The following is a 115,343-nucleotide window of genomic DNA, read 5'->3' as shown; positions in this document are numbered from 1 at the left end:
TGTGGTATTCCGTCTGATGAAGAGTACTGGAGAACCGCTTCAACAGCCCATGACGCTGCAGATCAAGCTCCAGTCCGAAAACATTGGAGATGATCGCAGAGCCGTTCTGTTTGCTTACGATGAGTCGACCGGCCAGTGGGTAGAACTGGGAGGCAGCCTGAACGGGGATGTCTTTACGGCTCAAACGGATCAATTTACCAGATTTGCAGTTCTTTCCGTAGTCCAAAAGTCTGTGCCACCGTCCCAACCGGAAGCGCCTGCCGACGAATTCAACGATATTTCCGGACATTGGGCGAATGCGGAGATTAGGGAGGCAGTGGCTAAGGGAATCGTTACGGGGTATAATGACAACACTTTCCGTCCGGATCGGCAGGTTACCCGCATGGAATTTACAGTGATGTTGATGCGCGCACTGAAGCCGTCCGGCAACGGACAAGGGAGTGCGAGCCCGGAGCTGACATTAGCGGATGCGGCCAGCGTGCCGGCATGGGCGAGACCGTCTATCACGGAAGCCGTTTCGGAGGGGTGGATCCATGGCTTCGCGGACGGAACGTTCGGGCCTGGAGAACTTATGAACCGAGTGGAAATAGCAATGATTGCGGTGCGCGTGATGGATATGCCGGAAGCGCCGGAAACGAAGCTCCCTTATGCCGATGCAGACAACATTCCGGTCTGGGCAAAGGAAGCGGTAGAAGCAGTACAGAATAATGGGGTCATGAAGGGCAGAGACGAAAATCTTTTTGCGCCCAACGCGTCAGTAACCCGGGCGGAAGCGGTTGTGCTGATACTGCGGCTGCAGAGCTGGTCAGGTGTCTAAAGGTGCTTTCTCTCTCTATTGACTACGAAGCCTCAAGCAACGAAGTTGGGATGATTCCCGATGTTGACAGGCACATTTACCATTGAAGAACAATATTGGAGACATTCTTTGCGGTGTCTCTTTCTTGTTTTTCCTACCATGAAGATGATGTTAATCCATCGTCAATGTCCGAAGATAGTACGTTCACGGATACGTTAGTGAACACGGTGCATTCTCTTGAGCCTCAAAATAGGCTTTGAGTCTAGAATACGAAAATTAAACACCCTAAGCCTTTGAATATAGGGCTCAGGGTGCTTAAATTGCTTCTTGATTACTGTCTAATTGACAGGGGACAGCTCCTATGGTACGGGGCTAGATAATAGTTACTTCCTGTAAAGAGAACCTTGTCCCTTTTTCGCCCTTCCCCATATCTCATCATCCGAAAGAGAGGTTTGGATCAGTTCGACAGGAGCGCCGCCGTCGTTGATTACCGCAACCCAGTAATCATCAATTGGTTCGTATGGTCCTATAAGCACTTCTTCTCCATCAATTGCGGCTTTTAAATCATTCACCTTAAAGGCAACGTGAGGCAAATCTTTAATGAGGGGATGGAGAGGAGAATCGGATTCAAAACGGTGCCATTGGATTCGAAAGTTACCCTCGTTATCCGAAGTATACATTTTAGCCGACTCACTATACTTTTCATCCGGTCTGATTTCTGACGTTGGAATACCAGTGTGATGAAATTCATATTGAATTCCACTCTTCATTGTGCAAACACCTCTTGACATTTAATTCTGTAATGGTCGATGCGATTTACTCTATGATGATCAATAATATAGCTCCTCATTTCAATCCCTCGTCTTCTCTGTCTTTTTGTATCCGACTAATATTGCACCTTGGATGACCAACCTATTATAAGAAGGATTAGAAATAAAAAAAACTACCCCCTGTATAGAACAGGGGGGATAGATTGTTTCAAAAGCCCAAGCTTTTCTGTAGTTGCCTATTAATTTCTGTAAAGAGAACCTTGACCCTTTTCCGCCCTCCCCCATAGCTCATCGTCCGAAAGGGAGGTTTGGATCAGTTCAACAGGAACGCCGCCGTCGTTGATTACCGCAACCCAGTAATCATCAATTGGCTCGTATGGCCCTAAAAGCACTTCTTCTCCATCAATTGCAGCTTTTAAATCATTCACCTTAAAGGCGACGTGAGGCAAATTTTTAAGGAGGGGATGGAGAGGAGAATCGGCTTCAAAACGGTGCCATTGGATTCGAAAGTTGCCTTCGTTATCCGACGTATACATTTTGGTCGACTCACTATACTTTTCATTAGGTCTGATTTCTGTCGTTGGAATACCGGCGTGATGAAATTCATATCGAATTCCGTTCTTCATCGTGCAAACACCTCATATGAAAGGTTTTTATGAAAAAAAGTATACTATTTCATTTCAACCGTGTCCACTACATGATCCTTATAGAAAATGACCGCGTGGTCTTTGAGAAATTAGTGTTATTTTTAGTTCCTTCGCATGTGGTGAAGGCTAAGATGCGATGCTTGGTTTTTCAGTGGTTTTACTTTTATAGGCGATGTTTTTTTGTGAATAGATTACCGGTGTCATATCCGCGTAACATGGCTCTCTTATGATGAACTTGTCAATTGGTAAGACAGTGCCTTCATTGCGATAATAGGAGGGAATCATATGAACAATAAAACGATTCTGATTACAGGTGGGACGGGCTCCTGGGGAGAGGAATTGGTTAGGCAACTGTTGCCTCTGGAGCCTAAGGAAATCCGCGTTTTCTCGCGAAACGAGTCGCTTCAGGTAAAGATGAAGCAAGCCTTTGGTAATGCTAGATTACAGTTCGTTATCGGCGATATCTGCGACAGACGGGAGCTCTTCAAAGCCTGCGCCGGTGTCGATTACGTGTTTCATCTGGCTGCACTCAAGCATGTTCCGATCTGTGAAGACCAGCCTGACAGTGCGTTGAAGACAAATGTGATGGGAACGCAGAATGTCATCGACGCAGCGATCGAAAGCAACGTACAGAAAGTACTCTATGTCTCTACGGATAAGGCGTCGAATCCGTCCAACACCTACGGGATGACCAAAGCGCTCGCGGAAAAACTCGTCCTGCACGCTGATTCTAGATCGAATACAAGATTTGCCTGCCTGAGAAGCGGTAACGTCCTTGGCTCCGCAGGTAGCGTCGTTCCTCTATTTTTACAACAGATAGAAGCAGGGCAGGACCTGAGCGTGACTGACCCCAGAATGACGAGATTTTTTCTCACGCTAAAAGATGCCGTTCGAACACTGTTATCCGCGATGGTTATTTGCCGGGGTGGAGAAATCTTCGTGACGAAAATGCCGTCATGTAAAATTACCGATATCGCACAGGTCCTGATTGAGCATTCTGGAAAGACGCATCTGAAGCAAAAGGTGATCGGCATCCGGCCGGGAGAGAGACTGCATGAGACATTAATTTCGGAATGGGAGGATGGTTGCGTACTGGATAGCAATGAGGATTTTTATACTATCGTATCTTCTTGCACGGACGAGTTCCAGGCGAGTAAGCGGCTGCCTGCGGATGCTTTTGGGAAGTGGAGCGGGGGATACTGCTCGGAGGATTCGACACTGTCCATGGAAGAAACAGCCACCCTTCTCCAGCGAGGAGGATTCCTCGGATGAAACGGACGATCGTATTTACCGGAGGCGGTTCCGCCGGTCACGTAACGGCTAATTTGGCCTTAATGGCGCGTTTGCGAGAGGAAGAGGATTGGGAGATTCATTATATCGGCTCGAAGCGTGGCATCGAGCGCCGGCTGGTCGACGACTTCCAGCAAGCTCGCTATCATGTGGTTGCTACGGGCAAGTTGAGAAGATACTTTGCCTTGGCCAATATAACGGACGTTTTCAAATTGCTGGTCGGCATTGTCCAAGCTGCGCTACATATTTTCCGGATCAAGCCGAACGTCGTTTTTTCCCTCGGCGGCTTCGTTGCCGTTCCAGTCGTGATCGGCGCTAAATGGAACGGAGTTCCAGTCGTGATTCTGGAACCCGATCTTAATCCCGGTCTTGCCAATCGGATTTCCCGAAGGTTTGCCCGGATAATGTGCACGACCTTTAAGGGGACTGTCGGGAACGATCGCTGTGCCGATGGGAAGCTCGTTCATGTTGGACCGATCGTCAGAGAGGAGCTAAAGTACGGCAGCCGTGCGCGAGGTATCTATGCTTGCGGCTTCGATAGCAACAAGCCGGTCCTGCTCGTGATGGGCGGTAGCCAGGGGGCGGACCGGATCAACCGGATCGTAAGAGAGTCGCTTCCAAAGCTGCTTGTAAGCTTTCAGGTCGTTCACATCTGCGGACATGGAAAAATGGATTCTGCTATCCGGCCGGACAGAAGATACATGCAGCTTGAATATGCCCATAACGAGTTGCCCGATTTGCTGGCTATGGCGGATCTGGTCGTATCGCGTGCGGGCTCCGGGGCGATCCATGAACTGCTGCTGCTTCGGAAGCCAATGCTTCTGATTCCGCACGCGAACGGTGGATCCCGTTTGGGACAGACGGCGAACGCGCAGTCCTTTCGGGATGCAGGCTATGCGGAGCTCCTTAACGAAGAGGGAATGACAAGTCAAGCTTTCCTTGAAGCAGTCGAGAACGCTTATTTGAAGCGCAGATCATTTGTAGATCGTATGAAGAACACTGACATGGGAGACGCCGCCGGTAAAGTTATCGATCTGATCAGGACGGCAGCAGGTGTCCGAAAGGGGAGAGGACTATGAACCATAAATTTCCTAAGCTGCTGCTTATCGCTTTTTTTCTGATCATTCTGACAGTGTACCTTATCTTTCACTCCTCCTATCCTCCTGATGTTTCGTAAAGTAATCCATCGAGGGAAAGATACGATAGGAGATACGTACCTTAAAGGCGTTACAAGTGCATAATAAAAGGTTGGATGTTCAGTCCAACCTTTTGACTCTAACTATAGCGTTTTTGAAATTCTTTCATAAATTCGGCAAGTGCTTGACAGGCTTTATATGGCAGGGCGTTGTAAACGGAGGCGCGAATATGTCCGACGCTTCGGTGTCCTTCCAGTCCGACCAATTGCTGAGTACTTGCTTCCTGGATAAATCTTTTCTCCAGTTCATCGTTCCATATTTTAAATGTAATGTTCATTAACGAACGGCTGGCCGGGTGTGCCAATCCCTTATAAAAGCCACCGCTCTGGTCGATGGCATCATAGATTAACCGTGCTTTTTCTTCATTTCGTTTCTCCATAATGTTCAATCCACCACTGTGCTTAATCCACTTCAATACAAGATTCACCATGTAAATGGGGTAGACAGGTGGAGTATTGTAGAGAGAATTATGTTTGATGTATGTGCGGTAGTCCAGCATGGCGGGTAATGAAGTCGTGTGTTGTGGTAGCGCTTCTTCCCGCAAAATGACAATCGTGACTCCGGCCGGGCCTAGATTTTTCTGAGCGCCGGCATATATGACGGCGAATTTCGAGATGTCGAACGGACGAGAGAGGATGTCACTTGACATGTCCGCGATCAACGGAACATCCTGAATAACGGGAAAGTGATGAAGTTGGGTACCATTTACGGTTTCATTGGAAGTGATGTGCAAATAAGCATCCATCTGCGTATGAACTTGTATATCTTGCAATGAAGGCATTTTCGTGAAATTGTTCGCTTTTCCCGAAAACGAGACATATACATCTCCAACTTTACAGGCTTCTTCAATAGCTTTCTCTGCCCATAGACCGCTCAAGATATAATTGGCAACCTTTCCGGGAGTAAGAAAATTCATCGGAATCATGGAGAACTGCAGGCTGGCACCGCCGGGGAGAAAAAGCACATGATACTCATCCGGCAATTGAAGCAGCTCTTTAAACAGAAGTTGAGTCTCATTATGGATTGCATCGTAAATTGGCGAACGATGTGAAATTTCCATCAAGGAAAGCCCGGTTGCTCCGTAATTGTTCATCTCCGACTGTGCTTGTTCCAAGACTTCTTGCGGAAGCACTGCTGGTCCAGCATAAAAATTGTATGGTCGTGCATGCATTAAGCTCATTCCTTTCTCAATTGCACTGGTTCATTGGAATGAAATTAATATAAACGATTCCTAGAAGTCCGTAACCCGCCAATCATTGAACATTTTATGCCAACCAGCTTATGAAAAAATGGCGGTGAAATATTTAATCATTTGGATGGTTTCAGATTACCCCTAAAGTTATACATTAGCGTAGTTTGGAAATCACGATCTGGGGAGGAGTCAGTATGAGTATAATTTGGAAATGGAAAAAGAGTCCGACAGTTTTCTAAAAAATAACGAAGGTCAGCGAAATTAGTGAGGAATAAAAAATATAAACCTTGTATTTTGGACCAGAATGAAATTCTACAAATCGATGTTAACAAAACAACCGCGGTGGTTAGCGGTTGTTTTGTTTTAGTTGTCTATGGCTATGAGTTTATGCTAGTCAGCGACCGCAGCGCTTCAGCAAACCGGGATATTCCGGGCTCGATCTCATCATTTTTGGCCCTGGCAAATGTAAATCGTACAAAGCTGGAATCCGAGCCGTAGACGCTTCCCGGCACGAACACGACCCCTCTTCGGATCGCTTCATCCAGCAGTTTGCCGTCGTTAACGTCTGGAAGCAGCTTGCACCACAGATGCAGTCCCCCGTGGGGAATGTCGTAAATGACCGAATCATGAAGCTCTTTCCGCAAGGTATCGATCAGCAGATCTCGCTTAAATTGCAGTTGTATGCGCAAGCGTTCCAAATGAGGTTCGAAATGAGACGATTTTAAAAATTGCGCAGCGACCTGTTGCGGAATGATGCTTAATCCGAAATCCATCTGCTGCCTAGCATCTGCCAGACGCTCCACAATGGAGCGCGGTGCGACCATCCAGCCGATACGTAGGCCGGACGCGGCGACTTTGGAAAACGAGCCGATGTACAGGACGGAACCAACTGTATCCAACGATTTTAGCGGTGCGGGCGGATTTCCCTCATAAGCGGTTAAACTGAAAGGATCGTCTTCTACGATCGGCAAAGCCAATTCACTGGCTACCTCCAGCAGTTGTTCGCGACGCTCATCGGCGAGTACAGTCCCCGTTGGGTTCTGATAATTCGGATTGAGGAACACCATTTTGATACGATGTTTTTTGTACAGGGTGCGAATGTCATCGGGACGGATACCGTGCTGATCGACAGGAAGTCGGAACAGCCGGAGTCCTGCGGATTGAAACATCGGCAGCGAGTAGCAATAGGAAGGGTCTTCGATCGCAACGGCGTCTCCCGGCGACAACAGGCATTGTGTTATCAAATACAGTGATTGCTGCGATCCGGACGTGATCAGGATTGACGATTCGCTTGTCTGAATTGACCGGTATCTCTTTAAATAGGAAACAAGGGTTTCTCTGAGTGGAACGTACCCTTGCGGATTGTCGTAGCCCAAATAAGACGTATAGTGATGCGCGCTCATCAGACTTGCGATTTCATCCATGGGTGCAAGATCCGCCGCCAGTTCGCCGCTTGCGAAATCGATCCGCGAAGGCTGATCTGTCAGTGCTTCCCGGATTTTACGCATAAAAGGCGGATTGGGTAAAAAACTGCCTCCTTCGGCATATCGTTTCCAATTTGGCGTATGCTTAGGCGTAGCTCCCCACTTGGTTCTGCTTACACGCGTTCCGCTACCTGTTCGGCTTTCGATGATACCAAACGAGCGCAGTTCGGCAAAGGCTTGAATGATAGTGCTACGGTTCACCCCTAGTTGCTCCGCCAACTTGCGTTCAGAAGGCAGCAGGCTGCCCGGTGGAAACTCGCCGTATGAGATTCGTTGCTCCAGATAGTCGGCAATCTGTTCATATAAAGGTTTGTTGCTTTGACGATCAGGCTTCCACATAACTCTCACCTACTTTAAATGTAAGACTAGCCATAATGTGATTTTTATCATACCACCGATGATCAAAAATGAAAGTGACCATTTCGACTTAACCTTGACAATTATTTATCTATTTGTTGAACATGGATGGTTCGGTTCATGAATAATTGGATGGTTAGGTTTGTATTGGATGGTGGAAAATGATCCAGCATTGGATGGTTATTTTCGATACTTTTTCTATTATCATAGTGGTCAAGTCGGAATTCAGCGGGGGTGAGTTCGGTTAATGACAACCACTAATGATGATAAAGTATCCAAAATTGAGATCATCAAGCGGCAAAGCCGTCATCTTCGGGGCACGATCAAGGAAGCGCTGCAGGATAGTGAAGCGAAATTTTCCGAAGAAAACGTTCAAGTACTGAAGTTTCACGGTGTTTACCAGCAGGATGATCGGGACTTACGGGCGCAACTAAAGAGGGAGGGGAAGGAGCGGCATTACAGTATGATGATCCGCGCCCGCATTCCGGGCGGTTTACTGTCATCGGAACAATATCTCGTCTTTGACCGGTTGGCGGATGAGTATACGGATTACAAAACCATGCGCATTACTACCCGCCAAACTTTGCAGCTCCACGGCATTCTGAAGGGCGACCTGAAGACGACAATCAAAACACTGAATGATGCACTGGTAACGACGCTAGGAGCATGCGGCGATTCCGGCCGCAATACGATCTGTTGCGCGGAGCCGGGAGATGAGCCGTTTCGGGAGGAGATGCGCCACGATGTGCTCGCGCTTGCGGACAGGCTCAGCGCGAAGACCAATGCCTACCATGAAATCTGGATCGACGGTGAGCCTGTTCAGTTAGCTGAAGATGAAACGGAAGAGCCTCTATACGGTGAAGTGTACTTGCCGCGCAAGTTCAAGGTAGCGATTGTGCCAGAAGGGGACAATTGCCTGGATGTATACGACAACGACATCGGTCTGGTGGCACATATTCGGGATGGTCATATCGAGGGATATACGGTGCTGGTTGGCGGCGGCATGGGACGGATGGCACTGGATCAGGATACTTATCCTCGACTCGCCAGTCCACTCTGCTATGTCGCCCGGAACGAGGCTGTCGGGACGATACTGGATGCGTGCGTGGCGATCGTCACGATCGAACGGGATTTCGGCGATCGCTCGAACCGCCGCTTTGCCCGCATGAAATATTTGATTGACAAGCGGGGACTGGCATGGTTCCGTGACGAAGTCGAGGCGCGGTTAGGCCATAAGCTGGAGCCGCCGAGACAGCTTACTTGGACAAACGGAAACGACCATCTCGGTTGGCATCGGGAACGAGACGGCGTGAGTTATTTGGGATTATTCGTGCCGTACGGTCGTATCAAAGATACGGAAACGATGCAGTTAAAATCGGCGCTCCGTGACATCATGCATAGGTTTCGGCCAACCGTGCGCTTTACTTCGCAGCAAAATGTAATTCTGAGCGGTCTACCGGACGAGCAGCGGTCCGCTGTCGAAGAAGTACTGCGCTCTTCCGGTGTGCCGCTTCCCCAGGAATTGTCAAACGTTCAGCAAAATATGATGGCTTGCGTGTCGCTGCCCACATGCGGTCTAGCACTTGCCGAGTCGGAACGGGCGCTTCCGGAACTGGTACCACAATTCGAGCGGCTATTCGACGTGTTGGGTTTGTCCGATGAGAACATCACCATTCGAATGACCGGCTGTTCGAACGGCTGTGCACGACCATATAACGCCAATATCGCTTTTATCGGACGCGCGCCGGGGAAATATGACATCTTTCTGGGGGGCAGCGCGTTGGGAACGGCCTTGAACGAGAGATTTCGGGATACGGTACCGTTCAAGGACTTGGTATCAGCAGTTCGTCCGGTGCTGGAATCTTTCATCCAGGATCGGGAACCTGGAGAAGATTTCGGGACGTATTGGCTGCGAACAGGAGCGGGTGGACACCGTGGATAAAGGATTGGCAGGAAAACGAGTTGCCATTACCGGCTCCCGTAAAATTCGAGAACTCAGTGAAATTATTGAACGGCAAGGTGGCGAGGCGGTCGTTCGCCCGCAACAGGGGCTGCTTGTCCTACAGGAGCAGGGATTGGAACGGGACCTGCTTCAACTGCTCATGTGGCTCCCGATCCGGAAATTTCACTTCGGCTTTGCCGGGAAATTTTAACTGAAGATGTGGATGCAGTTTGTTTTACAACCGCTGTGCAGGTACGTTACTTTTTTCAATATGTCAAAAATCATGGTCATTATTTGGAGATTAACGAGAGGTTCCGCCATCGGGTACTTGCAACTGCGATTGGCCGGATAACGGCCGAAGCGTTAAAAGAAGAAGGGATTAAACGAATATCAGCACCCGAGAACGAACGAATGGGTGCGATGATCATGGAACTGGCCTATTATTTCCGCAACGCATCGACACAACGGGGAATGGTGAAATGAAAAAACGTCATAATTAATTCAACCTTAGCTAGTTGAATCAAATGAGTACTTCATGCATACGTCTCCCCTTCTTATTAGATAGTTTTAATCTCAGATGAAAAGGAGAAGGACGCCTGCAATTATCAAAACTAGATAGAAGTATCATACGGCTCTTGAAGGCATCGAAAGGAGGGAATCCATTTGTCCTCGGTTACCCCCATCCGAAGCGCGTACGCGGCGGCGACGCTACCCGTGCTGTCCGTGCTTGCCGGGATCAGCTTTGTTCACGTTATGAACGATTCGATGCAGGCGGTTGTGCCGGCTCTGTTCACTGTACTGGAAAAGCCGCTTCACCTTAATTACGCTCAAGTCGGCTGGATCTCGTTTGCGCTCAACATCACATCGTCCGTCCTGCAGCCCGCCGTCGGCCTCTATACCGACCGGGCGTCCAAGCCGTACTTGATGCCGTTCGGTATGGCGATGAGCCTACTCGGCATGGTCGGGATCGCGCTTGCACCGTCTTTTTGGGTTGTTCTGCTGGCGGTGTTGTTGATCGGTTTCGGCTCAGCGATCTTTCATCCGGAAGGCTCGCGGGTCGTCTATTTCGCGGCCGGGAACAAGCTCGGCTTCGCCCAGTCCGTTTACCAAGTGGGAGGCAACGTGGGCAGCTCTCTCGCTCCGCTCATGACGCTGTTCGTGTTCGTGCCACTCGGACAGATAGGTGCCCTGTGGGGCACGCTGTTCGCGGCGGCAGCCATCGTGGTGTTGTTGGCGGTCGCCCCCTGGTATAAAAAGCAATTGGTCGATTGGAGGCCCCCAGGGGAAGATGACCCGGCTAAACGGATCTATCCCGATACAGTGTTGCCCCGAAAGCGCGTCGCAGTGGCAATGACACTGCTCGTCTTTATCGTGTTTGGTCGCTCTTGGTATTACTCGGGAATCAGCAATTATTATCAATTTTTTCTGATCAATCATTACGGTTTATCGGCCAAACAGGCGCAAATTCCGTTGTTTCTGTTCCTGCTGGCCGGTGTCGTAGGCACATTTTTCGGCGGGGTGTGGGCGGACCGGATCGGCATGAAGAAGATAATCGTGCTGTCAATCGCCGGAGCCGTCCCTTTCTCGTTGGTGCTTCCCCATTTACCACTCGTCTGGATTTATCCGACGATTGCGGCGCTCGGTTTTATTTTGATGTCGAGCTTCTCTGTCGCCGTGGTGTACGCGCAGCATCTGATGCCGACTCAGGTTGGCATGGCGTCGGGGCTGACAACGGGCCTAGCGTTCGGTATGGGTGCGATTGGGGCGGTCGTGCTAGGCAAGGCTGCTGACCTCTTCGGAATGACGAGCATTATGCAGGGTATCGCGTTTCTGCCACTTATTGGCCTTCTGGCGCTGCAGTTGCCCTCCGACCGCCAAAGGACCGATATTAAAAGAATGGTGAAGTACGGTGCTAAGGGCTAATTCGTACTGGGGAATCGAAGTGTTCGTCTATTATACTCGGATTCTTACCCTGCAACCAAGTCAATGAATCTGGGGATAATACAGCGGATCGAAAGAACAATCCGTCTTAAAGGGTTCCACCTCTTTTAGAGGACTTTTTAGAAGAAGAGAGATTATGCAGTTTACTCAGAGAGGGATGGTGGAATGATAAACCGTCATGTTCGGGTTGCTGTTGTACAGTCTGCACCCACATTATTTGTAAAACAATCCGCCCTGGATAAAATCACAAGCTTGACACGAGAGGCCGCCGGAAAAGGGGCGCGATTGATCGTCTTCCCCGAGGTATTTCTACCAGGGTATCCGCGGGGGCTCAGCTTCGGCGTACGTGTCGGTAGCCGCTCACATGAAGGAAGAAAGGATTGGCAGCGCTACTGGGAAAGCTCGATCGAGGTTCCGGGACCCGAAACTAATATATTGGGTGAACTGGCAAAAGAATTGGAGGTTTATTTGGTTATCGGTGTGGTAGAGCGGGATCAAGAGTTCAGTTCAGGTACCTTGTATAACTCCATGATCTATATCGGACCTGACGGAACTTTCCTGGGCAAGCACCGTAAGCTAGTGCCCACCGGCTCCGAACGTCTCTTGTGGGGGCAGGGAGACGGCAGCACACTGACTGTCATCGAAACACCGTTCGGCAACTTAGGAGGATTAATTTGTTGGGAAAACTATATGCCATTGGCCCGAACGGCTATGTACGCGCAAGGTATCGATATCTATATTGCCCCTACGGCTGATGCCCGAGACACGTGGCAGGCTACAATCCGTCATATTGCATGCGAGGGTCGTTGCTATGTCATTTCCTGCAATCAGTTCACCACCAAAGCGACCTATCCAACTGACCTAGCTTATTACGGTGATATTCGGGAGGACAATGATGTGCTCAGTCGGGGCGGAAGCGCCATTGTCGGGCCGCTTGGTGAATATATCGTGGAGCCACTCTATAATAAAGAAGGAATTTTGTTCGCGACTCTTGATCTCGACGAGGTCACGCGAAGCAGATTCGATTTCGACGTTGTCGGGCATTACAGCCGTCCGGATGTTTTTCAACTTGTCGTTAATGATCGAAAGCAGGAAATTGTAAGTAAAATGGCTTATTCTGATTGAAATTTCCTTTTCTAGTTATACGTAAAATCAATAAACTCAAAAACTGTTCTTTTAATGGTATAAAACAACTGGGAAAAGCATACACAATACATCGACTTTTCAATAGTACTGAATCATAATCCCTCCGATTCTTAGAAGCCCGACACATTCGGACATCTAGGACCGCAGAGGGATATTTTTTTGCGTAATTTTGTCAATTGAAGTTGCCTTTTTACTCCATATTCCCCATTTACCCAATAAGAGGAAAAGAAAGGAGATGTTATTATGTGCTCAGAATCAAGGACCTGTGAAGCGGTTGAAAAGGGATTCAGCATTTACATTAAGCTATGTATCCGACATGTCAGCAGGGATTATTTTAGAAAGCTTAATCGGGATTCATTTTACGTAAGACCTCTTGATGCAATTGTATATGAGCCATACCTCACCCTTAATCTCCAGACAAGCACGGTAATGACAGTAGAGGATTTTGAAGTGCTTTCACAAGCCATCGAAACATTGAGTTCTTCAGAAAAAAAGGTACTGTATCTTAAATTCTTTCAAAATAAAACAGATAAGGAAATTGCACAGTTTATTGGGGTCACGAGACAGGCCGTCTCCAAGTCAAAAACGAACGTATTGGTGAAGCTTAAAAGTCAACTGGAGATATATTTGTAAGATCGAAATTCGCATTCGCGCTCCTCCTCTTCTGATATTTATTAGTGAACATTCAATAAAGGAGGACATTCGATGCACGAAGTAATTGATTTAATTCAACTCGCTCAGAATGGTGATAGACAAGCTGTGGCTGAACTGATTCAACGATATGAGCCGCTGATTAACAAGTATTCTCGTAAAGATGGAAAGCTTAACGAAGACTGTAAGCAACAATTGATTCTGGAGTTCATTTTAGCTGTTCGTCGTTTTGATCTCAACCGGTACTATCATTGATGTAGATCGCTCTTCAGTTGACCAATTAGGTCATGTGAAGGGCGATTTTCTTGAAAGATTATTTTATCAAACCTAAGTATTGGGAGATTTGTTAGTTCCATTTGCAATGTCGCTCTTTGCTAAAAGGTCTTTATCGATTGACGGCAAGCCGATCTACCAGCTTTCGCTTTGTAATTTCCGAAATGGTGAGTGATATATCGTAGTAATTTTAATCCAGGTGAAACCAATAATTGCATCATATCAATGACAAATGTTTAACGGTTTTATGAATGATTAGTGCATGCCCAGATCTCTACAATTGGATGGTTTTAAGTACTCGGTAATTGGGGGGTTATTTATCATCCTTTTTTCTATATCATATTGCCAGTCCAGAGTTATCACAATCGGAAGGAGGAGTTACATGAAAAGCCACTAGTCAAGGAGAACAGCTGATCGTCTTTCCCGTGGTTTTTCTACCAGGTTATCCTTGGGACTGAGCTTTAGTGCTCGAGTAGGAAGCCTCACTACCGAGGAAGAAGGAACTGAGAACGCTACAGGGAAAGTGCAGTTTTTACTTTCCCAGATTGCCCAAAGTAGATTTGACTTTGATGTGGTGAGCCACTAAGTCGTCCGGATGTCTTCCAATTGATTGTAAAAAACAGTATGCAGGAAATTGTTCAATACGGTTTAAAAATGAAGGACTCGCTATACGGGTAAGTTGTGATAAGAGAAACTCTCAAAACATAGCGAGAGGTTGAATTATTTGTTTTTTTCGTGAAGAAATTCACGTGGGAGACTGTTTTTTTTCAACATAATCAAGTCTGTTAATAATACATCAAGAAAGAGGGAATTACGATGGGGGTCATTGAACTGGCACGGCTTCAGTTCGCAACAACTACTATTCTGCATTTTGTCTTTGTCCCCATTTCGATTGGCCTGTCCCTACTGATAGCCATTATGGAGACAATATATGTAGTAACCAAAAAGGAGCTTTACAAGAAAATGGCCAAGTTCTGGGGACATTTTCTGCTGATTAATTTTGCGGTCGGTGTTGTGACCGGCATTCTGCAAGAGTTCCAGTTTGGCATGAACTGGTCTGACTTCTCGCGTTTTGTTGGCGATGTATTCGGTACTCCGCTTGCCGTTGAAGCGTTACTTGCTTTTTTCCTAGAATCCACATTTATTGGACTGTGGATATTTGGATGGGATCGTCTGTCCAAAGGGGTACATCTGGCCTCCATGTGGCTGGTTTCCATCGGATCGATGCTGTCCGCCTTCTGGATTCTGACAGCCAACTCCTTCATGCAGCGTCCTGTAGGCTATTCCATCGCCAATGGTCGGGCGGAAATGACGGATATGTGGGCCATGATCACCAATGAGCAGGTGCTATGGGAATATCCGCATACGATCTTTGCGGCCTTTGCAACCGGAGCCTTTCTGGTGGCCGGTATCAGTGCGTGGAAGCTGCTTCGCAAAAAGGATGTTCCGTTTTTCAAAACATCGTTTACCATCAGCATCATTGTTGCTTCCATATCATCCATAGCCATCGCGCTTTTCGGCCATGGTCAGGCACAGTTCCTGGTGGAGACACAGCCGATGAAAATGGCCGCGAGTGAAGGGCTATGGGAGAGAAGTGAAGACCCTGCACCCTGGACTGTAGTGGCGGGCATTGATCCTGACAAGCAGGAAAATACTTTTGAGCTGAAAATTCCTTACTTTCTCAGTTATCTTTCGTACAGCAAGTTTTCGGGAGCCGTGACAGGCATGAAGGAACTGCAGGCAGAATACGAGGCTACCTATGGACCGGGCAACTATATTCCACCTGTACGTACTACCTTCTGGAGCTTCCGAATCATGGTAGGCAGCGGCTCGGCAATGATTTTGCTTGCTTTATATGGACTGTATCTGTCGGTCCGCAGGAAGCTTGATCAGGCTACCCCTCTGTACATGAGAATTATGATAGTTGCCATAGCTCTCCCATTCATTGCCAACACAGCCGGCTGGGTTATGACCGAAATTGGACGTCAGCCCTGGACTGTATTTGGACTGCTTCGGACAGAGGATTCTATCTCGGCAAGTATTCGCACTCATCATGTTTTGTTTTCTCTCGTTTCATTCACAGTGCTCTATTTAATTTTACTCGGCATTCTGGCCTTTCTGTTTGTACGTGAAGCACGTAAAAGTCCTTATGATCACCACAATCCGGACGTAACTATCGACGATCCATATCAATATCAAGGGGGAAAGCAGCATGCTGCTGAATGAGCTGTGGTTTGTGCTGATCGCTGTATTGTTCACAGGTTTTTTCTTTCTTGAGGGATTCGACTTTGGCGTAGGGATGGCGACGGGCATATTATCCCGGAGTGATCTGGAGAAGAGGATGTTGATCAACACGATCGGCCCCTTCTGGGATGCGAATGAGGTTTGGCTGATTACAGCAGCCGGAGCGATGTTTGCGGCCTTTCCGCACTGGTATGCCACTATGTTTAGCGGATATCACTTCATTTTTACCCTCATCCTTCTGGCGCTGATCGTCAGAGGCGTTGCGTTTGAATTCCGAAGCAAGGTCAATCGGGGCGCATGGCGTAAGATATGGGACTGTTCAATCCTATTTGGCAGTATTGTACCGCCGCTGATGTTTGGCATTATATTTGCCAACATGGTTCGAGGTGTTCCGATTGGAGCGGATATGGAAATGAGAGCGGGACTGTCCGAGGTAATGAACGGCTATAGTATATGGGCAGGAGGAACGCTGGTGGGCCTTTGCCTACTTCACGGCTTCACCTTCATTTCACTGCGAACAACGGGTCAACTGAGAGAACGCGCACGGCATTTTGCGGTAAGAGTACTGCCCGTGACGTCCGTACTGCTGCTTGTTCTCGCGAGATGGACATATATTGAAACGGATCTGTTTGACCGTCAGCCGATCTGGATTTCGGTTATGCTTGTAGTTGCATTAATATCACTGCTATGTGCATTCTGGTCATTAAAGCGGCAAAAAGAGGGATGGGCTTTTGTCATGACAGGCATGCTCATTCTGCTCACCTGTGCTTCGCTGTTCATTGGTTTGTTTCCGCGTCTAATGGTCAGCTCTCTGGACAGCAGCTATAATCTGACCTTATATAATGCTTCATCCAGTGCGTATACCTTGAAGGCGATGACCCTCGTAGCCGCTATTCTGCTACCTTTCGTATTGATGAATCAGGCATGGAGCTATTTTGTTTTCCATAAACGAATTACTGAGAAGGATCACATGGAATACTGATAGATATTACATGGTTTGAGCTTCCAGGTATCCGTGGTCATATGTTAAAAATGTATTTTTTTCTCCTTACTGCACTGAGTGTAAAGGCATTAATTATTATTAAATTCTTTAGCAAAAGAATATGGAACTGAGAATTAACATTATGAGCAAATATTTCATGTGAGGCTTGCCAAACATCATACGATCGTTCAGCTTATGAATATATGGACGGAGGTCATCTGGAATAAATAAGGCTAATAGTTTTACATCCAAGTTCTTGTATCGTTGTATTGAAAGATCCTCGGTGCTTTTGCATGTTTTTCTGGCTCGAAAGAATTACAGCAAAAAGCGCAGCTCTCTTCTCAAGATGCTGCGCTTTTTTGTATAGCATGGAGCATCAAAACCGTTCTGTAAGAAGTCAGGTTACAAAGCATTAGCATAATTTGGCTAATTTCTGTCTAAAAGGATATATTCTTTGATTAATCGGTAATAAAGTTGACTGTTAGCATTAGAATCAAAAAGATCATGGGAGCTATCGCCGAGAATGATATTCTTGTTTATCATTTGGAGCAAGTATTGCTTTAAATTGTCAGGAACAAATAATACAACAACGTGTACAGGAAGATCATAACAGCGCTCCAAGGCTCGATATAATACCGGCAGCTCGTATGGCATAGCTGAGCCACAAAGAAGTCGAACATCTGCATTGATGAAGGATTCTTGCAGCTTGGGATCTCCTATTACTCCACAATCCGTTACAATAAAGTTATAATCACGATTTATTTCCGGGGTTAAATAAAAATCTACATTCTCTAGAGTATAAGCGTTGCCCGCCTTTTCTGGTTCAAACAATTGGATAATGTGAGCTAAATGCTTACTGGTGTTGGCTTCCAAATAACAGGCATCCCCTCCATGTTCATTAAGCCAATAAACCAGATTCATTGCGGTCGTCGTGACGCCTACACGCCTATCGCTTCCAGCTACGGCAATACGTATGTTCATACAATCGAATTGATACTTCTCTTCATTGGATTGTAAAGCTGTCAGTGTCTCATCGATGGGAATATGGGGAGCGGAAGGGATAAATCGTTGCATCCCTTGCTCGGAAAAACACTCCCTAATTTCATCCCGCAACGTATCGATTTCTTCTGCAGTCGCGATATTCGAAATACCCGCTTGTGTCAATTGAAGCAGAAGAGGGCTGCTTTCCGGCGGCCCGATCGCAATCACAATGAGACGGATTTCATACATGGTTTGAAACGATAATAGAGCTTGAACCATCTCATCATCAGGTTCAAGGATCGCCTTTCGATCAATGGCTACGAACCGAACATGACTGAAATGCCGCATGTCTTTGACTACAAAAGACAGGAGTGAAAACTGCCCCGTCAGTTTCTTTAACGGCAGATTCTGCTCCTGCTCTATCATATCCAATAAATTGACGTGATCGTTACTGGTCAGATACAAAATCATTAGTCAGCCTTCCTTCATAAACAATAAAATCGTCCCCACAATTACAAGAGCGACATAGAGGAAAAGCTCAAGAATCTGTTTCTTTTTGTCCACGCCTTATCGTCCTCCCGCCGTTCCCATATAAGCGAACTTATACTCGGGAATCTCAAAATGAACATGCATTCGTTTGGAACCGATCATCAGTAGGGCATGTTCGCGTTTTTTGCCTGCCAATAGTTCCTCTTCCGCTTCGGTCAAGTTATATAACTCTCTCGTCTCTTGAAGATTTTTTCCATCGGTCCCCATCAAAATTTTAATGCAAGGTATGTCGAGTAACGCCTGGCCGTACATTTTGACCTCGGGAGCAAGAAAGTCAACGACACTGTGGGAGATGATCGCAAGGGCCGCTTCATATTTCCGAGCGCGCTTTTCAACATTTCGGAGGAAGACAAGGCTTTGCGGTACGTTAGGGTCGATCATGAGGTAAGATTCATCGCAGATGAGCAGTACCCGTTCATTTCGATTCCGCGACATCTGTTCCCAGCACCAGGACAGCAGATTAAAGTATTGAGTTCGCTTGATGTTGTCGGAAGTGTTTTGTAGCGAGTGGGTATCCAAACAAATGCAACGGCTGCGGGTTTGAATCGTGCTATGGCCGTTCCACAGAAAAGAGTCTCCGCCGCGGGCAATATCATGCAGTAGCAATGACAACTCTTTATAAACTTCATCGCCATGCTTTTCTTCTTTGGCTTGCAGGAGTTCGTACAGATCGGAGAAGGTAGGAAAGTCAGTGTTGCACAACTGGCTAATGTCCGTGTTCCAAGTGATATGAAACTGATTGTACAGTTCAATCAGGCATTGCTTAAGAACGGCTTTCTGCATCATCGTCAGATCGGGAACGTAGAGGTTAAAGAAGATTTCCAAGTTTTTCAGATGCAATGCCATATCCGACATTCCGTTGCCTTCGTCCTTGTAGAGCGGGTGCGGTTCGTCTTCATCGTCACGGGGAGCCGGGCGGATTTGCAACGGATTGATTTTTCCGCCTGCTCCGCCGCCTGCATTAATCCAGTCGCCGTTCAATCGCTGACATAGCTCTTTGTATTCGGACTCCGGGTCAATGAAGATAACTTTTGTTCCCTTCATGTATTCGCTAATTGCGATATGCTTCACGGCTGTCGATTTGCCGACACCCGCCACGCCCATAATTACGATGTTGGAGTTTGTCCGATCTCCGCCGCGCCGCCAGAGATCAACGATAATCAGCCCGCTGTTGGCATCCTTGGCCAAATAATACCCGGTTCCATCATTGAAACCACTGCTGGCAAATGGAAACCCGCCAACAAAGGAACTCATCGGCATGATTTTATCCAACACCTGCGCAATTTGTTCCTGTGCGGGGTACAAAGGGGAGAGGTGTTGGAAACTTTCTTTTTGCAAATGAGCCAATGTACGGATTTTACAGCGCATCATGCTGAATGTGTTCTCCACTCGCCTGCAGGCACGCTTGAACAATCTTTCTTCATGGGCAAATGGCATGACGACCAAATTCATGAGTCCCACCGTCTCGCCGTTTTGGTCGATTTGCAGCATAATATTCTCGCCGTCAACCGCCGCTTTTTCGGCCCGCTGCCTGGTGAGCGGGTCTTTGGCGGTATCGGCGAGACTGCGGTTTTGCGTGATCGATTTGGAAATGGCATTGATCAAGGCGCTATTGTCGATGGGTTGAAATCCGATGGCTACCATTGTAGCAGGCAGATTGGTCAAAGTGGAAAGCCATCCGATCTCAACCTTTTGCGGATATTGAATCACACCGTATACTTTGGCGGATTCTTCTCCGACAACCAGACCATTGCGGGAGAAGGACAGACCCATCGGAGTAATTGCATTTAAAAGCGAGGCATTTACGCTTGGCTCAGGTTGTTTTTTACTCATCGTATTCTGCCCTCCTATCAGGGATTGATAATCCAAAATGGGCCTCCGGCACCGGCGTTTTTCCGGGCTTCCTTGAGAATGATTGAAAAATCCCATTCCTTTTCGCTACGTTTTTTGCTGGCTGGGTCGGCAACTAAGATTTGACCGTCGTCGGTAACGCCGCGCAGGACGATAAAGTGGCCGGAAGAAGTAAAATGACCTTTGCTCATGATAGCAATGACAAGTTTACCGCCAGCAAGGGCATCAATGATTTTTTGTGATTCGTCGACCGTAGCTCCCTGTACTTTTAAGCCGAAATGTTTGGCTCCGTCGGGAATCAGGCTATGATAGCTGCCGGTGCCTTCTGCCAAATAGCCGTTATCATAAGCCCATTTGGACATGGCGACCGGCTCGACGGTTTTGTTCGTCAGCGTGGATACAACCATAGCCAGTGATGTCGGCCCGCACCCGACAACGCCGATTGTATCGCGGGGGCCATAAGGCTTGTCTGCCCAGCGCGAATCAAGTTGGTTGTAGTACACTACCTCGCGGCTACCATCCTTGAATATCACGCCTTCATATTGCTGGCCGTAACTTTCCATGTAGCTATCCTCGTTTTTTTGCACCAGTTGCGTATATCCGTAATCGGTGCGTATTTCGTCAACAACAACGGTTTCATCCGCGGACAGCCAAAGTTTGAGTGTCTCAAAAGGAGCGGTCAGCAATTGCAGTACCATCGCGACAAGCAGCAAGAAAGTTACGACGGGGGCGATGATCAGCATCAAAATGTGCTTGCGGGTTTGTTCGTCAGTAGCAACTTTGACAGCCAGGCGTGCCAGCAGTTTTGCGGTTGTCGGGTCCATCCCTCACGCCTCCATTCGGAGCAGAGACGGAATCGTGCTCTCTGGTTCGTCGAGGTCCAGATGAGTGTAAGCGGGATTGTTGACCAGATTGCATAACCGTACGATTTCCTGCTGCTTTAAGAGATGAGACTGCACCTGGGCATCTCCAAAGTGCTGAGCCAGTCGTTTGGCTTTCTCCAGCAAATCCCTTTCGCCGCCAGCATCCTGCCGTTGCCAAAGCGCCAAATAAAATTGCCGCTCCACAACTTCGCCGGACAACGCCAGCGTGTTCATTTCCAATACTTCTTGCCGCAGCAATTCCTTTTGCGTGGCGTCTGCAACTGAAAGCAGGGAGGACAGGTCGTTAATCAATGGCGAAATATCTACCGGCCGGCTGACAGCTAGAAACTTGAAAGGAAAGCGTATGGAAGACAGTTCAGCCGTTAATTTGCGGATCAGTAACCGCTTTTCGGTCAAACTTAATAAATCCAGACTGATCGGAAAAATACGAAGATAGCAGAGCATCCATCCGTCCATGGTATACAGGAAATGACCTTGAATATCCCTGACATTGACAAACTGCTGAGCTGTTTGCGCCGCGAGATCCGCCGTTTCTTTCGAGCGGCGTTTGCCATGACGGAGGAAAAAGAAAGCTGCTCCTCCGCCGAGCAAGCAGAGAAGCAGCATGAGGATTGGCAGCAGCATGTTCGCAGCACTATCCTTTCGCTATTTGTTTTTTTGCGGGGCGATATGCCAGTCGGAAAACAGGTTGCCGGAAATCGTAACCGGAGTTTGCAGTTGCAACGTAAGCATGCCGTCGGGCGTCCATGCATCCATTACTCGGGTGATTGGGGTATATGATCCGTCCGGGTACCAGATAGGAGTGAAATGAACCCGGCTCCGATACGTGGAATAGTCATTGGGCTTCAGCCAGAAGCTCGCGTTATATGCACCCGTTTTCAGGTCGTGCAACCGCCAATACGACTTATATTGAAACTCGGGGAAATAGGATACAGCGGTTTGCACTCCAGTAGTATGACTACTAGGTGCATTCGAAGATATGATGGTGGACGTGCGGATATCAATACCGTATCCGGATTTAAGGGACTTGGTTGTTGAGGGTGATTTGGCGTCGGGGAGAACGGATTGCGTAGCGGACAGCGTGGCGGAATATTCTGTCCAATCGAACTCCCACCAGCCGTGGCCTTCCCCATCCGAATGCCAATGTGCCGACCAGACGCCCCAAGAGGAAGATTTCTTCGCTGTGTAGGAGGGAACAGAGGGTTGGCGGAAGCTGTCATTTCGATCTGTAGCCTTTGGATCAGGCGGCACATTTTGATTGAGATCGACAATGGAGGCGGTGATGGAGTTAGCGCTCAAAGTGCCGTCAGAGGAACTGATTTGTATGGACAGCGATTGCGGTTTGCTAGGGGTACGCCACTTCATCCAAACAAGCTGGCTATCTCCTTCCGGGATGACGATATTGGTTACGGTGTAACTGCTGCCTAAGACACGAAACGTCACGCTGGCCGGGGAATCGGGTGTGATCTGGTCTGAGGTCGAAAGCCATACGGAAGTTATGACGTCGGTGTTGGCTCTGTACTGAAAGTTTGTTTGACTAGGCGGAGGTGTCACTGGTGCGTCATTAAACCGTACAATACCAAGCCCTAGAGAAGTGATGATCTGGTGATTGCTGACCCGACCGCTAGCAGAGCCGTTCCACGCGGGATACCCCAAGTCAGGAGTTTCCAAAAACATTGCCAAAGGCAAGTTTTGATGCGTAAGGCTGACCATTTTGGAGCGTAAACCGCCATTTAAGAGTTGGTCGTACAGAGCGGCTTCATGCGCGGTCATTCCCATAAAACCGCCTTGGAACGTAAAATATGCGATGGGCTCCAACAGAAGTTTGTAGTTTCCGTCCGTCAATGTGTTGTAATCGATCCCGGTATCATTGGCGACCATTTTGACGGCACCTTCTGAACAAAAGTACCTTTTGATAACCTCGATGTTAGTTACTGAATCTCCGGAACTGATAATTCTTGGCATAGGTGTGGCGGGAATCTGATAAGCATATCCCCCTACTTGCACCGATAGTGATTTTCCAGCACGGTAGTGAAGTTTGCTTACTTTCCCAAAATGGATCAGTCCTGTAGACGGCCTTTTATTGGTGTAGTCTATGGATACGGAAACAGGTTTTTGATCTGACGCTCGAACAACAGTTATTCTTACGCCGTCATAGCCGGGGGTCCATTTATTTTGCGAAGTACCTGAGCCCATACCGCCGCCGCCATTATCAATGTTCCCGTCTCCGTTGGCAAAGACATTTGAATGTGTGGGATTGATCAATAAGCAAAAAGTTAGCAGGACCCAAAGAATCCGCTTCAAAAGAATCACCTTCTTTATAAAGTAAAAAGGTACAGGCGGCTGCCTGTACCCTTGTACAAAAAATATAATCAATCCATCGTACCTACCTGTTTGTCCCAGTCTCCATCCGAACTGCTTTGCTCGCCTTTGTTGTCTCCCGAGTCTTCCACCCAACCGAAACCGGGCACATATACTTTCCCGCTATTACCTTGCTCGCCCGCCTTAGGCTCCTCCTTCGGTTCGCTCGGCTTCGTCTCCTTTTTTTCATTCTTTGGGGGAGATGTCGTTGATTGCGGCTTGTTTGTTTCCTTAGGCTCCGGCTTAGGTGACTCGGTCGGTTTTGGTGTTGCCTCCGGTTCGGTAATTGGAGCTTCGACATGCTGGGGTCCCTTGTCCGGCTGCAGGACAGGTTGTTCCTTAATCGTTGGTTCCTGATCCGGTTTTACGTCAGACACGACGGGGGAAGAACTTGGAGCTTGGGTTTCAGGAGAATTCGCCGTTGCATCTTTTGGTATGTCAATATCACCAGGATCGGTGACAGTAGGGGAAGGCGATACAGTGGTAACGGGTTCGGTTTGAGCAGGCTTACCCGAGGAGAGGCTGAGCGCCCATATTCCAATGGCCCCAAGCATCACGATGCCGCCTGTAAGCAGCCAAGCTTTTCGCTTCATACAGATTCATCTCCTTTTACATAAGAGGGTCGAGAAAGGGAATGGTTACTTTCATTATACTGTATAAATCTGTAAATTCCAACTCGAACCGTGATGTGATTTGTCGTTAAAATCGTGGTCTATAAACAGCCTGCACATTCAAATCGGCCTGCATAGGGGGCAGGTGGCCCCAGCCAAAAGAAAGCGGAACCGTCAAATGAATCTCCGCCTCGGCGGTGAATTGGCTGGCCGAACCCGGCAACGCAGGCGCAAAAGGCGAATTGATAATCTTTACATCTAGCTCGGAAATGCTGTATTCGATCAGGTCTGTGGATTTCCGCACGTATTCTGATCCTTCCTGAACGAGGCCTAAGATTTGACTAATTCGACCATAAATATCGCCGGCCGACCATTGTTCTTGCCACTCGTCTCCGGACCGGACAAACGCGCCTGAATAACTTTGACGCAATCCACTGTAGACATAACTGTAGTTTTCCGTTGCGACAGCAAGTATAGCGCTTTGCGTAGCGTCCCGTACCTGCGCGGCGATGACAGTTAGCCGAAAATATTCAAAAATACCGCAGGAGAAAATCAAGATGAATAATACGACGGTTATCGCAAGTGGGTACCCGCCGCCGGATCGGTTTTTCCAGAAACGGCTCATTTCCAGTACACCTCGGACTTTCCGGTTGCGGCGGCCGACAGTTCAATGGGGAATGAGCCAAAATTTCCGAATAAGCCAATGTTGACGGTTGTTCGCAAAATAACCGTAACTTCTTCGTTGATCTGAACCGTGCCGGTTTTGCTCCATTCGATTGCAGGATTGAGCCCGGTTTGTTCCTGCAGTTCACGGGTCCGCTGCGACGTTTCCTGTCCAATCCTGCCTGCGATTTCCGCCTCGCGTGCCAGTTCATCGGCGAACGTGTTGAGCTGTTGTTGTGCCATAAATACCGGAAACACTTTGAGCGCAAGTGCGATACACAGCATCGCCACAAGTACGATGACAACCACATCGACATAGCCTTCTCCGCGGCGGGAGACGATGACTCGCTGCATAGAAATCCTCCTTTCCTAAGAGTTAAAACAGCTTGCCGAGCGCTTTAAAGATTTCCATGCCGATTATGACCATGTACGTTAGGATGAAACAACCCAGCATAAGGAATGAGTATTTCCGGACTTTACCGGGGCGCTTCATCGCGATTCGTTTTAACCGCTGTATTTCTAACAGTTTGAAATCATGCGCCAGCATCTCGAAATAGACGGTGCCCTGGTCACCGCGCAGGACGGCGAGCAGGCCGCGTACCAGGTCGGATAGCATCGTGCTACTGATCCGGGTTTCCAGCCGTATCAGTGCTGTTTCCAAATTGCCGCTTTTCATATCCGCAATCGTAATTTGCAGCTCGTGGAGCAAGCCTTCACCGGCGTTACTAGCATAGACTTCCAGTATGCGCAAGACATCCCGTGAAGCCTTTAATTCCTGGGAAATAGTAGCGACAAAACGCGGTAGTTCCGCTTCGATTTGTTCCCGTTTTTTTCGGACTAGCTCATCGGCGGAGCGAATTTCTTTAAAAAAGAGGGCAATCGCCAGAAAGATCAATAACGGCGAGAGGAGAGGCAGTAAAGGAAGCAATGCGATACCGGCGCAAAAAATCAGGGTAGCTTTGATGATAGCTTGTGCAACAAAGGCTTCGGGAGTGAGACGGATACCTGCAGAGCGAAGTGTAGCTTCTGTTTTGCGCTTGTAGTAATCGGTGAGCGGCAAACGTTCGGCCAGCCATGTGGACAGACGAAAGAGCAGCACATGCAAGCCGGATGTATTAGTCTTTCTCAGCTTTGCTGCCTGTAAAATGGCTTTTGTATTCGCCCGGGTTGAGACATGAAAAAGATCAGCCAACAATAAATAAGCTCCGGCTGCAAAGCACAGTCCGAAGCCCAAAAGTAGCCCGGTCATGTTCGGGTAACACCTCCTTTACCGTTCCCACTCATCTTCAAAGGGATCGTGATTTGCATGCCAGGGGTTCACAGAAGCATTGTAGTGATCATTTTCCATAACATTCATGGTAATGGCTTCATAACTAGCGGGTCCCTCCGCGACACTCGGTAAATTGCCTAACTCAGCCAGTGAAACAAAACCTTTATTACCGATGATAATATGATCGAGAATGTTGATATTCAGCGGATTAAAAATGTCGACCAATCGTTTCGTCAATTGGAGATCTTCGGATGAAGGTTTCATACTTCCTCCGGGATGGTTATGAGCTAAAATGATTGAGGCACAGTCGCAATTGAGTGCTGCTTTTAAAATAAAGCGTGGATAAATCGGTGCCTGGTCGATACTGCCTACAGCAAGGGTGCGAGTTTCAATGATGTGATTGCCGTTGTCCAAAAAAGCGGCCATAAATCGCTCCCGATCCCGGATACCTTCCAGCAGCGCATTAAAGTAACTTCCGGCGTCATTTGGGGAACGTATAACCTGCTTGGTATTTTCCTCTTCCCATTTCAGGATGCGATAGGCCCGAAGAAAGGCGTTGAGTTGCTCGAGTTTTTTTAGCTGCAACTCGGTGGGTTCCAAGGTAAGGGGACGCTCAAGCACATTCATCAGATTGTTTGAAGAGCCGTATCGTTCCAGCTTGCGGAGCGGGATTTGGGTCAGTTTGTGGACGGACTGAACAAAGTCACGGGCGTACTTCTCCACGGAGGTGAGGTCATCCATACCTGTTCCTCCTTTCATTGTGCGGGCGGGGCATCTGGTCTGGAAAAGTGACGGATCATGACGTGCACGGCCTGCAGCTTCTCTATGCTCGCGGCAGAAAACGACGACCACTCTTGGAGTTGCCGGAAAAAATCGTCCAGCCCATACAATCCAATGAGCTTTTCCAAACTATCGAATTCCTTGGCATCAGCATCAATCAATGTGCCCAGTATAACGGCTATTTCTTTGTCATTCATGGTGTTCCTCCTTATCGCTTGTACTCTAATGGGCGCGTCAGTCGAATGACTGCGGCCAACGAGATGAGTAGAGTCAGGGCGCATAACGCCAGCACAAGTTGACCAGGGGTCGTATGCAATAATGCACGGTGCCAGTCCCGATTCAGGAAATAAAGCAGCGGAATATTGCCGATAAGCAGTAGCGCCATGGTCAGAAACTCTTTGAGCGGTTCGTACAGGGCGACATCCAATTCAGCGGATACAACGCGCATATCCGACAGTTTGCTCACGATCGGCATCAGTGTTGTTTTCAACGTCCGATCCTCCTGGCACGCCATGAGCGCATCACACCACTCCTGAAATACGCTGTTGTCAATTCGTCCGCGCAGCCGCGTCAGCGCCAAGCGCAGATTGGTATGAATTAGTTTGGATTCCGCCAGAAATGCTTGAAACACATCGAAAACAGGGGGATGCAAGTAAGGGAGATTTTCCTCTACGGCGGATATAATGTTCTCGCTGCGGAGATAGGAAGTTGTTATGACGGATAGCGCCGTTTCAAGTTCGGCGTGAAGCCGCTTTTTATAAAACGTGGCAGTAAATAACACCAGCCAGAAGGGCAACATGGCAAAGCCACAGGCCAAAATAGGTAGCAGCCAGACATTGCCGAACAGCAGCGACACCATTGCACCGCCAAGAGCGAGCAAAAGGGAGAGAACGAACAGCCAACCGAGTCGCTGCCCGTTGCCGGTTTGTTGCATGATGGCTGTAGCCTCGGCAATGGTCGCTTGCCAACCTTTCAGCTTTTTCGGCTGCTGCACGGTGCGGATTTTTCGGCCGATGGGTAGCTTGCGGGTTTGCCGATGCTGCATGCGGTCGGCAAGCTCCAGAAACAACTGCCGAGGAGATAAGTGGTGGAGAAGCAGGATGCCAGCGGATAGCCCAACAAAGGAAAACAGCAACAAGAATGTCAAGGCTTTTCACCTCCTGATAACAACTGCTGCAGTATGGAGAACGGCAAGCCATTTTCCACTAAGCGCTTTTGCAGTCCAGGGGAGATATCGTTTACCTTTTCAAAATCGCCTTCGATGCGGATTTGTCCGGCGCTTTCCTGGGTGGAGCGAACAACATAGCGAAATAACGGAACGATTTCCCGGGTTCCATCCGGCAGAATACGGCATTCGGTGATTTCCATGATACGGCGGATGTTGTCTTCCAGTCTTTTGACAAACAGGACGATCGGAAAGGCCTCAGTCACCAGATTGTACAGCGTCTTGTCGTTCATTTCGTATTTCTGTGTACAAAGCGTCACCATCCGGTAATACGTGGCCAGACAAGAATTAGCGTGAGTCGTAGTAATCACCGTATGACCGGTACGGGCAGCCTCCTGGGCGGCAAATGCTTCGGCGGATTTCATTTCACCGACGCAAATGAGATCGGGGTTGGCGGTCAAGGCGTATTCCAGCAGCTTTTCCTGATCAATGTTTTGGCGGGGATCATCACTGGAGCGAGTGACGGTATGCACAACATTGTTCAGCACGTGCCCTTCATCATCGGTTAGCACCAGATCAAACTCTCTGGTGCCGTTTTCGATTGTAAAGATACGTTTATCATTAGGAATCGTGGACAGCAGCCAGCTCATCAATGTTGTTTTGCCGCTGCCGGTTGCTCCGGTAACACAGATAGATAAGCCATATCGCAAGCAAAGACTCAAGAAATCCAGCATATCACCGGTAGCTGTGCCGCCGTGGATAAAATCCTCTCGCGCCAGTTTCTGCGGATTAACAATCCGAATAGATGCGGCGATGCCTTTTTCTTTATCTGTTACCGGCGAACCAAACACGGTAATACGGATATTGTTTGCCAAGTGTCCGCGTACGATGGGCTGAGAGTAGTCGAGGATCATGCCGGACTGATGCAGCAAACGTCGGATGACGTTGAGCGCATGTTCCGGGGAGGAAAACTGCTCATCAGCCGGCATGATGAGGCCATCCGTGTAGCTGATTTTCACGTCATTGTAACTGTTGATGTTAATTTCCTCGACTTCCCGTGAAAACAGATACCGGGTCAAAAAAGAATACTCTACCATTTCCGCATACAGCCGGTCGGCCAGTACGTCAAACGAAAACCCCGGTACATGCAGTCGATGGTCGATCAGGTACTGATTGATATAGGCGATCAGTTGCTGTTTTTGTTCTGCCGGATGACGGCTGAGTAGCGTTGCGTATTTGCTGGAAAGATAGGCTTGCACATCCTTCAATACGTCATCGAATGGTTTGGACTGGCTGGAGAAATAAACTGCGGCTTGATTCATTTCCGTTCACCTCGCCGTTTCCATAACCGTTTTTTGAGCCACTGGCTGACAGAGGAGCTGGTTCGGGCAGGTACTGAGGATGGGCATTCCTCGGGGACAATCAACTGCATCATTTGGGTCAGCCCTTGATGATAAGCCACCGCCTCCTTGCCGGACGGTAGCGGGTCGAGTAAGCATGCTTCGAGCGTTTGCTGCTCCAGGGCTTGAACATACGGAAGATGAAACTGGATGCCGCCGACCACCTGACCGTAGGTGCGGCTGTCCTGATCGGGCCGGAGGTTAGAAAGAATCGGGACCTGTGCGGCGTGCTGAAAGCGGGTGTCGGACAAGAGCGGCAGATTGGAGGCGTAGAACATGATGCTTTTCAAATCGCACGTATGAAACCGAAAAACCGAATCGGCCAGTTCCATCGCTACAGTAGAAAGCAAATTGGCGGACACGTAGCTGACGCAATCGACCAGAACGACATCAGCGGTATGTCTTGCCAAGGTCAGCATATCCACGGCGCGCTCTCGTTCGTAGTTGGCGTAGGTAAATACATGATCCCTTTTCTTGTATCCGAGCAAGCCGAGATGGGGGGTACCTTTGATTGAGAGCGAATAACGAAGCAGGTCTTCTTGAGCCAGCGTGGGTAAACTGAGCAGTTCTCCGAGAGAGCGCTGTTTATTCGCAAATTGTGGAACCAAAAACGGAATAGAGGGGCAGAGCGAGTCGCTAAAGATCGCCAGCACGTCCTTGCTTTTAGCAGCAAGAGCTTGGGCCAGTTTGAGCGTCGTAATCGTTTTTCCGCTGGATGGACTGCCCCAAATAACGACGAGTTTGTTACCCATGGGCGGTGTCCTCCGTGTTCGCTTGTTGGGCTTTAAAATATTCATCCTGTTTAGCGATGAACGTTTGAGCGGTTTTCGCGTCTCCTCGATAGACGAGAGCTGCATGCAGTTTGCCTTTGTTTTCGATATCGGTCAAAAGCACCGCTTGCTCTGGCAGCGCAAGAAGGGTGAGTGTGGAAGGCAGTTCCCTGTCATCCTCGGAAGTTTCTTCGTTGTTTCCAGTTTGAGCGTCGAGACCGCTGTTAGTCGTTACCGACAGCACCTCCACATATTTGAGTTCCGGGGGCAGGGTGGTCGAGCGAAGATCACCGTAGTCCGCGGCAATCAGGCTGATAATGTCGCCGGGTTGCAGTTTGCCCGACAGTCCTGCTGCAAGACTTTTGATCGTGACGGATAATGCTTGCTTTTGTCCGTCCAAACGCATGAGGTAGGCGTCAAGCGGAGCGGCCGATAGCTTGGACGGCAGCAAATAATCACTCTTCTTGAGATCTGTCGCGGCATATTTTCCGACTACATCATCGACGGATTTCAGCACTTCTTGCGGCAGATGAAACGCTCCTACTTCGACGGTTTCCACTTGTTCAGGTTTGATCGGTGTTCCTTTGTCTACGTCTTCGATGACGCGCACAATATCGATTGTCTCGCTAGCACTTCGATTGAGCAGCGGGGCAATGCCGAAGCAAAGAATCAGGGAGAGGATAATGCAGCATGCTCCAAGGACGGAGCGGTTTTTGAACCAATTCATAAACGGTTGAAGCCTCCTCGTTCAACAAAAATAGAGCAGCCAAAACGCCGCAAAGCCGCCGGCCGAAAGAAAAGGGGCCAGCGGCAAGGGAGTTTTTGCGGCTTTTGTCATACCGCCTTGAACAGCAAGTCCGGCGGCAAAGAAGAGTACAAGCGACAAGCCTAGAACACTCTGCAGTAAGCCGCCGGCGGGTCCCAGCACAAAGCCGGAAGCTGCCATCAGCTTGATATCGCCGCCACCAATCTTCCCGTTGGTGATGATGGCCGCAAGCAAATAGGGCAAGCTGGCGACAACAAGCCCGGTAACGGCCGGGATAATGGAAATTTCCAACATACCAACGCCGAGGATCGCAAGCGGCAGCCTGTTCGGAATTTCACGGGTGCGGATATCATGGAAGCTGATTACTAGAAGCAAGGCACCAAACAATAAACCTTTGCTAAGAAGTAATAGATCAGAAAGCATTACGGTATTCACTCCGTCAGCGGCCATTCATCCAGGCAACGATAAGGGTACATCTTCTGGCTTTTGATAAAGCGCATCATAAATATAACTTGATCAAGCACGGACAGATTGTGCCGATCTTTGGTCGTCATCATCACCGAAGCGGATACTCCGATCAGGAAGACGACCACGGCCATTGGCACACCGCCCCAAACGAGCCATAGCACGACGGCGATAAGGGAGGCAGCTAGCGATCCAATGACCGTTTGTCCGAGTTGACGTTGACCGAAGCCGGGAAACCATTCCGCTTCCGGTTTCACGCCAAGTGGGATATAAAGCGATTGATCTTCGGACGACATATAAGAAGCACTCCTTCGGGTTTACTGGTAGTAAAACAAAACGATCTCTTTGATTTGCCAGATGCATTCCGCAAGCACATAAAAAAACGTCACGTTACGGGCACGTTTTTTGTAGCGGGTAGCCTCTTCGTCGGCTCCGGCCAATCGTACCATGCAGTAAATAAAGCGGGCCGAGCAACCCAGACGAATCAGGACAATGAGCGCCTGCGCCAATTCTTCCAAGGTGACCATAGGATCACCCGGCCTTCATCATCTTGCGGGCCATGCCAATCAGCCTGACGCTATGATACACATTGTTCACAATGCCGCCTCCGCCGCCTGTAGTGATCAAGAAATCCGAAAGGAAACGTGGCGTACGAATAGCCAGCACCATACAGGCCATGCCCCAGAATACGTGATTTTGCAGCATCAGCCCGACGCCTAGCTTGGCCAAGGCGATCTGAATAACGACCGCCAACATGGATTGCATGAATTTTTGGGCGTATGCACGAAAGACGCCTCGGTCATTGTCTAGCAGTCCGGCGCAAGCAAGTGGAATCCCGACACGCAAGATGAACATTTCCAGTCCCCGCATCAGGAATTGAAAATAGAGAATGAAAAAGCATATGACAAAAATAAGCCCGAAAATCGCGGTTACAAGCCCCGCCGAACTGATGGCATCTATCCAGACTTGCCAGTCATAATTGGTTGATTGCCCAATCGCGTTTAGCAGCAAATCGGTCAGCTCTCCCACGATTTGAGCCAGCCAGGAGTAAATGGTGGGAAAACATATGGCAACCGCCAAAGCCCGAAAGAAGTTTGTTAACAAAAAAAGCGGTTCTTCGTCCGGGTCGCCGTCCGTCCACAGTACATAGATTTCAAAGCCTTTCTTTAAAAACTTGAGAATCATTAGAGCGATGCCAAACGAAAACAGAATGTCGTACAAACTTTCGGCAAGGTCCACGCCGGTAGATAGCGACATGAACCGTTCCGCGTATAAGGAAATCGGCATAATGTCTTTTAACAGCGTGTCCATGTAAATCAGGGCACCGTTCAAAATCGCGACGATGAGCAATAGCAGGATTTTCTCCATCGCCTTCTCCTTTTCACGAGGTTGCTTTGATCACCGTAAGGATCCCCCGTAATCGAACATATCTTTAATCCGCTCCGTTAACGTAGGCAGAATCGTGTCTTCAAACAAAAGGTACAGACCTGCCAGCACCAGCGCCCCGATAACAACACCCATCAGGATTTTAACCGCCGTATCGACAAACCCTTCACCGCGCCGATTACCTAGCGCTTGCTTGGTCCGAGCAACCGAGTGGATAATTTTCTTTTTCGCAGCTTTCAGCCATTGTTTCATATTGGGTAACCTCCTAAATGGTATGAAAAATTGAAAAAGCCTGCCGTATTCCAGCAGGCTTGTCTTACTTGTAATAGCCAATGATGATGTTCAGTGTAGCTGAGCCAAGTACCGCGCCAATGCAAGAGATAACGGCAGCAATGATCCGATTATTCCATTTTTTCTGATCCATCTCGTCCGCTGCGGACCGGCGGATAAAAAAGTAAATGATGAGCACACCGGACACGACAGGGGACAAAATCATCAGCCAAGTAGTCACATCGTTAATCAATTTTTCCGTGCCGGTAGCCAGCTTGCTGCCCTTGATGTCAGAGGCGAAAGCGGAGGAAACGGACGAAAAGAAAAAGTGTCCCGCCCAAGCCGCAGATAACGCCAACCGAAGTGCCGCTTGTCCTCCTTTTTTCAATCGTCGAACGAAAAAGGGGAAAAACCGTTTTGCGCGGCCGCCGCGCGCTGCTGCTCCGCCAGTTGCCGGGTGATGTCCTTGTGGTAGTACACCCATATGTTCCATAGTTTCACCTCCTCTCTCGTGTTGGTCCGAATCGGCCGCCGCACTTCCCGTTCCTCTCGCACTTTGCGGTTATGCTCCTTGTCCCCGAGCCCCATCATGCGGTTGAATGCCCATTGGCTGAGATCGGGAGCATACATCATGGCCGGATGACTGCGAGAGAGGACGATTTGATGAGGACGCGAGATTCGCCGCACTTCGTCCACGGTGAGCAGCTTGCGTTCCAGCAAATTCAGCGAATGTGAAGTGCTTGGTGTCGAGTATTTGCCGTGCGATGAAGAGAGCGAATAGCTGGAGGTGGTGTACGTCCCCAGTTTTTCGCTAATCTCTCGCAAAGTTTCGAGGTCATCAGCTTGCAAGTAAATCCATGTCTGGCAGTTGGACTTGATCGTGCTGGCTGCATGGGCATCGTATTTTTCCTTGAGCTGCTCGAAGCTTTGCAGAAACAGGTTGAAGCGCATCCCGCGTCCACCGCCGACCGTCAGCTTGTTCGTGAAGTCGGCAATCGGCGTAAAGTTGCCAAACTCGTCCAACAGGAAGTTGACGCGCCGTTTCAGCCGCCCGCCGCGCTTATCGGCCTCGGCGGTCAGCAGTTCATAAAGCTGCGAAACCATCAGGGATGCAACAGGGTAGAACGTGGTCTTTTCATCCGGCAAAACAATAAAAAGCGCCTGCTTCTTTTCGCCGAGCTCGGCTAAAGAAAAGTCGCTTTTATGGGTAATGGCATATATGGACTTGGAGGTAAACAGCCGCAGCGTCGTTAACGCTGACGTGTAGAAACTGCCCTTGGTACGGGAGGGGGCGATATCGGAGATGCTGAGCAGCGCTCGGGCCGGATGATGTTGCGGTAAACGTTTGACGTACTCTTGCATCGGCGTTTTGTTGCCGATTTGCTTGTTCATCTCGGCCAGAAACCAGTACGCATTGGTCAGGTTCTGGTATTCGGGACGTTTGATATTATCCCATACGACACTGAGAATGGAAGCGGCGATAACCGACATTTCACCGTTGGTCCAGATCTTTTCACCTTGCGCTTTGCCAACCAAGACATTCGTCATATCCCAAGCAAGCATTTCGGCCTGCTCCTGATCATCGGCAAGGGCGGCATCGATAATCGGCTGGAGCAAATTGTAGTGATGACTTTTTTCCGGATGGCGGAAGTCGAGTTCCAGCACCTCGTAGCCGAGCTTCTCTAGCATAGGGCCACTGTAGTGAAGCAATTCCGCTTTCGGATCGGAAATGACCATGGATTCGCCAGCGAGGGCTAGCAGACCGATGGATTGCAGCACAACCGAACGGGATTTGCCGCTACGGGTTGCGCCTATACACAGCGTATGGACATCATCGCCGACATAGTAAAGCTTCTCACGTCCGCGTTCCTGACTCATTCCCAGCACGATGCCGCCGGAGTTGAGGCTGAGCGGTTTGGTCGCGTCTGGTGGTGGTGAATCAGGTTTGGGGATCGTTTTCGGATAAAACAGCCTCATCATGCCAATCCTCCTGTTTCGGCGGTTTCAGAAAGTTTAAGTCGTCATAACCGGTATCGATCAAATGTCGGATCAGCGGATGGCGAAGATCGAGCGAATAATGGTCAAAAGCTCGAGGCCATTCCTCTTCCTTTAACCAGCGAGCCGACCCGTGTTGATGCTGCCCGGTCGGAATCGGTGTTTCGATGCCGGGAGCCACCCGTTGCAGCTTGCTTTGGTAGGGCCGGCTATTGGTCGTGAAAAACAGCACAGTAAGCAACAAAATAAAGCCTTGCAGACAGACGAACAGCATAACATGCTGGCTGTTGGATATCAGACTGGACAGACATGACTCGAGGGTTGGCCATGTAAGTCGGGAGGTGTAGCCGGACAACAGACGATGAAGGACGGTGCTGATAAAGAGATTGGGTATGCCCCCAATCCCGAACAATAGCAAGGAAACTGCCCATTTTTGCTTCGTTTTCACAGTTCCAGTTCCTCGGTCGGTTCAAAAAAGTCGTCCGGCTCAGGTTCTTTGGCAGATAACGACAAAAGAGAGGGATTAGCAGCAGGGGAGAAGGTAGGGTTTTTCTGTTCATGGGATTGCTCCGCAATCTGGTCCAATTGAAGTTGTAAAAACAGCGATTTGGGTGCGGGACGGTCGTGGATATGTCCCCACTCTTCGGTGTGTTGGTTATGCATTGCGACATACAGCGGGTCGTCCACGCAAAGTGTGTGCAGCAGACTGTCTTCATTGACCACCTGCGCCATGACCGCAGGATGAGAGGCAGATAACTCATAGATTGGAACGGCACAATGGTCCAGCGGATAATACAAATATTCGCCATGGTTAGCAGCTTGCTCTTGGGCCATGTCCGACAAGCAATGACTAGCGACAGTCTGGTGTACGGCAAGCTGCCATTTTCCGCCGCTCTCCAAAAAATACAGTCCATTATGGAGAGGTTGGCTATTTGTCACCGTTCCCCAAGGTGTATTTTTTGGAGCCTGCAGTGAGCCGAAGTATTCTGGAGCGAAAAACTTGCCATCCTCGGCAAGCTTCTCCTGGCTGCCGCAGCGCTCCTTGAACTCGGGATCCGAAATCGCATTTTTCTGGAGCAATTCGTAGGTGGGAACTACGCTTTTGGCATCGTCAAAGTATACATGGTCACTGTGTTGTTCCCCGATATTGAGCGCTTTTTGGCTTAACAGTTCTTTGGCGTGATCGGCGTCGATGACGATTCCGCTGCCCCGTTCGGCTATCATTTCATACACATGCAGGGCAATCTCCGCGCAGGTCAAAATGTTGCCCCAAATGGAAATCTCCGGTTTGGACATAAGGAGTCCTCCTTTCAGCGATCTTCGGCAAGCTCCAGTGCATCCGGATTACCGTCGTAATCGTAGGCGAACTGCTGGTCGTAATCCAGTTGGATATCCCGATCACTCAGTTCGGGCAGTAAATCTTCCAGTTTCTCAATCAGAATCTGCGCTTGTTCAAATTGCTCGATGGTTTTGTCGTTCGGACTGATGAGGAATTTGACGATTTCGTCATGGATAAGGATGAGTTCGTTTTCGCTGAATAGCTTCTTTTCATCCACCAGTCCACTGCGACAGGCGAAGCTTTCCAGCGCCTGTTCCTTGTCGTAGAAGTATTGCCGCTGCACCGGCGTATTGTTGTCCGGGGATAGACGATACGTAGAAAAGACGTATTCAAACAGCGGATGGTGTTTGCAGGCAAGGACGACATCACCGTAGTCGCAAAGTTTATACACGCCATTTGCAACCTTGGGCGTATTCTCGGTATACGGTTTTTCGGTGCATATCCCAAGCTGAAGCGCTGTTTTTCGGGCTAAGTCTTGGATTTGTGATATCAACCGATCCGGGACCGTCACGAACGGATTGCGTTCGACTGTATCCATGCGGGTATAGAAGGCGACGAGTTGGTCTTTCCAAAAGAGATCGGCCAAATAATCTGCCGAAGTCGAGCGTTGGACTTCGATTCCCTGTTCAGCCAGGGTCGTGAAGTACGCTTTGTAAAATTCACTTTTACTTTTCATCTCATCATCATTCCTTTCGGATGGGACGACGGTAAGTCTTGTGAGAAGGTTGAAATTAGTGTGGATCCTGCAATTCGATCATTTACTTTCTCGGTCGTTTTTTTGATCAGGGCGAGTAGAGAAGGGGGCGGGGGTTACTTTCGTTTGGTTGGGCTTGTTAGATTGAGCGGATTTTCGGCGTGGGGGCTGTTTCATTAACTGTTCCAGGCCTTGCAGATGGCCATCTGTGAAAAGCATATTTATTCGTCCTTTCGGGTTTTAAAATAGGTTTCAATGATTACCGCTCCATATCGCGATCCTTATGTCGGAGCAGCCATTCCTTTTTGGCGAGCTTGGATAAGTCTCCGCCCATGACTCTGGCCTTGTCGTCGTAATTTAGTTCTGCACGCATCATCCACCCTTCCGCTGCGGTAAGCAGTTTTAGCAGCATTTGCTCGGTCAGCGCATATCGCCGATCGACTTCTCGAAAGCTCGACGTGGCCTCCTTCTCCAACTGAATCATCGTACGGACGGTTTGCAGGATACGGTTAGCAATACGTTTTTCTGCTTCATTTCGATAGCTCGTGCGGAGCGTTTCTAACCAGTCTGGATGGTTGTTGTAGAGCATAGCCAGCTTCAACTTGGCTTGCACATAATTCTCAACCATTTGCGCCAAATACCGATTGTCATTCAGTAAATCTTTAACCATTGCATTCACTCGTAACTTGGCTTCCGGGGGCAGTAGCTTGTAGGCAAGCCTGCCGTTTTTCGGCATGTTCCGGCGAAGTTTAAATAACTTTTTGGCCCATTGCTTGACCGAAGCGGGTTCGATCAGGTGGTGCTTGGGGAAGCGGAGAAGGGAATCCTCGTCTTCTTGTTCAAATCGATGCTGTAAAGCTTTGAAAGTCCTTGGGTTTAGTCGCTTCATATAGGCTTCAAATTCCTCAATGATACTGTCTGTCACTTCCATGATGCCAGATTTGAACTGGTCGCGTTGCGCACAAAATTCTCTGATTTTGTACGCGAAGGTGTCTTTGATGAGTTGTTTGCGAATGCGGTTCGGAATTTCGGGGTGGGTGAAGTTTTTCGTGATGGTTTGCGATTTGTCCCAAAACACCACGTGAAGGTGTGGATGATTGCGCTCATTGTGGAAGGCAGCAGCCCAGCACAAGTTTTCGATCTTGATCTGGTTATGAGCGGCAAGGGTGGAGATATGCTGTTCGATATATTGTTGCCAATCGGTGAAATCCGTTAAACCGAGTTCAAGCGCAGTCTCGGTCCGAAATGAAATGACACTGCGGTACATATTCTTGCCTTCCCGCGAAATCTGCCGGGCGATCCGTGCGACTTCCTGCCAGGAATCGAATGCCTGCAGACTGCCGGGCTTAAGTTTACCAAACAATCCGTGACTCAGGTTTTCATGCCGAACCGCACCGGGACGAGTGGCAATATACCCGATATGCACATAGTTGCCGACCGCAGTTTTCGGGTGATTGGGATGGAAGAACCGCTGCTTATAGATCAGCGATATCGCCATCACCTCCACGCAACCGTTCCAAATTGCGTTCGAACGTATCGCCGGAGAGGAACAGCTTTTCCGCATCGGTCAGCTTCATCTTGGTGTATTCGACCGCAAGCTGCCGCGCTTTCCGTTCAATTTCCCGAAAGGTGGTATAGCGGTTTGTATCGATTAAGTCGGCAATGATTGCAATCGTGGAATAATACGCTGCGGCGGACATGATGAGATCCTTGCTAGCAAGTCCAGCCAGTCGATTGCTGAGTCCGTTTATGGCAATCGAGATTTCTTGCCGGATGATACCAGTGATGAAATCAATCTCTTCTGTATAGGCTTCTACGGACATTCCTTTTTGTACAAATGCCCGCACAATATCCGCCATGCTCAGATGCTTGGAAGCGGCGTATTTCTTCAATGCCTCATACTGCTTTTTGGGAAGCTTGACGGTGATCTGGACCGTTTTTTCATTTTGGGCCAACGGCACCACCTTCCTTTTGAAAATTCCGTCAGTGACATTCGATCATCGGGGCAAATCCGCTAAAAATGTCGGTGGAAGCTCTGCTTCCACGCGGTGTTTCACGCAAAATGACATTTTGCTATTCCTGCCTTTACACCCTTCCAAGAGGCGGGCCTCTTGGGGGGGAGGAAGGTTCATATACCCAATGAAAAAAAGGATAGAGGGGCATAGTTCTGTCACTCCTTCTAAATGTCCTTGCATATCAGAAAACAATTTCTCCATATGTTTAAAATGATTACTTGACATAGTTTTTGATTATAAGGGAATGTGTGCGAATAATTTTTTTGAGAAGCAAATATCATATTAATGTTGTATAGTAAATATTGGTGGAATAATATTCATCCTTACATATCATTGATTGATGGGAGAGGGTAAAAATGACAAAAGGAAAAAAGTATGAAAAGTACATTAAGGAATTTATAGAAAAGTGGGGTAACTCTCTCAGTATCGTGTCTAAGAAAGGGCACATTGAATGGGTAGAAGACCAGCATAAAATAGTCGGTACTTCTGGCGGTCGAGTGGGCATTTGATGTTGCCTTTTTGATAAAAGATAACAGAGGACAAGAACATAAATTTTTAATAGAAGCGAAGAATTATACTACCTCAAAATTGACTCCCGGGGAAGTGGCTGAACTAGCGGGAAAAGTATCCGAAATTACTAGAGTTGCTGGTGTAATTCTAATTACAAATAACGATTTAAGTAAAAAATCAGAAATGGTTGCCACACATAAAGGATTTGAATGCTGGAAGATGCCTTTTAACGACACGGATAGTGGCTATTTTATTGTAAAAAAAGATTTAATTGAGACATTCGATGAAGAAACATATGATACCCCAAATAGAGTAACGGAAGAATCATGGATAGAAATCACTTATTCAGATGGAAGAGTTGAACGAAGGAATATGTAGTAGGTCTAAAGTGAAAGACCATAAAGGAAGTACTAAAACATGTCCGAAAATGATACAAAATTATTAAACATGAATGGGTGGACAAATAAGAAGCCTGAGGCTTGGCCGCAGGCTTACCGGTGCTTCCTGAATTACTAACAATATACAGAATGCGGTTCAATCTGTAAATAATCATGTATATTAAGAACACTTTATATGGGATATCACCAGTATTTAACTATTGTTCATCTTTGGTCACGGGCCGAATAGGAAGCATGTCGAAAATGTCCTTTATGGTAAGCTTTGATTCCAGCAGACGTCGCTCCAAAATAGAATAGAATGTAGAAGGTGTCGATTCTAACAATACATCATGAAAAAGACTCCTGATTTTCTCCGCTATTGTTACTACTTCTTCAGGTAACCAAACATTCATCTCCTTAGAAGGACTAGCGGCAAAATGAACTTTCGTCACAGAACTAATAATCATAAATTTATTTTGAATTTCTTGACTTTGAAATCGTTCTGCAATCCAACCAAGATGGTTATAAGACTGGCCGATCTCACTTTTGCTGTAAGTAGGAGATTTATCTTTTCCAACTTTGCTTTCGTGTGAGATGACGTATTCATGCGAAATCCATAGAATATCCGGACCGGTTCCTTCTGATTTATCAGGGCGGGAGGATTGGAAGCCTAAATATTCTCCGAGCCATCTGACAGCTTCCTCATATTGAGGCGCTGAAACTGATGTCCAGTTTTTTAATGGTTGAAGACGTTCATCCATTTGAGAAATAGATCCGTAATTCAAATCTCCCCTCGCACTTAACGTTGCAACGATTCTACCTACTTGCGATTCCTTCTCTATAATAATTGGTGATGGCTTGGCAGGCTTTTCAAAGTTGGGTAACGCACCGATTGATTTAGAGCATCCGGCAGCACGCCCAAAATAATGGTTAGCAGCCCCAACATTTCCACTTTTCAAATAACAGTATCCAATCCAATGCAAGTGCCAACCGCTGAGTGTTTTATCATAAGCTCCGACCTGTCCAGATATTTCTTCCAAACTTCTTGCTGCTTTTTCATATTCTCTGTTCCAAAAAAATCTGATGAATTTTCTCTCTGAAAGAGCAATGGTGACTGGTAATAATGCATTATCTGCGGTTGAATCTACATCCGATTGGAATACTACCGAGTTGTCCTTAACTTCTTGTTCATGAAGTTTAAGCCAACCATCTTCTCGGGAAAATACGGCGGTTTCATACGCTAGTAGATCTTCAACTGAAGTTAAGGAAGCTGTTATTCTTTGTCCAAGATCTAATTGGGCTCGTATAAATTTAGGCAATCTTTCTCGATTTTCGGAAAGAGTGATCCATTCTGCTAGATCATTCCCCATTAAGAAAACAATACCGTGGTCATCATTCCCTCGCGAAATTCGCCCTAATGATTGAACTACTCTTGATGCGATTGTACCCTGTAAGGCTTTGGTTTCTCCAAGTGCGCTCCACATAAATTTTTCTAGGTGGCCGGAACCTGCTGGTAAGCCATCAATAACTAAAGTACGACATGTATCATTTGGAAAATCCATACCCTCAAATCGAGCTGGGGCAACCAATATCCCATTCTTAGCGGCTTTAAACTCATTTACACGATCTGTAAAATCATCACTAGAAAATGCCATCTCATACTTACGCCACTTCTGAGCACGTTTATCGCTTGTTGGAATTATAAGTACTTTTCGATTAAGACTATACTGTATGATATGATCGAACCACTGCTCCGAAGTAATGTTTTTGTTCATGTACGGTGTTACAATAAACCGTTCTGTTTCACCCGCACGAGTTTTTGGAGAAATTGTAGTCCCAGGCTCAAATCCAAATGTTCGAATAAATTCTGCTTTATCCTGAACTGTAGCTGATAAAAATACCTTGCGAGTAGTATCATTCATGAAAGCAAGTTCATGTACTGGTGGTAGAAATGGTGTTATTTCAATACTATTTGAAGTGATGAACAAGCTACACAAGTCCAGGTTATCTTTTAGATGCTCCCAGGCGTACCTTGTATCCTTCTCTCTAGATGCAACTCCTTCTTCCTTTAAAACATCTGCTACCTGCTCATAAATTTGATTCCATATAAATAGTGGTACAAATAAAACACTAGGGTCGGTTTCATCATCAACAACTACTTCAAATGTTTCATTACGATAAACTTCTTTAAAATAACTCCGAGATAAATTCGTTATTAGCTTATATGTGTCAGGAAATTCATTACGTTTTAAGTGAAGCGTAAAGTTTTCACGGATAATACTGGATGCAACATGGGCATCATCAAACAAAAGGCCGCGGATAGGTTTTCGTGCAAGTCTGCTCAGGCCATTAAATAAGGCTTGATATGTGGTTAGACATTGAACATCTCCCATGTTGAATTCTGCTTCATTTACTAAGTTACCTCGATAATATGTAGCTGCTTTCATCCCCATCGATGATGCAGCATCAGCTGTTTGCTGAATCAATTGGATAGAACCACATAGGTATAAAATGCGGCCTCTAGTCTCATTCACCAGGCTTTGGCCTTGAAGGAGACCAATTGCTGTTTTGCCCCCACCGGTATTTAAGTTTGTTGATATATTTGGCTGGGTGCGAATTTCGTTCCATTCCTCAAGGGCGAGATACTGACCACGCCAGAGGTCATTCATACCTCCACTTCTTGAAAGACTATCGTATAATTTTATTGGATGTGTCTCTCTTGTTTTATCTGAAGTTTTAAGAAATTGAGAAAAATCAATAGGCATAAGCACACCTCCCAATTCTAGTTTTTATGTTAATTATACCCATTGTTTGATACACTATAAAGATTATATCAGGTCAATAGTTACCCTGATAAGAATAGATAATGTTATCTTCTTCATAATTAAAAAATAGTTGTTGGACACTATCTTAAATGACACTTCTTATATTTTTTTCCACTTCCACAAGGACAAAGGTCATTCCTACCTATTTTTTGTAGGCCATTTTGTCTTTTATAACTCATGATTCTTGATTCGGCATATTCATCAGCTAGCTGACTTAATATATCAATTTTTTCTGATGGAATGTCCGCGGGTGTTAGTAATTCAAAATCTATAGCATATAAAATGTCTTTCTCATTAAAATATAAATGAATGACTAGACGTGACGACTCCTGATTTTGTAGAATTGCAGCTAATGCATAGTCAGTAACATATTGATGTTCCAATTCTCTGAGATATGGTTGATGACAACACATTGAGTAATTTGCTTCACCAAAGCAACTTGCAATTGTCATCCTTTTAGTTTCTTTTTGACGTATTAATGTATTATTTATTGCGTCACAGAACCATTGGCGGGCTTCATCAGAAAGATCCAACAAAAAAGTCGAGAGTATGGTTCTTTTCCGGATATTAGATGTATCAAGGTAATTAATTATTTCTTCAATCCTTCTCGGAATCTCTTGCTTTGGTTTAATTAATTTCATGTTTTCATTAATCAGATTTGCGAAGTAAGAATCAATTTTCTCCCTATAACCATACCAGTTGATATGGTCAGAGTCCATCTGATCAGCCGTTATAGAATACATATTATGTGACATGTACAATCCATAGTGATCCAACTCGTCATTCAAAGCAACTTTGCTTTGTGTAGCCAACTTTCGTTGTTTTAGAAAGTGAAGAAAGACGGATGGAGAGTCGAATAAATCTGAATATACTCTAAGATCATCAACAGCTATTGAGACAGTGTCGTTTTTCATTTTCAGAAATTTTAATTTATCAGCTTTGGCAGCGAACTCATTAAAGTTATCTAATGAAATACACATTTGTGTAATTTCATCAAAGTCAGAAATGCGTATAGTAGCTTTCTCAATACGTTGTTCATTATAGATTTTCACTGTCTCTTGTGATTTAAGATATTTAAGCGTCCTTTCTGTTTGGCTGTCCGCTTTTGCAATCAATGTTTGCAAAGATTTAATATGAGATTCGATATCAAGCATAGGTGATGTATAAGTATAAGATCCGCTCTTAACCTCGATAATAATTAAATTATTATCGTATAATACAAGTAAGTCGTTTTCAGCACATTGTTTCAGAGAAGTGCCAATTGGATAGTAGTTGGATTGAAAAACAATACATCCTGGTAGTAACTTTTTAAAGAGATTTATTATAATATCTTCAGTTGCTTTAGCTTGTATATCTTTCCATTTGACTTTGTAATCATGGTCTAAATCTGTAATTGTTTTTTGGATAACTCGGTAAATATTATCGAAAACGTTGTAATAATCAAAACAGTAATATTTTTGATCAATCTTTATAAAAGGTTTTCTATAAATAGGCATTTCAATGACTGGCCATCCGGGAAATTGATTTCTTGTGAAATAATTATTACATTGTCCGAGCGACCAAGACAGATTTTCTAGAAAGATTTGACTCCAATCTGTTAGCTTATTTAAATCATGTAAGCCGGCTCCTAGGAAATCTTCAGCAAATTCATCTCTAAGATTTTTCAGTTCTTTGTCACTTTCAATAATTTGCAATGCATCTTCTTGATCAACTATATCAACTTTTTTCTGCTCAAATAACTCCATTAGGTATTCTAATTTGTTCATACTCTGTAGCATTCCTTGAGAAAGGGATTGCTGAATGTTTTGAAGTCCTTCTAACAACTGGGCTACAGAAATGTTGAATATTTTTTGTAACTCATCTTTATGAGGGGTTAATAAGTCCTTAATATGAGTAATTTCATGGACCGCGTAACGATCACCTCTGTGAAAATTGGCAGCTTGTGCTTCAATTAAAAATGAAATATAGTCTGGGTCGGATGTAATCATGTTTTTTGCATGATGAACTGTGTAGTAGTACATAAAGTTCTCGTACACAGAATAAAGCTGCTGTATTTTATCAGAGATTTCAAAAAAAACATAACTTTGATCTTCAAGTTCATTGGAAGAATTCAAAGGGGTTGAGGCAGCTAAAACGCTTTGTATATACTCCAATTCTCTACCTATGTGAACATTTTCTTTAGATAATTGAACTTCCGATTCAATTCCGATTAATGATTGAATGAATCGGGAGTGAGCGTATTTTAAAAGACTAAGTGGATTACATTGTATAATTAATTTCCTAATATCTGAAACAAGAGAATTAATGATTGAGACTTGTTTGTCATAGCTGCTCTCTATTTTTTTCATTAGTTCTTCATGTTGTTCGGCTGTGATATTGTTTTGAAAGTAAACTAGTTTACCGAAACGAGTGATTTGAAAAGGACCATGCTCAAAGTAATCATCGGGTTTAATTACCTTTTGTTTTTTACCCATTGAAATCCTCCATATTAAATAAATGGCCTATAGAACTAGAGATTCTTATTCAATTAAATGTAATAATCAATGGTTAATTCTGTGCTATCATCTTCTGGAGACAGAATAAAATCGAGAGGTACAGTTTTGCAGTCGTTTAGATATTCATAAATTCTATCTTGAAGATGTTTTAATCCAGGCAGCTGGTTAATTGCTATAACTAATAATTCTTTAAATTTCATCTCATTTTTCTCTTCAAGATATAAATTGGCTATGACGAGGATTAGAGTTACTTCAATTGAATTTGGCAACAACAGTTTTTGGCTTTTGTAGCTCTGCTTTTTATATCTCATAAAAGTAAGTTCACTTGTATTTGCATCCCAACTCCAAATGTCTTCCTTAAAGAGAGCTACCACCATTGCCTGGATAGAACATTCATTGAATAGCTCTTTATACTTTTCAATTGTTACTTGAAAATTAGGAAGGGCTGATTCTTTGACGATGAACTTGTGATAGAGTACATAAAGAGCGTACATATCTAATTTGTCAGCTGTTTTTGATATTGGAATTAGCTTTTCATATAGTTCAAGCAAGGGATGTAATTCGAACTCAAACACATTTTTCTTACTATAAATCATAGATGTGATGTAACCTACAAAACCTTCAAACTTTTTTGATGCGTATTCTGGCTTAAAGCCTGTCGTGTTACCTAACCAATACTGCGGTGCCAAATTAACGTGAACTAAACCTGGCAATTCGTCATGCCAGTTATACTCCTCTTTTTCTAAAAATGGTTGTGTATTAATGAAGCTAGTGATGACGTGTAAAGTTAATCTTATTAGTCCTCTATAGGTGAGAAATGGTTCTGCATTCTCGTGAAATACCTCGCCTGTTGCCATTCGTGGCATTTTAGCCTCCTTTTTCATAGTTTCAAGAGCATGAACAAAACGGGATCGTTGATTATACGTATTTATTAGAGCTATTCTCAGATCAAGCTTTTTTATTGCATACTTCGCTTCAAATGCTTCATCTTGAAAAAAAATATCATCAATATTTTGAAGAATAAAATTGATAAACCTAGCCTGACTTTTTAAGTTCGCTGATTTAAGTAACACGGTCCGAATATTTTCAGATAGCTCTTCATTATTAATAGTAGAGAGCAAAATATCTAATTTTATCCTAACATTTTGATCGTAATCATCCCAAGTTGGTGTAAATCCATCGAAGTTTTGTGCTAATGATTCTAAGCAATATACAAGTTGTGAAAATGCAAGGTCTATATTTGTATTTAAATGCAGTAACGAATGATATGTATTCCGGTAACATGCCAATATTCCAGAATACACTTTACGGGGCAAACCAATTAATTTCTCAACTGATATTATAAAATCTTCAACATCAGCATTAGTCCCATAATTTTCCTTGTTAAAAAAATTGGAAACTAAAGAAAGTGGACTGTTACTCAAGTCGTTTTCCTTTGGGTTACTAATACAGTATGTTTTTATTAGATCAGGGTCTCTCGAAAAAATAGATTTAAGTTTTATACTACATAAGAAAATAAATTGTTCAATTATCTCATTATCACCAGCAGCAACTAGAATCCCTCCCTTGGGCATCTTGTTTTCATATATAAATAAGTATGTCTCAACCTGATCGTCTCCATATAAAATAGGTTCTAGCCTCCCAACAGTAGTTTCTATGATTGAATGGTATTTAAAGTTTGAATACAAAACTGCGGTCCGTTTTGTAATGTGCAATTCATTCTCTTCGAAAAATTTTCCTGAGCTGATTTGTAACATAGTATTTGCTCCGTTCATGATAATTGTAAAATGATAGATTAGGAAACATGGCCCTTCTTCCTTAATTATACAGATTATTTTATTAGATACTAGGCATCATGACCCATTTCTTCGGATATTGGATTATCCTCGACTTTTGATAATAATTATGTCTTACTGCATTTACGCTACTCTCTAAGAGGAGGCTTCTTAAAAGAGCTGGAAGGCAAAGGAACTAGAAATGAGAAACAAAAGAGAATAATTATTAGTACTGGCTACAACATCTTTAATCTATACCTGGCAAGGGGGATATAATTCAGACTTATGATACGTTTTTGGGAAGATTTAGAAGGGAATTTATATAGTTCTGTCGAACTATATCACTAATTAAAAGCAAAGCGACTTAAACCATAAGGAGAACTTTAAAAATGTATTTATCAGAATTGAGTATTTGGAACTTTAGAAAGTATGGTTCTAGTGTGACTCAGACCGAATCTGGTAAGACTGGGCCAGGATTGTCAGTAAAGTTTAATTCTGATCTAAACATAATTGTAGGAGAGAATGATTCAGGTAAAACAGCAATTATTGATGCTCTGAAACTTGTTTTAACAACTCAGAGTAACGATTTCATTAAATTAGAATATGAAGATTTTCATATGCCATTTGGTGAAACAATGGAAGAAAAAAGGACAGATTCCTTAGAAATTCAATGCATATTCAGGGGGCTTAAACCAGAAGAAGCCAAGAATTTTCTTGAGTGGCTGAGTTTTGAAAGTGTTGATACAGAAAAGAATTATTTTTTGAAAGTTACTTTAAAAGGTCGGCGCAAGGGGAGAAGAGTATATTATGATGTCAAAGGTGGAACTGATGAGGACGGTAGTCTGATGAACAGTGAAGCCAGGGCTTTATTAAAATCAACATATCTAAAGCCATTAAGAGATGCTGACTATGAGATGGCTCCGAGGAAAAACTCTCGACTCTCTCAGATATTGGATAGCCATCAGGCTTTTGAAGACAAAGAGCATCATCATCTAAAAAAGGTGATGTTACAAGCTAACGAAATGATTCTTAATTATTTTAAAGGTAAAGATGATAAGGAAGTTTTTGAGGATCAAAATGGAAAACTTTTGCTCGATAAAATCAATACATACTTAAAAGAGTTTTCCGCAACTGATTTGCCGTTGAACTCAGTTTTTTCCATATCTGATATGAAGTTGCGAACTATTTTAGAGAAACTTAGTTTAGAATTATCAATTAATAAATCAGGACTCGGCTCACAAAATTTACTTTTCATCGCCGTAGAATTGTTGTTGCTTAATCGTGAATATTATACTGGATTAAAAATTGCACTTGTTGAGGAAATTGAAGCGCATATTCACCCGCAAGCACAACTAAGACTAATTGATTTTTTGCAAAAAGAGTCCTCTGATTTAGGTGTCCAATTAATTCTGACTACACATAGTACTGTTTTAGCTTCTAAAGTACCATTAAGAAATCTAATACTATGCAATAATGGTAAATGTTTTTTGATGGACTCGGAAAGCACAAAACTAGAAATAGGAGACTATTCGTTTCTTGAAAGATTTTTAGATTCCACAAAAGCTAATTTATTTTTTGCTAAAGGGGTTATTTTGGTTGAAGGTGATGCTGAACATCTTCTTGTACCAACTATTGCGGAGCTTATTGATAGACCATTATCAAAATATGGGACGACTATTGTAAACGTAGGTAGTACAGCCTTTTTACGTTATAGTAGAATTTTTCAACGAAAAAATGAGACATTTGGGAAAATGAATATTCCTGTTTCAATTATTACTGATAACGATATTGAACCTGTATTTTCATCTAATGAGAATGAGGTCATAAATATAGATCAAGTTGAGCCGTCGAGACAAAGAAAAATCAATCTTTACAATGGTCAGACTGTAAGTGCGTTTGTCTCTCCTTTCTGGACACTGGAGTATGACTTAATAGCTGGTGGCAATTTAACGGGAGAATTTTACAAGGCAGTATTATACGCAAAAAAAATCCAGAATAGTGACAAGTATGGTTTGACTGAAGAAAAGAAGGCACAGTGTGACAATGAGGTCGAATTAGTTTTGAAAGAATTACAGATAGTGGATTTTCTAAAGAGAGGATTTCGTATGAAATATACAAAAATGTGATGTTAAAAAATAATGATACTGTGTCAAAAGCAATCACTGCCCAGTGTCTGGCTGAAATCCTTAGTCAGCCTAAAGAAAAAAAAGCATTTAAAGCAAAGATTTTAGAGAACCCAAATCTCAAGTATATTGTCGAAGCTATCATTTATGCCACTAATCATCTAGAAGGTGAAAGGTAATGTTTATTGTAAATGATGAAGATATTAAGAATGCAGAAAGATTACTGCTACCAGAAGGGGAAATTTTCGATAAAGAGAGAAGAGAAGTTATTTATTGCATGGAGTCTAAAGACGTGCAGGCTTGTCCTGGAAGTGGAAAAACGACAACTCTTTTGGCTAAATTAGCTATAATAAGTCGTCAACTTCCTTTGAAATCAAGTAAGGGAATATGTGTATTAACACATACCAATGTAGCAGTTGATGAAATTAGAAATAAACTGGAAGGTAAAGCGGATATCTTATTCCAATACCCAAACCATTTTGGCACAATTCAATCATTCGTGAATAAGTTTTTAGCTATACCTGCCTATATTGATAGATATGGAAAAAGGATCGCGAGAATTGATGATGAGATATATTACGAATTTGTCCAAAGGCGATCAGGGAAATTGGATTATGGTGCGAAAAATTGGCTTGATAGAAAACGAATTTCTTTAGCAGATCTTCGATTTAGTCTTAGTGATTTTTGTATTACAAAAAAAATCGATGGCCCCATTCTTATGAATCCAACAGCACCAAGTTATCAAAAAATAAAAAAATTTAAAGAAGGAATTTTGGAAGAAGGGGTCCTATGTTATGAAGATGCATACTCATTAGCATTTGAGTATTTACGAAAGTATCCCCAGTTAGCAAAAGCGATTTCAGAGCGATTTGCATATGTTTTTGTGGATGAAATGCAAGATACTGATTATATTCAAAATGATTTATTAGAACGCATTTTTGATCAAAAAAAAGTAGTCATTCAGAGGATTGGGGATAGTAATCAATCCATTTTTGATTCATCCTCAAAAAGTGGGTGGAAAATTACTGAGAACTATCTGTCGATATCAACGAGCAAAAGATTTTCTACTAACATAGCAGATAGAGTAAAGACTATTTGTTTGTCTCCCCAGAATTTAACGGGAAATGCTAAAATCGTAAATATTCGACCTAAGATAATTGTATTTGATGATTCTTCAATCTCGAAAGTATTACCGAAATTTGGAGACCTTATTATAGAGAGTAATCTACATCTACTAACGAAAACTATTTTTAAAGCGGTTGGATGGGTTGGTGATCCCAGCAAACCAAGATCAATTTGTGATTATTACGAACCTTACAGTAAATTTGGATTGAACAAGAGGCATGATTTCGATGGTTTGAGTAGTTATCTAAAAATGGCGAACACGGGGACAAAAGAGAGTTCTTTAAAATCCAAGAGTGAATTACTTTTAGGAGCATTACTAAAAAGTCTTCGATTGCTAGGGGTTAAACGTCCAAACGGTCTTCCGTATACAGAATCTTCATTTAGTGAATATTTAAAGACCCAGCATAAAGGATTTTACGAAGAGTTTAGATTACAGATGATTCAGTGGTGCTTGAAGCTTTATCAAGGAGAGGATATTCTCCAATCCATTAAAAATTATATAACCGTTGATTTGTGTTCTCAACTAGGTTTTATTCCTAACAAAGAGTTGCTTTCATTTTTAAACAACAATTCGGATAGTGAGATATTAGTAGATTTACAGTCAAATTCATTTACGCACGAGAAAAATAATAGTCGTATCTCCATAGATATTTCAACAGTTCATAGTGTGAAAGGAGAAACACATACGGCGACGTTATATCTAGAAACTTATTATAATAAGAAATTTGATGTACAGTCTATTCTTGAATATATGAAAGGTAAACATGTCACTCCTAGGTTGGAAACAACAAAAAAAAGTTTGAAGATGGCATACGTTGGAATGACAAGGCCTACCCACCTATTATGTGTTGCAACTCATAAAGATAGTAAATCACACTTAGAAGACCTACATAATGTTGGATGGGACATTTATGAGGTCTGAGGGAGTTTTTTAAATTTATTGAGAAGAGGGTTTCAATTGTAATTTGCAAAGAGGAGTGTTAAGAATTGTTTAAATTAAACTTTCAAAGTGGGACATTAGTATCTTCTAAAGATGAATATGGATATGAGGAAGTTTTAAAAGATTTTAAAAATGCAAAAAAAGTAAGAATAGTTACTTATAATATCTCATCGAAGAGTCTGTAAAATAGTTTGTGTAAACTCCAAAACCTATTAAAATGGAACTAATAGAAAGGTTGGGAGAATACATGGGACTTTGGACGAAACAACAGTTGCGCGACTTCATTAAAGAGAATAATCTGGTAACGGCACAGGATGCTCAAAACGCATTAAAGAACCTGTTTGCAGAAACAATCCAGGAGATGCTCGAAGCGGAGATGGAAACACATCTGGGCTATGCCAAGCACGACATCACGGCGAAAGCGACGTCAAACAGCCGTAATGGCAAAAGCAAGAAAACTGTCGTCAGTGAGTATGGTGAGCAAGAAATAATCGTACCCCGTGATCGCTTGGGCGAGTTTGAACCGCTTGTGGTGAAGAAGCATCAGTCCAATGTCACAGGCATTGAGGAACAGATCATTGCGCTTTACGCGAAGGGCGTCAGCACGCGTGAAATTCAAGATCATCTACAGCAGTTGTATGGCATCGAAGTCTCCCCGACACTGATCTCGAACGTGACGAACAAGGTTATCCCTATGGTTAAGGAATGGCAAAATCGGCCGCTACAGAGCGTATATGCCGTTGTTTTTCTCGACGCCATTCATTTCAAAGTGAAGCAAGACGGAGCTATTGTCAACAAGGCGGCTTACATGGTCATCGGCATCGATCTGGACGGGAATAAAGACGTCCTAGGCATGTGGATTGGCGAAAACGAGTCGGCCAAGTTCTGGCTCAATGTCTTGAACGAGTTAAAAAACCGCGGCGTACAAGACATTCTCATTACGTGTGTCGATAATCTAACCGGTTTCTCGCAAGCGATAAGCGCTTGTTATCCCGCTACAGAGATTCAGAAGTGCATCATCCATCAAATCCGTAATTCAACGCGCTACGTGTCCTACAAGGACTTGAAGAAGGTGACGGCCGATCTGAAGCCGATCTACAAAGCAGCAACCGAAGAAGCGGCGCTTGTGGAGCTAGATCGCTTTGAGGAGGAGTGGGGCAAAAAGTATCCACTGATCGTCCGTTCTTGGCGCAACAACTGGAGCGAGCTCGCTACATTCTTCAAGTACCCGCCGGAAATTCGCAAGTTGATCTACACCACGAACATGATCGAGAGTTATCACCGTCAACTGCGCAAAGTGACGAAAGGCAAAAGCATCTTTCCGAGCGACGAGGCTCTCCTTAAAATGCTGTATTTATCCACAATGGACGTTGTACGGAAATGGACGGGCCGTGTTCAGAACTGGGGACAAATGCTGCTACAGTTTTCGGTTTTCTTCCCTGATCGCGTGGGTCAGCACTTGAGGTAGGGGGGCGGAGTCCCCCTCTAAGCATCACCCTCTACATTCGTTTACACAAAATTCTTGACAGACCCTCATCGAAGAACAACGATCCTCTTCTGCAACTTTTGAAAGATGTTGATAAAGATTGTGATGTTCAATTTATTACTAATATTCCGTCACGAGTAGGAACGTATCAAAAAAATTCAAATGGTGATGCATGGAGGAGCAATGCAAGTAAAAATATAAACTCGTACCTTACTAAGCTTAACCCAGAAACATTCGATGGTCCGATTACCCCGTACTTTAATTTCCACAATCACTCCAAAATTATAGGTACAGAAAATAAAGTTTATATTGGTTCAGAGAACTTTTCAGTTGAGAGTAAAAAAAATTATGAAGCTGGAGTCATTATAGAAGATAAGCAATTCATAAAAGAACTGTACGTGTGGTTTGATAAGTTGCGGGATGAATCTATACCTTACTTTAACGATGATTACAACCAATTAAGATTATTCATTATTAGTATACTTGCAAGATTAATGACTCATTACGAACATTTCATTGATTCACTGTTTAGAATTCGGAAAGATGGAGAGGCCGTATTTATTAATGAAGAAACAACTTTTAATGAGAATGATTTATATGAATTGCTTTATAGTTTTCAGGAACTTAGTGATATTCAGGGACTTGTTGAGAACATAGAACCTCTTGGAGATGAATTAAATGATAATTTGGAGCAATTACTTGAAATATTTGAGAATATGCCCATCAATAATATTGTTGAATTTCTAGCTATAGATGGCCCCATTTATGAGTATATTGCTTTTGATGTGAATGAAAAAACATTGGAAATATTTCAGGATGAATACAATTCAATGGCGGATGATGGCGAAAAACTTGAACATTATATGGAAATTTCTTCTGATGAAGCAAATGATTCGTTAGTAAATATTTGTAATGAAATAGAAAGTGATCTCTATTCAGTGAAAAGTGATTTTGAGGAAATACTTGAAGGGTTAAAAAAAATGGATGGCATTATTAAGGATATTGCTAAGCACTCAGTAAATCCGTTAATCAACAATACTTGATTAGGTCCGATATCTCTTAAAATCCGGTAATCTTTAAGTAACTTGCTTTATGTGCATGTGGTTCATTTAAAACTAAAAGTAGCCACTGGTTAAGCCGGTGACGCTATGATTTAACGTGAAATTCTTTATCTGTCAAACTCATGCGTATGCTCTACTGGTATGCTTAGTGAAAGCAAATCTTCATTCACATCTTTACCTTCAGGCGTTTCAATTATGACAGTATAGCCTAAGTCAGCATATTTCGCCGAAAATTTTAAAGCAGCCTTTTGCCCCCAATTGGGAGCGGGGCTGCCGTTGCTATAAGTAGCATTTGCATCGTTATCCAGGCAGAACACAATCTCTTTTATTGGATTGTATTCTAGAAATCTCTCAAGTGCCTGATCGGATAGACATCCGAGCGAAATGTAGTGGCCGGCTTTCCAATCTTGACCACGCAGTTTTTCAATCGTAGCCCGACTCATAGCATCAATAGGACTTTCACATACATATACCCGTTTACTGTCAGGATACCCGCAAAGATGAAACGGATAACTTTTGTCTGAATCCTCCCGATCTTGTTTGAATGGCTTGTTGGGTGTAGTGCCGCGCATAGAGCAATACCGTGCAACTCCCTCCAGATCATATCCGACGAACACGCAGTTACCCGTTTTGTCTTGTTGGTACAGCTTCTTTTCATGCATGAGTAATGAGACGATTTCAGGTGCTATTCCGCGCATTTGAGTTAAATACCACGCAACCCGTCTGAAATTTGGTCCTTTATCGGGAAGGATGAGTTGCCCTCGTTTTTTTGTAGAAGATGCAACGGCTTTTTGAGGCAGATCCAATTCCAGCAGATAAGCGACAGCTTCTTTAAAGGTCATCCTGCAAAAATTCATGGCAAAGTCAATCGTTCCGCCATGTGTATTACTGGAAAAGTGAAAGTACCTATTGCTGTCTTTAAAGAAATAAAGACCGCCGCTTTGTTTGGCATGATACGCGCGGCGACCGCCGTTCTCAAGTAAATATCCCTGTGATTTTGCAAACTCGATCAGATTTACCTGATTGGCAGATCTAATTTGCTCTTTGGTAAATAGGGTGTGTTGTGTCATGAATGGTTCCCTCCATTCGTTGTTTAGGAAGGTGGGAAATCGTATAATAAAGATAGGAATTTTGGAAAGGAGCAGATGGGATGTCTTCAGATGTAAATCCAGAAAAGTTACATCAGCGGCACGATACCTCCTACCGTTTTTTGCTCTCCAGTAAAAAGTTGTTTGTTGAACTACTCCGTTCGTTCATCCATAAAGGTTGGGTACAAGCGGTAGACGAGGAACATGTACAGGAGATTCCTCATTCCTTCGTGCTGCAGGACTTTAAGCGTCAAGAGGCGGATCTGGTCTACCGTGTGAAGTTGAACGGCCAAGATGTTGTGTTCTATTTACTTTTAGAGATGCAATCCAGTGTGGATTTTCGGATGCCTTATCGGTTACTCTTGTATCAGGTGGAGATTTGGCGTTTTTTATTACAAAATGAAGAGGACGCTTTGTTGAACCGGAAAACATTTCAATTGCCGCCGATTGTTCCGATTGTGTTGTATAATGGAAAACAAAAGTGGTCAGCGGAGCTGGAGTTCCGCAAGCTGCTCTCTAACGAGAACCTGTTTGGTTCGGAACTGCTCAATTTTGAATATTTGCTTATAGATGTTGCACGATATACGGAAGAGGAACTATTGTCTTTATCGAATACGATAGGCTCCGTTTTCTTGCTTGACCAGACCGAAGACCAAGAGCAATTATTGAATCGGCTTGGCAAGCTGATGAGTACGATTCAGCAAATGCCAGTAGATAGTCAGCAGAAATTTGTGGCTTGGATGGCCAACATTCTATTACAGAAGTTGCCAGAGGATGAGCCAAGCTTGCAGCAGTTTATCCAAAACGTGAAAGGAGATGTTTCGTTCATGGGGCTGGAAAAAATCTTGGATGACATTGAACGCAGAGGGCAACACAAAGGTGAACAGAAGGGTAAAGAAGATGTAGCCAAACAGTTAATACGGATGGGAATGGATGATTCATCCATTGCTCAAGCCACCGGATTTTCTGTCCAAACGATTGAAGATTGGCGTAAGCAAGCCTACTAAATTCCGTTCCTCTGGAGCGGTTTTCTTTTTTCATAGGTTAGTGCTGCATTCCTTTGTGTTCTACCAAACCCTCATTTTGTTGCTCATCTTCCGGATCATCCATTACTGCTTGCTCTTGTAATTCCTTAAACTCCAGCGCTGAGTTAATCTCAGACTGCCGCGCTACAAATTGACTCAGCCGATCTTCAAATTCAAAAGGCTTCCCGATTTCTCTTTTCGCAGTCTCGATCTGGTGGAGGGTATCTTGCTGCTGTTGTTTGGTCGCCTCAATCTTGGCAGGGATTTTCTCCAGAGCATTTTCCAGCCTGCTGATATTGCCTAAAGCTGAATCCCTAAGCTCGACCGAATAGGTCGCAGATCCTTGCAGATGGAGTTGGACATGTTCAAAACCGGAGCGGAACAGTAGAATATCGAAGCCTTTGAATTGTCCTACCTTTACAGTCTGATGCTCCAGCTCAGTGACTTTGGATAAGAGCAGCAGCACTTCTCCAGCTTGGGGACGCTCGGCATAAACCATACCATCCAAGGTGATTGAAAACTCCTGAAGTTGGTGCTGTTCAGCGAGCTTCCAATCTGCCTGATATTGCTCCAACTTTTCCACACAAGAAGCTAACACTTGCGGGTAGTGCTGACTGAGCTGCCGCTCCAGTATGACTTGCTCGTTATGCCAGTTTGTCTTGAGCAGCTTGAGGCGGATGACTTCATTGTCCACTTCCATCTTTTCAGCGAGCATCGGGTTGCCCACAGCAACAGCCTTCACCTCAGCCGCAGATAATACCGTTTCATCGGCATCTTGACATGAACGGGAAATGCTTCTACCCGTCATAACTTGCGAGATGTAGCGTAGCTTTTGCTCTTGAATTTGCCACAAATACGAGTCGAAGGTTCCTTTGGTTACGTAGCGGAAAATTCGCACCGTTTCATTTTGATTGCCTTGCCGCAGAATGCGGCCATCCCGTTGAATGATGTCGGAAGGTCGCCATGGACAGTCGATATGATGGGCAGCGATAAGCTTCGTCTGTATATTCGTTCCGGTTCCCATTTTTTGTGTGGAGCCTAGCAAGATGCGGACTTCTCCGCGACGCACCTGTTCGAACAAAGCCTCTCGTGCCGCGTCCGTATTTACATCATGAATAAAGGCGATTTCCTGCTCCGGGATACCGCGAAGAACCAATTGGGATTTCATTTCATCATAAACATTAAACTGCCCTGGTTTTGGTGTGCCGCTGTCGCTGAAAATGACTTGGGTGAGCCGATCAGCCTGCGTCTCCTGCCAAATATCAAATACATTATTGATGCAGAGATTTAGCTTGGACATCGGATCAAGGGGAGCATCCTCATGCACCAAGCGCGGGTCAATCGACATGAGCTTAGCTTCGTGGGTCAGTTTAAGCATGTTGTCCTCTTTGGCATCGACCACATTGTTCCGAATTTTTTCGGCACGTTCAACGAACTCATCCATCATCTGCTCTTGATAGTGAGAGCGCTCACTGACGACGATGCTTGCTTTATCACCCTCCAGCCGTGGGACCGGCAGCTTGAGCATATCAGCGGTTTTAATATCGGCAACGAGACGAAACATGCTCATCAGCTCAGGCAAATTATGAAATTTGGCAAAACGGGATTTCATGCGGTAGCCACTGCCTTCGGGTGTAATCTCCAGGGAAGAAACGACCTCGCCAAACGTTGCCGCCCAATTATCGAAAAAGTTCAGTCCCAACTTTTGCAGCAAGTTAGGCTGGAGAAACCGCTGCATGACATACATTTCGGACATGCTGTTGCTAATCGGTGTACCGGTAGCAAATACGACCCCGCGCCCTTGATTCATCTCCTGCAGGTATTGGCATTTGAGCAGCATATCGGTGGCCCGTTGGCTGCTGGATTTACCGATCCCCGCTACATTGCGCATTTTGGTAAAGGTGAAGCAGTTTTTGTAGGCATGGGCTTCATCGACGAATAACATATCTACGCCAAGCTGTTCAAAAGTGAGCAAGTCGTCTTTTTTACTTTCATTTATCAGGCGTTCCAAGCGGGATTTCAGGTTGTTTTCAAACACAACCATTTGCTTGATGCTCCAGTTGTCGCCTTTTTCTTTTTTCATCTGGTTAATCATGCGGGAGACGTTACGGATTTCATCTTGCAGGATCTGCTCCTGCCGTTCACGTGAGATGGGAATTTTCTCGAATTGCGAATGGCCGATAATGACGGCATCGTAGTTACCCATCGCAATTTTAGCAACGAATCGTTGACGGTTAGCCAAAGTAAAATCCTTTTTCGTGGTTACTAATACATTGGCAGAGGGGAAAAAGCGCAAAAATTCGTTAGCCCACTGCTCAGTCAAGTGATTGGGAACGCAGTATAAAGGCTTGTGAACCGCGCCAATCCGCTTCAAATACATGCCTGCAGCAATCATCGCCGCCGTTTTACCAGCTCCGACTTCATGAGCCATAAGCGCTGTGCCGGAGTAAATAATGCGGGCTGCCACATCCCGTTGATGCTTGCGTAGACTCATTTCTTGATTCATACCCTGAAACACCAGATGATCGCCGTCATATGTGCGGGGACGAATCGTATTGAATTTGTCGTTGTAAATCGAGAGTAGCGTATCGGATCGTTCCTTATCCCGAAAAAGCCAGGATGCAAAAGCTTCTTTCATCTGTTGCTGCTTTGCGCGGGCAACCATCGTTTCCTTGGCATTGACCACATACTTGATCTGCTCATTGCCGTTCACATCCAGATACGTGACCGGATCGCGCACGGTAATGCTTTGTAGATTGAGGGTGCTTTCAAAAATCTCATAAGCGTTGGCTCGCCCTGTGCCGAAGGTTTGGTTAACTTTAATCGAGCCTCTTTCCAAAGATTTGCCGGATACGCGCCATGTATTAGTGTATTCGAGATAGTCTACATCAATGGTCTTCGAATCCTGCATGATTCGGGCTGTGCCAAACGTTTCATACATAAAGGTCCGATATACTTTAACTGGAATCCAGGGGCTGCCGATACGGAAGTCGATGTCTCCCGGCAGCAGCGGAGCAGGTTGGACGCGAGTAAGCGCGGCAACATTGCGCTGAAATACATCCGGGTACTCCTGTGCTTTGAGCGTGGCATAGGCGAGCTTGTCTTTGACGTTGCCGGACAAGTATTCTTCGTCCAACTCCCAGCCTTCATCTGCACCTCCTGTATAGTGTTGCGGATTTTGAAAAATGCGTTCACCAAGCGCCTCCCGTACTTCATCCGTGGTTTTGCCGCAAAGATGGGCGATATACGGCAGGTCGATGCGCAATCGGTGGTTCAGGCAGATTTGCAAGGCTTCCAGTGGATCATCCGTATGTTCCGGCAAGGTGTTGACCCTAATGGTCGGACGGCTGAAAATAGTGGCTTTTGTCCAGGTTTTATCTTCTGTAAGATCTTCAATGGAGCGCAAAAGCGGTAGTTGGTCGTCATCAGCAAAAGCAGAAGTATTGGCCCGTTCGTTAATGGCTCCATACGGATGAACAAACCGGTCATAGATGTGATTCAGTCTGGACTGGGCTTGCTTCAGTTCATCTGCTTCAAAGCCGTATTCACGGGATTGGATTTCGATTACATCCAGTAGCGCTGCACGAATGGCGCATAAGCCTTTGATGCGCTCTGCCTTTTTCCCTTTGATGTCTTGAGGGAGAAGAATACCGTTTTCACAGTAATAAATGCGTTCCTGTTCGACGATAAACGTAAAGTTTTTTGTGCCAGGCGGCGCTTTTCGAATTGGCTCCTCTTCCTCATCCAGTAGGAGGGAGGAGCGGGTGTTGCTTTCTTGTGTAACTTGCTCTGGCAAGTCAGGAAAGCGAGCTTGCAATGTACCAAGCGCTTTCTCCAAGGAGTGAAGCAGAGGCTGTTCCTCGTGTGGAATACAGGCGCTGGTTTTCTCTGCACCGTACATGCCACGATCCCATTGCATTTGTCCAAGCAGCATTTCAGGATGAGACAGGTAATAGCGATTGACAGGCACACCGTCAGCCGTTTCACCAATTTCAATCCATTCCGGCATGTCTTCTTGAGTGAGGGGGAGCGAGGACTCCAATTTTTGTAGAAATACAATATCTGTTGTGACTGTAGCTCCGGCCAGCGATTGAAAGGTAGTATTCGGCAAGCGAACCATCCCGATTAATTCCGCTTTCTGTGCCAGGATCTGCCGCACACTGGAGTCCTGTTTGTCCATGGTGCCTTTGCTGACGATAAAGGTGAGAATCCCTCCAGGTTTGAGCAAGTCCAGAGAACGGATGAAAAAGTAGTCATGAATGTAATAGCTGCTGCTGTAACGGCGATCATGGATGCGAATGTTATGAAAGGGAATGTTGGAGAATATGGCGTCAAAGCGTTGTTCGCGCCAGTCAATGGTCTCAAACCCTTGGATGTGGATGTTCGCCTTGGGATAGAGCTGTCGTGAAATTCGTCCCGTCAACGAATCCAGTTCAACGCCATGAAGCTCGGCATTCTCCCATTCCGGCGGTAGAACAGAAAAGAAGTTTCCGCTGCCCATAGAAGGCTCTAACAAGCGGCGTCCAGCACCAGAGGTTAAGCCAAAACGCTGCAATGTTGCATGGATGGTCTGAATCAAGGACTGCTCTGTATAGAAGGCAGTAATGGTGGAGTTGCGGGCTGCCGCATATTCGTCTTCATCCAGGAGCTGCTTTAACTCGGCATATTCGGTTTCCCAGCCATTCGCGTTAGGATGAAACGCATTCGCTAATCCACCCCAGCCCACATAACCGGCTAAAATATGTTGTTCCTCCGCAGTCGCTTGCCGCTGCTCTGATTCCAATTGCTTGAGCAGGCGAATGGCCTCCACGTTCCGTTTATATTTGCTCTTTGCACCGGATACATAAGGCGATTGTTCGGCTTGAAAGCGATAGTTCAGTGCAGCGGGGAGTTTGGGTTGAGAATCTGGGGAAAGAGTGGCGTTTTCCCCGATGATTTTGGCGTCTGCTAACTGAGAAGGCATATCTTGATTCAATTTATCAGTATGTTTGGGCAAAGCGTTCTGGTCTTCGGATTCCTCAAAAACATCTTCAATCTCTGCTTGCTTGTTGGCATAATCAAATAGCGTCCATTCCGGTTCTACAGGCGGAAAAGGAGCAAATTGTTCATCGTAATGTCCATGAGAGATCAGTTGCAGTAGCGTATCGCTGACTTTTTTCCATTTGAATTGTTCTTCATGTGATCCGGAAACATCCTGCCAGGAAAGCTGAACGCCTTTACTATCTGTCATGTAGCCGACCAATCCACTACCTAAATCTCCTCTGGCACCGCCGATGCCATATAGCAGCTTTAGAAAAGCAATCAGATCAGGCGCTTTCACGGGATGATGATCCACTATAAATTGATAAATGCGCTCTTTACCGGACATAGCGCCTCTGCCGCTGATTAACAGATAGGCCAGCATATCTTCTCCTGTTCGCGTTCCTGAAAGAACTGGGCCTTCATTGGGCATAAAAAAAGAACCGCTTATCGGCGGCTCGGATGATGGGGAAGAAGGGAGATTTGCTTCGGTTACCGTGGTTTCAGGATGATGTCGTTCATGACCAGTTCCTCTGCTGTCGATTTGATCTGATTCAGGTGCTGCGCTCTTTTCAATGTGTCGTCCGTCTGTGGCATGGGCTGAAGGCGAAGCAGTTGATCGGTCAATTGCTCCATCCGTTCTATGGCTTCCTGTTCGACCTGCAGCATTTTTTTCATCAGGTTGCCTTCCATTTGAAGAATCTGAAAGCGTTGTGGGTGATGATTCTTCAGATGGTTCAGCGCCAGCCGACCGAATTTGCCCAGGGGCTGCTGATCGGTTGTCGCTTCGCTCGAGATTTGCAGGTTTGGATACAGCAATCCGTCCATTTCGTGGTACATCAACTTCGGTTTGTCGGGATGATTCATGAGCTAGGCTCCTTTCCTGTTCCATAATTTTTACGTAACGGGCAATGTCCGTAAGTAAGTTACGGGCGTGAGTGTTCACCTGATAGCCCAAACGTGCGGCAAGCGGTAAAGTATCAAAATGGGTGATCGTTGAAAAGTCGGTGTGATTCGGTTCAGGCAACTGACAGCGGCGATGGATGAGATAGCGAACACTGTCTTCAATTAAGTCGCCCATATGTTGCTCTAGTCCAAGCAAGGGGATGTTACTTAGGAAATGATCGTGAATGTCATGCTCAATGTCTTGCAGCCACTCTTCCCAGGATGAAAGGACAGTGTCATGCACAAGCTGCGAAATGGCTTCAGCGAGGTTTAGCGTATCGTAGGAAGTCAGACGCCCAGCCAGTTCATCGGTATCAAGCTGTTCCAGGCTCCAGAGGACAGGGACTTGTCTGCCTGTCGTTTGGTTGACATCGAACAAATGACTTAGTGTCGGAGTGCCTTGCTGGAAATCACAGACGGCAATGCTCTTTTCGCCCCTTTTCACATAACGGCCTAACTCATTCCATAGTGGGAGGGGAGCCAGCATGGTCGCATCCGGGCGTTGGGTATAAATGAGTAGGCTGTTGTCAAATGAGTATTTGTAGATGGATGCAGCAAAGTGTAGATATTGTTGCCAGGCGTCTCCGCTTGATGTGATGTCGCTAATAGTGGATGCGTATAGTTGGCGCAAGGGTTGAATTCGGCTCATATCAGGCTCTCCTTTCCGAATAGAATAATCAGGCTGGCGCTATATGTCTCAGGCTTCGTGTTCATATGAAGCATAGTTTTCTGTCTCTGTTGTTGAAAATTGAAAGTACGGTAGCTCCAGGGAGCGGGCATATTCCGCATAACGAAGCTTGATCGCTTCAAAGAAGTACGGCATCAGCCCGGTGTCGAATAGATGATACGGACTATAATGGCGGGGATGATCGCGGCCCGTTTCAGCATCTCCGGTATAGCCGTTGTACAGGTTAAAGGCGAGGCGAGTCATTTTTACGGAAGTGCTGGTTTGCCAGCCTTGTTCCAGAGCCTCCAAGCGAATCGCTTGTTCTTCATAATCGTAGAGATCGCGGATATGCTGGCGGGTTTGCGGCGTAAGGCCAACAACATAGAAGAAAGCCTGACGGTACGGATCATGTTGGCTGTGGGTCATACGAATGTTGCCCTCATAGAATTGCTCATGCTCAATGTCTTTAAAGACCGGATTCATGGGTGTTGTCCTCCTTTTTTTTCATGGGATGATTCGTTTTGCTGTCGTTGCTGAGTAGCGAAATACATTTCCAATGCCTTGTCGATGATCTCCTCGACTTCGGCTGCTTTATGGGCTGAGGAAAAATATTTCGCATATACCTTATGTTTGAGCTTGAAGGGTGCTGGCGTTTTGTTGCGCGGCTTGCGTGTGGCTTCGCCGGACAAGATTTTGTTTATCTGCTCTGAAGTGAGCTTTCCAGCGTAATCTTGTAGACGCTCAGATTTTTTCATATCCACTTTGTAGCCATGCTCTGATATAGAAGCATCAATTAATTTCTGTTCATCCGTTGTAAGATAGGAGAGATGTACGGCAGAACGTAGGGATAATCCAGCATCATCTGTTCGTTGTTTCAATTCAGGGATTAGCCTATCAACACGGAGTAAGCGAGAAACTGAATTTTGAGAAAGACCATACTCATTTGCTACTTTTTCTCGGCTATTCAACTTCTGACCCACTGGAGCAGAAGTTGAATTTTCCTTGTCATACTGCGGGTTTTCAAGCATTTTAAGTTCATGAATAATATCGTTTCGTTTGCCTTGGGAGAACATTTCCGAATAGCGCAGTGCAAGAACCTTAGCTTTTTCAGAGGGCAACATATCCGAAAAGGAACGCTGCAGCACATTGGTTTCGACCACATACATGAGCGCTTCTTCATCGGTGAGATTTTCCTTCACAATAGCGGGAAGTTGTTCAAGCCCCAGCAATTGCGCTGCGTTCATCCGGTTATGTCCAGCCAGCATTTCATGATCACAGCCATTCTCATCTGCTTCGATTTTTCGCAGAATGACCGGAACAAGGATACCGTTGCTTTCGATGCTGCTCACCATATCCGCCAATCGCTCACCGTCATACAAGCGGAACGGATGGTCTTTATACATTCTGATTTTGCTGATGGGTACAGTCTGGATTCCGCCAGTTTGCTCAAGGGGAGCTTGAGTCTGCTCCGATAGCAATAACAACTCGTCGATGCTGGACAGTTTGGGAACAGGGCGTTTAGTTGCCATGAAGCATCAGCTCCTTAGCCAATTCTTGATAGGCTATTGCTACCTTTGATTTGGGTTCAAACTCCAAAATGCTTTGGCTGTAAAAATTCGCTTCTCCCACTTTGACGGACAATGGAATTTGTACATCGAAGATACGGAAGGTTTCTCGGTAATAGACTTTGACCAGACGGAAAGCTTCCTTATATAAATTGGTACGGGTATTGCACATGGTCATCAGGATGCCTTCAATACTGATTCGTGGGTTGATCCGTTTTTTGACTTTTACGATGATTCGGAGCAACTGGGTAAGTCCTGTCGCAGACCATAGTTGCGGGTTAACAGGAATCAGCACGCTATCACTGGCTGCAAGAGCATTGATCGTCAGCAAGCCAAGCGAGGGATTGGTGTCGATGATGATGTAGTCATAGTTGGACTTCATCGGTTCCAGCAGAGAGGCCAGTGTTTTTTCACCGCCCATTTCATCTCTCAGGTTGATTTCAGCAACAGACAATTCGATATTGCTCGGAATCAGGTCTATGTTGCCATGAGAGTGGATGTACTTCTCAGCAGGCGGAAGCGGTTCATCGCTCATAATCGCGTTCATGACATTGAACATGGAGTATTTGAGTTGATCCGGCTGCTCGATACCAAAGCACATGGACAGATTGCCTTGCGGGTCGAAATCGACGAGTAGCACTTTTTTTCCTTCATTAGATAAGGCGTAGGCCAGATTGTAGGCGGTGGTCGTTTTCCCGGTACCGCCTTTTTGGTTCGCAATGGTAATTACTGTTGTGTTGGACATATTAAAACCCTCCCTGGAGCATTTGCTCCATTAATTTGTCAATGGCAGGGAGCGGGCTGGTTTTGCAGTAGTTCTTTCCGAGTTCTTCCCAAGTTCTCTCCAACGTCCAAAAATGGCTTCATTTCAGGTTGTCGCCGGGAAGCCCTACGGGTGCTGGAAAAAACACAAAAACCCGCAAAAAACCTTGATTTTACAAGGCTTTTCGCGGGTTTTATATTCCTCTTCTTTGACTTAACTTCTGCTATCTTCCGAATAGCATGTGCGACTCAAAATCGAGTGGGAAACCGTGGAGGTTCGAGTCCTCTCGCCGGTACCAACTATGAAATTAAGCTCTTGGGATCAGGAATCCTAAGGCTTTTTTAATGTTCAGGACATTATGGATTGGCAGTAGCAGAACGACATCGAGCTGTTTAGAAGAGATATTCGGGATCAACCTAAAAGTATAGTTCGGTGAAGAACACAAATTTTTGGAAAACGATCTCGATAAAAAACAAAGCAAGCGAACCTAGAGATAGTCCGCTTGCTTTGCTCTGCCTGCCCTTCACCACCATTTGTAGCCGTTACGCTCCAGCTTCTTCTGATCCGAGTTCTTTTCATGATCGCGTTTTCCGAAAAATTCGTCTTCTCTCGCGATCGTTGGGTCATACCAGTCCGCTTTGGCTTTCGCCCATTCCACCCACTTCATCGACTTGGGATCGAGGTTTCCGAATGCCTCCACTGCGGCAATATAACGCCTTATTTTGCAGGCGGTATCGTAGTCCTCCGAAAGATTTTCCAAAGCGAGCGTTTGCTCCACTTCAGCATTAAAGCGTTGTCTTCGCTCCACTTTTCGCCGCTCTTCTTCCTGGCGTTTACGTTCAGCTTCCTCGCGGGCCTCGCGCTCTTGCCGGAGAATATCGGAAGCTTCGTAAAACGCAATCATGATATCGCCAAGGCGATCTTCGATGACGTATGATTTGCAATCGCGAAAGTTTTTTGCGGCATACACCGAAAAGCTGATTCGGCCATTGTAAACATAGTCATACTTTCTGATTTTTGGCTTTGACGCCCATGAACTGCGGCGCTTGTCTTCCTCATATTTCAGAAGCTGCATATTTTCTTCTTTCGTGGGAATATGCTTGATCTCGTCTTGTGCTTCTGAAACCGATATAGAGACAGTTTCCCCGTTGACTATTTACTTTTCGCTGATGGCCCTTTTTTAGGTCTATTTCATTAACGGCCGAGAAAGAAGAGGGGAGCTGGCAATAATTATCGACCTATCCATTAGATAACGATTCCGCGTCTCCGGGAAAATATTTTGGACTGCTGCCGTCTTGTTAACCATTATTTCCTTCGGCTATGGGGGAAGCTGTACTTTTTACGTGAGCTGATGGATGTGACATGGACACATCGAACGTATCTTCAGCGCCGAGGAGATGAAAGCGTTGTCCGCCTCCGAGCTTGATCAAATGGGATTGTATCCGATATCGTTTGAAAGCCTGATGGGAAATCATGTTACGGTATTTAAGACTTGAAGCAGTCTGACTTTGGAAAAGTTCTTTTTCAGTCGCAGGAATTCACAGGAACTGGCGCTTGACTTTGATCGCTTGAGTATTCCGGAAGGAGCGATCATCGCCGTCGTTGGACACAATGGAGCCGGGAAACCAACGTTTGCCAGATGTTCTCTGGGGTTTGAAAGAGGCATCCGATATCCCTTTCTGGAGGACAAAAGCAGCGTGTTGCCATTGCCAGCAAGCGGGATATTAATGTGTTTGACAAGCCGACGAGCGGTCTCGATCTTCGGTATATGAAGGAGGTTGCGGCAAATCTGAAGCAGCTGGCGGCGACTGGGAATACTCATTTCGTCGTAACGCATGTTCCGGAGTTTATTCTGTCCTGCTACACTCATTTTCTTCAATTTGAAAAAGGCAGAGTGATTGCCAATGATCCGCTTAATGCCCGCGGTGCGGACAAATTGTTTCGTTTTTTCCATGTGGACGCCTTCTTTTAAAACGATGAACTATCGCGATGAATTGACAGAATGGAAATATGCTGGTAGAATTCTTAAACGTAATAATTACGATTAAAAATAAGATAACAAAGTTGAAAGGAGTCGGCTAGATGAAAGAGGAAGCGTTGTATGACCGGTGGTGGCATGCGCCGGCGGAAAGCGAACAGCAAATGGAAGATAGTCATGCTCCCTTTTGGGAGAAAGTGCTGGACCGCATAGTGGAGAAGGAGGAGCTGGGGAATTTCTCCGTTCTGGATTTTGGGTGCAATCAGGGTGGCTTCCTGCGGTTTCTGTACGCCCGCCACCCATTCAAGGAAGGGGTCGGAACCGACTTGGGCATCGAGTCGATCCGGGTTGCCAATGAACGGAAGGGGGACTTGCCGCTCACGTATGTAGCGACGGCGTCTCCGGAGCAATGGGGGCAGCGCTTTGATCTGGCCATGAGCACCGCGGTGATCTATCTGATCTCCGATCTGCGGGAGCATGCCCAAAAGCTCAAAGCGGCGCTCAAACCCGGAGGCGTATATTACGCAAGCTACAGCGATTACAGCAACAATCCGAGCCTGCCCTTCATGCGCGAGAAAATCGACAATGGCGGCAAGCTTCCGATGAATCTGCACTCGCTCGACGAGATTGCCGGGGCTTTCCTCGCGGAAGGGTTCGCAGCGGGCATTACCCGGCTGACGCCGAAAACGTACATTCCGCTGTCCGCGGATGAGCGGTTCTTCCAAAGCGTGCGGGACCGCATCCAATATGAATATGAAGAGGCCTATCTGTTCCGTTTTACGGCGCCTTTATAAAGGTTGTTCAAAGAGTCGTCTTCCCATGACGAAGTAGGTTCAAGGAGCGGGATCGACGTCGAATCTTGAATTCAGCCGGGCCAAGCGTATGCTTCCGAAGCATGTTTCCTGCGGAAACATTTGAGTTGCTCACGTAGGCTCCTCCTACGCTCCGCTCCTTTCGTCCCTGGCTTCAACCAACCTTCTCGGTCCTGGAAACCCGGCTTTTTGAACTCGTACTTATAAATAGAGGAGATTTATTTATGACGAACCTTAAAATGAAAACCGGCCTGTTGGTGCGAATCGTGACGGTGCTGTTGTCGGCGGCGATGCTGGCGGCCTGCTCCAACGCGGGACAGAGCCAATCGCAGCCGGTTAAGGCGATATCGATGGCGTGGCCCCGGGACGTCGGCCCGCTTAATCCGCATCTGTACACGCCCAGCGAGATGTTCGCCCAGTCTATGGTGTACGACTCGCTGGTTTCTTACGGCGCCAACGGAGAAATCGAGCCCGCCCTTGCCGAAAGCTGGGAGATATCCGACGACGGCTTGACCTATACGTTTCATCTGCGGCAGGGGGTTCGTTATTCCGACGGCTCCGCTTTTGATGCCGACAATGCCGTGCGCAATTTCGAGGCGGTCATGGCCAACCGAAACCGGCACAGCTGGATGGGAATCGTGCGCCATATCGGCGAAGTGAACAAGGTGGACGAGTACACGATCCGGTTGCGCTTGACCGACTACTATTACCCGGTGCTGCAGGACTTGTCCTTTGTGCGCCCGTTCCGTTTTCTTGGCGACGCGGGGTTTCCGGAGGACGGCAAAACATCGGAAACGATTGCGGGGCCGATCGGTACCGGTCCGTGGAAGCTGAAGGATTATAAAAAAGACGAATACGCGATATTCGAGCGCAACGAGCATTATTGGGGCGAGAAGCCCCGGTTAGAGCAAATTACGGTGAAGATCATTCCGGACCCCGAATCGATCGTCATGGCGTTCGAGAAAGGCGACATCGACCTGATTTACGGTCAGGGCGTGATCAGCCGCGACAGCTTTCAATATTTGAAGGACTCGGGGAAATACGGCGTCGCGCTGTCGGAGGGACTCAACACCCGCGGTATCGTTATGAATACGCAGATGAGCGGCACCTCCGAGCAGGCGGTAAGGCAGGCGATCCAGTACGGCATCGACAAGGAGGCGCTGCTGGAGAACATCACGAAAGGAACGGAGCTCAAGGCGGATACGGCGCTCGGACGCAATGTTCCGTACGCGGACCTCGATCTGAAACCGATCGATTACGACCCTGCGAAAGCCGGGCAACTGTTGGATGAGGCGGGGTGGAGGCTTGAACCCGGTTCCGGCATACGGATGAAGCAAGGCCGCCCGCTGGAGCTGAAATTTGTATACATTGAGACGGAGGCGGTGCAGAAGCAGATGGCCGAGGTGATCCAAGGCGATCTGGCCAAAATCGGTGTCAAGGTCGATCTCCAGGGAGCCGAGGTGATGCTGGGGCTGCAAATGCTGCGCAACGGCGAAGCGAATATGAACTTTTGGTCCAGTTACGGAACGCCCAACGATCCGCACAACTTTGCGACGGTCATCGCGACGCCGACGATGGACGGATTGTACGAGGCTTTTTCCGGCCTGCCGGATAAAGCCGAAATGGACGGCATCGTGCAAAAGGCGTTGATCAGCAAAAACGATGAAGAACGCAGCCGTCTCTATGCCGAGCTGCTGTCCCGCATTCATGAGCAGGCAGTCATTTATCCGATTTCGTACGAAGCCAACGCGGCGGTGTATCAACCGCACCTGACCGGCGTCGCGCCGACGGCGTCCAAATACCGTTTTCCGTTGGAAACGATTGACATTGCTCCTTAAGCAGGTGGACGGATGACACGGTTTATCTTGAAACGTCTGGCCGAATTGCCGTTTGTGCTATTGGGCGTGTCCCTCCTGACTTTTCTGCTGGTCCGGCTGGTGCCCGTGGAGCCGGCGGAAGTGATTCTGCGGCTGTCGAACTTGCCCGCGACCGATGAGGCGGTGGCGGAGGTTCGAGCCGAATTGGGGATGGATGAGCCGCTCTACGTCCAATATGGGCTATGGCTTTCCCGGACGATCACGTTTGATTTCGGGTCTTCCTATGTGAGCAAATTGCCGATTGCGGACGAGATCGCCGCCAAATTTCCGGCCACCCTCCAGCTGGCCCTGTCGGCCTTACTGTTAACCGTCTTGATCGGCGTGCCGCTGGGCATTCTATCTTCACGATTTCATACCCGCTGGATGAATCGGGTCATTGCGGTTTTCATGTACATAGGCGCGGCTATGCCGCGCTTTTGGCTCGGTTTTTTGCTTCTTTATGTCTTTTCGCTCAGGCTCGATTGGCTTCCGTCTCAGGGCAAGGCGGGCTTAGCGCATCTCATTCTGCCGTCGCTCACGCTGGCATTGCCCCAGATAGCGGTGGTGGCCCGGCTGCTCAGCAGCCAAATGCTGGAACAGATGCGGGAAACCTTTGTGTTGTTTGGTCGATTCAGGGGGCTGGGCGAAGGCTTCATTTTGCTTCGTCATGTGCTGCGGAACGCCCTGGCGCCGATTGTTACCGTTCTGGGACTCGGCATCGGGAATATGCTGGGCGGAACGGTGATCGTCGAGCAGGTGTTTGGTTGGCCCGGCATGGGCCGGTATTTGATGGAATCGATCCTGAACCGTGACTATCCGGTGATTCAAGGCTACGTATGGCTGATGGCGGTTGTATATGTCACGGTGAATCTGGTGGCGGACGGAATACAGCGGCTGCTCGATCCCAGAGCGGAGTATGGGGAGGGGAAGACATGAGGCTGAATCCGGCAAAGATGAACGCTTCGTCCTTCGGGACTCGCCGGATATCGGGCGGGGATACGTGGCTCGCGGGAGCCGCGCTGGTCTTCCTGCTGCTGCTTGGCGCGGCCGGGGCGCTGGCTCCCTGGATCGTGCCGAACGATCCGGACCTGGTCGATCTGGCCGTCAAATTCAGTCCGCCTTCCTGGGAATATCCCTTTGGAACGGACCATCTGGGCAGGTGCATCCTGTCCCGGCTTTTGATGGCCATCCGTTATTCCCTGGGGGGAGCTGTTATCGTTATGGTGTGCAGCGTTGTCACAGGTACGGTTGCGGGGGCTTTCTTTGCCTGGAAAGGCGGTCTCCTTGATCGGTTGTTTATGCGCTGCTGCGATCTGCTGCTGGCGTTTCCGACCCTTGTCCTGGCTTTTGCGCTTGTCGGAGTCCTGGGCCCCGGATTTGTCAATTTATTGCTGGCTCTGATCTTTTCACAATGGATTGCCTATGCCCGATTTGTCCGCAGTCTGGTTCTGTCTTTGAAAACCGGCGATTATGTGCGGGCGGCGATCGTCTCGGGGACCTCGGGCTGGAAATTGGTGCGGAGGCATCTTATCCCCCAGGTGGCCATTCCCGTGGCCGTGCTTGCGTTCCTGGAAACGGGAGGCGTCGTGCTGGATATGACGGGGTTGACGTTCCTCGGGCTGGGTGTTCAGGCGCCGGAAGCGGAGTGGGGGATGATGTTAAATGAAAGCAAGTCTTATATTTGGCAGTACCCTTGGCTTATGGTGTATCCCGGAATAGCCATTTTGCTTACGGTCATTGCCTTTAATTTGATCGGGGATGGGCTTCGAGCCCGGTTCGACCCCAGGGAGCGGTGAGGATGCGGACGGAATTTGCAAGCCATGCGGCCTTGTTGGACTTGCGGCATGTCACGGTTAGTTATGGGCGGAACCAATCTCGTGTGCTGGATGACATCTGTCTGTCTCTCCCTCCCCACGGGGTTCTGGGCGTTGTAGGCGAGAGCGGCAGCGGCAAAACGATGTTGTGCCGGGCCGTGATGGGTTTGCTTCCTTCGGGGTTCCGGATAGCGGAAGGCGAGATCCGGTTCCGTGGAAGCCCGATTGGAGGATTGTCTTCGGGACAATTTCGTTTGCTCCGAGGGAGTAAGATGGCGATGATTATGCAGAATCCGATGGCGTCGTTCAATCCGCTGCGCACGATTGGGGCTCATATGACGGAAACGTTTGGCCTTCATCTTGGCCTAGGCAAGAAGGAGGCGGCCGAATTGGCGGCAGAGTCTCTTAGTAGAGTCCGGTTGCCGCGGCCGGCGGATTTGATCAGGCAGTATCCGTTTCAGTTAAGCGGAGGTATGCTGCAGCGGGTGATGATCGGCATGGCTTTGGCCGTGAATCCCGATCTGATTATTGCGGACGAGCCGACCACCGCGCTGGACGCCTGCAACCGGAAAGCCGTTTTGCGGGAACTGCAGCAGGCGCAGCGGGAAACCGGAGCTGCGGTTTTGCTCGTCACCCACGACCTGGACGTGATCGCGGAGATGGCGGATACGGTCGCTGTAATGCGGAGCGGCCAAGTGGTGGAAACCGCGCCGTGCGCCCGATTGTTTGATGCGCCCGAGCATCCTTATACCCGCCGCCTGTTGAACACCCGCCTAAGCTTTCCGTTGAATTCAGACACGTTATATCCGGCAGGAGGAGATAGGGCTCATGATTCTGTTGGAAATAGATGAGGTGACCAAAACCTTTCCCGCGAAGACCGGGGGATGGCTTGGGAGAAACGATTTCCATCTGGCGCTTGACCGGGTTTCGCTGCGGATCGGGGAGCGGGAATGCGTCGCTTTGGTGGGGGAATCGGGGTCGGGCAAAAGCACCCTGGGCCATCTTATCCTGGGACTGGAACGGCCCGATTCGGGCGCGGTGCGATTCATGGGACAAGAATGGCATCGCATGACGCCCCGCGAGCGCCAACCGTTTCGCCGCTGGATGCACGCGGTGTTTCAGAACAGTTCCGCCGCGCTCAATCCCAGGATGAAGGCGGGAGACATCGTGCTCGAGCCGTTGTATAACTACGAAAAGGCGGGGAAAGCGGCGCTGCGGGAGCGTGCCGGCGAACTGCTGGAGACGGTGGGGCTTGATCCTGCGTCCGCGGACCGTTACCCGCATCAGTTCAGCGGTGGGCAGCAGCAGCGGCTGGCGATCGCAAGGGCGATTGCGGTACGGCCCAAGCTGATTGTATTGGACGAAGCGACAAGCAGTCTGGATGCCATCACGCAGTTCGAAATCCTTGCGTTGCTGAAAGAACTGCAGCGGAGTTTGAATATGTCCTATTTGTTTATTACCCATGATATAAAGGCGGCTTGTGTCTTTGCCGACCGGCTGCTGGTCATGCACGAAGGCCGGATTGTGGATGAGGCGTTTGCTGATCTGGCCGAGAACCTTTCGCATCCCGCCTCGCTGAAATTGCTCGATGCCATGCTCATAACACATCCGAGCCAAAGAGCGCGTCTCCTTGACAGAAGGGACTGATTTCGCGCGGCGGAAAGCCTTTCGGCCTATACGGCCGAGTTGGCGCATGAATTGAACAGGTTGCGATTTGCGAGTATAATCGTATTAATTACGATTGTTTCGGACGCACAATAACCGAGCTCGGGAGCAATGACTTCCAGGAGGTGCAATAGCCATGATGAAAACGATGAACGAGCCATCCGTATTGGTTGCCGAAGATCTGGATGTGCGCTATGCGGATGCCGCGATTGTGAGGAGCCTGAGCTTAACGATCGTTTCGGGCAAAATTACGGCGCTTACCGGGACGAACGGTTCCGGCAAATCCACGCTTTTGAAAGCCATGGCCAGGCTGCTCAAGCCGTACCAGGGAACGGTTTATTTGGATGGAGTCGCGATTTCAACCTTATCTACAGCCGCCGTGGCCCGCCAGCTTGCCGTCCTGCCGCAATCCCCGGAAATTCCGGCAAGCCTGACGGTAAGGGAGTTAGTCGAGCAGGGAAGATACCCGCATGCCGGGCCGCTGCGCATGTTGAAAAGACAAGATCATTCGGCGATTGATGATGCCCTTCACCTGACGGGGATGACGGGCTTCCAGCACCGGATGCTTGACACGTTATCCGGCGGCGAACGGCAGCGGGCCTGGATTGCCCTGTCCTTGGCGCAATCGACGCCGGTGCTTATGCTGGATGAACCGACCACTTTTCTGGACGTTCGCCATCAGTTGGAAATCCTGGAGCTGATCCGCCGCTTAAACCGGGAACGGGGGATGACCATTGTAGTGGTACTGCATGATTTGAATCAGTCAGCGAAATATGCGGATCGGATGGTCGTGCTGCAGAAGGGCCGGATTGTGGCCGATGGCGAACCCGACGAGGTGTTGACGGTTCAAACCTTGGAGCAGGCTTTCGGCATTCATGCGAACGTCATCAAAGATCCGGATAGCGGCAGCCCCGTTTTTTTACCGTACGCCATTGTGGGGAAAAGCGGCGAATGATGGCTGAAAGAGCCATCCGGGCTTTTGTGCGGAAGCAAGCAAGGGTTTGTACGAAAAAACGTACAAACCCTTGCTTGTAATGGACAGGTCTAGCAGAGCTCCGTTAGCGGTTCGGGACAGGCTCCAAAATCACAAGTTGGATTTTGAACCAGCCGCTGAAGAGACCAGCTTTACACGGTCGGCTTGCCGGAATGGTGTCTGCGCACCGTAACTACAATGTCCCGGCCTAATGCATCCAGAATGGTCAGCATCTTCTGTGCCGAGGGAGAGTCGGGCTGTTCAAAGATGATCTCGCTGGCCGGGATCTGGGCATGAATCGGTACGACCCAGCAGCCGCAGCGCAGCAGAATGGTCGACAGGTGGTAGACGGTATTGGAGGCTGAATGATCCGCCGCTACCCCGATCACTCCGGCGATTTTGCCGCGCAAATGATCGGGGCCGAGGAAATCGAGCACATTTTTGATCGCGGCGGAATAGCTGCCGATGTATTCCGGCGAGGCAAACACCAGGGCATCGGCTTGTTCAACCTGCCGGCGAAGCGCATGGACGGCTTCCGGATACAGCGACGGATCGTCGCGCCCATCGCATAAGGGCAGGGGAGACTTGCGCAGATCAAACACAGACGTTTCCGCCCCTTCCCGCTGGGCCGCCGCCAAACAGCGGGTAAGGGCCAGCTCGGTGCGTGAACGCTCGCGCAGACTTCCCAGCAAACCGAGCACATGAACGGATTTCATAGGCTTTCCATCCTTTCTGCAGTTGCCGAAGATGGCAATCTCAATATGGGGTGATAGATGATCTCTCGGGTCATTGGCACCAGCGTTACTTGATAGCGGTCGGGCGGGAAGCCGCGGCTCATGCTGCGTCCGCTGTGCCACTCCTCCAGCAGCAGGGAAATGGTCGCGCCGAGCCAATGTTGTTCGGGACGAGTGAACGGAAGGCTGGGATAATTGATCTTCTCCGCATGGGTCCATAAATCTTGAAGAACATCAGGGGAAGAACTTGCGGACAGCAGCCGGGTCGTCAAATCCTCTAACCCTAAATAAGGTCCCATCAGAGGGCCAAACCGGACAAGCTTGCCTTCCAGATACAGCGGCGCCCAAGGGGTTCCCGTAGCATGGAAGGCTTCTTCCGCATGCCGGAACCAATCCTTGCGAAAGTAGCCGGCAGCGACCAGCACATACTCGGTTCGGGAATCAAGCAGCCGGGGATCCTCTGAAGTTTCGCATGGCGTGCCGGATAACGATAAGAGAGTTTTCAGCACGGCGGATAGATCGGCATGTCCAACAATGGCGGCGCGAACCGGCGACGAAAGCGGGGGATGTTGCTCCTCGGCCCCCAGCTTGGACAGGGCCAGCCGAAGTTCATCCGTCAGCTCGTCTTCCCGCCATTCGCGGCTTTGTCCGGCGCGAAGCGCAGCCCAGTGGTTAACCGAGACGGTTTCTTTAAAATTCACGCGGACAAGCTGGCCGTGCTCGTTCATATAATAGGATCGTCCGTCCCGGCCAATAAACGGCACACAGGCTGGAGATATGCGGTACAGGGGCATGGGATCACCTTATCCGGTAGAATTTTCAAGCACGTGCTTTACCTATATTGTGAAGGGGATCGCAAGGGGACGATGTGTTCGCCGACACCAAAGATGCGTGTTGCGCCGGACCTTGCGGAGTCACCGGGATTGATATGCTTAGGGAGCGGGTGAGCGTGAGATCGCCTGACAAGCTGGGGAAAGGAGGGATCGGGAATGAAAAAGGAGTTTTCGCAAGCCGAAGAGCAAAGCATCTTCGAAGTTCTGGATCAAGTGAACGCGGCCCCGGTGCAGGTGGACCCGCATCATCATGCCCTTGTTCATAATCCGTTTGTTTGGGAAGATCAGGAATAAGGCCTGAATTATTGACCAAGTAATGCAAAATGCAAAAAGCTATTCCTCTCCGGAAACGGAAGGAATAGCTTTTTGTTGATTTCTTGTTCATTAGCGCCGAGGATCGGTTTGCACCAACCTGCCGACTTCGGAGGAAGGGGCGGAAGGGAACACGATCAGCCGATTTTTGCCCAATTGTACATGAGAAATCTGTCCCTTCTGCTCAAGCTCGTTCATCATCCGGGTGACGGTGGAACGGGTGGAATTGATCGCGTTCGCTATATTTTCATGGGTTAGGACAAAAGGGATCAGACGTTGTGTCTTTCTAAATTCGACGCCAAATTGCTGGTTGAGGAAGGCCATAAACAGGTTCAATCGTTCGCTTATATATTTCTGCCGGCAAATCATCGCAAGCTGCAGCGAGCGCCAGGAATGGGCTCTTAATTTGGTCAGCAGCTGCACCATCTGCTCGGGAGACAGAGACGCCGGCTCCAAAGCGTGGATCCGAATACGGGATGCGGTCTGGGCCCGAACCTCGTATACCGTATCCGGCGTGTCGGGAAATTCGGCGGCCATCCCGTGATGAAGAATGTCGGTTAGCGATTGTTTGCCGTCGGACCGCACGCTCCAGATGAAGGCGAGTCCTTTTTCGATCTCATAGACCTTGTGCTGCTCCATCAAAATAATTTGATTGAACCTCGCATGGAGGAGCATGAATCCCACCCCTTTCATTAGCTGTGAGGCAACGGACGGCGATTGATTTGATCTTCCGTGAGCGGCCGCGTTGTCCAGCCAAGCTTGCAGGGAATGGAGTAGAGTCGGCCCGGCCCCAGATAAGGAAAGGCGGTTGGCGCGTTGGGAACAAGGCCCGGCACGATCACTCGGGTCACATAAAGCCCTACATCTCTAATGTCCGGTGTCGTCACCTCTGCGTAGAAAGCTTCCAGATCAAGCGTGGACAACTTGTGCGCCAAAGCTTCCACGGTATAAGGAATTTCCGCATCGGAGGGGAGCATGGCCGCCTCCTCGGCATTCAGCAAGCTCGAGATTTCGGCGTGGGTGGCGGGATCCATGTAATATTGCGAATTCAGGTAGAGATCAACCATATCCCGGTAGTCGGCCCGGAATGCCGACCGGTAACCGCGGCCCGCGCGATACGGTTTCAGCGCCTTGTCGTTCAGGATTCCTTGCTTCATGGCGTTCCAGGTCGGGCTGTCCGGTTCAAGCAAGTCCAGCGCGATATGATAGGATTGAGCAGCCTCAGCCGCCGCTTTAAGCGCCGCCTCTTCGGCCGAAAAACGGGCGGCAAAGCCCATGCATACGATATGCTGCCGGGCATCGTACAGCAATGAGCCGATGACGGGAATGCCCGAATCGTTCGGGATCGGAAACCACTTGAAGCTCACGGGACTGTCCGCCTGAATCGGTTCCATGTAGGACCGGAGACGGGGATAGGCACTGGCATTCAAAGCGGGCAGCGGAGCATCAGCCCCCCACCAGACGGCAACGGCATCTCGTTCAATAAGTTCCAGAAGACCGGAAATGATGGCATGATTCAGCGTCGAACCGCAAGCGATGCCTGCATACTGAACAAAATGAGTCTGCGGCTCGCCGCGAAATGCCTCTTGATGATAGTTGATGTAGACGAGAGAAGCGGGGAGCCAGGTTCGGTAGCCGCCCGTTAAGGATTCGCCTTCGATCCAGTTCATGACCAGATCCCGATCCATCGGAACAAACGGAAATCCCGCGGCAGTATACTGATTGTGGGAATAGAGAGGAACCCTTAACGGATCAAGCAGCTTGTATCCCTTGGCCGTCAGCTCCTTATAAGATCCCTTTAGCAGCGGCCCTCCAATGTAGTTGCCGCAATAGCGTTCCACGGCTTCGCCGATGGCGGCCAGGCGAGCCTTTTCATCGCTAAAAGCGGTCCCCCCGGCGATCCGGTCGGAAGGGATGCCTGCCAGAATGAAGCCGTCCGCCATTTGCGCACGCCATGAATAAATTTGCCGGGGGAGATTCGGATGGATCGGCGCAGGCGTCAATCGTGTGATAAAGCCGGTGCGTCTGTCGATAAGCTGTTCATACAGAGGTTTCGTTCTCATAGTACCACCTTTCCAAAGCATCATTATGACAGGGAAGCATTAGACATGATGGTCGCATAACATCGTGCCAGACCGTTTGATCGGCCGGGACAAAACGGGTTTGGTGCAGCGAATCTCCTAACGTGTTGAGCGAACGGGCATATTCGGGAAAACAGCTGCTGCTGATGGAAATCCGGATTCGACTTCCCCGCGGCAGCCATTGACATACCGGTTTCAGTGAAATTTCGGCCTCTTGTTCGGCGATGGCTTCCTGGACGGCTGCGCTTACACAGCGGGCTAAGCCGCTCGTAATATAGATGGCGCTGTCCGATGAGTCAACCTCCGACAAGCAAGCATAAAAATCGGTTTGGCTCGCCGTCGAGCCGACCCAAAGGCGCAGACAGGCGGAGCCGGCCAGAAGCAGGCCCTCGTCAAGCGGATCGGATGTATAGCAAAGCACATCGCTTCGGGCATCGAGATCCTGCCGAAAGCTGGGGTATTCCCGTGCGGGAAGAGGGTGTGCGGGATCATAGCGATAATGGCAAGAAGGGTACGGTTCCTCCCGATCCGGCAGGCCTTCCTGCAGCCGCATCCCCTTGCCGGTCAAATAAAAGGTTCTGGTTATCGTTCCGGGCAGCGGCCAGGCCGGCGGAGCGATCCAGCGGCCCCTCCCCATCGCAAAAATCAGCACGGACGGGAAACTCAAAGGTTCCCCCTTAAGCGTGTGCCTCAACCAGTTGATTTCCATCTGAGCTAAAGGCAAACGGGCATGCGGCCCATAGCTGCGAGCCTCATAACGAGGCGTTTTGTTGACCTCATGCGTCCACGGCCCGATGATCAGGCTTTGCGGACGGGGATCGGCGCGCTCGGATAAGCTGCGATAGTTGTTCAGCAGGGCGCCGATAAAAGCGTCGTGCCACCCTCCGATATGCATCACGGGCCGGCGAATATCGGACAATCGGATGGTCTCTTGTTCGGCTTCGGGATCGATCGCCCGCGGCCAATGACGGAGCTCCATCGGGAACACAAGAGGCAACTCCTTGACAGGCAGATGCCAAATGGCGTCCGGGCAGCGCGCATACGCTTCCCAAAAACGTTCCTGCGCGCTGACTCCGGAAGTGCCGAAGCTGGCTTCCCACCATAATCGATCGAGGAGATGGAAAGCTCCGGACGAGTGAAAGGCGGTTTCGCGCAGCCCCATCGCCGGCACAAGCGTGATCAAGGAGGAAATCAGCCCTTGTTCGTCGCCTTGCACTGCGGCATAAGCGGCAAAAGCCCCGTACGAGCTGCCTTCCAAGGCTACCTGTCCGTTGCACCAGGCTTGGGCGATCACCCAGCGCAGCGTGCACAGCCCGTCGGCCTCTTCATCATGATAGGGAAGCCACTCGCCTTCCGATCCATAACGTCCGCGAACATCCTGAGCGACAAAGGCGAACCCGGCGGACGTCCAGCCCTTCGCCGTTTCGGCAAATTGCATTTTGTCATATGGCGTTCGGGTGACAATCACCGGAAACGGACCGTCTTCATCCGGCACAGCAATCAGACAGGACAATAGAACTTCGTCGTCCGCCGGGATGGACATGATCGAGATACTCACGATTTCCCTCCTAAAAAAGACTTGTCAAATTCACCATTAATCGTAATAATTACCATTAGTGATAACGATTCTATATCCATTTTTCTGGAAAGTCAAATTTCTTTTTCGTAGAGGAGGGGATGCTTCATGATGATTCAACGCCGCTTATTTCTGTTGACCGAAGGGATCCGCATGGCGCTTGTCCGAAGAATCGCCATCGGCCTGGCCATCGGCGGCTGCTATATTGCCCAGGGGCTGCTCACGGCGCTGCTGGTCGCCGACATGTTTAAGACGACGATCGCCTGGGACCAGGCCGTTTGGCTATTGGCGGGCATCGCCTGCATGCTTGCGGTGCGAACGTATTTGGTATGGCGCCAGGAGATCAGCGCTAAGAAGACGGCCGGAATCATCAAGGGCGCGCTGAGGCAAAGATTGTTCGGGCGTTTGCTTGAATTGGGGCCGTATCATCTGCAAGACGAGCGTACCGGGCATATTCAATCCACGCTCGTAGACGGGGTGGAGGGGCTGGAAGCGTACCTGACGTCTTATTTGCCGCAAATCGCCATTACCGTCTTTAGTTCGGCAGTACTGCTCGGCATTATGGCAACCCTGAGTTGGCCGGTCGCGCTCGTACTGCTCGCGGCTATCCTTGCCGCGCTGTTCGGACCGCGTCTTTGGGACTGCCTGTTAAGCAGCAGGGGCTTTAATCATTGGGCCTCTTATGCCAAGTTTCAATCGCAGCTGCTGGACAGTCTGCAGGGAATGATCACCTTGAAGGCCTTTAACGCCGGCGTTCGACGCGGCGAGGAGTTGAAACGCGAATCGCAAAGCTTGTATCGCAAGACGATGAAGCAACTGTCCATCTCCTTGATGGATAGCGGCATCGTCGGGCTGGCCACCGCGCTCGGATCGGCCATCGCGGTCGGCATCGGCGTGTTCCAGGTGGCAAGCGGATCGCTTGAGATCGGAAGCCTGCTGATGATTTTGTTTTTGTCTGCCGAATGCTTCCGGCCCGTCGGCGATCTCAATAAACATTGGCATGCCGGATTCCTGGGCGTTTCGGCCGCTCCCGGCATCTTAGAGCTGTTGGACAGCAGGCCGTATGTACGGGATGAAGGCACGAAGAAGCTTGCTGTTGCGGGAAACGTTGTCTCGGTGGAAGTCGATCATGTTACTTTTGCCTACAGTGAAACTTCGGCGCCTGCCGCCCTCGATGTTTCCTTTAAGATCGAGCCCGGTGAGACCGTTGCGCTGGTCGGGTACTCCGGCTCGGGCAAATCGACGATCGTTCAACTGCTTGATTCCGTTCGGTTTGCTTACGAGCCGGGAGCCTCCGGTCGCCCAGCCCTAAGCGATGTTTCATTTCGCGTAGATTCAGGGCGCAAGCTGGCGCTGGTCGGACCGTCGGGCGCCGGGAAGAGCACCTGTCTCCAACTGCTCATGCGGTTTTGGGATGTTACGGAGGGAGCGGTCCGCATCGGCGGTGTGGACATCCGGAAGCTTAAGCTGGAGGAGCTTCGCGAGCTGATCTCCATTGTCCCGCAGGATGTCTATCTTTTTCATGCGAGCATTCGCGAGAATATCCGGCTTGGCAAGCCGGAGGCGACCGATATGGAGGTGGAAGCGGCTGCGGCCGCCGCCTGCTGCCACGAATTTATTGAACAGCTTCCGGACGGTTATGAGACGAACGCCGGGGAACGGGCGGTTCAGCTGTCCGGCGGGCAAAGGCAGCGAATTGCGTTGGCTCGGGCCTTTTTGAAGGATGCTCCGATTCTGTTGATGGACGAAGCTACCTCGAATCTGGATGCCGACAATGAGCACAGCGTGCAGCAAGCACTTGCCCGGGTGGCCAAAGGAAAAACGGTGATCATGATTGCCCACCGCTTATCGACGCTGCGGCTGATGGATGAAGTGTTGGTGCTTAAAGACGGAAAAGTCGCGGATCGCGGCGCAAAGGAATCCTTGCTCCAGAAGGAAGGATTCTATTTATCGATGACGCAAGCCGATGCTAAAACGTAATTATTACACTTTAAAACTGTAATAATTACGAATATAATAGGGACGATGTTATTATTTTTTTTGGAGGTCGAGTTGTTGTGAACAGGAAAAGAAATAACGCGGGGTTTAAATGGATTGCAGCTATATTGGTCGTGCTGGTATTGCTTGCGGGCTGCGGCCAAGTCCAGGAGGAAGGAAAACCTTCTGCCGCCAACGCGGCGGGCGCGGCGGACGATGCCGCCGGACTGTCGTCCGGGAAGGCTGCGAATGACAATGCCTCGGAGGCAAGCCCGCAGCAGAATACGGTTACGGATAGCACCGGGGCCTCCCTGGAATTGCCCGCTAAAGTTGAACGGATCGCTTGTTTGACCGAAATCTGCGTGGACAGTCTGGCGGAGCTGGGGCTTGAGCCGGTGGCTGTCGTTCCGGACAGCATCGCGTTTGAGCCGGAATTTTTCGGGGACCGCGCGTCTTCCTTTGTCCAGATCGGAGGCGGTTTCATGGAGCCCAGCCTGGAGGATATCGCCAAAGCGAACCCCGACGTGGTCATTGGACTAAAAGGCACCCACGATATGCTGCGGGACGGCTTGCAAAGCATCGCTCCGTTATATATCGCCGAGCTCAAAACGTATGAAGACTCGATCGCGTTTCTTGAGACGGTGGGATCATGGACCGGCGAGGAGACGGCGGCCGCGGCTGCCAAGCAGAAATTCCTCGACAAGATCGCCGATTACAAACAAAAATCGCCGAACAACCGAAGCGCGTTGATTCTTTATGGCGCGGACGTCAACTTCGGCATCGATACGGCGGGTTCTTTGGTCGGTTCGTTGCTGGCCGAGCTTACCCCTTATCCGTGGCCGGCTCCGGCGGAAGACGGAGGCCATCAGGCGGGGGGAATGGCGTACTCACTGGAGAAGGTGCTGGAAACGGATCCCGATCATATCTTTATCGAGACGTTCAGCTTTAGTCCGGACTCCCAGCCGTTGTCCGAACAATTTGCCGCCAATCCGCTTTGGGGCAAGCTGAAGGCCGTTAAAGGCAAAGAGATCACCGAAGTAAGAACGGCCATTTGGGCGAACGGCAGGGGCACGCGCTCGCTGGGCATCGTGCTGGATGAAGCGATGAGCGCTTTATATCCCGATACTTTTAAAGGGTCTGTCCAGTAGTGGGAGAAGCCATTCGATCCAATACGGGAGCAACCAGGACGGGGCGGGTGCTCCTCCTCGTGTTGCTCCTTATCGTCATAGGCGCCATTTCCATCCTGATGGCATTAAAATCGGGTTATCCGGCCGTCGGTTGGGATGAACTGCTGAATATTTTGTTGTATCGCCACGGTTCCGAACTAGCCGTTACCTCTATTCTCGAGCTGCGGTTGCCGCGCGTTGTGCTTGGCCTGTTATCCGGGGCGATGCTGGCCATTTCCGGCGTATTGATGCAAAGCGGCCTGCGCAACCCGCTGGCGAGCCCCGATTTGATCGGTGTATCGGCCGGCAGTTCGCTGATCATCGCGGTGATCACGGTGTTTCACTTGCCGCTTGCGTTCAGCCTGTTTCCATTGTTCGGATTGCTTGGCGGCTTTGCCGGAGGGTTCATCGTGATCGCTTCCGTATCCGGCCGCTCGGACAGCACGAGCATGATTCTGATGGGAACCGCGGTGTCCGCCATGCTGAACGGGATGATTGTGTGGCTGATTACGATGGGGACCCAAAATGATATCAATCTATTGTACACGTATTTGATGGGCAGCTTGTCGGGGCGTTATTGGCACCATGTCGGGCATTTGCTTCCATGGGCGGCGATCGGCATTCCCGCCGCGCTGTTGTTTGCCAAGCCGTTGAATCTGCTTCGGCTCGGAGACGAGCAAGCCGAAGCGTTAGGGCAAAATGTGGGCAGGCTGCGTTTGCTGCTGCTGATCGCCAGCGGCGTGATGGTTTCGGCGGTCGTCGCTAATTGCGGTCCGATCGGTTATATCGCTTTGCTGGGGCCCTACCTGACCCGAGCTGTATTAAGAACGGAAGACGCCAGATGGGTGCTCCCTTGTTCCGCAGCGGTCGGTGCGGTGCTTCTCGTAACGGCGGATTGGTTTGCCAAAACCGTGTTCACTCCCAGAGAAATCCCGGTCGGTTTATGGACGACGATGGTCGGCGTACCGGTGCTCATCCTGATGCTTGTCACGAAGAGGAGAGGTCGCGATGATCAATCGTAACACAACAGACGGCCGATTATACGCGCGGAAGTTTCGGATTTGGGGGCTGTTTCTTTTATTGGGGCTTGCCGTATTTTTTATTCTGCATATTGCGCTTGGCCAAGTGGTTTTGTCTCCGCGTGAAGTGGTGCTGGCGCTGCTGAACAATCACGATGAAACGTACCATCGCCAGATTGTGTGGGAACTGCGGCTGCCGCGCACCTTGATTGCGCTGGCCGCGGGCGCTATGCTCGGACTTGCGGGGGCGATCCTGCAGTCGGTGACGCGCAACCCGCTGGCGGAACCGGGACTGCTGGGCGTATCCGCCGGCAGCGTGCTGATGCTTGTCCTGTATATGACTTATTTGGGAGGATCGGCAAGCCTTTCCCTGCAGGTCCCGTTATTTGGCCTCGCGGGAGGTATCCTTACGGTGTCGGCCATCTATCTGCTGGGCTGGTCGCGCAGAGGAGACGCGCTGCAGTTTACGGTGATCGGCTTGCTGATCTCCGCCTTTCTGTCGGCCTGCACCTCCCTGGTACTGCTCCGCCATTCGGAGGCGATCGGCAGCATTTTGCTATGGACGGTCGGATCGTTAAACGGACGGGTATGGCTCCACTGGAATATCATTTGGCCGTGGTTTCTGATCATGGTGCCGATCGGCCTGATGAGCGCGGGAGCGGCGAATGCGTTACAGCTCGGAGACGGCGTGGCCAGAGGAATCGGGGTTCCCGTCCGCCTATCGAGAGCCGGATTGCTGCTTATCGCCGCCCTATTGACGGCCGGAGCGGTGTCGATCGTGGGCGCGATCGGTTTTATCGGATTAATCGGCCCTCACATTGCGAGACGGATCGTCGGTCAGGATGCAAGAAGATTATTTCCGTTTAGCGCTCTGGTTACCGCCTGGCTGCTGGTCGGTTCGGACATTCTGTCCCAAGGGCTGTCGATTCCTTTATTTGACGGCGGCCGACCGGCGTCGCTTCCGGTTGGCGCGGTGACGGCTTTCATGGGAGCTCCCTTCTTTATTTATTTGGCGCGCAGACAAATGAAATGACGCGCCCGATCCCTGATTCCCTGCTTCTCGGTTGCATGGCGGGGGCGGTCTGGCCAACAGACCGCCCCCGCTTCTTTTCATATGTTGCGACTTGTTTACAAATTCACTTTTATAGAAGAAAGAGATATAATCAATGGCGTGTTTGGAATCCTTAGGGGCAGGGAGTGCGAGATGCTTTGAGCCAAAAAATATTAATTGTTGAAGACGATATCAACATTTCGAACATTATCAAAATGAACTTGAATCTCGTAAATTATGAGACGATCGAAGCGTACGATGGCCATGCCGCTTGGGAGCAGATTCAGCGCGAAAAGTTCGATTTGGTGCTGCTGGACGTGATGATTCCCGGGATCGACGGTTTTGAGCTGATGGAGAAAATCCGACCGCTGCATATTCCGGTGATTTTTCTGACGGCGAAAAATGCAGTGACGGACAAGGTCCACGGATTGAAGCTTGGAGCGGAGGACTACATTGTGAAGCCGTTCGAAGCTCTTGAACTGCTGGCGCGGATTGAGACGGTGCTGCGCAGGTTCGGCAGGGAGGAAACCGTCATAACATTTCGAGACCTTCAAGTCTTATTGGACAAACGGGAGGTCAGGGTTCAGGGGAAACCGGTAGAATTGACCATGAAAGAGTTCGATTTGCTCGTTGTTTTGTTGAAGAATAAAAATATCGCCTTGTCCAGGGAGCAGTTGTTGGATAAAGTTTGGGGAATCGATTTCTATGGCGAAACACGAACCGTGGACATGCATATTAAAGCGCTGCGCAAGAAACTGGGATTGCATGATCGCATTATTACGGTCTATAAAATCGGGTACCGGTTGGAGGACTAGGCATGAAGTTTTGGCAGAAAATATCGCTGGGCTCGATCCTGACTTTTATCATTATCTTTAATTTGGCTTCCGTGCTGATCATCGAGCGAAATCACAGTAAAATGCTGCAGCAGGAAATCAATACGATGTTAAGAGAAAACATGAGTATTCGCTCGACGCTGGAGATGGTGGCCCCGCTTTTGAAAATGTACAATTCCTTTGAATATGAAAAAACGGTGTTTACGAATATAGGAAATGAGGCTGTGGCCAGGAATAACGACCAGATGATGTATCTAAGCATCGTAGATGGAATGAACCGCGAGTTGTACAGCAACGTCGATTTTACGGTGCGGCACCCGGAACTGCAGGGGACTTCCGAGGATGAGATCCGGTATATGCTAAGTGACGTGGATCGGCGGACGATTTTGTTTACCTCCAGTCTGGTCCGGGTAAATCAAAATTTATTTACCATCGGTTACATGAAAGACGTCACGCCGATATATCAGGAGCGGGCGGAACAGTTCCGTTTTTTCCTGCAAGTGGATATTGCCGCCTGTCTCATCTATATCATTCTCATGTTTTTGATCAGCAAAGGCCTAACCAAACCGATCGACAAAATGATGAGAACCGCAAAGGTGATTGCGCAAGGCGACTTCTCAAAACGGGTGGAGATCAAATCCAAAGACGAAATCAGCAACCTGGCCCATCATTTTAATCATATGGTTTCGGTGGTTGAAGATAAAATCAATGAACTGGAGCTGCACAATTTGGAGAAGCAGCGGTTTATCCAAAACTTTACCCATGAGCTGAAAACCCCGCTAACCTCGATCATCGGCTACGCCAATTTTTTGCGGGTGACAAAATATCAGGAGGATGTTTTCCTGGATGGGTTGAACGTCATTTATAACGAGGCCAAAAGGCTGGAATCCCTCTCTATGAAGATGATGGATTTGATTTTGGCCCAGGCGGACCATTTTGAGATGAAACGGGAAAATTTAAAAACCGTCATTGACGAAATGGATTCGGCTTTGGCCATGAAAGCGAAGGATAAGAACATCCGCCTGGTTTATGACTGTGAGGATTGCTGGCTTTGGTTGGAGAAGGATTTAATGAAAATTCTCATCTTCAATCTGGCGGATAACGCGATCAAGGCTTCCCCGGAACAGGAGACGGTAACGATTCGCACGTACGCCGACCGGCAACAGTGTGTCCTCGCTGTGGAAGACCACGGCATCGGGATAGCCCCTGAGCATTTGGACAAAATTTTTGAACCGTTTTATGTCTCGGACAAAGCAAGAACGCGCAGCTACAATGGAGCGGGATTGGGGTTATCCATCTGCCAAAGCATCGCCCGCATTCATCAGGGGACGTTCGAAGTGACCAGTGAAGAACATAAAGGGACCACCGTCACTGTTAGGTTTAAGGTGATGGGCGAAAGCGAGGTGGACTTATGAAGGCCCAAACGTTCGCCATCGGCGGGATCGCTTGCCTGATGCTTCTTGCAGGCTGCGGAGAAATATACCAACCGATCGTCAAAGATACGGTGATGATCAAAAAAATAAACCAGGTCATGCCGGAAAAGAAGCAGGAGTACCCCGGAACCTTATCGGAAGAAACCGTAAAAAATTTAAGTGTGGATGCGGTAAAACGGTTTTTTCATCCCCATATATCGTCAGAGGATTTGAGCCTCGAAGTCAACGCACTCGATTTGGAGCAGGTAAAAAGGATGCTGTATCGGATTTCGGGGGATACGAATACAGATCCCGTTGCCCAGAATGAAGCTTACTTAAACGCCATTCCTAACGGAATATACCGTGTCATCATGAGCAATCGGGACACTCCTTATATTGAATACATCGTGATGGTGAATGCAAAGGACGGCGATATCCTGGAGATTAACAGCTATGCAGGCTACGAGTCCGATCCGGATAAAGGCGGCAGCCAACCGGGCAAACATGAACTGATTTCCATAGCCAGGCAGTTTCTAAACCAGTTAAGCGATGTAAATCCGGACGACTTGGAGCCTAGAGAGCAACCCATTTTGGGAAATCAGGTATACGGAAGTATATTGTTCCAAAATAAGGAAACCAAAAACATACAGTACGTTCTCACGCTGCATTTAAGCACGAGAGAGGTCGTGGGTTTTAGTAAAGATATCATGTCTGTTTTTCTTGCACCGGTCCCTTGACACGGTGCTTTTTTTTTGCGATTTTACAACTTCATTACAACTCCACCTTACTTCTTATATATGGATGTTTTATTGTACTTAAGGGACAAGAAAGGGGGTTGATGAAAATGTCACGTCCAGCGCAGAAGGAGATGTGGATGGCCCTGTGCTTTCTCGCGCCGAGCGCGGTCGGCTTTTTCACCTTTTATGTGATTCCATTCGGTCAGAGCCTTCTGTATTCATTCCGCAGCGGGCTGGACCACGGTAAGCTGACTTTGGCCAATTACGAGACCCTGATACAGAGCGCATCCTTCGCCAAAGCGGCGGCGAATACGCTCCGGTTTACCGCCATCGGCGTCCCTTTGCTCATCATCCTTTCCCTTGCGCTTGCCCTATTTCTGAACTCAAGGGTATTTTTCCGAAAGTGGCTGCGTACGGCCTATGTGATGCCGCTTGTTGTTCCGGTCGCTTCCGTCGTCCTGGTTTGGCAAATTTTCTTCGATTGGAACGGTGCGCTAAACGTCCTGCTTGAAAGAGCCGGCATTTCGCGGATCGATTGGATGAAGTCGGATTGGGCCATGGCCTCTATCATACTGATTTATATTTGGAAGAACATCGGCTACAATGTCGTGCTGTTCCTGGCGGCATTGCAGAATATTCCGGACCAGTATTATGAAATTGCCAATCTTGAGGGGGCCGGGATTTTCCGTAAATTTGGCATTACCCTGATTTATTTGCTGCCCGGCATGTTTTTGGTCTCATTGATGTCCATCTTGAATTCGTTCAAAGTGTTCCGGGAGACCTACCTGGTCGCCGGCGATTATCCGCATGACAGCATCTATATGCTGCAACATTACATAAACAACATGTTCTTATCGCTCGAAATCGAAAAGTTATCCGCCGCTGCGACACTCCTTGCGCTTTGTATTCTATTGGTGGTGTTTATCCTTTATCGCGTTGAGCGGTCGTTTCATTCGTTCATGGAATAGATGGCAGGGGGCAGGAAATGAAGAAGAGACAATTTGCATTCGCGTGGATACGCACCCTGGTCTTGATCGCGGGAGCCGTTGTCGTGCTGATGCCGGTCGTGCTCACGGTAGTGAGCTCATTGATGACCGAAAGGGAAGTCCACGCCAATTTCGATATGCTTGGCAAGAGCGGTGCCAAGGAACTGGTTAACATGAAATGGGTTCCCGATTGGGTTTCCTTTGCGCAGTATGGCAAGCTGCTGATCAAGACGACGCAATATCTGCATATGTTCTGGAACTCCGTCTTGATGGTGACCCCGATCATCATTGGGCAGACCGTGGTTGCGCTGCTCGCTGCATTTGCGTTTGCCAAGCTGCGTTTTCCCTATAGAGAGCCGCTGTTTTTGCTTTACCTGATCGCCATGCTTATGCCGTTTCAGGTCACGCTCGTGCCGAACTATATCATGGCGGATCGGCTGGGGCTGCTGAATACGACGGCCTCGATCATCTGGCCCGGTATTTTCGGAGCTTTTGGCGTATTTCTGCTCCGGCAATTCATGTTGCAAATCCCGACTGCTTACATAGAAGCCGCCAAAATGGACGGGGCGGGAGTGTTGCGTATATTCGGATGGATCGCCGTACCGATGGTGAAGCCGGGAATCGCCGCCCTGATTGTTCTGCTATTTACGGATTACTGGAACATGGTCGAACAGCCGATTGTTTTTCTTCAGGATGAAGCGCTGCAGCCGTTATCGGTCATCTTATCCCGTGTCCAGGATGAAACATTGGGGGTTATGTTCGCTGCGTCCGTTCTCTATATGGCGCCTATGCTGCTGCTCTTTTTTAGTATGGAACAATACTTTATCGAGGGGATCGAGCTCTCGGGCATTAAAGGATAGGGGACAAATATGAATGTGATCAAAAAACGTTTGGCGCCATCTCTACTTGTGCTGTTTTTGGTGATACTTGCCGTGTTTACACTGTTTTCCAATACGCTTCGAACCATGACTTTGCCGAAAGTCATTACGGAAAAGCCGAGCACGGGGACGATGAATCATCTTGTTGAAGGAAATGGTGTCGTTTCGCCCAGGCAGCAGGACGACCTGATCAGCGAGAGCGGCTGGAAAGTAACGAAGGTGTACGTCAAGCAGGGCGATTCGGTGGCCAAAGGCCAGGCTCTTGTGGCCTTCGATGGAACCGAGCTGGAACAAACGTTGCTTGACGAGGAGGCGGCACGGCGAAAACGCATGCTGGAAAAGGAAGATGTAGAGGAACAATTCAAAGTCGCGATGCAGCATGGCGATGAGGACGCCATTCTCAAAGCGAAGCGTGATTTGCAAACCTACAGGTTGGATGAGGAGACATCCACACGCAAAATAAATGCCCTTCGCAACGAGCTGGAGCAAAAGAAGGTGCTGACAGCGCCCTATGACGGGATTATAAGCGATGTTCAGGCACGGGAGGGGCTTCGCGTAACGCAGGGCCAGAGGGCACTCTCCTTGGTAAGCCCCGGTAAAGGGTTTGAAGTATCATTTACCGTCCGTGCCGATTCCGCCGCACTGCTCACGCTGGAGGAGGAGGTTCCCGTCAGCGTCATCCTAGGCGGCCAACCGAAGCGGATGAATGGCAGGGTGGCGGAATTTAAGGATCGTCCGTTTGATGGAGCCAACGGAGACGGGACCGGTGCCCCAGGGATCTCGGCCGCGCAAAGCATCGTGGTCGTCGCCCTTACGGGTGAGGATTTGAAGGGAGGGGAGCAGGCAAGTATCCGGATTGAGAAACCCTCCTTGCAGGAAGGTATGGTTCTTCGAAAGGAGTATACCAAGAAAGACGGCAAAGGGCGCTATGTTTTTGTGGTTCAGGAAAATAAAAGCTCGCTGGGAAACGCTTATTATGCGCAGAAAAAATATATTCAGGTGCTGAATGAAACCGACGAAGAGCTCGTTGTTGAGGGACTTCACGAGCAGATGGATGTGATCACGGAATCCAGTGTGCCGCTGCAAGACGGTAATCAGATAAGACTGAATTAATAGAAAGGAAGGTAACGCACCTATGTTTAAAAAATGGATCGTTATATTGTCTGTAATGAGCTTGCTGCTCGCAGCTTGCTCGAACGGAGGAAAAGAAGCGGGTCAGCAGCCCGGGACACAAAAAAACGTTGTTATCGCAACCCCGGTAGCTAGTCCGTATCTGAAGGAGGCCGTACAAAAGTTCGAAGCTATTCATCCCGATATTCATGTGGAGATCAAAGAATATTTTACGGCGATGAAGGCCAAACAAGATGCCAACGGACAGGTTACGCAAAATATATCGCTGCTGGAAGTGGAAAAGTACACGCAGTCGATTACGACCCAGATCTTATCCGGCAAGGCTTCCGATCTGATCGCTACGGACTTTTTGCCGAAGGATAAATTCATTAAAAAGCAGGCGTTTGCCAATGTCAAGGAACTGATGGATAGGGACGGTTCCTTTCAGAAGAGCGAGTACTATCTTGTGGATTCCGGAGCATCTAACGAAGGTTTGTATGTTGTTCCTATCGCTTTCTCGCTGACTGGGCTGGTACAAGGAAACAAGTCGCTTATGGAGCAAGCGGGGATTGCCGTCGATGACAAGACATGGACATGGGACCAGGTCAGCGATTTATCCAAACAGCTGAAAGAAAAGGCCGGTCAGGATGCTTACGCCTTCCTGGACATCGATCCATCTTATTTGATGATGGGCGATTTGCAGAGGTACTATCAGCGCGACAGTGCGAGCTTCGATTCCGAAGCGTTTCGCAATGCGATGCAACAGGTCAAGTCTTTATACGATCAAAAAGCCATGCCTTTAGAGTTTGGCGCAGAGCACAGCAAAGGATTGTTCAGCTTTGCGGATATGTCGAATCCTACCGGCGCACTTGTCAGTATTTTGAATCCGGAAATGTCGATTTACCGAGCCCCTTCGTTTACCGGTCAAACGGGCGAGATCGGTTATGAGGCCGGGGAGGCGTATGCGATTAACAACAAATCGGAAGTGAAGCCGGAGGCTTGGAAGTTCTTAAGTTTTATGCTCTCCGAGGAGATGCAGAATTCTACCGAACTGAGCGGATTCCCGTTGAACAAAGCGGCGGCAAAGAAGAAAATTCAGCAAGCCCGCGAGCAAATCGAGCAATCCACAGGGGAGGCCGCGGATTCCACGCCGATTGCATTTCCGCTGCCTGATGCCAAGGCATTCGATCAAGCTGAGGAAACGCTGAAATCGGCATTGGAATCCGCCGTTTCCAGCAGCTCGGCGGATTTGGAAATTACGAATATCGTTATGCAAGAATTTGATTATTATATGAACGGACAGAAAACCGCCGAGAAAGTCAGCCAGTTGATCCAGAATCGCGTGACGACGTATTTGAACGAATAGTTTCTTTTAGCAGGGGAACGGATCGAATCCGTTCCTTTTCTATTTTCTATTGCCGGAAGCTGCCGTTTTCAACGTTTTACAACTTCCATACAAGTCTGTCTCACTTCTTATATATCCGCGTATTACACTAGCTATGAAAAGATCGGTATGCCGTGAAGCACGTCGGAGCTTGGACTTCTTGGACCTATGCCGTACACAGACAAGGACTGAATCACAATGAATGGGAATCAGAATCAACCGATCAGACGCTATATGCCTGGGCTGGACGGCCTCAGAGCGTTATCCGTGCTGGCTGTCATCGCCTATCACCTTGATTTGAAGTGGGCTCAGGGCGGGCTTCTGGGCGTAGGGATTTTCTTCGTGTTATCCGGCTACCTGATCACGGACCAGATTCTCCTGGAGTGGAAAACGTACCAAAGGTTATCCCTTATGGATTTCTGGCTTCGCCGAATACGAAGGCTGCTGCCGGCGATGATCTGCATGTTAAGTTTCGTGGCCGTATGGCTTATCGGCAGCGATCCTCCCTTTTTTCAAGCATTGAAGGGGGAGTTCCTGTCCTCTTTATTTTACGTAAATAACTGGTACCTCATTTTTCATGAGGTTTCGTATTTTGAAAGCTTTGGCCCACCATCCCCCATCGGTCATCTGTGGTCGCTTTCGATTGAAGAGCAGTTCTACTTGGTTTGGCCGATCGTACTGGTGATCGGTATAAAGCTTGCGCCGCGGCGAGGCCAACTTATGCTGTGGCTTCTCACCTGTGCTGCCGTTTCCGCACTGGCTATGGCCGTCATTTATGAGCCGGGCACGGATCCGAGCAGGGTTTATTACGGAACGGATACCCGGGCATTTGCCCTTCTTATTGGAGCAGCCTTGGCGGTCATCTGGCCCAGTTGGAAGTTAAACGGGGCGATCTCGACTTCGGCCCGGTCTTTGCTCGATGTTTCCGGCAGCCTTGGCCTTGCCATCTTGATGATTCTGATTTTCGGTACCAATAAGCTTGATGATTGGCTGTATCGCGGCGGGTTTCTTTTTATAGCTCTGCTCACCGCGACAGTCATCGCTGTACTGGTGCATCCGGCCAGCCGGTTGGGAAAAATCATGGGTTGCGAACCTCTAAAATGGATTGGGAAGCGCTCGTATAGTCTTTATATCTGGCATTATCCGGTCATGATTTTGACGAATTCCGCAGCAAATGACGAGGCCGGGGGCTTAGGTCGTGTTTTTCTGCAATTGGCGATCAGCTTTTTACTTTCAGCCCTTTCATACAAGTATGTCGAAGAGCCGATTCGCCGGGGCAAGAGTACTTCGGGAAAGGAAGAAACCAGGATGAAAAGAAGCAAAGTTGGGGCCGCATGGGGAATCGTATTAATAATTATCGTTATATGTGCTTGCGTGGGACTCCGCTCCCAGGTCTATACGGCGGACAAGCCTGAAAGGGCCGCCCCTGTCCAAACGACGGTTGACGCTTTGGGACAGGAGGCAACAGGGCTGCCATCCGCTGTACAGAAGCTTCCGGAGACGCGGAATTTGGCTCCGAAGAGCGAGCCGGCGCTTCCGGGAGAGCAGCAGCTCAATCATCGGGAGCCGCTGACCGGGGAGGGAGTCACTGTAATCGGAGACTCGGTGATCATCGGAGTCGAGCCCTACCTCAAGGAAGTGTTGCCGAAGATTGTCGTTGATGGTAAGGAGGGCAGGCAGATGTCCCAAGCCCGGGATGTGATCGATAAGTTGCAAGCGCAAGGGAAGCTGGGCGATCAAATTATACTTGAGCTCGGTACCAACGGCCCATTCAAGAAACAGCAACTGCGTTCCTTGTTGGAATCACTGTCTGATAAAGAACAGGTTTTGCTGGTAACGACTCGGGTTCCGAAAGATTGGCAGGACGCGGTAAACGCAAATATCCAGAGCGTAGCCGATGAATTCAGCAATGCCGATGTCGTCGATTGGTACGCGGCCAGTAAAGATAAAGCAGATTACTTCTATCAGGACGGGGTTCATCTGAAGCCGGATGGAAGCAGGTATTTCGCTTCGCTTCTGGTCGAAGCCCTGCAGAAATTGTGAGCCGCAGTTTCCCCTCTGCAGCATGTATCAAAAGGATGAAAGGATGGTAGGGATGACCTACAGAAGAAGAACGATACTCTGTTTGGCGGGCTTTATTCTAATAGCTGTAATAGGTTTTGGAGTACATTATGTTTCATCCATGTATAAAGGCTTGGAAAGCCTGAATAAATCGACGGAAAATTCTCCATTTAAAGGGGTGAGCGCGGAGGAAGCCTTGGCCGTCGATCCGCCTAAATGGGAGGGAACCGAGCCTGTAAATATTTTGTTGATGGGAGTGGATGCGCGCGGAACCAAGAAAGGCGAAATCGCCAGATCCGACAGTATGGTCGTGGTTTCGCTGCATCCTATTCATAAACGTATCCATGTGCTTTCCGTACTGCGCGATACCTACACGGACATTCCCGGACACGGTAAAAACCGTATTAATACTGCGGTCACCCATGGACCCAAAACGGCGATGAACGCCGTTAGCGATTTACTGGGGATTCCGATTCAATATTACGTATATACCGATTTCGAGGGCTTTATTAAGCTGGTGGATGCGATCGGCGGAGTCGATTTCTATGTGGAAAAGGACATGCATTATGAAAGCAAGGCCGATCGGCATGAATACGATATCCATCTGGACAAGGGCGAGCAGCATTTGGATGGGAAAACCGCGCTGCAATACGTTCGTTTTCGTCATGATGCCATGTCCGATTTTACGCGTACCCAAAGGCAGCGGGACTTCCTTAAAGCGGTGGCCGAGAAAATGAAATCCACGACTTCGCTCATGAAGCTGCCTTCGATCCTCCAGGAGGTTAGTCCCTATATCGATACCAACTTATCGGTAAACGATATGTTGAAGCTGTTTACGGCAGGGTATGAGAGCACTGTCGAGAGGAGTGAGCAGATCCCTCCGATGGAGCTGCTGAAGGAGACTTATGTCGGCAAAGCCGCTGTATTGACCGTTTCAAACGAAACGGCTTTACGGGAATATGTAAAAGAAATTATTGAAGGAGATCCAATTCAAAGTGAATCTTTGAACGGAAACTCTCCCGCTATGTGACAATTCCGCAGCCGGCTGATCGATGTTGTTTGTCGGAGCGATTGACAGGAAGGGGAAGGGAGGGTACAATGTTTAAATCGTAATGATTACGAATAAAGGAGATGTTTTGAAATGAGAGTAGTGATTACTTTGGCGTGTACCGAAACGGGTGACCGCAATTACACGACCACCAAAAACAAAAAGACGCATCCCGAACGCATGGAACTGCGCAAATACTGCCCGCGGCTAAGAAGATACACGCTGCACCGCGAAACGCGTTAGGAGGGGTTCGATGTCGGCCGAACAAACCATAAAGAAAATTCCGGTAACGGTCCTGAGCGGTTATTTGGGATCCGGGAAGACGACGTTGTTGAATCATGTTTTGCATAACAAGGACGGATTGAAGGTCGCCGTCATTGTGAATGACATGAGCGAAGTGAATGTGGACGCCAACCTGGTCAAATCGGGGAACGCCTTATCGAGAACGGAAGAAAAGCTGGTGGAGATGTCCAACGGATGCATTTGCTGCACGCTGCGGGACGATTTGCTGCGCGAGGTGCAGAAGCTGGCCGGCGAGGGGCGCTTTGATTACATTCTGATCGAATCGTCGGGCATCAGCGAGCCGATCCCGGTGGCGCAAACCTTCACTTACGCCGACCCGGATTTGGACATCGATTTAACCGCCCTGGCCAGGTTGGATACGATGGTTACCGTCGTTGACGCCAACCGCTTCTGGCACGATTTTGCCTCGGGCGAAAGCTTGCTTGACCGCAATCAGGCAGCCGGCGCAAACGATGACCGGGATATCGTGGATCTATTGATCGACCAGATCGAGACCTGCGATGTGTTGCTGCTCAACAAATGCGATCTGGTGGAGGAGCGTGAGCTCGTTAAGCTGGAGGCGGTGCTCAGAAAACTTCAACCGACGGCCAAAATCATTCGCACCGTAAATGGGGTCGTCGATCCCAGGGAAATTTTGAATACGGGATTGTTTGATTTTGAAAAGACGAGCATGTCCTCAGGCTGGATTGCGGAGCTTATGAAAGAGGAGCACACTCCGGAAACCGAAGAATACGGAATCGGGTCGTTTGTGTACCGCAGCAAAATTCCGTTCCATCCGCAGCGCCTCAGCTATTTCTTAAGCAACTGGCCCGAGGAGGTCGTGCGCGCCAAAGGCTTGGTATGGATTGCGGCTCGTGGCGATATGGCGGCATCGTTAAGTCAGGCGGGTCCTTCCATTCAGTTTGGTCCGGCCGGTTACTGGCTGGCGGCTTTGCCGGAAGATCAGCAGCGTGAAGTGCTGGACAGCGAACCCGAAGTTCGGGAACGCTGGGATGAGACCTGGGGCGATCGATTGACCGAGCTGGTGTTTATCGGCATGGATATGAATCAGAAAGATATTGAAGCAAGACTGTCCCGCTGCTTGTTGAATGAAGAAGAAATGAAGCAGGATTGGAACCAATTCAACAACCCGCTGCCTTGGCCGGTTGAGGTGTGAAGCGTTTTGGCGAAGAAGGTTTACAAATCGTAATCATTACGATATTATGTTTTCTATAATACGTAATGATTACGATTAAAAGGAAGAGATTGATGTGATTTTATCATCCATGCATGAGGTTGTGTTTGGATACGGAAATGAGCCGGTCATTGATAACTTGACGCTGGACATCCATGCCGGACAATTCATCGGCATCGCGGGGTCGAACGGCGCGGCCAAAACGACTTTGCTGAAGCTGATGCTGGGGCTGCTTAAACCCTGGAGCGGTTCGGTCCGGTTGGGCGGGGTTCAGGAAGACGGTTCAAAGATGACGGTGGGCTATGTGCCCCAGCAAGTAGCTTCGTTTAATGCCGGTTTTCCCAGCAAAGTGATCGAGCTGGTCCGTTCGGGCTGTTTTTCCCGCGTCGGACTGTTCGGCCGGTTCAAGGAAGAACATCGGCAGGCGGTGGAGCGAAGCTTGAAACAGGTGGGCATGTGGGAGTTTCGCCATCGCAAAGTCGGAGAGTTGTCGGGGGGGCAAAAGCAACGCGTTTGCATCGCCCGCGCACTGGCCCAGGAGCCGCAAGTGCTCGTGTTGGATGAGCCGATGACGGGGATGGATGCGGCAAGCCGGGCGGAGCTTTACAAACTGCTGAGAGAGAGCGTAACCGAGCAAGGCCGAACGGTGATTATGGTCACGCATGGACTTGAGGAAGCGGCGCCATATCTTGATACATTGATTCAATTGGAGCGGAAGGAGGATGAGGGATGGCGATATTCGGTTACGAATTTATGCAGCGCGCCTTTTGGGCAGGAGGCTTGATCGGCATCATCGCTCCGCTGCTCGGCGTTTATCTTATGCTTCGCCGTCAGGCGTTGATGGCGGATACACTGTCCCATGTCTCCCTCGCCGGGGTAGCTTTGGGCTCGGTGATGTATTTGAATCCTTCCCTCAGCGGTTTTGCCGTGGCCGTTGCCGGAGGCGTTGTCATCGAACAGCTGCGCCGCTCCTACCGTACATACAGCGAGCTGCCGGTCGCGATCATCATGACTTCGGGGCTGGCGCTTGCGGTTGTACTGATGAGCTTAAAGCAAAATTGGAGCAAAAGCTTCAGCTCCTATCTGTTCGGTTCCATTGTGGCGGTGAGCGATACCCAACTGCTGCTGATTGCCGCCGTAGCGCTGGTCGGGCTGCTTTATTTTATCATCCTGCGGCGTCCTCTTTACAATCTGACTTTCGATGAGGAAACGGCCGCGGCATCCGGCGTCAGGGTCAAGCTGCTGTCTTTCTCCTTTGCCGTGTTGACCGGGATGACCGTCGCCGCCGCCATGCCGGTTGTAGGGGTGCTTCTGGTTTCGGCGCTGATCGTCCTGCCGGCCTCGCTGGCGTTGCGCGTTGCCTCCGGTTTTGCGGCGGCGCTTCTGATTTCCGTCGGCACCGGCCTGGCCGGCGTTTTTTCCGGCCTGACGCTATCCTATTATATCGATACGCCGCCGGGCGGGACGATCGCCCTGATTTTGCTGGCTTTCCTGCTGACGACGTTGCTGGTACAAAAGCTGCTGCGGCTTCATGGGCGGCGCAGCACCAAAAAACAATATGAAAAAAAGGGGTACATGAAGCATGAAATTTTGGAATCGTAGTTTAACGGTTTTGTCCTTATCGGTGATGCTGGTTGCAGCCGGTTGCGGCTCAAATGCAGGAACGGCGGGGAATGCCGGGGGGAATAACGGCTCGTCCGCCGCGCCCGAGGCGGGTGCGGATAAGCCTGCGGCGGAAATCCTGGAAATCAAGACGAGTTTTTATCCCATGTATGAATTTACCCGTCATGTAGCGGGGGACTTGGCTAACGTGGAGAATCTGGTTCCAGCCGGGATGGAACCGCATGATTGGGAGCCGACGCCGCAGGATATGGCCGCCATTTCCGAGGCCGATGTGCTCGTATACAACGGAGCGGGCATGGAAGGCTGGGCTGAGCAGGTGTTGGACAGCGCCAAGGGCACCGGGCTTAAAGCGATTGAAGCCAGCCACGGGATTGAGGTGATGGAAGGCTCCGGAGAGCATGATCATGGACATGAGCATGAGCATGGCGAAGAGGCTCATGAAGAAGGCGAGCATGCGCATGAAGAAGGTGAGCATGCCCATGAGGAAGGCGAACACGCCCATGAAGGCGAGGAGCATGAAGAACACGGTCATGACCATGATCACGGCGGCCTGGATCCCCACGTATGGCTGTCGCCGGCATTGGCGATTCAAGAGGTTCGCAATATCGAGAAGGGGCTTTCCGAAGCCGCGCCGGAATACAAAGATACGTTTAAAGCCAACGCCGACGCTTATGTTGCCGAGTTGGAGGCGCTCGATAAGGAATTTACCGAAGCGTTGAAGGACAGCAAGCGCAAGGACTTCATTACACAGCATGCCGCATTTGGGTACCTCGCCAAACAATATGGATTGACTCAGGTTCCGATTGCCGGGTTATCCCCGGATCATGAACCGTCGGCTGCCCAAATGGCCGAAATTGTCGAGTTTGCCAAAGAGCACAACGTGAAGACGATCTTCTTTGAAACCCTGGTCTCTTCCAAGGTCGCCGATACGATCGCTTCCGAAATTGGGGCAAAATCGGCGGTGCTGAATCCGATTGAAGGTTTGACGGAAGAAGAGTTGGCCGGCGGCCTCGACTATATTGCGGTCATGCGGCAAAATCTGGATGCGTTGAAGACGGCGTTAAACGAATAAGGCTTGGCGAATCAGTGGCGGAGATCTGATTACCGGGGGAGATGTAAGGATGGAGAACAAACCAAATCGCTTGATTCAAACCATGGAGTCCAAAGGTTTGCGCATAACCTCGCAGCGGAGATGGATCGCGGAGCTGTTCTCCGTCTCCACCGGATTCGTGTTGCCGCGCCAGGTTCACGCTTATATCGCGGAGCGTCTTCCGGGGGCTAGTTACGATACGGTGTATCGAAATCTTCGTTTGCTCACGGAGATCAACCTGATTGAACAATTCGATTTTCCGGAGGGGGTCCGCTTTAAGTTGCGATGCGGCCCGGAACGGCATCATCATCATCTGATCTGCCTCCAATGCCAGCGGACGTTTCCGATCGATTTTTGCCCGCTGGACAACGATATCAATCTGCCGGAAACGTTCCAAGTCGTTTCGCACAAATTTGAAATTTACGGCCTATGCGGCTCGTGTGCCGCAAGCTAAAGGAGGGAAGAACAGCCATGGCCAAGAAATCAAAAGTGGTTAAAGAACAGAAAAGACAAGCTCTGGTGCAAAAGTATGCCGAAAAGCGCAGAGAGCTGAAAGAACAAGGGGATTTTACGGCTTTGCAAAAGCTGCCTCGCGATTCATCGTCGACCCGGTTGCATAACCGTTGTTCGGTGACGGGGCGACCAAGAGGGTATATCAGCAAATATAAGGTGTCCCGGATCGTCTTTCGCGAACTGGCCCACCAAGGGAAAATTCCCGGCGTGAAAAAGGCCAGTTGGTAATCCGGTTGGGGAAGCTACCGATTTGGGGCTGTATCCGATTCAGAGTTGCGTCCGATTCGGCGGAACGTTACCCGGTCTTTGTTCCTGCCCTCGCTCGATAATAGCGCCATTTTATGGCGCTATTATGCTTTGAGGGGGAGCGCAATTGAAAAAAATCAACACTTGACGAACGAGGTGGCGCCAAAGAACCGACGGGTTCCGTTCGTATTTACGCTAACGCTTGTCAGGAAGCTTATATGGGCAAAAGAGCATGATTTTCATTTCTAACGCTGATCACACGCTTTATAAGAACAAAACCGATCCATTTCTGAAGAGAAACCGGGAAATAAGCTTTCTCGTAAGCGTTAGATTTTCACCTGGTCAGCTGGCTCCGCCATTCCTCCAATAGCGCGCGCTCATCCAATTCGTAACCGATGATAACCATATAGGAAGGACCTTGACATTCCGCGCGTTCGTAGTCGATCCGCTTGCCCGCAAACTGAACCAGCGAGGAGGTGATCGCGGTGGATTCATTTACGGCCCGAAGACTTGAAGCGATTTTGGACGGCTATTTCGAAGTGAAGGTTCCTCCCAACGTCCGCTCCTCTGTCCGATTAAAATACGAATGGAGCGGTGAGGGGCTGACTTTGCTTGAGGAACGGCCCTATTCCCACGGACGAACATGGATCGGCTCCGCCATCGTACAGTTCCGTTTGGAGCAAAATCAATGGAGCGTGTATGCCCAAAATGCGAACCGGGAGTGGGGACCGGTTAAATCCATTGCGCCCCATCCGGATTTCGAACGGCAGTTGGAACAGGTCGAACTGGATCGCGAGGGGATCTTTTGGGTTTCATAGGGCCGGACAAAAAAGCTGCGTATCGAAAAAGGAGTATGGCCTGCATGAGCAAAAACAATAACGGAAATTTTCGCCTTCCCCGCTCCAAGGGGACGGATATGGCAACCTATTTTACGCCAAAAGAGTGTAAAAAGAAAACAAAGCGCATCGTACTTGCGCCTGTCAATCGGCAAATCATTGAAGAGTTTATTGCGATTCTCGGGATGAAGGAGAAGTTCGAGCAGTACGATGTTCCGATGCCCAATAAAATCGTCATGTTCGGGCCGCCGGGCACCGGAAAAACGCTAACCGCCTTTTATCTCGCCGCTTGTCTGGAGCTCCCGTTAATTTTAGTGAGGCTGGACGCGGTGATTCATAGCCATTTGGGCGAGACGGGGAGCAATATTCGCAAAATATTTGATTACGCCAAAACCACGCCGTGCGTCTTGTTCCTGGATGAGTTCGACGCGGTCGGCAGAACGCGCGATAACAACGATGAGGTCAAGGAAATGGCCAGAGTGGTGAATACCTTGCTGCAATGCCTGGATGAATTCGAAGGAAGCAGCGTTTTCATCGCCGCTACCAATCTTGAAGCGGAATTGGATCAAGCGATTTGGCGCCGGTTTGATACGAAAATGATTTACGGCATGCCGGAAGAGACGGACAGAGAACAATTTATTCGCCTGCACCTGGAAGATTTCGAGCATGAGGAGGCGCTTCATAAGGCAGCGTCGGATTTGTTGAAGGGGTGCAGTTTTGCCGATATGGAACAAATCCTGCTCAAAGCCAAGCGGAAGGCGATCATTGGAGATACCTCGCTTGGCCGCGTGCATATCGAAGACGCTTATTCGGAATATAAGCCTAAAGTATGTCTTTAAACGATGGTAGAAAGGAGACCGTCCCATGATTCTGTCCGATCAATCGATCAGGGAGCGGCTGCGGCAAGGGAATTTGATCATTGAACCGCTAACGGAAGAGCAAATTCAGCCGGCTTCCGTCGATCTGCGGCTCGGTACCCATTACTTGAAAACCGATGAATACTTGAATAGCTTCATGACGCTTACCCAGGAGATCGCTTATGAGGCGTTTGAGAGCGAGGAGGTGGTTATTCCGCCGCAGTCCTTTTTGCTGGCGACGACGCTGGAAAAAATTCGCTTGCCCCATGATGTAACCGCGTTTGTCGAAGGCCGGAGTTCGATCGGCCGCATGGGCTTGTTTATTCAAAATGCCGGATGGGTCGATCCGGGATTCGAGGGGCAGATTACCTTGGAATTGTTCAATGCCAATCGGCTGCCGATCAAATTGTCGGCCAAACGCCGCATCTGCCAGCTGGTGTTTGCGCGGATGGACCGGGAAGCCGTGAATGCCTATCGCGGGAAATACCAGGGGCAGCAAAGCGCGGTCGGCAGCCGAATTTATCTCGATACCGAAAATAAGCAAAGGTGAGGAGCTGAAGTGAAATATGGGCGTTCCGGCTAAGGAAAACGAAAAAATTCCGGTGACGGTCCTGAGCGGATATTTGGGCGGATTGGGACGAGTGGTGGGGGGATCGGGTGACCAAGCTGGTGTTTATCGGCGTCGGTCTTGACCAAGAGAAGATCACCCGCTCATTGGATGAAGCTTTGTTGACGGCCGAAGAAATGGAAAGCAATTGGCGTACGTTAAGCGATCCGCTGCCCAAATTTTAAAGCAAAATCACGAAATGCCGCCGGATCAACGGAATCCGCGGCATTTCTATTTGCGAAATCGGAGGGACCTGGAGGACAGGGGAAGAAAAGGCGCCGTTAACGCGCCTCCTCTTCCTTTCTTTTGTCGTACGTAATCTTGGCATAGGCGTCATGCATATGAATCGATTCCTCATTTCGGCATTCCACGGTAAAAGCTTGCGCCACCTCCAACTCATACAAATCCGCAGCGACAAGCCGGACCATATCTTCCACGAAACGGGGGTTTTCATAAGCCTGTTCCGTAACCCTTTTCTCGTCCGGACGTTTCAGAACCGGGTGAAGCGCGCTGCTGGCATTGGATTCCGCCGCCTCCAGCAACATTGCTTTCCAATCACGCACCGGGGGGGAGGCCGGATCGATCTCGGCGGTCATCGTCACCATTCCACGCTGGTTGTGGGCGCTGTATTCGCTTATTTCCTTGGAGCACGGGCAGAGCGTCGTTACGGCGACGCGCAGGCTTACTGCAGCCGTGAAGGGTTGTCCCTTCCCATAAGCGACCTTGATCGAGGCTTCCGCATGATTCAGTCCCGTTCTCGCTGAAACCGGCGCCGAACGCTCATAGAACCAAGGAAAGGTCAGCGTTATTTCAGCGTTGTCCTGGCCCATTCGATCGGCCAGCTCAGCGACGAAGCCGCACAATTCCGCAAGCTGGCAGGTCCAGCCCTGCTGACGATACACTTCCAACTGTTCCGTCAGCCGGCTCATGTTAATGCCTTTGGACTCCCGAGGCAGGCTCGTAGTCAGCGCAATCGTCGCAATGCTGGTTTGCGACTTGGGCTCGAGTTCCGAAAGAACCCGGATCGGTTGTTGAACTTGGCAAATCCCGACATGATCGATGGGAAACAGATAATCTTCTCGGCGATTTTGCAAATCGGCCATTTGTTCTTTGCGCGTCGGTTTGCTTCCGGGTATCGGATCCGTGGAGCCGAAGCGCCGATGGCGCTCCGGTTTGGCGGGGAACGTCTTTTTGGTGTTGGTTGGCTGCATGGTACACTCCTTATAGTTTAGCGGCAAAGCGATTCAAACGAAGCGCCGGCTATTTGCCGAGATTTATTAGTAATTATTACAATTAAGAGTTTACTACAAAAAACGGATCGGGTAAACCTAACCGTCGCCTGCGGATCCGATGGGTTACAATATGACAACGCCCCCCGTTCTTGCTAAAATATAAAGACAGCATTCTTTCCGACGAAACGTCCGCCATGAAGCCGGTTGCTATGCTGTGGATATCGAAGAAGGGAATGTGCAATGTGATGAAAGAAAGCCAGTCCAAAGTAAGAGAGATGCTGGATACGATGGCGCGCAACGGTTGGAGAGTGACCGAACAGCGAAAAACGTTGGCGCAAATTTTTGCCGATCATGAAGGTTATCTGTCACCCAAAGATGTCTATGATCAGATGTCCATTCGTTATCCAAGCATGAGCCTGGACACGGTTTACCGCAATCTGCGGATGTTGAGCGAGATGGGGGTATTGGAGCATTTCTACTTTATGGATGGCGGCTTGAAATTCAAGGATAATTGTACGGGGCACCATCATCATCACTTGATTTGCGTCAATTGCGAAAAGACGCTTCCGTTTGATTATTGTCCGATGGATCATGGCCTGGAGCTGCCTGGGAACTACAAAGTGCTGCGCCATCGTTTTGAGGTTTACGGGATTTGCGAGGCATGCCAGACCCAGCAAAGCGAAGAACCTCCAAAATAGTTCGTGCGATCGGACGAGCCTGCCTCTTCACGGGAAGGAAGGCAGGCTGCAGAAAAGAATCGTCAAAATTTTATTGATAATCGTAAAAATTACGATTAATATAGTAGAGGACTGCTTATGTTTACGAGGAGGATAGAGCGATGGGGTAGAAAATAAGGGAGTACAGGGTTGTCGATTAATCGTAATTTTTACTATTAAGATAAAGGAAGGTTCGAATGGGGAGGGGGATTGATGATGCCATGGTATGAGAACAGCTTTGGCGAAGACTACTTGCTTGTTTACAAGCATCGCAATCAACGGGAAGCCGATCGCTTTGTTCAACGGGTGATGGACTGGTTGCAGCTGCCAGCGGGAAGCCGGGTTCTCGACCTTTGCTGCGGAGCGGGCAGACACGCGCTGGCGCTGGCCGATGCCGGCTATCGCGTCACGGGCGCGGATCTTTCCCCCGTGCTGCTGCGAAAGGCCAAGGAAGCCGACGCCGCCGGATGCGTCAGGTGGGTTGAAACCGATATGCGCGCTTTGCCGGAAGACGGCACTTTTACGGAAGGCTTCGATGCGGTCGTCAACCTGTTCACTTCGTTCGGCTATTTCGAGACCGACGGCGAACAGCTGAACGTCCTGAAGCAAATCCGGAAGGCGCTCATACCGGCCGGCCGTTTTGTCATCGATGTTTTGAACGCCGGGTATACCCGGGATCATCTCGTTCCCTTTTCCAGTCGGGAAGCGGACGGGGCGGTCATTTCGGAGAGCCGGTCGATCCAACAGGGCTTCGTGGTCAAGGATATCGTGATTGAGGAACCGGGGAGTGAGCGCCGAAGCTATAGGGAACGCGTAAAGCTCTATTCGCCAGAGGCGATGGAAAGCCTGCTGAAAAGCGCGGGACTCCGGTTGGATGCCATGCGCGGAAGTTATGACGGGGAAGCTTACGACGAACGGCGTTCTCCGCGGATGATCCTGCTGGGGGAACGGGAGCCATGAACAATGGGACGCAACCCCAAACTGCCGGGAGCCGCTTCCTGTTCTCCGGGATCGTGATCATGCTGGCCGCCTTGCTGCTGGTATCGGTTACGGTCGCGGTGATGCTGGGGCCGGTGGAGATCGATCCGGCGACCGTCTGGAAGATCGCATTTTCCCATGTGCCGGGCTTCTCCGGATGGGTGGAGGAAACCTGGAGTGCCGGTCAAGGGCATATCGTATGGGATATCCGCTTCCCCAGAGTCCTGCTCGGCGTGATCGTCGGTGCCGGATTATCCGTTGCCGGCGTCGCCGCGCAAGCGCTCATGCGCAATTCGCTGGCCGATCCGTATATTCTTGGCGTATCGTCGGGAGCTTCGGTCGGGGCGACACTCGTCATCCTGTTCGGAGCGTTTCAATTTTTCGGACAATATGCCTTGTCTCTGTCGGCTTTTCTCGGTTCGCTGGCCGCGATGGGGATGGTATATCTGCTGGCGCGGGTAAAGGGAACCCTTTCCACGACGAGGTTGTTGCTGTCGGGAATCGCCATTTCCATGATGATGTCGGCGGCCACGAACTTTATCGTTACGATGGCGCCGCGGGAGGAGGGCATTCGCACGGCGCTGTATTGGATGATGGGCAGCTTGACGGGGGCGAAATGGGCGTATTTGGGCCTCCCCGCTTTCGTTGTATTCGCCAGCGCTGCGCTGCTGTTGTTCCAGTATCGGGCGTTAAACTCGCTGTTGATGGGCGATGATGCGGCCGTTACCTTGGGCGTGGACATCCAGCGTCTGCGCATCGGCTTGATCCTGATCCTGGCTCTGCTCACCGGCACGCTTGTAGCCATCAGCGGTTCCATCGGGTTTGTCGGGCTGATGATTCCGCATATCGTCAGGCTGCTTGTCGGGTCGGACCATCGCCGGGTGCTCCCGATCAGCTTGCTGCTGGGAGCCGTCTTTATCGTATGGGCGGATGTCCTGGCCAGACTCGTCCTGGCGCCGGAGGAATTGCCGATCGGCATCGTCACCGCGCTATGCGGCGGCCCGTTTTTTATCTGGCTGCTGCGGCGCAGCTCGTATACATTCGGGGGTGGACAGGAATGAACATCAAAGTGGAGGAGCTGTCTTTCGGCATTCGGGACAAAAGCTTGATCGAAGCCATTTCCCTGGAAATCCGCGAAGGGGAGTTCGTCGGGCTGATCGGTCCGAACGGCAGCGGGAAATCGACACTGCTCAAAAATATGTACCGCGTGCTGAAGCCCGACATGGGCGGTGTCTACCTGAACGGACAGAATTTGTCTCGCATGACGCATAAGGAAACGGCGCGGCAGATGGCCGTCGTCAGCCAGGAAGCGAACGTCGCTTTCGATTTTACGGTCATGGACATCGTCATGATGGGACGCGCTCCCCATAAGCGCATGCTGGAGGCGGACTCCGCGCGGGATCGCGAGATCGCGGAACAGGCATTGGCGCGGGTAGGTCTGGGGCATGCCGCTATCAGCAGCTTTTCCACCTTGTCGGGGGGCGAAAAGCAGCGGGTGCTGATCGCAAGGGCGCTGGCCCAGGAAGCCGGATTTTTGATCCTGGACGAACCGACCAACCATCTGGATATCCGCTACCAGCTGCAGATGATGGATTTGGTCAAGACGCTTCAACTGACTTCGCTCGCCGCGCTTCACGATTTGAATATCGCCGCCTATTACTGTGATCGCATCTATGTGCTGGAGGCCGGCAGGATCGTGGCCTCGGGGACCCCCGATGAAGTGCTGCAGCAGGATCTGCTGCGCCGCGTGTTCGGCGTGGAGACACAAATTTCGCGGCATCCCTATACGGGAAAGCCGTCGACTACCTACTTGCCGGAGACGATTGCAAACCGATGAAGAAGGAGGGAGAAGGGTGGCGCAATGCCGGGCGAAGCGCCGGATGCTCCGGCAACGGTGACGCTGATTGCCCGCAAGCTTTAAAGAAACATACAACGATCCTACGAAGGAGAAAGCTCATGAAAAAGATTATCACCCCGGCGTTTCTGCTGGTCATTCTTATTTTACTCGCGGTCCTGTCCGCCTGCGGCGGCGGCAAAGGCCCGTCGGGCTCCCCCGCCTCGCCCTCAAGCTCCTCCGCCACCCCGTCAATGGGCGGGGAGACTCTCGTCGAATTGGAGAATATGGGGGAGAAGCTCCGTTTCCCGGAAGCGCCGAAGCGAGCCGTAACGCTCAATCAGCATGCGACCGAGGTGATGCTGGCGCTGGGCCTCGAGTCGTCGATGGTGGGGACGGCCTATCTGGATGACCGCATTCTGCCCGAATTCAAGGAGAAGTATGACCCTATCCCGGTATTATCGGATAAATATCCTTCCAAGGAGGTTTTTCTGGACGCTTCGCCCGATTTCGCTTATGCGGGCTGGCAAAGCGCGTTCACGGAGGAGACGCTCGGTTCCCGGGCGGATCTGGCCGCTCAAGGCGTGATGACCTATGTGCAGGAATCCTCCAATAAATCGAAGCCGACGCTGGAAGACGTGTATCGGGACATTCTGAACATCGGGAAAATTTTCCGCGTCGAGGACCGGGCCGAAGCGCTGGTGGACGGGATTCGCGGCCAGCTGGAAGAGATTCAGACGCAAATCGGCCCCGTGGATCAGCCGCTTAAGGTTTTCGTCTATGACAGCGGGGAGGACAAGGCGTATACGGCGGCCAATACGTACTTGACCAACCTGATCAACCAGGTAGGCGGGAAAAACATTTTCGACGATATCGATAAGGGATATGCGGAAGTAAGCTGGGAAGAGGTGGTGCACCGCGACCCGGATGTGATCGTGATCGTCGACTACGGGGACGAAACCGCAGAGCAGAAGAAAGAGCGCTTGCTGAACATGGCCTCGCTGGCCGATGTGAAGGCGATTCGCGACGCGCGCTTTATCGTGCTGCCGCTGTCGGCGGCGGCCGAGGGCGTCCGGGCGCCGATCGCGCTAAAAACGCTCGCCGCCGGGATGTATCCGGATAAAGTCAAACCGTAAATTGACACGAGCCCCCGCGAAAGCCGATTTTTAGCTTTTTGCCGGGGAGATCTATCGACAGGGAGGCTTTTCATGGCAACTTGGAATTTGCAGGAGACGTTTTGCCATTTCCTCATTTGCAACGGCGGCAGCTGCATGCAGCGGCAGGCGGAGGAGGTCACCCAAGCGATCCGTGATGAAATCGCTTTGCTCGGGGCGGATCGGCAAATCCACACGACGCGTACGCGCTGCAATGGACGATGCGCCGACGCCTGCGTCGTGATCGCTTATCCGGAAGGGATATGGTACAAAGATATGACTCCCGCGTTGGGGAGGGAATTGGTACGGCGGCATGTTGCCGGAAGCCGTTTGGAGGAACGAATCGTCTACAGATTTGAGCAGCGCTTCTTGGCCACCGGGCTTTCCGCAGCAGGCCAGGAAAAGCAATCCGTGACTGAGATTCGCGGCGAAAGAGGGGGCAGACAAAATGAAAATGGTTCCGATTCTAATCTTATCGGGGTTCCTGGGAAGCGGAAAAACGACCTTCCTGACCCGAATGCTGGATGACTGTCTAAAAAAGGGGATCCGGCCGGCCGTCATTATGAACGAAGTGGGCGATGTAAATTTGGACGGCCAATTGGTGAATGCGGAGGTGCCGATGAGCGAAATGCTCAGCGGCTGCATCTGCTGTACGATTCGCGGCGACTTGGCCATGGAGACCCGGCGGTTGATCGATGAAGCCTCTCCCGATTTGATTCTCGTTGAAGCGACGGGGGTTGCCAACCCGATCGAAATCCTGGACGCGATCACGGAGGCGGCGATGCTTACCCCCATCGAGATCCGGGCGATGATCACCGTCGTCGACGCAGCGCATTTTCTGCAGCGCTCCCGCAACGGGAAAGGCAAAACCTACCGGTTGATGACGGATCAAATCCGGTGCGCCTCAATGCTTGTCCTGAACAAAAGCGACCTGGCGGGCGCGGAAGAATTGAAGGAAATCCGGAAGCGCCTGACCGAGTTGAACCCGTTTGCGCCGATCGTAACGACGGCCCATTGCGAAATGGACGAGGCCGTTTGGAGGCGGGTGCTGGCGGGGAAGGACGAAGCCGGCGCCCTGGACCGCCTGCTGGCCGGGCAGCGGGAGCGGTTCGCCCCTGACGCTTCCGGCGAACGGCGGTGCGAACACGAACACGGCGACGGCCATTCCGGGCACCATCATTCTTACGATCATGTCATGGTGTGTTCGCACTATTTTCCGAAACCGGTAGACGACCGGCGGTTGGAACGGGTGATGAAGGAATTGCCTGCCGGGGTTTACCGGGCGAAAGGCATCTTTACGTCCAGCGAAACCGGGGAGCGGGTGATGTTCCAATACGCCTACAGGCAGCTGGAGCTCATTCCGATCCGGCCGCAAGGTCAAGTCCAGGACGTGGCCGTTTTTATCGGAGAGCATTTTTCAGAGCAGGCTCTGCTCGGGCAGTTGAAAGAAGCCATGAAGTCCTCATAAGTCGGTCACACAAAAGAAGAAGCGGCACGCTAATGTGTCGCTTCTTCTTTAGGTTTGAGCTGGTTTAGTCGGCTACGCAGGCGGCAAATTGTTTTTGGAACCAAGCCTCGTCCAAATTCCGGCCGATCACGACGAATTCGCTGACGGGCACCTCGCCGGGCTTCCAATCCCGGTCCGGGTATGCGCCGAACAGCATGTGAATGCCTTGGAAGACCACTCTTTTTTTGCTGCCTTTGATATTCAGCACCCCTTTATAACGGAACGTGTCCACGCCGTGTTCAACCAGCCATTCGCTAATGAAACGTTCCACCTTCTTCAAATCGAGCGGGCGGGATTCGCGGAAAAACACGGAAGACACTTCGTCATCGTGGTCATGGTGCTCTTCTTCCAGGAATCCGGGTTCAAGCTCCAATTTTTTCTCCAAATCGAAAGCGCTGATGCCCAGAATACGGTCGATTTCGATTTGCGACTGCCGCGTATGGTAGATCTTGGCGGCCTGATTCATCGCATGCAGGCGTCCTTCCAATTGCTCAAGCTCTTCCTCGGAAACCAGATCCGTTTTGTTGAGCAGCAGCACATCGGCAAAAGCTACCTGCTCCTGCGCTTCATGGCCCTCGTCCAGATGCTGGCCGGCATGCTTGGCGTCCACGACGGTGACGATCGCGTCCAGTTTATAGAAATTGGCGACTTCGTCGTCGACGAAAAAGGTTTGCGCCACCGGGGCGGGGTCGGCCAAGCCGGTGGTTTCGATCAGGACGCGGTCAAAATCGGCTTTGCGGCGGCCGCTCTGTCCGAGCTTCGCATCCTTCAAATCGGCAAGAATGCGGATGAGGTCGCCCCGCACCGTACAGCAAATACATCCGTTGTTCATTTCAAAAATTTCTTCGTCCGCGCCGACGACCAGTTGGTTGTCGATGCCGACTTCGCCGAACTCGTTGACGATGACCGCGATTTTCTGGCCATGCTCCGCGGTGAGCACATGGTTCAGCAGCGTCGTTTTTCCGGCGCCGAGGAACCCGGTTAATACCGTAACGGGGATACGGGGATCCTGTAAGGTTGACATGTAATTCACTCCTTCACCTAGGACAAGTTTTCTAATCGTAAAAATTACAATTAAATTATAGGAGCATGCGGATATATTGTCAAATATACGCTATTTGAAAGAAGCGAAAATTTATATAAAATCCGATTATGTTGTTCAGCAAATCAATTGAATGATTGAGGTTGGTTGTTGCCCTCTCTTCTTGGGTTGGGGTGGAATTTCGGTTTGATAAGTGGCACAGCCTCAATTGTCGATGCAACAACCCCGCAAATCGAGCCAAGGTGCAAGGCTTGGTTGATGTTTTCATCGCTCTCGCTGGGACATCGAGAGGAGTGTTATCCGGTATGGTGGTGGTTCACTCCAGTTATGCTGCCCATTCTTTTTCCGGGGGCATCTTTTCTTTGTTGGTTATCCCGGCTATTTTTTGGAGACGTCACGACAAAAGAGAAGAACAAATCTATTTATAATATGGAGGGGCTGTCCTAAAAATGTTATCGAGAACATATCGCTTAACTTACAATCGCTGTTTTCCTTCTCTTCTGATGTTCCAGTCGGTGGGAACGACCTATTAAGTTCAGTCGCTTATCTCTAAGTTAAGTCCAGTTGTTGGAGATGGATGATTGATTGCAATTCCTATACATGTAGTAGAAGATCAATGAAGGGATTTATACCCCATGGGGGTTCCAGAAAAATGTAGAACCTTTTGTAAAAAGGTTGTACAAAAAGAGTCGCCTTACCGAAAAGTGACCTTCCCCGTACAATAAGGTCAAGCGCGCGCCCATTCATGAATTCGAAGGGAGCAAAAATTATGGGGAAGCACGAAGTCGTTAATGCGGGGCAGTCTTTCAGAGAAGTCTCTCTTTCCGAAACGGATAAACCGAAATTGCTGGCGCAATGTCAATCAAACAAGCCCGAAAAGCAGAGTGGAGGCAGTTACTCGCTGGACTTTTACGCCCAATTGATGCGTCACGACTGGTATGGTAGAGTCCGCCACCGTATCCGGCAACGGGGGTGGGGGCAGTGAGCCGACCGATCCCGTTCACTCGCGTCGAAAACTGGTTATTCGCCTTACCGGTTTGGAAATCGCAGTTGGAGTCCATGCGGGAACAGTTATCACGTATCCCCGGACTTACGCAAAAATTCGATTTGGTCCCGATCTACGGCAAAGGTCAGAAAAACGAAGCAATATTAAACGAGGTAATCCGCCGGTTACAATTGCAAAATGTAGAAATCCCTTTAATGGAACTGAAGATTGATGTGCTGGAAGCTGCGATTCACTCCTTGCAAGAGGAAGATCGGCAATTTGTGGAAGAGCGTTACTTGCGCCGTCTGCCTTCCATGCTTGTCATGGAAAAGCTGGGCTTTACGCACCGCATGTACTATAAGCGGCGGAAACGATTGCTCAGTCACATTTACCGCTTTGTAGGCGGAGAGGCTTCCATTCTATTCGTGGATGATAATGAAGCGAATTCGGATGCCGGTTCATCGAACGATTCCGAGGAATAAGGTCAGGTCAATCGAAGGTCGCAAAATGATTAGGAACCTTGTTGTCATTGAATTATGGTAGCTGTTGGCAATCCGGTGGTAAGTTCAATACTGGTGCTCTTCAGACGAACGGTTGGGCTTCCGCTTGTGGTGGATCAAGGCTCTGTCGTCCGTTGGAACTTGCTAAATGATTGCCATGAGTCGGGTCAATCTTTACCCGATTTGCCTATTTTCTCAGAAAGAGTTAAACTCACTAGAATTAACATATTATATAACTTATCACTATCTAGATGTTTTTATAAAATATCTTCTATAATTTGGATAATTACATAGAATATTCAAAACAATTGCATTTCTGCTATAACAGAACTTGATATATTGGGATATAATGGAATTGCTACAAAATAATAATTGATCGCTGGCCAGCCTTCAAAAAATGGGAGGGTTTCGAATCTAAATGAAGAAGATATTCTCGTCTGCTTTGTTTTGTATTATGCTCGTAGTATCTATTGCGACAAGCGCATATGGTATGGGTGAAACCACTCAAGTTGCCGGTACAGTTTATGAAGAGCAAGTGGCTGGTAAATAAAGATAACAACAGCACCATTACAAGAAATGCTTCCTGCCCAATTTCAGGAAGATGGAGTTGTCCTGCAACGTGATTAAAAGGGAATTTTACTGTTACAAATACTTCTGTACTTTCACCTGCCACATACCTCGATAAAGATGTAAATTCAACTTTTACGGCAACAAGACTACGTACAGCAAAAGTTGGTGACGATTTTGTTATACCTTCAGATGTTGAAAAGGTTCGAGTAAGGGCCAGTGATTTAAAGGTCTCCTTTTTAGAGACAGACCCTCTATCGCCCGCACCTCTATCTATTATTTTTGAAACTGCTAATGCTAATTAATTAGGGAGGACTTGGGTGAATTAACTACTAAGTAGTTAGTTCACCTATTTCCATTTTTAAAGAAAATGGTGAGGATATGAAAAAGATAAGTTTTAACGAAATGAAAGAAAACCACACTTCCTTTTTTTCTCCAAACCAGCTCGTTGTTCGTAAACTGCCTGTTATTTCAACGACTGATGAAGAGCAAATAAGAGAAATCCTGATCAACATGATCAATATTCAAGGGATTCTGGCTAGGCATTATTTTTATCAAAGAGAACTAGGAAGCTCCAATATAGAAGATTACTCCTTCTTTATCACTAATAAAGTGGATGATGAAGCTTTAATGTTTAGCATGATTTTTGATTCTGTTACTGTAACAAAGACCAGATACGGGGAACCATGCAATCTTCAGGTTAATAACGCCAAAGATATCGCTTATAAGGTTTTTGAAAGCATGATTAAAGAAAAACAGGTTAACAATGAAATTGGCCACTTTATTCTAGGTAGAAAATTTCAGAATGATTATCGCCAGCTAGGGTGTTTTGAAATAGAAGGTGATGAAGGGGAAGTTATAGAAAATGAGTTTTTTACTTATTTGATCAAGAGTTCATCTTTGTCCACGGCTGTATATCCTGCATATCTCGATGTTAGTGGTTTGAAAATGGAAGAAATAGATAAAGACCAGCTAATAATTCAGTTAGCAAATCAAGTTAGTAAACTCTATTTAATGGTTTATGATTATGAAAACACGGAAGGGGTTCCTTTCTTTCGAAAAGAATTAAGATGGTTTATTTGAGTCGGATAAGTGAGTCAATATCATAATTCGACTCGAGTAGAGGACTAAAGCTACCAAAAATCAAAGGTCAATTGAAGGTCACTTAATCCTGTTAATCTGATAGTGTCAAAAAGGTGTGGACAGGCTCCCGGGCATCCCGGACGGCCTGTCTTTTTCATTTTCAGGGCTGATCGAGATTACCGGTCGTTCCTGAAGGGAAAGGAGTGATGGATCCATCCAATATCTCGACAATTGAGGAGCGGAAGATCGAGGGGAGGGGAGCAGCGATGCTCTCTTTTTTATTTCCAAGCTGGTGCGAGCCCGGCCAAGGTCAGCACAAGCGAACGCTATGGTTCGAAATTCAATCCTCCCTTGATGCCACGCCTATGGACTTTGCCAATGCAACGCGATTTGCCCGGCATATCAGCGGACTTGGGCTTCCCCGATTCCAGCGTCTTCGGTATGGACAACTCTATTTTCGTTTCCTGATCCAGTGTGCAGGACTTGCTGGACGGGTACGGATCTACGTTTCTGTCCCCGACATTCGCTGGATGGGATTTCGTACCGGGTTCCACACCCAGGTGTCCGGAATGTATTTGCTTCCGGTCGAGACCCCCGTGTTTACCGCTGGTTCGGGCAAAAACGTGATCGTTGCCGAAGGCCGTCCGGCGTATAAGGGCGCTCTATCCGTTGCAAGTATCCATCCGACCGGCAAAGATCCGCTGAACGAAATGATCGCCGCGATGGGTGCAGGCGAACTGGCGGAAGGCGAGGAGGTGTGGCTGGAGCTGGCATTTGCGCCAGCGTCCAAGCGGCTCCTTCAGCACCGTGTCCGCAGAGCCGAGAACTGGCTGCGTTCCCCGGCCAATGAGCCGGTGTCCATACAGTCCATTTGGCGGGAGATGAACACGAACCAAAAGGCCAAATCACGGCCGCGGGAATTGACCGCCTACCAGCAAAACGTGATGCGGACGCTGCAAAGCAAACAGGATGAGGATGAAATCGGGCTGTGGACCGGATTTCGCGTGCTGATTCGTTCCTCTTCGGCCAAAGCAAGGCTGCAAACGATGAACGATATGCTGCAATCGATGCGAAGCGGTAATGGCATCGTCCTGCGGCCGGTAAAAGGCAGAAAGCAGGTATTAGCACCGGGAACGCCATCCAAGCAGTTATTGCTCGCTTCGGAGGAACTGGGCTACTGGCTGCGCATTCCTGCTTTTGGCGATCCGGCCGCCGCGCATATGGAGAAGATGCATGCAAAAATTGTACCGGCTCCGACTGGACTCGACCACGGCCTCTACATCGG

Annotated in this window: 108 protein-coding genes and 3 pseudogenes (2 of these 111 cut by a window edge); 63 read left to right on the top strand and 48 right to left on the bottom strand. The window is 48.8% G+C overall.

Features of this window, described 5'->3' with window-relative positions; all coding sequences use genetic code 11:
• Window positions 1-817, top strand: the 3' portion of a protein-coding gene (locus EHV15_RS33275) for an Ig-like domain-containing protein (protein ID WP_128635040.1). 3,227 nt of this gene lie to the left of the window's left edge; 817 of the gene's 4,044 nt are visible here — the last part of the coding sequence; its start codon lies beyond the left edge, outside the window; it ends in the stop codon at window positions 815-817.
• Window positions 818-1,179: 362 nt separating this feature from the next.
• On the opposite strand, the gene EHV15_RS33270 is transcribed toward EHV15_RS33275, so the two are convergent.
• Window positions 1,180-1,566, bottom strand: coding sequence for a hypothetical protein (locus EHV15_RS33270; RefSeq protein ID WP_128635039.1), 387 nt, complete (start codon window positions 1,564-1,566; stop codon window positions 1,180-1,182).
• Window positions 1,567-1,805: 239 nt separating this feature from the next.
• The gene (locus tag EHV15_RS33265) at window positions 1,806-2,192 is read right to left on the bottom strand and encodes a VOC family protein (protein ID WP_128635038.1); all 387 of its coding nucleotides are present in this window, start codon (window positions 2,190-2,192) and stop codon (window positions 1,806-1,808) included.
• Between the two features lie 306 nt (window positions 2,193-2,498).
• Between EHV15_RS33265 and EHV15_RS33260 the strand changes: the two genes are divergently transcribed.
• Complete coding sequence (locus tag EHV15_RS33260; RefSeq protein WP_128635037.1) at window positions 2,499-3,485, top strand: polysaccharide biosynthesis protein; 987 nt, start codon at window positions 2,499-2,501, stop codon at window positions 3,483-3,485.
• On the top strand, window positions 3,482-4,582 hold the full coding sequence (locus tag EHV15_RS33255) for an undecaprenyldiphospho-muramoylpentapeptide beta-N-acetylglucosaminyltransferase (RefSeq protein WP_128635036.1): 1,101 nt from the start codon (window positions 3,482-3,484) through the stop codon (window positions 4,580-4,582). Before EHV15_RS33260 ends, EHV15_RS33255 begins: the two co-directional genes overlap by 4 nt.
• A 196-nt stretch (window positions 4,583-4,778) precedes the next feature.
• Here the strand turns inward: EHV15_RS33255 and serC are convergent, their stop codons facing one another.
• Window positions 4,779-5,870: a 3-phosphoserine/phosphohydroxythreonine transaminase gene (gene serC / locus EHV15_RS33250; RefSeq protein ID WP_128635035.1), complete on the bottom strand. Its 1,092-nt coding sequence runs from the start codon at window positions 5,868-5,870 to the stop codon at window positions 4,779-4,781.
• Window positions 5,871-6,268: 398 nt separating this feature from the next.
• Window positions 6,269-7,714: a MocR-like pyridoxine biosynthesis transcription factor PdxR gene (gene pdxR / locus EHV15_RS33245; RefSeq protein WP_128635034.1), complete on the bottom strand. Its 1,446-nt coding sequence runs from the start codon at window positions 7,712-7,714 to the stop codon at window positions 6,269-6,271.
• Between the two features lie 265 nt (window positions 7,715-7,979).
• Between pdxR and EHV15_RS33240 the strand changes: the two genes are divergently transcribed.
• The 9 genes from EHV15_RS33240 to cydB all read left to right on the top strand — a co-directional run bounded on the left by EHV15_RS33240 (window position 7,980) and on the right by cydB (window position 16,911).
• Window positions 7,980-9,674 carry an NADPH-dependent assimilatory sulfite reductase hemoprotein subunit gene (locus EHV15_RS33240; protein ID WP_128635033.1) on the top strand — a complete coding sequence of 565 codons (1,695 nt, stop codon included), beginning with the start codon at window positions 7,980-7,982 and terminating at the stop codon, window positions 9,672-9,674.
• Window positions 9,667-9,885 carry a hypothetical protein gene (locus EHV15_RS38490; RefSeq protein WP_425464460.1) on the top strand — a complete coding sequence of 73 codons (219 nt, stop codon included), beginning with the start codon at window positions 9,667-9,669 and terminating at the stop codon, window positions 9,883-9,885. Before EHV15_RS33240 ends, EHV15_RS38490 begins: the two co-directional genes overlap by 8 nt.
• A gap of 8 nt (window positions 9,886-9,893) precedes the next feature.
• The gene (locus tag EHV15_RS38485) at window positions 9,894-10,157 is read left to right on the top strand and encodes a uroporphyrinogen-III synthase (RefSeq protein WP_425464459.1); all 264 of its coding nucleotides are present in this window, start codon (window positions 9,894-9,896) and stop codon (window positions 10,155-10,157) included.
• Window positions 10,158-10,337: 180 nt separating this feature from the next.
• Window positions 10,338-11,597: an MFS transporter gene (locus EHV15_RS33230; protein WP_246061866.1), complete on the top strand. Its 1,260-nt coding sequence runs from the start codon at window positions 10,338-10,340 to the stop codon at window positions 11,595-11,597.
• A 183-nt stretch (window positions 11,598-11,780) separates the two neighbouring features.
• Window positions 11,781-12,740 (top strand): carbon-nitrogen hydrolase family protein, encoded by a 960-nt coding sequence (locus EHV15_RS33225; RefSeq protein ID WP_128635032.1) that lies wholly within the window; start codon window positions 11,781-11,783, stop codon window positions 12,738-12,740.
• A 264-nt stretch (window positions 12,741-13,004) separates the two neighbouring features.
• Window positions 13,005-13,394 carry a sigma-70 family RNA polymerase sigma factor gene (locus tag EHV15_RS33220; protein ID WP_128635031.1) on the top strand — a complete coding sequence of 130 codons (390 nt, stop codon included), beginning with the start codon at window positions 13,005-13,007 and terminating at the stop codon, window positions 13,392-13,394.
• Window positions 13,395-13,466: 72 nt separating this feature from the next.
• Entirely contained in the window at window positions 13,467-13,667 is a 201-nt protein-coding gene (locus EHV15_RS33215; RefSeq protein ID WP_128635030.1) for a helix-turn-helix domain-containing protein, read from the top strand.
• 834 nt (window positions 13,668-14,501) lie between these two features.
• Complete coding sequence (locus tag EHV15_RS33210; RefSeq protein WP_128635029.1) at window positions 14,502-15,911, top strand: cytochrome ubiquinol oxidase subunit I; 1,410 nt, start codon at window positions 14,502-14,504, stop codon at window positions 15,909-15,911.
• On the top strand, window positions 15,898-16,911 hold the full coding sequence (cydB, locus tag EHV15_RS33205) for a cytochrome d ubiquinol oxidase subunit II (protein ID WP_128635028.1): 1,014 nt from the start codon (window positions 15,898-15,900) through the stop codon (window positions 16,909-16,911). Before EHV15_RS33210 ends, cydB begins: the two co-directional genes overlap by 14 nt.
• 426 nt (window positions 16,912-17,337) lie before the next feature.
• Here cydB and EHV15_RS37740 read toward each other — a convergent pair whose 3' ends face one another.
• The 27 genes from EHV15_RS37740 to EHV15_RS33070 all read right to left on the bottom strand — a co-directional run bounded on the left by EHV15_RS37740 (window position 17,338) and on the right by EHV15_RS33070 (window position 39,066).
• Window positions 17,338-18,363, bottom strand: coding sequence for a hypothetical protein (locus EHV15_RS37740; protein ID WP_246061865.1), 1,026 nt, complete (start codon window positions 18,361-18,363; stop codon window positions 17,338-17,340).
• A gap of 96 nt (window positions 18,364-18,459) precedes the next feature.
• Complete coding sequence (locus tag EHV15_RS33195; RefSeq protein WP_128635027.1) at window positions 18,460-20,274, bottom strand: VirB4 family type IV secretion system protein; 1,815 nt, start codon at window positions 20,272-20,274, stop codon at window positions 18,460-18,462.
• A 17-nt stretch (window positions 20,275-20,291) separates the two neighbouring features.
• Entirely contained in the window at window positions 20,292-21,116 is an 825-nt protein-coding gene (locus EHV15_RS33190; RefSeq protein ID WP_128635026.1) for a C39 family peptidase, read from the bottom strand.
• Window positions 21,117-21,119: 3 nt separating this feature from the next.
• On the bottom strand, window positions 21,120-21,800 hold the full coding sequence (locus EHV15_RS33185; RefSeq protein ID WP_128635025.1) for a hypothetical protein: 681 nt from the start codon (window positions 21,798-21,800) through the stop codon (window positions 21,120-21,122).
• 21 nt (window positions 21,801-21,821) lie between these two features.
• The gene (locus EHV15_RS33180) at window positions 21,822-23,489 is read right to left on the bottom strand and encodes a DUF8193 domain-containing protein (RefSeq protein WP_342774095.1); all 1,668 of its coding nucleotides are present in this window, start codon (window positions 23,487-23,489) and stop codon (window positions 21,822-21,824) included.
• A gap of 59 nt (window positions 23,490-23,548) precedes the next feature.
• Complete coding sequence (locus EHV15_RS33175) at window positions 23,549-24,130, bottom strand: DUF6550 family protein (protein ID WP_128635023.1); 582 nt, start codon at window positions 24,128-24,130, stop codon at window positions 23,549-23,551.
• Between the two features lie 106 nt (window positions 24,131-24,236).
• On the bottom strand, window positions 24,237-24,773 hold the full coding sequence (locus EHV15_RS33170; protein ID WP_128635022.1) for a hypothetical protein: 537 nt from the start codon (window positions 24,771-24,773) through the stop codon (window positions 24,237-24,239).
• Complete coding sequence (locus EHV15_RS33165; RefSeq protein ID WP_128635021.1) at window positions 24,770-25,165, bottom strand: DUF4320 family protein; 396 nt, start codon at window positions 25,163-25,165, stop codon at window positions 24,770-24,772. The genes EHV15_RS33170 and EHV15_RS33165 overlap by 4 nt, the downstream gene beginning before the upstream one ends.
• A gap of 22 nt (window positions 25,166-25,187) precedes the next feature.
• Window positions 25,188-26,060, bottom strand: coding sequence for a secretion protein F (locus EHV15_RS33160; RefSeq protein WP_128635020.1), 873 nt, complete (start codon window positions 26,058-26,060; stop codon window positions 25,188-25,190).
• Window positions 26,061-26,078: 18 nt separating this feature from the next.
• Window positions 26,079-26,822: a JAB domain-containing protein gene (locus EHV15_RS33155; protein WP_128635019.1), complete on the bottom strand. Its 744-nt coding sequence runs from the start codon at window positions 26,820-26,822 to the stop codon at window positions 26,079-26,081.
• A gap of 14 nt (window positions 26,823-26,836) precedes the next feature.
• Window positions 26,837-27,058: a hypothetical protein gene (locus tag EHV15_RS33150; protein WP_128635018.1), complete on the bottom strand. Its 222-nt coding sequence runs from the start codon at window positions 27,056-27,058 to the stop codon at window positions 26,837-26,839.
• An 11-nt stretch (window positions 27,059-27,069) separates the two neighbouring features.
• Complete coding sequence (locus tag EHV15_RS33145) at window positions 27,070-28,008, bottom strand: hypothetical protein (RefSeq protein ID WP_128635017.1); 939 nt, start codon at window positions 28,006-28,008, stop codon at window positions 27,070-27,072.
• Entirely contained in the window at window positions 28,005-29,348 is a 1,344-nt protein-coding gene (locus EHV15_RS33140) for a CpaF/VirB11 family protein (RefSeq protein WP_128635016.1), read from the bottom strand. Before EHV15_RS33140 ends, EHV15_RS33145 begins: the two co-directional genes overlap by 4 nt.
• Window positions 29,345-30,178 (bottom strand): ParA family protein, encoded by an 834-nt coding sequence (locus EHV15_RS33135; protein WP_128635015.1) that lies wholly within the window; start codon window positions 30,176-30,178, stop codon window positions 29,345-29,347. Before EHV15_RS33135 ends, EHV15_RS33140 begins: the two co-directional genes overlap by 4 nt.
• Window positions 30,171-30,923 carry a Flp pilus assembly protein CpaB gene (gene cpaB / locus EHV15_RS33130; protein WP_128635014.1) on the bottom strand — a complete coding sequence of 251 codons (753 nt, stop codon included), beginning with the start codon at window positions 30,921-30,923 and terminating at the stop codon, window positions 30,171-30,173. Before cpaB ends, EHV15_RS33135 begins: the two co-directional genes overlap by 8 nt.
• A 21-nt stretch (window positions 30,924-30,944) precedes the next feature.
• Window positions 30,945-31,385: a prepilin peptidase gene (locus EHV15_RS33125; RefSeq protein ID WP_128635013.1), complete on the bottom strand. Its 441-nt coding sequence runs from the start codon at window positions 31,383-31,385 to the stop codon at window positions 30,945-30,947.
• 8 nt (window positions 31,386-31,393) lie between these two features.
• Entirely contained in the window at window positions 31,394-31,723 is a 330-nt protein-coding gene (locus EHV15_RS33120) for a hypothetical protein (RefSeq protein WP_128635012.1), read from the bottom strand.
• A 21-nt stretch (window positions 31,724-31,744) separates the two neighbouring features.
• Window positions 31,745-31,954, bottom strand: coding sequence for a mercury transporter (locus EHV15_RS33115; RefSeq protein WP_128635011.1), 210 nt, complete (start codon window positions 31,952-31,954; stop codon window positions 31,745-31,747).
• A gap of 4 nt (window positions 31,955-31,958) precedes the next feature.
• Window positions 31,959-32,795: a conjugal transfer protein TrbL family protein gene (locus EHV15_RS33110; RefSeq protein WP_128635010.1), complete on the bottom strand. Its 837-nt coding sequence runs from the start codon at window positions 32,793-32,795 to the stop codon at window positions 31,959-31,961.
• A 30-nt stretch (window positions 32,796-32,825) separates the two neighbouring features.
• Complete coding sequence (locus EHV15_RS33105) at window positions 32,826-33,065, bottom strand: DUF6133 family protein (protein ID WP_128635009.1); 240 nt, start codon at window positions 33,063-33,065, stop codon at window positions 32,826-32,828.
• A gap of 64 nt (window positions 33,066-33,129) precedes the next feature.
• Window positions 33,130-33,441 carry an Mbov_0395 family pilin-like conjugal transfer protein gene (locus EHV15_RS33100; RefSeq protein ID WP_218571259.1) on the bottom strand — a complete coding sequence of 104 codons (312 nt, stop codon included), beginning with the start codon at window positions 33,439-33,441 and terminating at the stop codon, window positions 33,130-33,132.
• Window positions 33,442-33,467: 26 nt separating this feature from the next.
• Window positions 33,468-35,063, bottom strand: a complete 1,596-nt coding sequence (locus EHV15_RS33095; RefSeq protein WP_218571258.1) for a VirD4-like conjugal transfer protein, CD1115 family — start codon at window positions 35,061-35,063, stop codon at window positions 33,468-33,470.
• Complete coding sequence (locus tag EHV15_RS33090; RefSeq protein ID WP_178076026.1) at window positions 35,023-35,526, bottom strand: TRAG family protein; 504 nt, start codon at window positions 35,524-35,526, stop codon at window positions 35,023-35,025. The genes EHV15_RS33095 and EHV15_RS33090 overlap by 41 nt, the downstream gene beginning before the upstream one ends.
• On the bottom strand, window positions 35,523-36,374 hold the full coding sequence (locus tag EHV15_RS33085) for a hypothetical protein (RefSeq protein ID WP_128635008.1): 852 nt from the start codon (window positions 36,372-36,374) through the stop codon (window positions 35,523-35,525). Before EHV15_RS33085 ends, EHV15_RS33090 begins: the two co-directional genes overlap by 4 nt.
• A 14-nt stretch (window positions 36,375-36,388) precedes the next feature.
• Window positions 36,389-37,093: a hypothetical protein gene (locus tag EHV15_RS33080; protein ID WP_128635007.1), complete on the bottom strand. Its 705-nt coding sequence runs from the start codon at window positions 37,091-37,093 to the stop codon at window positions 36,389-36,391.
• A 277-nt stretch (window positions 37,094-37,370) separates the two neighbouring features.
• Window positions 37,371-38,609 (bottom strand): MobP3 family relaxase, encoded by a 1,239-nt coding sequence (mobP3, locus tag EHV15_RS33075; RefSeq protein ID WP_128635006.1) that lies wholly within the window; start codon window positions 38,607-38,609, stop codon window positions 37,371-37,373.
• Window positions 38,587-39,066 (bottom strand): hypothetical protein, encoded by a 480-nt coding sequence (locus EHV15_RS33070; protein ID WP_128635005.1) that lies wholly within the window; start codon window positions 39,064-39,066, stop codon window positions 38,587-38,589. Before EHV15_RS33070 ends, mobP3 begins: the two co-directional genes overlap by 23 nt.
• Before the next feature lie 416 nt (window positions 39,067-39,482).
• Here EHV15_RS33070 and EHV15_RS36780 point away from each other — a divergent pair, with 416 nt between their 5' ends.
• Both EHV15_RS36780 and EHV15_RS33065 read left to right on the top strand, forming a co-directional pair.
• Entirely contained in the window at window positions 39,483-39,635 is a 153-nt protein-coding gene (locus tag EHV15_RS36780) for a hypothetical protein (protein ID WP_178076025.1), read from the top strand.
• Window positions 39,636-39,645: 10 nt separating this feature from the next.
• Window positions 39,646-40,014, top strand: a complete 369-nt coding sequence (locus EHV15_RS33065) for a restriction endonuclease (RefSeq protein WP_178076024.1) — start codon at window positions 39,646-39,648, stop codon at window positions 40,012-40,014.
• Between the two features lie 217 nt (window positions 40,015-40,231).
• Here EHV15_RS33065 and EHV15_RS33060 read toward each other — a convergent pair whose 3' ends face one another.
• From EHV15_RS33060 to EHV15_RS33050, 3 genes are all read right to left on the bottom strand, one after another.
• The gene (locus tag EHV15_RS33060; RefSeq protein ID WP_128635003.1) at window positions 40,232-42,778 is read right to left on the bottom strand and encodes a helicase C-terminal domain-containing protein; all 2,547 of its coding nucleotides are present in this window, start codon (window positions 42,776-42,778) and stop codon (window positions 40,232-40,234) included.
• 140 nt (window positions 42,779-42,918) lie between these two features.
• Window positions 42,919-45,312: a YecA family protein gene (locus tag EHV15_RS33055; protein WP_128635002.1), complete on the bottom strand. Its 2,394-nt coding sequence runs from the start codon at window positions 45,310-45,312 to the stop codon at window positions 42,919-42,921.
• 53 nt (window positions 45,313-45,365) lie between these two features.
• Complete coding sequence (locus EHV15_RS33050; protein WP_128635001.1) at window positions 45,366-47,090, bottom strand: hypothetical protein; 1,725 nt, start codon at window positions 47,088-47,090, stop codon at window positions 45,366-45,368.
• A 407-nt stretch (window positions 47,091-47,497) separates the two neighbouring features.
• On the opposite strand from EHV15_RS33050, the gene EHV15_RS33045 reads away from it, so the two are divergent.
• From EHV15_RS33045 to EHV15_RS33030, 4 genes are all read left to right on the top strand, one after another.
• On the top strand, window positions 47,498-49,234 hold the full coding sequence (locus EHV15_RS33045; RefSeq protein ID WP_128635000.1) for an ATP-dependent nuclease: 1,737 nt from the start codon (window positions 47,498-47,500) through the stop codon (window positions 49,232-49,234).
• Between the two features lie 175 nt (window positions 49,235-49,409).
• Window positions 49,410-51,278, top strand: a complete 1,869-nt coding sequence (locus tag EHV15_RS33040) for a UvrD-helicase domain-containing protein (RefSeq protein ID WP_128634999.1) — start codon at window positions 49,410-49,412, stop codon at window positions 51,276-51,278.
• A 265-nt stretch (window positions 51,279-51,543) separates the two neighbouring features.
• Window positions 51,544-52,764 (top strand): IS256 family transposase, encoded by a 1,221-nt coding sequence (locus EHV15_RS33035; RefSeq protein WP_125081887.1) that lies wholly within the window; start codon window positions 51,544-51,546, stop codon window positions 52,762-52,764.
• A 98-nt stretch (window positions 52,765-52,862) separates the two neighbouring features.
• Window positions 52,863-53,825: a phospholipase D-like domain-containing protein gene (locus EHV15_RS33030; RefSeq protein WP_178076023.1), complete on the top strand. Its 963-nt coding sequence runs from the start codon at window positions 52,863-52,865 to the stop codon at window positions 53,823-53,825.
• A gap of 125 nt (window positions 53,826-53,950) precedes the next feature.
• Here EHV15_RS33030 and EHV15_RS33025 read toward each other — a convergent pair whose 3' ends face one another.
• A complete protein-coding gene (locus EHV15_RS33025; protein ID WP_128634997.1) occupies window positions 53,951-54,913 on the bottom strand; it encodes a DUF3991 and toprim domain-containing protein in 963 nt (320 codons plus the stop codon).
• An 80-nt stretch (window positions 54,914-54,993) separates the two neighbouring features.
• Here EHV15_RS33025 and EHV15_RS33020 point away from each other — a divergent pair, with 80 nt between their 5' ends.
• On the top strand, window positions 54,994-55,938 hold the full coding sequence (locus EHV15_RS33020; protein WP_128634996.1) for an Rpn family recombination-promoting nuclease/putative transposase: 945 nt from the start codon (window positions 54,994-54,996) through the stop codon (window positions 55,936-55,938).
• A gap of 37 nt (window positions 55,939-55,975) precedes the next feature.
• Here EHV15_RS33020 and EHV15_RS38480 read toward each other — a convergent pair whose 3' ends face one another.
• From EHV15_RS38480 to EHV15_RS32985, 6 genes are all read right to left on the bottom strand, one after another.
• Window positions 55,976-62,569, bottom strand: coding sequence for an SNF2-related protein (locus EHV15_RS38480; protein ID WP_425464458.1), 6,594 nt, complete (start codon window positions 62,567-62,569; stop codon window positions 55,976-55,978).
• Between the two features lie 48 nt (window positions 62,570-62,617).
• On the bottom strand, window positions 62,618-63,070 hold the full coding sequence (locus tag EHV15_RS33005) for a DUF6075 family protein (protein WP_128634993.1): 453 nt from the start codon (window positions 63,068-63,070) through the stop codon (window positions 62,618-62,620).
• Window positions 63,067-64,116 carry a ParB N-terminal domain-containing protein gene (locus tag EHV15_RS33000; protein WP_128634992.1) on the bottom strand — a complete coding sequence of 350 codons (1,050 nt, stop codon included), beginning with the start codon at window positions 64,114-64,116 and terminating at the stop codon, window positions 63,067-63,069. The genes EHV15_RS33005 and EHV15_RS33000 overlap by 4 nt, the downstream gene beginning before the upstream one ends.
• Window positions 64,106-64,897 (bottom strand): ParA family protein, encoded by a 792-nt coding sequence (locus EHV15_RS32995; protein WP_128634991.1) that lies wholly within the window; start codon window positions 64,895-64,897, stop codon window positions 64,106-64,108. Before EHV15_RS32995 ends, EHV15_RS33000 begins: the two co-directional genes overlap by 11 nt.
• 541 nt (window positions 64,898-65,438) lie before the next feature.
• The gene (locus EHV15_RS32990; protein WP_128634990.1) at window positions 65,439-65,990 is read right to left on the bottom strand and encodes a hypothetical protein; all 552 of its coding nucleotides are present in this window, start codon (window positions 65,988-65,990) and stop codon (window positions 65,439-65,441) included.
• A gap of 396 nt (window positions 65,991-66,386) precedes the next feature.
• Complete coding sequence (locus EHV15_RS32985; protein WP_128634989.1) at window positions 66,387-66,869, bottom strand: hypothetical protein; 483 nt, start codon at window positions 66,867-66,869, stop codon at window positions 66,387-66,389.
• 128 nt (window positions 66,870-66,997) lie between these two features.
• On the opposite strand from EHV15_RS32985, the gene EHV15_RS32980 reads away from it, so the two are divergent.
• The 7 genes from EHV15_RS32980 (at window position 66,998) to EHV15_RS32950 (ending at window position 73,995) form a co-directional block, all read left to right on the top strand.
• Complete coding sequence (locus tag EHV15_RS32980; protein ID WP_128634988.1) at window positions 66,998-67,687, top strand: class I SAM-dependent methyltransferase; 690 nt, start codon at window positions 66,998-67,000, stop codon at window positions 67,685-67,687.
• 242 nt (window positions 67,688-67,929) lie between these two features.
• Entirely contained in the window at window positions 67,930-69,543 is a 1,614-nt protein-coding gene (gene nikA, locus EHV15_RS32975) for a nickel ABC transporter substrate-binding protein (RefSeq protein ID WP_128634987.1), read from the top strand.
• Between the two features lie 12 nt (window positions 69,544-69,555).
• Window positions 69,556-70,497 (top strand): nickel ABC transporter permease, encoded by a 942-nt coding sequence (nikB, locus tag EHV15_RS32970; RefSeq protein ID WP_128634986.1) that lies wholly within the window; start codon window positions 69,556-69,558, stop codon window positions 70,495-70,497.
• Window positions 70,494-71,357, top strand: a complete 864-nt coding sequence (locus tag EHV15_RS32965) for an ABC transporter permease (RefSeq protein ID WP_246061864.1) — start codon at window positions 70,494-70,496, stop codon at window positions 71,355-71,357. The genes nikB and EHV15_RS32965 overlap by 4 nt, the downstream gene beginning before the upstream one ends.
• A gap of 2 nt (window positions 71,358-71,359) precedes the next feature.
• The gene (locus tag EHV15_RS32960) at window positions 71,360-72,226 is read left to right on the top strand and encodes an ABC transporter ATP-binding protein (RefSeq protein WP_128634985.1); all 867 of its coding nucleotides are present in this window, start codon (window positions 71,360-71,362) and stop codon (window positions 72,224-72,226) included.
• On the top strand, window positions 72,204-73,022 hold the full coding sequence (locus EHV15_RS32955; protein ID WP_128634984.1) for an ABC transporter ATP-binding protein: 819 nt from the start codon (window positions 72,204-72,206) through the stop codon (window positions 73,020-73,022). The genes EHV15_RS32960 and EHV15_RS32955 overlap by 23 nt, the downstream gene beginning before the upstream one ends.
• 154 nt (window positions 73,023-73,176) lie before the next feature.
• Window positions 73,177-73,995, top strand: a complete 819-nt coding sequence (locus EHV15_RS32950; RefSeq protein ID WP_128634983.1) for an ABC transporter ATP-binding protein — start codon at window positions 73,177-73,179, stop codon at window positions 73,993-73,995.
• A gap of 170 nt (window positions 73,996-74,165) precedes the next feature.
• Here the strand turns inward: EHV15_RS32950 and EHV15_RS32945 are convergent, their stop codons facing one another.
• A complete protein-coding gene (locus EHV15_RS32945; RefSeq protein WP_178076022.1) occupies window positions 74,166-74,729 on the bottom strand; it encodes an NADPH-dependent FMN reductase in 564 nt (187 codons plus the stop codon).
• Window positions 74,726-75,475, bottom strand: a complete 750-nt coding sequence (locus tag EHV15_RS36775; protein WP_178076021.1) for a hypothetical protein — start codon at window positions 75,473-75,475, stop codon at window positions 74,726-74,728. Before EHV15_RS36775 ends, EHV15_RS32945 begins: the two co-directional genes overlap by 4 nt.
• A 261-nt stretch (window positions 75,476-75,736) precedes the next feature.
• On the opposite strand from EHV15_RS36775, the gene EHV15_RS36770 reads away from it, so the two are divergent.
• A complete protein-coding gene (locus tag EHV15_RS36770; protein ID WP_178076020.1) occupies window positions 75,737-75,874 on the top strand; it encodes a hypothetical protein in 138 nt (45 codons plus the stop codon).
• Between the two features lie 90 nt (window positions 75,875-75,964).
• Here the strand turns inward: EHV15_RS36770 and EHV15_RS32940 are convergent, their stop codons facing one another.
• The 3 genes from EHV15_RS32940 to EHV15_RS32930 are packed head-to-tail and all read right to left on the bottom strand — an operon-like array spanning window position 75,965 to window position 79,531.
• Complete coding sequence (locus EHV15_RS32940) at window positions 75,965-76,567, bottom strand: Crp/Fnr family transcriptional regulator (protein WP_178076019.1); 603 nt, start codon at window positions 76,565-76,567, stop codon at window positions 75,965-75,967.
• Between the two features lie 17 nt (window positions 76,568-76,584).
• Window positions 76,585-77,955, bottom strand: coding sequence for a YcaO-like family protein (locus EHV15_RS32935; RefSeq protein WP_178076018.1), 1,371 nt, complete (start codon window positions 77,953-77,955; stop codon window positions 76,585-76,587).
• The gene (locus EHV15_RS32930) at window positions 77,933-79,531 is read right to left on the bottom strand and encodes a CocE/NonD family hydrolase (protein WP_128634979.1); all 1,599 of its coding nucleotides are present in this window, start codon (window positions 79,529-79,531) and stop codon (window positions 77,933-77,935) included. The genes EHV15_RS32935 and EHV15_RS32930 overlap by 23 nt, the downstream gene beginning before the upstream one ends.
• A gap of 126 nt (window positions 79,532-79,657) precedes the next feature.
• On the opposite strand from EHV15_RS32930, the gene EHV15_RS32925 reads away from it, so the two are divergent.
• The 24 genes and pseudogenes from EHV15_RS32925 to EHV15_RS32810 form a co-directional block, all read left to right on the top strand.
• Window positions 79,658-81,529 carry an ABC transporter ATP-binding protein/permease gene (locus tag EHV15_RS32925; RefSeq protein WP_128634978.1) on the top strand — a complete coding sequence of 624 codons (1,872 nt, stop codon included), beginning with the start codon at window positions 79,658-79,660 and terminating at the stop codon, window positions 81,527-81,529.
• A 77-nt stretch (window positions 81,530-81,606) separates the two neighbouring features.
• A complete protein-coding gene (locus EHV15_RS32920; RefSeq protein WP_128634977.1) occupies window positions 81,607-82,674 on the top strand; it encodes an ABC transporter substrate-binding protein in 1,068 nt (355 codons plus the stop codon).
• Window positions 82,674-83,714, top strand: a complete 1,041-nt coding sequence (locus EHV15_RS32915; RefSeq protein ID WP_128634976.1) for a FecCD family ABC transporter permease — start codon at window positions 82,674-82,676, stop codon at window positions 83,712-83,714. Before EHV15_RS32920 ends, EHV15_RS32915 begins: the two co-directional genes overlap by 1 nt.
• Window positions 83,701-84,744 (top strand): FecCD family ABC transporter permease, encoded by a 1,044-nt coding sequence (locus EHV15_RS32910; protein WP_128634975.1) that lies wholly within the window; start codon window positions 83,701-83,703, stop codon window positions 84,742-84,744. The genes EHV15_RS32915 and EHV15_RS32910 overlap by 14 nt, the downstream gene beginning before the upstream one ends.
• 176 nt (window positions 84,745-84,920) lie before the next feature.
• The gene (locus EHV15_RS32905; RefSeq protein ID WP_128634974.1) at window positions 84,921-85,577 is read left to right on the top strand and encodes a response regulator transcription factor; all 657 of its coding nucleotides are present in this window, start codon (window positions 84,921-84,923) and stop codon (window positions 85,575-85,577) included.
• Between the two features lie 2 nt (window positions 85,578-85,579).
• Window positions 85,580-87,010 (top strand): sensor histidine kinase, encoded by a 1,431-nt coding sequence (locus EHV15_RS32900; protein WP_128634973.1) that lies wholly within the window; start codon window positions 85,580-85,582, stop codon window positions 87,008-87,010.
• Window positions 87,007-87,744 (top strand): hypothetical protein, encoded by a 738-nt coding sequence (locus EHV15_RS32895; protein ID WP_128634972.1) that lies wholly within the window; start codon window positions 87,007-87,009, stop codon window positions 87,742-87,744. The genes EHV15_RS32900 and EHV15_RS32895 overlap by 4 nt, the downstream gene beginning before the upstream one ends.
• 101 nt (window positions 87,745-87,845) lie before the next feature.
• A complete protein-coding gene (locus tag EHV15_RS32890; RefSeq protein WP_128634971.1) occupies window positions 87,846-88,712 on the top strand; it encodes a carbohydrate ABC transporter permease in 867 nt (288 codons plus the stop codon).
• A gap of 17 nt (window positions 88,713-88,729) precedes the next feature.
• Window positions 88,730-89,590 (top strand): carbohydrate ABC transporter permease, encoded by an 861-nt coding sequence (locus EHV15_RS32885; RefSeq protein WP_128634970.1) that lies wholly within the window; start codon window positions 88,730-88,732, stop codon window positions 89,588-89,590.
• Between the two features lie 9 nt (window positions 89,591-89,599).
• On the top strand, window positions 89,600-90,721 hold the full coding sequence (locus EHV15_RS32880) for an efflux RND transporter periplasmic adaptor subunit (RefSeq protein ID WP_128634969.1): 1,122 nt from the start codon (window positions 89,600-89,602) through the stop codon (window positions 90,719-90,721).
• 22 nt (window positions 90,722-90,743) lie between these two features.
• Window positions 90,744-92,084, top strand: a complete 1,341-nt coding sequence (locus tag EHV15_RS32875; RefSeq protein WP_128634968.1) for an ABC transporter substrate-binding protein — start codon at window positions 90,744-90,746, stop codon at window positions 92,082-92,084.
• A 216-nt stretch (window positions 92,085-92,300) separates the two neighbouring features.
• Window positions 92,301-94,145 carry an acyltransferase family protein gene (locus EHV15_RS32870; RefSeq protein ID WP_128634967.1) on the top strand — a complete coding sequence of 615 codons (1,845 nt, stop codon included), beginning with the start codon at window positions 92,301-92,303 and terminating at the stop codon, window positions 94,143-94,145.
• 52 nt (window positions 94,146-94,197) lie between these two features.
• Complete coding sequence (locus EHV15_RS32865) at window positions 94,198-95,193, top strand: LCP family protein (RefSeq protein ID WP_128634966.1); 996 nt, start codon at window positions 94,198-94,200, stop codon at window positions 95,191-95,193.
• 111 nt (window positions 95,194-95,304) lie between these two features.
• The gene (gene rpmG / locus EHV15_RS32860; protein ID WP_128634965.1) at window positions 95,305-95,454 is read left to right on the top strand and encodes a 50S ribosomal protein L33; all 150 of its coding nucleotides are present in this window, start codon (window positions 95,305-95,307) and stop codon (window positions 95,452-95,454) included.
• Between the two features lie 10 nt (window positions 95,455-95,464).
• Window positions 95,465-96,670: a GTP-binding protein gene (locus EHV15_RS32855; RefSeq protein WP_128634964.1), complete on the top strand. Its 1,206-nt coding sequence runs from the start codon at window positions 95,465-95,467 to the stop codon at window positions 96,668-96,670.
• Between the two features lie 94 nt (window positions 96,671-96,764).
• Window positions 96,765-97,472 carry a metal ABC transporter ATP-binding protein gene (locus EHV15_RS32850; protein ID WP_128634963.1) on the top strand — a complete coding sequence of 236 codons (708 nt, stop codon included), beginning with the start codon at window positions 96,765-96,767 and terminating at the stop codon, window positions 97,470-97,472.
• On the top strand, window positions 97,418-98,290 hold the full coding sequence (locus EHV15_RS32845) for a metal ABC transporter permease (protein WP_128634962.1): 873 nt from the start codon (window positions 97,418-97,420) through the stop codon (window positions 98,288-98,290). Before EHV15_RS32850 ends, EHV15_RS32845 begins: the two co-directional genes overlap by 55 nt.
• Window positions 98,271-99,383, top strand: a complete 1,113-nt coding sequence (locus EHV15_RS32840) for a metal ABC transporter substrate-binding protein (protein ID WP_128634961.1) — start codon at window positions 98,271-98,273, stop codon at window positions 99,381-99,383. Before EHV15_RS32845 ends, EHV15_RS32840 begins: the two co-directional genes overlap by 20 nt.
• A gap of 49 nt (window positions 99,384-99,432) precedes the next feature.
• The gene (locus tag EHV15_RS32835; protein ID WP_128634960.1) at window positions 99,433-99,855 is read left to right on the top strand and encodes a Fur family transcriptional regulator; all 423 of its coding nucleotides are present in this window, start codon (window positions 99,433-99,435) and stop codon (window positions 99,853-99,855) included.
• 17 nt (window positions 99,856-99,872) lie between these two features.
• The gene (gene rpsN / locus EHV15_RS32830; protein ID WP_128634959.1) at window positions 99,873-100,142 is read left to right on the top strand and encodes a 30S ribosomal protein S14; all 270 of its coding nucleotides are present in this window, start codon (window positions 99,873-99,875) and stop codon (window positions 100,140-100,142) included.
• Between the two features lie 503 nt (window positions 100,143-100,645).
• Complete coding sequence (locus tag EHV15_RS32825; RefSeq protein ID WP_128634958.1) at window positions 100,646-100,978, top strand: DUF3024 domain-containing protein; 333 nt, start codon at window positions 100,646-100,648, stop codon at window positions 100,976-100,978.
• A 44-nt stretch (window positions 100,979-101,022) separates the two neighbouring features.
• Window positions 101,023-101,835: an AAA family ATPase gene (locus EHV15_RS32820; RefSeq protein ID WP_425464457.1), complete on the top strand. Its 813-nt coding sequence runs from the start codon at window positions 101,023-101,025 to the stop codon at window positions 101,833-101,835.
• 25 nt (window positions 101,836-101,860) lie between these two features.
• Window positions 101,861-102,403, top strand: a complete 543-nt coding sequence (gene dcd, locus EHV15_RS32815) for a dCTP deaminase (protein WP_128634956.1) — start codon at window positions 101,861-101,863, stop codon at window positions 102,401-102,403.
• Window positions 102,404-102,483: 80 nt separating this feature from the next.
• Window positions 102,484-102,645, top strand: a pseudogene (locus EHV15_RS32810) (GTP-binding protein); the annotation flags it as partial.
• Between the two features lie 96 nt (window positions 102,646-102,741).
• Here the strand turns inward: EHV15_RS32810 and folE2 are convergent.
• Complete coding sequence (gene folE2, locus EHV15_RS32805) at window positions 102,742-103,671, bottom strand: GTP cyclohydrolase FolE2 (protein WP_128634954.1); 930 nt, start codon at window positions 103,669-103,671, stop codon at window positions 102,742-102,744.
• Between the two features lie 254 nt (window positions 103,672-103,925).
• On the opposite strand from folE2, the gene EHV15_RS32800 reads away from it, so the two are divergent.
• From EHV15_RS32800 to EHV15_RS32770, 7 genes and pseudogenes are all read left to right on the top strand, one after another.
• Window positions 103,926-104,390, top strand: coding sequence for a Fur family transcriptional regulator (locus EHV15_RS32800; protein WP_128635665.1), 465 nt, complete (start codon window positions 103,926-103,928; stop codon window positions 104,388-104,390).
• 231 nt (window positions 104,391-104,621) lie between these two features.
• Entirely contained in the window at window positions 104,622-105,368 is a 747-nt protein-coding gene (locus tag EHV15_RS32795) for a class I SAM-dependent methyltransferase (protein ID WP_128634953.1), read from the top strand.
• Window positions 105,365-106,447 carry a FecCD family ABC transporter permease gene (locus EHV15_RS32790; RefSeq protein WP_128634952.1) on the top strand — a complete coding sequence of 361 codons (1,083 nt, stop codon included), beginning with the start codon at window positions 105,365-105,367 and terminating at the stop codon, window positions 106,445-106,447. Before EHV15_RS32795 ends, EHV15_RS32790 begins: the two co-directional genes overlap by 4 nt.
• On the top strand, window positions 106,444-107,223 hold the full coding sequence (locus EHV15_RS32785; RefSeq protein ID WP_128634951.1) for an ABC transporter ATP-binding protein: 780 nt from the start codon (window positions 106,444-106,446) through the stop codon (window positions 107,221-107,223). The genes EHV15_RS32790 and EHV15_RS32785 overlap by 4 nt, the downstream gene beginning before the upstream one ends.
• 119 nt (window positions 107,224-107,342) lie before the next feature.
• On the top strand, window positions 107,343-108,356 hold the full coding sequence (locus tag EHV15_RS32780; protein ID WP_128634950.1) for an ABC transporter substrate-binding protein: 1,014 nt from the start codon (window positions 107,343-107,345) through the stop codon (window positions 108,354-108,356).
• Between the two features lie 72 nt (window positions 108,357-108,428).
• A pseudogene (locus EHV15_RS32775) lies at window positions 108,429-108,779 on the top strand ((2Fe-2S) ferredoxin domain-containing protein); the annotation flags it as partial.
• 43 nt (window positions 108,780-108,822) lie between these two features.
• Window positions 108,823-109,842, top strand: a complete 1,020-nt coding sequence (locus tag EHV15_RS32770; protein ID WP_128634949.1) for a CobW family GTP-binding protein — start codon at window positions 108,823-108,825, stop codon at window positions 109,840-109,842.
• 64 nt (window positions 109,843-109,906) lie between these two features.
• Here EHV15_RS32770 and EHV15_RS32765 read toward each other — a convergent pair whose 3' ends face one another.
• Window positions 109,907-110,905 (bottom strand): CobW family GTP-binding protein, encoded by a 999-nt coding sequence (locus tag EHV15_RS32765; protein ID WP_128634948.1) that lies wholly within the window; start codon window positions 110,903-110,905, stop codon window positions 109,907-109,909.
• 174 nt (window positions 110,906-111,079) lie between these two features.
• Here EHV15_RS32765 and EHV15_RS37730 point away from each other — a divergent pair.
• The 5 genes and pseudogenes from EHV15_RS37730 to EHV15_RS32745 all read left to right on the top strand — a co-directional run.
• Window positions 111,080-111,351, top strand: a pseudogene (locus tag EHV15_RS37730) (MFS transporter); the annotation flags it as partial.
• Between the two features lie 553 nt (window positions 111,352-111,904).
• Window positions 111,905-112,390, top strand: coding sequence for a hypothetical protein (locus tag EHV15_RS32755; RefSeq protein WP_246061863.1), 486 nt, complete (start codon window positions 111,905-111,907; stop codon window positions 112,388-112,390).
• Window positions 112,391-112,826: 436 nt separating this feature from the next.
• Window positions 112,827-112,958, top strand: coding sequence for a hypothetical protein (locus tag EHV15_RS37970; RefSeq protein ID WP_281281703.1), 132 nt, complete (start codon window positions 112,827-112,829; stop codon window positions 112,956-112,958).
• Window positions 112,959-113,356: 398 nt separating this feature from the next.
• Window positions 113,357-114,058, top strand: coding sequence for a hypothetical protein (locus EHV15_RS32750; protein WP_128634946.1), 702 nt, complete (start codon window positions 113,357-113,359; stop codon window positions 114,056-114,058).
• Between the two features lie 206 nt (window positions 114,059-114,264).
• Window positions 114,265-115,343, top strand: the 5' portion of a protein-coding gene (locus tag EHV15_RS32745; RefSeq protein WP_246061862.1) for a P-loop NTPase family protein. It continues 361 nt past the right edge of the window; the window shows 1,079 of its 1,440 coding nt (coding positions 1-1,079); its start codon is at window positions 114,265-114,267; the stop codon falls past the right edge of the window.

It is taken from the genome of Paenibacillus oralis (genome assembly GCF_003863965.1).
In the GTDB taxonomy this organism is placed as follows: Bacteria; Bacillota; Bacilli; order Paenibacillales; family Paenibacillaceae; genus Fontibacillus; species Fontibacillus oralis.
This window is presented reverse-complemented; position numbering and strand designations above follow the sequence as displayed.

Coding starts and splice junctions, on each gene's coding strand:
- EHV15_RS33270 (WP_128635039.1), bottom strand. CDS start 1,566: ATGAAGAGTGGAATTCAATATGAATTTCATCACACTGGTATTCCAACG.
- EHV15_RS33265 (WP_128635038.1), bottom strand. CDS start 2,192: ATGAAGAACGGAATTCGATATGAATTTCATCACGCCGGTATTCCAACG.
- EHV15_RS33260 (WP_128635037.1), top strand. CDS start 2,499: ATGAACAATAAAACGATTCTGATTACAGGTGGGACGGGCTCCTGGGGA.
- EHV15_RS33255 (WP_128635036.1), top strand. CDS start 3,482: ATGAAACGGACGATCGTATTTACCGGAGGCGGTTCCGCCGGTCACGTA.
- serC (WP_128635035.1), bottom strand. CDS start 5,870: ATGCATGCACGACCATACAATTTTTATGCTGGACCAGCAGTGCTTCCG.
- pdxR (WP_128635034.1), bottom strand. CDS start 7,714: ATGTGGAAGCCTGATCGTCAAAGCAACAAACCTTTATATGAACAGATT.
- EHV15_RS33240 (WP_128635033.1), top strand. CDS start 7,980: ATGACAACCACTAATGATGATAAAGTATCCAAAATTGAGATCATCAAG.
- EHV15_RS33225 (WP_128635032.1), top strand. CDS start 11,781: ATGATAAACCGTCATGTTCGGGTTGCTGTTGTACAGTCTGCACCCACA.
- EHV15_RS33220 (WP_128635031.1), top strand. CDS start 13,005: ATGTGCTCAGAATCAAGGACCTGTGAAGCGGTTGAAAAGGGATTCAGC.
- EHV15_RS33215 (WP_128635030.1), top strand. CDS start 13,467: ATGCACGAAGTAATTGATTTAATTCAACTCGCTCAGAATGGTGATAGA.
- EHV15_RS33210 (WP_128635029.1), top strand. CDS start 14,502: ATGGGGGTCATTGAACTGGCACGGCTTCAGTTCGCAACAACTACTATT.
- cydB (WP_128635028.1), top strand. CDS start 15,898: ATGCTGCTGAATGAGCTGTGGTTTGTGCTGATCGCTGTATTGTTCACA.
- EHV15_RS37740 (WP_246061865.1), bottom strand. CDS start 18,363: ATGATTTTGTATCTGACCAGTAACGATCACGTCAATTTATTGGATATG.
- EHV15_RS33195 (WP_128635027.1), bottom strand. CDS start 20,274: ATGAGTAAAAAACAACCTGAGCCAAGCGTAAATGCCTCGCTTTTAAAT.
- EHV15_RS33190 (WP_128635026.1), bottom strand. CDS start 21,116: ATGGACCCGACAACCGCAAAACTGCTGGCACGCCTGGCTGTCAAAGTT.
- EHV15_RS33185 (WP_128635025.1), bottom strand. CDS start 21,800: ATGCTGCTGCCAATCCTCATGCTGCTTCTCTGCTTGCTCGGCGGAGGA.
- EHV15_RS33175 (WP_128635023.1), bottom strand. CDS start 24,130: ATGAAGCGAAAAGCTTGGCTGCTTACAGGCGGCATCGTGATGCTTGGG.
- EHV15_RS33170 (WP_128635022.1), bottom strand. CDS start 24,773: ATGAGCCGTTTCTGGAAAAACCGATCCGGCGGCGGGTACCCACTTGCG.
- EHV15_RS33165 (WP_128635021.1), bottom strand. CDS start 25,165: ATGCAGCGAGTCATCGTCTCCCGCCGCGGAGAAGGCTATGTCGATGTG.
- EHV15_RS33160 (WP_128635020.1), bottom strand. CDS start 26,060: ATGACCGGGCTACTTTTGGGCTTCGGACTGTGCTTTGCAGCCGGAGCT.
- EHV15_RS33155 (WP_128635019.1), bottom strand. CDS start 26,822: ATGGATGACCTCACCTCCGTGGAGAAGTACGCCCGTGACTTTGTTCAG.
- EHV15_RS33150 (WP_128635018.1), bottom strand. CDS start 27,058: ATGAATGACAAAGAAATAGCCGTTATACTGGGCACATTGATTGATGCT.
- EHV15_RS33140 (WP_128635016.1), bottom strand. CDS start 29,348: ATGAATCAAGCCGCAGTTTATTTCTCCAGCCAGTCCAAACCATTCGAT.
- EHV15_RS33135 (WP_128635015.1), bottom strand. CDS start 30,178: ATGGGTAACAAACTCGTCGTTATTTGGGGCAGTCCATCCAGCGGAAAA.
- cpaB (WP_128635014.1), bottom strand. CDS start 30,923: ATGAATTGGTTCAAAAACCGCTCCGTCCTTGGAGCATGCTGCATTATC.
- EHV15_RS33125 (WP_128635013.1), bottom strand. CDS start 31,385: ATGCTTTCTGATCTATTACTTCTTAGCAAAGGTTTATTGTTTGGTGCC.
- EHV15_RS33120 (WP_128635012.1), bottom strand. CDS start 31,723: ATGTCGTCCGAAGATCAATCGCTTTATATCCCACTTGGCGTGAAACCG.
- EHV15_RS33115 (WP_128635011.1), bottom strand. CDS start 31,954: ATGGTCACCTTGGAAGAATTGGCGCAGGCGCTCATTGTCCTGATTCGT.
- EHV15_RS33110 (WP_128635010.1), bottom strand. CDS start 32,795: ATGGAGAAAATCCTGCTATTGCTCATCGTCGCGATTTTGAACGGTGCC.
- EHV15_RS33105 (WP_128635009.1), bottom strand. CDS start 33,065: ATGAAACAATGGCTGAAAGCTGCGAAAAAGAAAATTATCCACTCGGTT.
- EHV15_RS33095 (WP_218571258.1), bottom strand. CDS start 35,063: ATGATGAGGCTGTTTTATCCGAAAACGATCCCCAAACCTGATTCACCA.
- EHV15_RS33085 (WP_128635008.1), bottom strand. CDS start 36,374: ATGTCCAAACCGGAGATTTCCATTTGGGGCAACATTTTGACCTGCGCG.
- EHV15_RS33080 (WP_128635007.1), bottom strand. CDS start 37,093: ATGAAAAGTAAAAGTGAATTTTACAAAGCGTACTTCACGACCCTGGCT.
- mobP3 (WP_128635006.1), bottom strand. CDS start 38,609: ATGGCGATATCGCTGATCTATAAGCAGCGGTTCTTCCATCCCAATCAC.
- EHV15_RS36780 (WP_178076025.1), top strand. CDS start 39,483: ATGACAAAAGGAAAAAAGTATGAAAAGTACATTAAGGAATTTATAGAA.
- EHV15_RS33060 (WP_128635003.1), bottom strand. CDS start 42,778: ATGCCTATTGATTTTTCTCAATTTCTTAAAACTTCAGATAAAACAAGA.
- EHV15_RS33055 (WP_128635002.1), bottom strand. CDS start 45,312: ATGGGTAAAAAACAAAAGGTAATTAAACCCGATGATTACTTTGAGCAT.
- EHV15_RS33050 (WP_128635001.1), bottom strand. CDS start 47,090: ATGTTACAAATCAGCTCAGGAAAATTTTTCGAAGAGAATGAATTGCAC.
- EHV15_RS33045 (WP_128635000.1), top strand. CDS start 47,498: ATGTATTTATCAGAATTGAGTATTTGGAACTTTAGAAAGTATGGTTCT.
- EHV15_RS33040 (WP_128634999.1), top strand. CDS start 49,410: ATGTTTATTGTAAATGATGAAGATATTAAGAATGCAGAAAGATTACTG.
- EHV15_RS33035 (WP_125081887.1), top strand. CDS start 51,544: ATGGGACTTTGGACGAAACAACAGTTGCGCGACTTCATTAAAGAGAAT.
- EHV15_RS33025 (WP_128634997.1), bottom strand. CDS start 54,913: ATGACACAACACACCCTATTTACCAAAGAGCAAATTAGATCTGCCAAT.
- EHV15_RS33020 (WP_128634996.1), top strand. CDS start 54,994: ATGTCTTCAGATGTAAATCCAGAAAAGTTACATCAGCGGCACGATACC.
- EHV15_RS38480 (WP_425464458.1), bottom strand. CDS start 62,569: ATGAGCCGAATTCAACCCTTGCGCCAACTATACGCATCCACTATTAGC.
- EHV15_RS33005 (WP_128634993.1), bottom strand. CDS start 63,070: ATGAATCCGGTCTTTAAAGACATTGAGCATGAGCAATTCTATGAGGGC.
- EHV15_RS33000 (WP_128634992.1), bottom strand. CDS start 64,116: ATGGCAACTAAACGCCCTGTTCCCAAACTGTCCAGCATCGACGAGTTG.
- EHV15_RS32995 (WP_128634991.1), bottom strand. CDS start 64,897: ATGTCCAACACAACAGTAATTACCATTGCGAACCAAAAAGGCGGTACC.
- EHV15_RS32990 (WP_128634990.1), bottom strand. CDS start 65,990: ATGCAGCTTCTGAAATATGAGGAAGACAAGCGCCGCAGTTCATGGGCG.
- EHV15_RS32985 (WP_128634989.1), bottom strand. CDS start 66,869: ATGGAAAAAACGAAACAATTTGTCCGCACCGCGGGCATTAAGCGGATC.
- EHV15_RS32980 (WP_128634988.1), top strand. CDS start 66,998: ATGAAAGAGGAAGCGTTGTATGACCGGTGGTGGCATGCGCCGGCGGAA.
- nikA (WP_128634987.1), top strand. CDS start 67,930: ATGACGAACCTTAAAATGAAAACCGGCCTGTTGGTGCGAATCGTGACG.
- nikB (WP_128634986.1), top strand. CDS start 69,556: ATGACACGGTTTATCTTGAAACGTCTGGCCGAATTGCCGTTTGTGCTA.
- EHV15_RS32965 (WP_246061864.1), top strand. CDS start 70,494: ATGAGGCTGAATCCGGCAAAGATGAACGCTTCGTCCTTCGGGACTCGC.
- EHV15_RS32960 (WP_128634985.1), top strand. CDS start 71,360: ATGCGGACGGAATTTGCAAGCCATGCGGCCTTGTTGGACTTGCGGCAT.
- EHV15_RS32955 (WP_128634984.1), top strand. CDS start 72,204: ATGATTCTGTTGGAAATAGATGAGGTGACCAAAACCTTTCCCGCGAAG.
- EHV15_RS32950 (WP_128634983.1), top strand. CDS start 73,177: ATGATGAAAACGATGAACGAGCCATCCGTATTGGTTGCCGAAGATCTG.
- EHV15_RS32945 (WP_178076022.1), bottom strand. CDS start 74,729: ATGAAATCCGTTCATGTGCTCGGTTTGCTGGGAAGTCTGCGCGAGCGT.
- EHV15_RS36775 (WP_178076021.1), bottom strand. CDS start 75,475: ATGAACGAGCACGGCCAGCTTGTCCGCGTGAATTTTAAAGAAACCGTC.
- EHV15_RS36770 (WP_178076020.1), top strand. CDS start 75,737: ATGAAAAAGGAGTTTTCGCAAGCCGAAGAGCAAAGCATCTTCGAAGTT.
- EHV15_RS32940 (WP_178076019.1), bottom strand. CDS start 76,567: ATGCTCCTCCATGCGAGGTTCAATCAAATTATTTTGATGGAGCAGCAC.
- EHV15_RS32935 (WP_178076018.1), bottom strand. CDS start 77,955: ATGAGAACGAAACCTCTGTATGAACAGCTTATCGACAGACGCACCGGC.
- EHV15_RS32925 (WP_128634978.1), top strand. CDS start 79,658: ATGATGATTCAACGCCGCTTATTTCTGTTGACCGAAGGGATCCGCATG.
- EHV15_RS32910 (WP_128634975.1), top strand. CDS start 83,701: ATGATCAATCGTAACACAACAGACGGCCGATTATACGCGCGGAAGTTT.
- EHV15_RS32900 (WP_128634973.1), top strand. CDS start 85,580: ATGAAGTTTTGGCAGAAAATATCGCTGGGCTCGATCCTGACTTTTATC.
- EHV15_RS32895 (WP_128634972.1), top strand. CDS start 87,007: ATGAAGGCCCAAACGTTCGCCATCGGCGGGATCGCTTGCCTGATGCTT.
- EHV15_RS32890 (WP_128634971.1), top strand. CDS start 87,846: ATGAAAATGTCACGTCCAGCGCAGAAGGAGATGTGGATGGCCCTGTGC.
- EHV15_RS32885 (WP_128634970.1), top strand. CDS start 88,730: ATGAAGAAGAGACAATTTGCATTCGCGTGGATACGCACCCTGGTCTTG.
- EHV15_RS32880 (WP_128634969.1), top strand. CDS start 89,600: ATGAATGTGATCAAAAAACGTTTGGCGCCATCTCTACTTGTGCTGTTT.
- EHV15_RS32875 (WP_128634968.1), top strand. CDS start 90,744: ATGTTTAAAAAATGGATCGTTATATTGTCTGTAATGAGCTTGCTGCTC.
- EHV15_RS32870 (WP_128634967.1), top strand. CDS start 92,301: ATGAATGGGAATCAGAATCAACCGATCAGACGCTATATGCCTGGGCTG.
- EHV15_RS32865 (WP_128634966.1), top strand. CDS start 94,198: ATGACCTACAGAAGAAGAACGATACTCTGTTTGGCGGGCTTTATTCTA.
- rpmG (WP_128634965.1), top strand. CDS start 95,305: ATGAGAGTAGTGATTACTTTGGCGTGTACCGAAACGGGTGACCGCAAT.
- EHV15_RS32855 (WP_128634964.1), top strand. CDS start 95,465: ATGTCGGCCGAACAAACCATAAAGAAAATTCCGGTAACGGTCCTGAGC.
- EHV15_RS32845 (WP_128634962.1), top strand. CDS start 97,418: ATGGCGATATTCGGTTACGAATTTATGCAGCGCGCCTTTTGGGCAGGA.
- EHV15_RS32840 (WP_128634961.1), top strand. CDS start 98,271: ATGAAATTTTGGAATCGTAGTTTAACGGTTTTGTCCTTATCGGTGATG.
- EHV15_RS32835 (WP_128634960.1), top strand. CDS start 99,433: ATGGAGAACAAACCAAATCGCTTGATTCAAACCATGGAGTCCAAAGGT.
- rpsN (WP_128634959.1), top strand. CDS start 99,873: ATGGCCAAGAAATCAAAAGTGGTTAAAGAACAGAAAAGACAAGCTCTG.
- EHV15_RS32820 (WP_425464457.1), top strand. CDS start 101,023: ATGAGCAAAAACAATAACGGAAATTTTCGCCTTCCCCGCTCCAAGGGG.
- dcd (WP_128634956.1), top strand. CDS start 101,861: ATGATTCTGTCCGATCAATCGATCAGGGAGCGGCTGCGGCAAGGGAAT.
- folE2 (WP_128634954.1), bottom strand. CDS start 103,671: ATGCAGCCAACCAACACCAAAAAGACGTTCCCCGCCAAACCGGAGCGC.
- EHV15_RS32800 (WP_128635665.1), top strand. CDS start 103,926: ATGTGCAATGTGATGAAAGAAAGCCAGTCCAAAGTAAGAGAGATGCTG.
- EHV15_RS32795 (WP_128634953.1), top strand. CDS start 104,622: ATGATGCCATGGTATGAGAACAGCTTTGGCGAAGACTACTTGCTTGTT.
- EHV15_RS32790 (WP_128634952.1), top strand. CDS start 105,365: ATGAACAATGGGACGCAACCCCAAACTGCCGGGAGCCGCTTCCTGTTC.
- EHV15_RS32785 (WP_128634951.1), top strand. CDS start 106,444: ATGAACATCAAAGTGGAGGAGCTGTCTTTCGGCATTCGGGACAAAAGC.
- EHV15_RS32780 (WP_128634950.1), top strand. CDS start 107,343: ATGAAAAAGATTATCACCCCGGCGTTTCTGCTGGTCATTCTTATTTTA.
- EHV15_RS32770 (WP_128634949.1), top strand. CDS start 108,823: ATGAAAATGGTTCCGATTCTAATCTTATCGGGGTTCCTGGGAAGCGGA.
- EHV15_RS32765 (WP_128634948.1), bottom strand. CDS start 110,905: ATGTCAACCTTACAGGATCCCCGTATCCCCGTTACGGTATTAACCGGG.
- EHV15_RS37970 (WP_281281703.1), top strand. CDS start 112,827: ATGAAGAAGATATTCTCGTCTGCTTTGTTTTGTATTATGCTCGTAGTA.
- EHV15_RS32750 (WP_128634946.1), top strand. CDS start 113,357: ATGAAAAAGATAAGTTTTAACGAAATGAAAGAAAACCACACTTCCTTT.